Annotated in this window: 106 protein-coding genes and 2 other RNA genes (2 of these 108 only partly in view); 42 read left to right on the top strand and 66 right to left on the bottom strand. The window is 63.2% G+C overall.

All coding sequences use genetic code 11. From position 1 onward, the window contains the following. Positions 1 to 107, bottom strand: partial view of a hypothetical protein gene (locus ABVQ20_RS04060; protein WP_354458210.1) — the beginning only. 202 nt of this gene lie to the left of the window's left edge; only the first 107 of its 309 coding nucleotides appear in the window; it begins with the start codon at positions 105 to 107; its stop codon lies beyond the left edge, outside the window. A gap of 4 nt (positions 108 to 111) precedes the next feature. Then, positions 112 to 678, bottom strand: coding sequence for a helix-turn-helix domain-containing protein (locus ABVQ20_RS04055; protein ID WP_354458209.1), 567 nt, complete (start codon positions 676 to 678; stop codon positions 112 to 114). Positions 679 to 832: 154 nt separating this feature from the next. Here ABVQ20_RS04055 and ABVQ20_RS04050 point away from each other — a divergent pair, with 154 nt between their 5' ends. Next, on the top strand, positions 833 to 2,662 hold the full coding sequence (locus ABVQ20_RS04050) for an ATP-binding protein (protein ID WP_354458208.1): 1,830 nt from the start codon (positions 833 to 835) through the stop codon (positions 2,660 to 2,662). 226 nt (positions 2,663 to 2,888) lie between these two features. Here ABVQ20_RS04050 and ABVQ20_RS04045 read toward each other — a convergent pair whose 3' ends face one another. Together ABVQ20_RS04045 and miaA are read right to left on the bottom strand one after the other, a co-directional pair. After that, positions 2,889 to 3,680: a GGDEF domain-containing protein gene (locus ABVQ20_RS04045; protein ID WP_354458207.1), complete on the bottom strand. Its 792-nt coding sequence runs from the start codon at positions 3,678 to 3,680 to the stop codon at positions 2,889 to 2,891. A 129-nt stretch (positions 3,681 to 3,809) separates the two neighbouring features. Beyond that, complete coding sequence (gene miaA, locus ABVQ20_RS04040) at positions 3,810 to 4,757, bottom strand: tRNA (adenosine(37)-N6)-dimethylallyltransferase MiaA (RefSeq protein ID WP_354458206.1); 948 nt, start codon at positions 4,755 to 4,757, stop codon at positions 3,810 to 3,812. On the opposite strand from miaA, the gene serB reads away from it, so the two are divergent. Both serB and ABVQ20_RS04030 read left to right on the top strand, forming a co-directional pair. Continuing rightward, entirely contained in the window at positions 4,741 to 5,628 is an 888-nt protein-coding gene (serB, locus tag ABVQ20_RS04035) for a phosphoserine phosphatase SerB (protein WP_354458205.1), read from the top strand. The genes miaA and serB overlap by 17 nt on opposite strands. Then, positions 5,625 to 6,197 (top strand): GNAT family N-acetyltransferase, encoded by a 573-nt coding sequence (locus ABVQ20_RS04030; RefSeq protein ID WP_354458204.1) that lies wholly within the window; start codon positions 5,625 to 5,627, stop codon positions 6,195 to 6,197. The genes serB and ABVQ20_RS04030 overlap by 4 nt, the downstream gene beginning before the upstream one ends. A gap of 46 nt (positions 6,198 to 6,243) precedes the next feature. On the opposite strand, the gene ABVQ20_RS04025 is transcribed toward ABVQ20_RS04030, so the two are convergent. The 6 genes from ABVQ20_RS04025 to ABVQ20_RS04000 form a co-directional block, all read right to left on the bottom strand. Next, positions 6,244 to 7,758, bottom strand: a complete 1,515-nt coding sequence (locus ABVQ20_RS04025) for a DegQ family serine endoprotease (protein ID WP_354458203.1) — start codon at positions 7,756 to 7,758, stop codon at positions 6,244 to 6,246. Between the two features lie 147 nt (positions 7,759 to 7,905). Beyond that, on the bottom strand, positions 7,906 to 8,094 hold the full coding sequence (locus ABVQ20_RS04020) for a DUF2065 domain-containing protein (protein WP_354458202.1): 189 nt from the start codon (positions 8,092 to 8,094) through the stop codon (positions 7,906 to 7,908). A gap of 6 nt (positions 8,095 to 8,100) precedes the next feature. Then, positions 8,101 to 9,090 (bottom strand): protease modulator HflC, encoded by a 990-nt coding sequence (gene hflC / locus ABVQ20_RS04015; RefSeq protein ID WP_354458201.1) that lies wholly within the window; start codon positions 9,088 to 9,090, stop codon positions 8,101 to 8,103. Beyond that, positions 9,090 to 10,205 carry an FtsH protease activity modulator HflK gene (hflK, locus tag ABVQ20_RS04010; RefSeq protein ID WP_354458200.1) on the bottom strand — a complete coding sequence of 372 codons (1,116 nt, stop codon included), beginning with the start codon at positions 10,203 to 10,205 and terminating at the stop codon, positions 9,090 to 9,092. The genes hflC and hflK overlap by 1 nt, the downstream gene beginning before the upstream one ends. Before the next feature lie 168 nt (positions 10,206 to 10,373). Continuing rightward, positions 10,374 to 10,883 (bottom strand): dihydrofolate reductase, encoded by a 510-nt coding sequence (locus ABVQ20_RS04005; protein ID WP_354458199.1) that lies wholly within the window; start codon positions 10,881 to 10,883, stop codon positions 10,374 to 10,376. Continuing rightward, positions 10,883 to 11,899: a DUF4424 domain-containing protein gene (locus ABVQ20_RS04000; RefSeq protein ID WP_354458198.1), complete on the bottom strand. Its 1,017-nt coding sequence runs from the start codon at positions 11,897 to 11,899 to the stop codon at positions 10,883 to 10,885. Before ABVQ20_RS04000 ends, ABVQ20_RS04005 begins: the two co-directional genes overlap by 1 nt. Positions 11,900 to 12,122: 223 nt before the next feature. On the opposite strand from ABVQ20_RS04000, the gene cobF reads away from it, so the two are divergent. Then, entirely contained in the window at positions 12,123 to 12,887 is a 765-nt protein-coding gene (cobF, locus tag ABVQ20_RS03995) for a precorrin-6A synthase (deacetylating) (protein WP_354458197.1), read from the top strand. A gap of 119 nt (positions 12,888 to 13,006) precedes the next feature. On the opposite strand, the gene ABVQ20_RS03990 is transcribed toward cobF, so the two are convergent. The 4 genes from ABVQ20_RS03990 to modA all read right to left on the bottom strand — a co-directional run bounded on the left by ABVQ20_RS03990 (position 13,007) and on the right by modA (position 16,070). Further along, positions 13,007 to 13,348 carry a winged helix-turn-helix domain-containing protein gene (locus tag ABVQ20_RS03990; protein ID WP_227346662.1) on the bottom strand — a complete coding sequence of 114 codons (342 nt, stop codon included), beginning with the start codon at positions 13,346 to 13,348 and terminating at the stop codon, positions 13,007 to 13,009. Positions 13,349 to 13,438: 90 nt separating this feature from the next. Continuing rightward, positions 13,439 to 14,551 (bottom strand): molybdenum ABC transporter ATP-binding protein, encoded by a 1,113-nt coding sequence (modC, locus tag ABVQ20_RS03985; RefSeq protein ID WP_354458196.1) that lies wholly within the window; start codon positions 14,549 to 14,551, stop codon positions 13,439 to 13,441. Continuing rightward, positions 14,548 to 15,252: a molybdate ABC transporter permease subunit gene (gene modB / locus ABVQ20_RS03980; RefSeq protein WP_354458195.1), complete on the bottom strand. Its 705-nt coding sequence runs from the start codon at positions 15,250 to 15,252 to the stop codon at positions 14,548 to 14,550. Before modB ends, modC begins: the two co-directional genes overlap by 4 nt. A gap of 32 nt (positions 15,253 to 15,284) precedes the next feature. Next, on the bottom strand, positions 15,285 to 16,070 hold the full coding sequence (modA, locus tag ABVQ20_RS03975; RefSeq protein ID WP_354458194.1) for a molybdate ABC transporter substrate-binding protein: 786 nt from the start codon (positions 16,068 to 16,070) through the stop codon (positions 15,285 to 15,287). A gap of 185 nt (positions 16,071 to 16,255) precedes the next feature. Between modA and ABVQ20_RS03970 the strand changes: the two genes are divergently transcribed. Further along, entirely contained in the window at positions 16,256 to 16,465 is a 210-nt protein-coding gene (locus ABVQ20_RS03970; protein ID WP_354458193.1) for a TOBE domain-containing protein, read from the top strand. 14 nt (positions 16,466 to 16,479) lie between these two features. Beyond that, positions 16,480 to 16,971 (top strand): tRNA (N6-threonylcarbamoyladenosine(37)-N6)-methyltransferase TrmO, encoded by a 492-nt coding sequence (gene tsaA / locus ABVQ20_RS03965; protein WP_354458192.1) that lies wholly within the window; start codon positions 16,480 to 16,482, stop codon positions 16,969 to 16,971. A gap of 11 nt (positions 16,972 to 16,982) precedes the next feature. Here the strand turns inward: tsaA and ABVQ20_RS03960 are convergent, their stop codons facing one another. Further along, positions 16,983 to 17,777: a thymidylate synthase gene (locus tag ABVQ20_RS03960; RefSeq protein ID WP_354458191.1), complete on the bottom strand. Its 795-nt coding sequence runs from the start codon at positions 17,775 to 17,777 to the stop codon at positions 16,983 to 16,985. 170 nt (positions 17,778 to 17,947) lie between these two features. Further along, entirely contained in the window at positions 17,948 to 18,259 is a 312-nt protein-coding gene (locus ABVQ20_RS03955) for a DUF2853 family protein (protein WP_354458190.1), read from the bottom strand. 167 nt (positions 18,260 to 18,426) lie between these two features. On the opposite strand from ABVQ20_RS03955, the gene ssrA reads away from it, so the two are divergent. Beyond that, positions 18,427 to 18,786: a transfer-messenger RNA gene (gene ssrA / locus ABVQ20_RS03950) on the top strand. 122 nt (positions 18,787 to 18,908) lie between these two features. Continuing rightward, positions 18,909 to 19,460 (top strand): AAA family ATPase, encoded by a 552-nt coding sequence (locus ABVQ20_RS03945; RefSeq protein ID WP_354458189.1) that lies wholly within the window; start codon positions 18,909 to 18,911, stop codon positions 19,458 to 19,460. Positions 19,461 to 19,515: 55 nt separating this feature from the next. Here ABVQ20_RS03945 and ABVQ20_RS03940 read toward each other — a convergent pair whose 3' ends face one another. Further along, entirely contained in the window at positions 19,516 to 20,721 is a 1,206-nt protein-coding gene (locus ABVQ20_RS03940; protein WP_354458188.1) for a multidrug effflux MFS transporter, read from the bottom strand. 167 nt (positions 20,722 to 20,888) lie between these two features. On the opposite strand from ABVQ20_RS03940, the gene ABVQ20_RS03935 reads away from it, so the two are divergent. From ABVQ20_RS03935 to ABVQ20_RS03920, 4 genes are all read left to right on the top strand, one after another. Beyond that, positions 20,889 to 21,578 carry a TetR/AcrR family transcriptional regulator gene (locus ABVQ20_RS03935; RefSeq protein WP_354458187.1) on the top strand — a complete coding sequence of 230 codons (690 nt, stop codon included), beginning with the start codon at positions 20,889 to 20,891 and terminating at the stop codon, positions 21,576 to 21,578. A gap of 153 nt (positions 21,579 to 21,731) precedes the next feature. After that, positions 21,732 to 22,271 carry an SspB family protein gene (locus ABVQ20_RS03930; protein ID WP_354458186.1) on the top strand — a complete coding sequence of 180 codons (540 nt, stop codon included), beginning with the start codon at positions 21,732 to 21,734 and terminating at the stop codon, positions 22,269 to 22,271. A gap of 16 nt (positions 22,272 to 22,287) precedes the next feature. Then, the gene (locus tag ABVQ20_RS03925; protein ID WP_354458185.1) at positions 22,288 to 22,548 is read left to right on the top strand and encodes a DUF4169 family protein; all 261 of its coding nucleotides are present in this window, start codon (positions 22,288 to 22,290) and stop codon (positions 22,546 to 22,548) included. A gap of 20 nt (positions 22,549 to 22,568) precedes the next feature. Further along, positions 22,569 to 22,799 (top strand): ribbon-helix-helix domain-containing protein, encoded by a 231-nt coding sequence (locus ABVQ20_RS03920; RefSeq protein WP_354458184.1) that lies wholly within the window; start codon positions 22,569 to 22,571, stop codon positions 22,797 to 22,799. A gap of 46 nt (positions 22,800 to 22,845) precedes the next feature. Here the strand turns inward: ABVQ20_RS03920 and ABVQ20_RS03915 are convergent, their stop codons facing one another. Next, a complete protein-coding gene (locus tag ABVQ20_RS03915) occupies positions 22,846 to 24,648 on the bottom strand; it encodes a chloride channel protein (RefSeq protein ID WP_354458183.1) in 1,803 nt (600 codons plus the stop codon). Between the two features lie 161 nt (positions 24,649 to 24,809). On the opposite strand from ABVQ20_RS03915, the gene ABVQ20_RS03910 reads away from it, so the two are divergent. The 3 genes from ABVQ20_RS03910 (at position 24,810) to ABVQ20_RS03900 (ending at position 26,609) form a co-directional block, all read left to right on the top strand. Beyond that, a complete protein-coding gene (locus ABVQ20_RS03910) occupies positions 24,810 to 25,238 on the top strand; it encodes a MarR family winged helix-turn-helix transcriptional regulator (protein ID WP_354458182.1) in 429 nt (142 codons plus the stop codon). Positions 25,239 to 25,370: 132 nt separating this feature from the next. After that, positions 25,371 to 25,676 (top strand): hypothetical protein, encoded by a 306-nt coding sequence (locus ABVQ20_RS03905; RefSeq protein WP_354458181.1) that lies wholly within the window; start codon positions 25,371 to 25,373, stop codon positions 25,674 to 25,676. A gap of 33 nt (positions 25,677 to 25,709) precedes the next feature. Beyond that, positions 25,710 to 26,609 carry a sigma-70 family RNA polymerase sigma factor gene (locus ABVQ20_RS03900; RefSeq protein WP_354458180.1) on the top strand — a complete coding sequence of 300 codons (900 nt, stop codon included), beginning with the start codon at positions 25,710 to 25,712 and terminating at the stop codon, positions 26,607 to 26,609. Between the two features lie 15 nt (positions 26,610 to 26,624). Here ABVQ20_RS03900 and ABVQ20_RS03895 read toward each other — a convergent pair whose 3' ends face one another. The 5 genes from ABVQ20_RS03895 to ABVQ20_RS03875 all read right to left on the bottom strand — a co-directional run bounded on the left by ABVQ20_RS03895 (position 26,625) and on the right by ABVQ20_RS03875 (position 33,698). Then, positions 26,625 to 30,569 carry an AsmA family protein gene (locus ABVQ20_RS03895; RefSeq protein WP_354458179.1) on the bottom strand — a complete coding sequence of 1,315 codons (3,945 nt, stop codon included), beginning with the start codon at positions 30,567 to 30,569 and terminating at the stop codon, positions 26,625 to 26,627. A 128-nt stretch (positions 30,570 to 30,697) separates the two neighbouring features. Beyond that, on the bottom strand, positions 30,698 to 31,219 hold the full coding sequence (locus tag ABVQ20_RS03890; RefSeq protein WP_354458178.1) for a hypothetical protein: 522 nt from the start codon (positions 31,217 to 31,219) through the stop codon (positions 30,698 to 30,700). Between the two features lie 105 nt (positions 31,220 to 31,324). Next, the gene (locus ABVQ20_RS03885) at positions 31,325 to 31,600 is read right to left on the bottom strand and encodes a hypothetical protein (RefSeq protein WP_354462117.1); all 276 of its coding nucleotides are present in this window, start codon (positions 31,598 to 31,600) and stop codon (positions 31,325 to 31,327) included. A 121-nt stretch (positions 31,601 to 31,721) separates the two neighbouring features. Beyond that, positions 31,722 to 32,279, bottom strand: a complete 558-nt coding sequence (locus tag ABVQ20_RS03880; protein ID WP_354458177.1) for a hypothetical protein — start codon at positions 32,277 to 32,279, stop codon at positions 31,722 to 31,724. Next, a complete protein-coding gene (locus ABVQ20_RS03875; protein WP_354458176.1) occupies positions 32,280 to 33,698 on the bottom strand; it encodes an FAD-binding oxidoreductase in 1,419 nt (472 codons plus the stop codon). 141 nt (positions 33,699 to 33,839) lie between these two features. Here ABVQ20_RS03875 and ABVQ20_RS03870 point away from each other — a divergent pair, with 141 nt between their 5' ends. Next, the gene (locus ABVQ20_RS03870; RefSeq protein WP_354458175.1) at positions 33,840 to 34,325 is read left to right on the top strand and encodes a thioesterase family protein; all 486 of its coding nucleotides are present in this window, start codon (positions 33,840 to 33,842) and stop codon (positions 34,323 to 34,325) included. A gap of 145 nt (positions 34,326 to 34,470) precedes the next feature. Continuing rightward, on the top strand, positions 34,471 to 34,668 hold the full coding sequence (locus ABVQ20_RS03865) for a hypothetical protein (protein ID WP_354458174.1): 198 nt from the start codon (positions 34,471 to 34,473) through the stop codon (positions 34,666 to 34,668). A gap of 100 nt (positions 34,669 to 34,768) precedes the next feature. Here the strand turns inward: ABVQ20_RS03865 and ABVQ20_RS03860 are convergent, their stop codons facing one another. Further along, positions 34,769 to 35,248, bottom strand: coding sequence for an Lrp/AsnC family transcriptional regulator (locus tag ABVQ20_RS03860; protein WP_354458173.1), 480 nt, complete (start codon positions 35,246 to 35,248; stop codon positions 34,769 to 34,771). An 89-nt stretch (positions 35,249 to 35,337) separates the two neighbouring features. On the opposite strand from ABVQ20_RS03860, the gene ABVQ20_RS03855 reads away from it, so the two are divergent. From ABVQ20_RS03855 to ABVQ20_RS03845, 3 genes are all read left to right on the top strand, one after another. Continuing rightward, entirely contained in the window at positions 35,338 to 36,243 is a 906-nt protein-coding gene (locus tag ABVQ20_RS03855; protein ID WP_354458172.1) for an EamA family transporter, read from the top strand. A 148-nt stretch (positions 36,244 to 36,391) separates the two neighbouring features. Beyond that, entirely contained in the window at positions 36,392 to 37,540 is a 1,149-nt protein-coding gene (locus ABVQ20_RS03850) for a PAS domain-containing protein (protein WP_354458171.1), read from the top strand. Then, positions 37,537 to 37,986 (top strand): response regulator, encoded by a 450-nt coding sequence (locus ABVQ20_RS03845; protein WP_354458170.1) that lies wholly within the window; start codon positions 37,537 to 37,539, stop codon positions 37,984 to 37,986. The genes ABVQ20_RS03850 and ABVQ20_RS03845 overlap by 4 nt, the downstream gene beginning before the upstream one ends. A 4-nt stretch (positions 37,987 to 37,990) precedes the next feature. Here the strand turns inward: ABVQ20_RS03845 and ABVQ20_RS03840 are convergent, their stop codons facing one another. Further along, entirely contained in the window at positions 37,991 to 38,890 is a 900-nt protein-coding gene (locus tag ABVQ20_RS03840; RefSeq protein WP_354458169.1) for a dienelactone hydrolase family protein, read from the bottom strand. A 256-nt stretch (positions 38,891 to 39,146) separates the two neighbouring features. On the opposite strand from ABVQ20_RS03840, the gene ABVQ20_RS03835 reads away from it, so the two are divergent. Both ABVQ20_RS03835 and ABVQ20_RS03830 read left to right on the top strand, forming a co-directional pair. Continuing rightward, positions 39,147 to 39,296 (top strand): hypothetical protein, encoded by a 150-nt coding sequence (locus tag ABVQ20_RS03835; protein WP_354458168.1) that lies wholly within the window; start codon positions 39,147 to 39,149, stop codon positions 39,294 to 39,296. A gap of 9 nt (positions 39,297 to 39,305) precedes the next feature. Further along, on the top strand, positions 39,306 to 39,740 hold the full coding sequence (locus ABVQ20_RS03830) for a hypothetical protein (RefSeq protein ID WP_354458167.1): 435 nt from the start codon (positions 39,306 to 39,308) through the stop codon (positions 39,738 to 39,740). Between the two features lie 20 nt (positions 39,741 to 39,760). Here ABVQ20_RS03830 and ABVQ20_RS03825 read toward each other — a convergent pair whose 3' ends face one another. Continuing rightward, positions 39,761 to 40,021, bottom strand: coding sequence for a hypothetical protein (locus ABVQ20_RS03825; RefSeq protein WP_354458166.1), 261 nt, complete (start codon positions 40,019 to 40,021; stop codon positions 39,761 to 39,763). Between the two features lie 154 nt (positions 40,022 to 40,175). Between ABVQ20_RS03825 and ABVQ20_RS03820 the strand changes: the two genes are divergently transcribed. Beyond that, on the top strand, positions 40,176 to 42,890 hold the full coding sequence (locus tag ABVQ20_RS03820; RefSeq protein WP_354458165.1) for an ATP-dependent helicase: 2,715 nt from the start codon (positions 40,176 to 40,178) through the stop codon (positions 42,888 to 42,890). Between the two features lie 50 nt (positions 42,891 to 42,940). Here the strand turns inward: ABVQ20_RS03820 and ABVQ20_RS03815 are convergent, their stop codons facing one another. Beyond that, positions 42,941 to 43,783 carry a bestrophin-like domain gene (locus ABVQ20_RS03815; RefSeq protein WP_354458164.1) on the bottom strand — a complete coding sequence of 281 codons (843 nt, stop codon included), beginning with the start codon at positions 43,781 to 43,783 and terminating at the stop codon, positions 42,941 to 42,943. Between the two features lie 68 nt (positions 43,784 to 43,851). On the opposite strand from ABVQ20_RS03815, the gene ABVQ20_RS03810 reads away from it, so the two are divergent. From ABVQ20_RS03810 to ABVQ20_RS03795, 4 genes are all read left to right on the top strand, one after another. Then, the gene (locus ABVQ20_RS03810) at positions 43,852 to 44,952 is read left to right on the top strand and encodes a sensor histidine kinase (protein ID WP_354458163.1); all 1,101 of its coding nucleotides are present in this window, start codon (positions 43,852 to 43,854) and stop codon (positions 44,950 to 44,952) included. Positions 44,953 to 44,956: 4 nt separating this feature from the next. Next, entirely contained in the window at positions 44,957 to 45,568 is a 612-nt protein-coding gene (locus ABVQ20_RS03805) for a response regulator transcription factor (RefSeq protein ID WP_354458162.1), read from the top strand. Positions 45,569 to 46,378: 810 nt separating this feature from the next. Further along, the gene (locus ABVQ20_RS03800) at positions 46,379 to 48,139 is read left to right on the top strand and encodes an ABC transporter permease (protein WP_354458161.1); all 1,761 of its coding nucleotides are present in this window, start codon (positions 46,379 to 46,381) and stop codon (positions 48,137 to 48,139) included. Positions 48,140 to 48,162: 23 nt separating this feature from the next. Next, on the top strand, positions 48,163 to 49,482 hold the full coding sequence (locus tag ABVQ20_RS03795; RefSeq protein ID WP_354458160.1) for an ABC transporter ATP-binding protein: 1,320 nt from the start codon (positions 48,163 to 48,165) through the stop codon (positions 49,480 to 49,482). A gap of 65 nt (positions 49,483 to 49,547) precedes the next feature. Here the strand turns inward: ABVQ20_RS03795 and ABVQ20_RS03790 are convergent, their stop codons facing one another. Next, positions 49,548 to 50,027 carry an Lrp/AsnC family transcriptional regulator gene (locus ABVQ20_RS03790; protein ID WP_354458159.1) on the bottom strand — a complete coding sequence of 160 codons (480 nt, stop codon included), beginning with the start codon at positions 50,025 to 50,027 and terminating at the stop codon, positions 49,548 to 49,550. Between the two features lie 101 nt (positions 50,028 to 50,128). Here ABVQ20_RS03790 and ABVQ20_RS03785 point away from each other — a divergent pair, with 101 nt between their 5' ends. The 5 genes from ABVQ20_RS03785 to ABVQ20_RS03765 all read left to right on the top strand — a co-directional run bounded on the left by ABVQ20_RS03785 (position 50,129) and on the right by ABVQ20_RS03765 (position 56,343). Beyond that, entirely contained in the window at positions 50,129 to 51,334 is a 1,206-nt protein-coding gene (locus ABVQ20_RS03785; protein WP_354458158.1) for a diaminopropionate ammonia-lyase, read from the top strand. Then, entirely contained in the window at positions 51,331 to 52,644 is a 1,314-nt protein-coding gene (locus ABVQ20_RS03780; protein ID WP_354458157.1) for a Zn-dependent hydrolase, read from the top strand. The genes ABVQ20_RS03785 and ABVQ20_RS03780 overlap by 4 nt, the downstream gene beginning before the upstream one ends. 1 nt (position 52,645) lies before the next feature. Further along, on the top strand, positions 52,646 to 53,821 hold the full coding sequence (locus tag ABVQ20_RS03775) for a M24 family metallopeptidase (RefSeq protein ID WP_354458156.1): 1,176 nt from the start codon (positions 52,646 to 52,648) through the stop codon (positions 53,819 to 53,821). Between the two features lie 85 nt (positions 53,822 to 53,906). After that, positions 53,907 to 54,764 (top strand): transporter substrate-binding domain-containing protein, encoded by an 858-nt coding sequence (locus ABVQ20_RS03770; protein ID WP_354458155.1) that lies wholly within the window; start codon positions 53,907 to 53,909, stop codon positions 54,762 to 54,764. A 67-nt stretch (positions 54,765 to 54,831) separates the two neighbouring features. Next, positions 54,832 to 56,343 (top strand): amino acid ABC transporter permease/ATP-binding protein, encoded by a 1,512-nt coding sequence (locus ABVQ20_RS03765; protein ID WP_354458154.1) that lies wholly within the window; start codon positions 54,832 to 54,834, stop codon positions 56,341 to 56,343. 80 nt (positions 56,344 to 56,423) lie between these two features. Here the strand turns inward: ABVQ20_RS03765 and ABVQ20_RS03760 are convergent, their stop codons facing one another. Beyond that, entirely contained in the window at positions 56,424 to 56,738 is a 315-nt protein-coding gene (locus ABVQ20_RS03760; protein ID WP_354458153.1) for a ferritin family protein, read from the bottom strand. Between the two features lie 316 nt (positions 56,739 to 57,054). On the opposite strand from ABVQ20_RS03760, the gene ABVQ20_RS03755 reads away from it, so the two are divergent. Both ABVQ20_RS03755 and ABVQ20_RS03750 read left to right on the top strand, forming a co-directional pair. Next, positions 57,055 to 58,545, top strand: coding sequence for an esterase-like activity of phytase family protein (locus ABVQ20_RS03755; RefSeq protein WP_354458152.1), 1,491 nt, complete (start codon positions 57,055 to 57,057; stop codon positions 58,543 to 58,545). Between the two features lie 119 nt (positions 58,546 to 58,664). After that, on the top strand, positions 58,665 to 60,137 hold the full coding sequence (locus ABVQ20_RS03750) for an MATE family efflux transporter (protein WP_354458151.1): 1,473 nt from the start codon (positions 58,665 to 58,667) through the stop codon (positions 60,135 to 60,137). A gap of 103 nt (positions 60,138 to 60,240) precedes the next feature. Here ABVQ20_RS03750 and ABVQ20_RS03745 read toward each other — a convergent pair whose 3' ends face one another. After that, complete coding sequence (locus ABVQ20_RS03745; protein WP_354458150.1) at positions 60,241 to 60,654, bottom strand: SH3 domain-containing protein; 414 nt, start codon at positions 60,652 to 60,654, stop codon at positions 60,241 to 60,243. Positions 60,655 to 61,154: 500 nt separating this feature from the next. Here ABVQ20_RS03745 and ABVQ20_RS03740 point away from each other — a divergent pair, with 500 nt between their 5' ends. Next, positions 61,155 to 61,730 (top strand): TMEM175 family protein, encoded by a 576-nt coding sequence (locus tag ABVQ20_RS03740; protein WP_354458149.1) that lies wholly within the window; start codon positions 61,155 to 61,157, stop codon positions 61,728 to 61,730. Positions 61,731 to 61,736: 6 nt separating this feature from the next. On the opposite strand, the gene ABVQ20_RS03735 is transcribed toward ABVQ20_RS03740, so the two are convergent. Further along, entirely contained in the window at positions 61,737 to 62,027 is a 291-nt protein-coding gene (locus tag ABVQ20_RS03735) for a hypothetical protein (protein ID WP_354458148.1), read from the bottom strand. A 133-nt stretch (positions 62,028 to 62,160) separates the two neighbouring features. On the opposite strand from ABVQ20_RS03735, the gene ABVQ20_RS03730 reads away from it, so the two are divergent. Together ABVQ20_RS03730 and ABVQ20_RS03725 are read left to right on the top strand one after the other, a co-directional pair. Then, the gene (locus ABVQ20_RS03730; RefSeq protein WP_354458147.1) at positions 62,161 to 63,033 is read left to right on the top strand and encodes an SDR family NAD(P)-dependent oxidoreductase; all 873 of its coding nucleotides are present in this window, start codon (positions 62,161 to 62,163) and stop codon (positions 63,031 to 63,033) included. 207 nt (positions 63,034 to 63,240) lie between these two features. Further along, the gene (locus ABVQ20_RS03725) at positions 63,241 to 64,476 is read left to right on the top strand and encodes a hypothetical protein (RefSeq protein ID WP_354458146.1); all 1,236 of its coding nucleotides are present in this window, start codon (positions 63,241 to 63,243) and stop codon (positions 64,474 to 64,476) included. 131 nt (positions 64,477 to 64,607) lie between these two features. Here the strand turns inward: ABVQ20_RS03725 and ABVQ20_RS03720 are convergent, their stop codons facing one another. The 3 genes from ABVQ20_RS03720 to ABVQ20_RS03710 form a co-directional block, all read right to left on the bottom strand. Further along, the gene (locus ABVQ20_RS03720; protein ID WP_354458145.1) at positions 64,608 to 64,898 is read right to left on the bottom strand and encodes a hypothetical protein; all 291 of its coding nucleotides are present in this window, start codon (positions 64,896 to 64,898) and stop codon (positions 64,608 to 64,610) included. 236 nt (positions 64,899 to 65,134) lie between these two features. Then, positions 65,135 to 65,776 (bottom strand): DapH/DapD/GlmU-related protein, encoded by a 642-nt coding sequence (locus ABVQ20_RS03715; RefSeq protein ID WP_354458144.1) that lies wholly within the window; start codon positions 65,774 to 65,776, stop codon positions 65,135 to 65,137. A gap of 65 nt (positions 65,777 to 65,841) precedes the next feature. After that, positions 65,842 to 66,318, bottom strand: a complete 477-nt coding sequence (locus ABVQ20_RS03710) for a CreA family protein (RefSeq protein WP_354462115.1) — start codon at positions 66,316 to 66,318, stop codon at positions 65,842 to 65,844. Between the two features lie 220 nt (positions 66,319 to 66,538). Between ABVQ20_RS03710 and ABVQ20_RS03705 the strand changes: the two genes are divergently transcribed. Together ABVQ20_RS03705 and ABVQ20_RS03700 are read left to right on the top strand one after the other, a co-directional pair. Beyond that, complete coding sequence (locus ABVQ20_RS03705; protein ID WP_354458143.1) at positions 66,539 to 67,120, top strand: SCO family protein; 582 nt, start codon at positions 66,539 to 66,541, stop codon at positions 67,118 to 67,120. 79 nt (positions 67,121 to 67,199) lie between these two features. After that, positions 67,200 to 68,072, top strand: a complete 873-nt coding sequence (locus ABVQ20_RS03700; protein WP_354458142.1) for a 50S ribosomal protein L11 methyltransferase — start codon at positions 67,200 to 67,202, stop codon at positions 68,070 to 68,072. A 216-nt stretch (positions 68,073 to 68,288) separates the two neighbouring features. Here the strand turns inward: ABVQ20_RS03700 and ABVQ20_RS03695 are convergent, their stop codons facing one another. Beyond that, positions 68,289 to 71,825: an autotransporter domain-containing protein gene (locus ABVQ20_RS03695; RefSeq protein ID WP_354458141.1), complete on the bottom strand. Its 3,537-nt coding sequence runs from the start codon at positions 71,823 to 71,825 to the stop codon at positions 68,289 to 68,291. Between the two features lie 531 nt (positions 71,826 to 72,356). Here ABVQ20_RS03695 and ABVQ20_RS03690 point away from each other — a divergent pair. Next, positions 72,357 to 74,201, top strand: coding sequence for an aminopeptidase P family protein (locus ABVQ20_RS03690; RefSeq protein ID WP_354458140.1), 1,845 nt, complete (start codon positions 72,357 to 72,359; stop codon positions 74,199 to 74,201). Positions 74,202 to 74,369: 168 nt separating this feature from the next. On the opposite strand, the gene ABVQ20_RS03685 is transcribed toward ABVQ20_RS03690, so the two are convergent. The 23 genes from ABVQ20_RS03685 to mraZ all read right to left on the bottom strand — a co-directional run bounded on the left by ABVQ20_RS03685 (position 74,370) and on the right by mraZ (position 101,787). Then, positions 74,370 to 74,666, bottom strand: a complete 297-nt coding sequence (locus tag ABVQ20_RS03685) for an AzlD family protein (protein ID WP_354458139.1) — start codon at positions 74,664 to 74,666, stop codon at positions 74,370 to 74,372. Beyond that, positions 74,663 to 75,391, bottom strand: a complete 729-nt coding sequence (locus tag ABVQ20_RS03680) for an AzlC family ABC transporter permease (RefSeq protein WP_354458138.1) — start codon at positions 75,389 to 75,391, stop codon at positions 74,663 to 74,665. Before ABVQ20_RS03680 ends, ABVQ20_RS03685 begins: the two co-directional genes overlap by 4 nt. A gap of 106 nt (positions 75,392 to 75,497) precedes the next feature. Then, positions 75,498 to 76,184 carry a DUF2461 domain-containing protein gene (locus ABVQ20_RS03675; RefSeq protein ID WP_354462113.1) on the bottom strand — a complete coding sequence of 229 codons (687 nt, stop codon included), beginning with the start codon at positions 76,182 to 76,184 and terminating at the stop codon, positions 75,498 to 75,500. Further along, positions 76,184 to 78,388, bottom strand: a complete 2,205-nt coding sequence (gene ligA, locus ABVQ20_RS03670; protein ID WP_354458137.1) for an NAD-dependent DNA ligase LigA — start codon at positions 78,386 to 78,388, stop codon at positions 76,184 to 76,186. Before ligA ends, ABVQ20_RS03675 begins: the two co-directional genes overlap by 1 nt. A gap of 250 nt (positions 78,389 to 78,638) precedes the next feature. After that, on the bottom strand, positions 78,639 to 80,312 hold the full coding sequence (recN, locus tag ABVQ20_RS03665) for a DNA repair protein RecN (protein WP_354458136.1): 1,674 nt from the start codon (positions 80,310 to 80,312) through the stop codon (positions 78,639 to 78,641). 118 nt (positions 80,313 to 80,430) lie between these two features. Further along, a complete protein-coding gene (locus tag ABVQ20_RS03660) occupies positions 80,431 to 81,303 on the bottom strand; it encodes an outer membrane protein assembly factor BamD (RefSeq protein ID WP_354458135.1) in 873 nt (290 codons plus the stop codon). A 342-nt stretch (positions 81,304 to 81,645) separates the two neighbouring features. Then, the gene (gene lpxC, locus ABVQ20_RS03655) at positions 81,646 to 82,596 is read right to left on the bottom strand and encodes a UDP-3-O-acyl-N-acetylglucosamine deacetylase (protein WP_354458134.1); all 951 of its coding nucleotides are present in this window, start codon (positions 82,594 to 82,596) and stop codon (positions 81,646 to 81,648) included. 282 nt (positions 82,597 to 82,878) lie between these two features. Next, positions 82,879 to 84,564 carry a cell division protein FtsZ gene (gene ftsZ / locus ABVQ20_RS03650; protein ID WP_354458133.1) on the bottom strand — a complete coding sequence of 562 codons (1,686 nt, stop codon included), beginning with the start codon at positions 84,562 to 84,564 and terminating at the stop codon, positions 82,879 to 82,881. 67 nt (positions 84,565 to 84,631) lie between these two features. Continuing rightward, complete coding sequence (gene ftsA / locus ABVQ20_RS03645; RefSeq protein ID WP_354458132.1) at positions 84,632 to 85,939, bottom strand: cell division protein FtsA; 1,308 nt, start codon at positions 85,937 to 85,939, stop codon at positions 84,632 to 84,634. Then, positions 85,936 to 86,877: a cell division protein FtsQ/DivIB gene (locus ABVQ20_RS03640; RefSeq protein ID WP_354458131.1), complete on the bottom strand. Its 942-nt coding sequence runs from the start codon at positions 86,875 to 86,877 to the stop codon at positions 85,936 to 85,938. The genes ftsA and ABVQ20_RS03640 overlap by 4 nt, the downstream gene beginning before the upstream one ends. Then, a complete protein-coding gene (locus ABVQ20_RS03635) occupies positions 86,865 to 87,791 on the bottom strand; it encodes a D-alanine--D-alanine ligase (protein ID WP_354458130.1) in 927 nt (308 codons plus the stop codon). The genes ABVQ20_RS03640 and ABVQ20_RS03635 overlap by 13 nt, the downstream gene beginning before the upstream one ends. Positions 87,792 to 88,094: 303 nt before the next feature. Further along, positions 88,095 to 89,060, bottom strand: coding sequence for a UDP-N-acetylmuramate dehydrogenase (gene murB / locus ABVQ20_RS03630; RefSeq protein WP_354458129.1), 966 nt, complete (start codon positions 89,058 to 89,060; stop codon positions 88,095 to 88,097). Continuing rightward, positions 89,057 to 90,463 (bottom strand): UDP-N-acetylmuramate--L-alanine ligase, encoded by a 1,407-nt coding sequence (murC, locus tag ABVQ20_RS03625; RefSeq protein WP_354458128.1) that lies wholly within the window; start codon positions 90,461 to 90,463, stop codon positions 89,057 to 89,059. Before murC ends, murB begins: the two co-directional genes overlap by 4 nt. Then, entirely contained in the window at positions 90,460 to 91,587 is a 1,128-nt protein-coding gene (murG, locus tag ABVQ20_RS03620) for an undecaprenyldiphospho-muramoylpentapeptide beta-N-acetylglucosaminyltransferase (RefSeq protein ID WP_354458127.1), read from the bottom strand. The genes murC and murG overlap by 4 nt, the downstream gene beginning before the upstream one ends. A gap of 1 nt (position 91,588) precedes the next feature. Continuing rightward, the gene (gene ftsW, locus ABVQ20_RS03615; RefSeq protein ID WP_354458126.1) at positions 91,589 to 92,740 is read right to left on the bottom strand and encodes a putative lipid II flippase FtsW; all 1,152 of its coding nucleotides are present in this window, start codon (positions 92,738 to 92,740) and stop codon (positions 91,589 to 91,591) included. Further along, complete coding sequence (gene murD, locus ABVQ20_RS03610; protein ID WP_354458125.1) at positions 92,740 to 94,140, bottom strand: UDP-N-acetylmuramoyl-L-alanine--D-glutamate ligase; 1,401 nt, start codon at positions 94,138 to 94,140, stop codon at positions 92,740 to 92,742. The genes ftsW and murD overlap by 1 nt, the downstream gene beginning before the upstream one ends. 8 nt (positions 94,141 to 94,148) lie before the next feature. Continuing rightward, positions 94,149 to 95,231: a phospho-N-acetylmuramoyl-pentapeptide-transferase gene (gene mraY / locus ABVQ20_RS03605; RefSeq protein WP_354458124.1), complete on the bottom strand. Its 1,083-nt coding sequence runs from the start codon at positions 95,229 to 95,231 to the stop codon at positions 94,149 to 94,151. 24 nt (positions 95,232 to 95,255) lie between these two features. Further along, on the bottom strand, positions 95,256 to 96,689 hold the full coding sequence (locus ABVQ20_RS03600) for a UDP-N-acetylmuramoylalanyl-D-glutamyl-2,6-diaminopimelate--D-alanyl-D-alanine ligase (protein ID WP_354458123.1): 1,434 nt from the start codon (positions 96,687 to 96,689) through the stop codon (positions 95,256 to 95,258). Next, a complete protein-coding gene (locus ABVQ20_RS03595; protein WP_354458122.1) occupies positions 96,686 to 98,140 on the bottom strand; it encodes a UDP-N-acetylmuramoyl-L-alanyl-D-glutamate--2,6-diaminopimelate ligase in 1,455 nt (484 codons plus the stop codon). Before ABVQ20_RS03595 ends, ABVQ20_RS03600 begins: the two co-directional genes overlap by 4 nt. A 54-nt stretch (positions 98,141 to 98,194) precedes the next feature. Then, entirely contained in the window at positions 98,195 to 99,904 is a 1,710-nt protein-coding gene (locus ABVQ20_RS03590) for a peptidoglycan D,D-transpeptidase FtsI family protein (RefSeq protein WP_354458121.1), read from the bottom strand. Beyond that, a complete protein-coding gene (gene ftsL, locus ABVQ20_RS03585) occupies positions 99,901 to 100,296 on the bottom strand; it encodes a cell division protein FtsL (RefSeq protein WP_354458120.1) in 396 nt (131 codons plus the stop codon). The genes ABVQ20_RS03590 and ftsL overlap by 4 nt, the downstream gene beginning before the upstream one ends. 4 nt (positions 100,297 to 100,300) lie before the next feature. Beyond that, positions 100,301 to 101,332 (bottom strand): 16S rRNA (cytosine(1402)-N(4))-methyltransferase RsmH, encoded by a 1,032-nt coding sequence (gene rsmH, locus ABVQ20_RS03580; protein WP_354458119.1) that lies wholly within the window; start codon positions 101,330 to 101,332, stop codon positions 100,301 to 100,303. After that, a complete protein-coding gene (mraZ, locus tag ABVQ20_RS03575; protein ID WP_354462111.1) occupies positions 101,329 to 101,787 on the bottom strand; it encodes a division/cell wall cluster transcriptional repressor MraZ in 459 nt (152 codons plus the stop codon). Before mraZ ends, rsmH begins: the two co-directional genes overlap by 4 nt. A 409-nt stretch (positions 101,788 to 102,196) precedes the next feature. Between mraZ and ABVQ20_RS03570 the strand changes: the two genes are divergently transcribed. Then, positions 102,197 to 103,312, top strand: a complete 1,116-nt coding sequence (locus ABVQ20_RS03570) for a cystathionine gamma-lyase (RefSeq protein WP_354458118.1) — start codon at positions 102,197 to 102,199, stop codon at positions 103,310 to 103,312. A gap of 9 nt (positions 103,313 to 103,321) precedes the next feature. On the opposite strand, the gene ABVQ20_RS03565 is transcribed toward ABVQ20_RS03570, so the two are convergent. From ABVQ20_RS03565 to ABVQ20_RS03535, 7 genes are all read right to left on the bottom strand, one after another. Then, the gene (locus ABVQ20_RS03565; protein ID WP_354458117.1) at positions 103,322 to 103,579 is read right to left on the bottom strand and encodes a type II toxin-antitoxin system RelE/ParE family toxin; all 258 of its coding nucleotides are present in this window, start codon (positions 103,577 to 103,579) and stop codon (positions 103,322 to 103,324) included. After that, positions 103,576 to 103,851 carry a type II toxin-antitoxin system ParD family antitoxin gene (locus ABVQ20_RS03560; RefSeq protein WP_354458116.1) on the bottom strand — a complete coding sequence of 92 codons (276 nt, stop codon included), beginning with the start codon at positions 103,849 to 103,851 and terminating at the stop codon, positions 103,576 to 103,578. Before ABVQ20_RS03560 ends, ABVQ20_RS03565 begins: the two co-directional genes overlap by 4 nt. A gap of 166 nt (positions 103,852 to 104,017) precedes the next feature. Next, positions 104,018 to 104,415: RNase P RNA component class A (rnpB, locus tag ABVQ20_RS03555), an RNA gene on the bottom strand. An 82-nt stretch (positions 104,416 to 104,497) separates the two neighbouring features. Further along, positions 104,498 to 105,214: a lytic transglycosylase domain-containing protein gene (locus ABVQ20_RS03550; protein ID WP_354458115.1), complete on the bottom strand. Its 717-nt coding sequence runs from the start codon at positions 105,212 to 105,214 to the stop codon at positions 104,498 to 104,500. A gap of 184 nt (positions 105,215 to 105,398) precedes the next feature. Then, a complete protein-coding gene (locus ABVQ20_RS03545) occupies positions 105,399 to 106,166 on the bottom strand; it encodes an N-acetylmuramoyl-L-alanine amidase (RefSeq protein ID WP_354458114.1) in 768 nt (255 codons plus the stop codon). After that, on the bottom strand, positions 106,163 to 106,882 hold the full coding sequence (locus ABVQ20_RS03540) for a TerB family tellurite resistance protein (RefSeq protein ID WP_354458113.1): 720 nt from the start codon (positions 106,880 to 106,882) through the stop codon (positions 106,163 to 106,165). Before ABVQ20_RS03540 ends, ABVQ20_RS03545 begins: the two co-directional genes overlap by 4 nt. Before the next feature lie 197 nt (positions 106,883 to 107,079). Beyond that, entirely contained in the window at positions 107,080 to 107,283 is a 204-nt protein-coding gene (locus ABVQ20_RS03535) for a hypothetical protein (protein ID WP_354458112.1), read from the bottom strand. Positions 107,284 to 107,468: 185 nt separating this feature from the next. On the opposite strand from ABVQ20_RS03535, the gene ABVQ20_RS03530 reads away from it, so the two are divergent. Continuing rightward, positions 107,469 to 111,428 (top strand): hydantoinase B/oxoprolinase family protein, encoded by a 3,960-nt coding sequence (locus tag ABVQ20_RS03530; protein ID WP_354458111.1) that lies wholly within the window; start codon positions 107,469 to 107,471, stop codon positions 111,426 to 111,428. A 102-nt stretch (positions 111,429 to 111,530) separates the two neighbouring features. Here ABVQ20_RS03530 and ABVQ20_RS03525 read toward each other — a convergent pair whose 3' ends face one another. Next, positions 111,531 to 112,265, bottom strand: partial view of an acyltransferase family protein gene (locus tag ABVQ20_RS03525; protein WP_354458110.1) — the 3' portion only. Its footprint extends 258 nt past the window's final position; the window shows 735 of its 993 coding nt (coding positions 259-993); its start codon lies beyond the right edge, outside the window; it ends in the stop codon at positions 111,531 to 111,533.

Genomic DNA, 112,265 nt, shown 5'->3' with positions numbered 1-112,265 from the left:
GCCTGCCAGGCAAGGAAGATATACGGGTCTCCCTTGCCCCATGGCGGTCCCTTGTAGTCGTCAAGCGGCGGCCCACCATTGTGGGAGCGTTTAGGGCGTCGCGCCATCTGCCTACCCCCTGACCAGCGCGACCAGATAGTCGGCAGCGTCCGGCCCGGAGGCATGGAAACTGCAATCCGACGGCGCGCCTAGCGCCAGGCAATCGCCCGGCTGGAGCCTGTGCACGATATCGCCCTCGGTGAAATCGAGCCGTCCGGAGATCATCCATATCTGCTGCTTGATGAAGGCATAGGAGGCGGCGGGGAAATTGACCTTGGCTCCCGCCGGCAGCTGGACCCGGATCAGTTCGAGCGGCATGTCCGAGGCCGGCGAAAGATGCCGCCGGACATAGCCGGTGGCGGGATCGCGCCATGTCGGCTGGTCGCCGTCGCGAAGCAGTCCGCCCCCCTGCAACTCCGCCCGCGCGATCAGCGTGGACAGCGTCATGCCGAAGGCCGAGGCGATGCGCACCAGAAGTGCCGCGGTCGGACTTGTCTTGCCGCGCTCGATCGTGCTGAGCATGGCTTTCGACACGCCGGACCGATCGGCGAGTTCGGCCAGCGACCAGTCGCGCATGCTTCTTTCGGCATGTATTCGCTTGCCGATGGTCGAAGAAAGATCGTTCGCTATATCATCCATAATTCCGATATAATGAATTCTTGTCGCCGAGAAAAGAGAGGGTAGATCGAATTGTCGAGAATGCCTTAAGGCCTCCTACACCATCCAGCCACACCCCACCTTAACCCCGTTCCAGTAGGGTCGGTCCGCTTGGGAAATGGGGAATTGCCTGTCCATGTTTGTTGAACGCGAAGCCGCCGTCGGAGAGCCGACATCGCAGGAGCGCCGCAACGCGGAGCAAAACGACAAGAGGGTTCTCGGCAATGTCGTGCAGTGCGACGGCGCGCGCGCCACGATCAGCGCTTATGCCGACGACATTGAAGGCGTGATCACCGGCCTTTGGACGGTCGGCAAGATGATTTCCATCAATCTGGGCACAGCGCGAACCGTCGGCCTGGTCTACGAGATCGGCAAGTCGGATCGCGCCTGGAGCAGCGAGGGCCAGAACCCGATCGAGGTCAAGATCGAGCTGATCGGCGAAGTCCGCGACGGCGCCGAGCCGGGCGCCAAGCCAGTCTTCGACCGTGGCATCACCACCTATCCCCATATCGGCGCCATTGCCCACCGCATCCGCAGCCGCGACCTGCAGGCGGTCTACGATCTGGCGGGACGTCATTCGATCACCATCGGCTCGCTGTCGCAGGACGAGACGATCGACGCCAACATCGCCATCGACGACACGCTGGCCCGGCACTTCGCCGTTGTCGGCACGACGGGCGTCGGCAAGTCGACGGCCGTCTCGCTGCTGCTGCGCAAGTCGATCGCTGCCCGGCCGGACCTGCGCATCCTCATCCTCGATCCACACAATGAGTTCGCGGCGTCGCTGCCCGAATATTGCGTCCGGGTCGATTCGACGACGCTGGATCTACCATTCTGGATGTTCAAGCTCGAGGAATTCGCCGAAGTGCTGTTCCGCGGCCGCGAAACTGTCCCGGAGGAGGTCGATGTGTTGCGCGACCTTATCCCCGCCGCCAAGAACCTCTACCGCAATCCCAATTCCGGCGCCTATGTGCGACGCGGCAGCGATGCGCTGACCGCCGACACGCCGGTGCCCTATCGCATGGTCGATCTCATCAAGCAGATCGACGAGCGCATGGGCCTGCTCGAAAGCAAGAACGACCGCCCAATCCTCAGATCGCTGAAGACGCGCATCGAATCCGCGGCCTCCGATCCGCGCTACCGCTTCATGTTCAACTCGCGCCTGATCGAGGACACGATCCACGAGACGATCGGCAATATCTTCCGCGTGCCGCACCATGGCCGCCCGGTGACCTGCTTCGAGATGGCGGGCATGCCTTCCGAAGTCGTCAACTCCGTCTGTTCGGTGCTGGCCCGCTTGGCCTTCGACCTTGCTCTTTGGAGCGAGGGCAAGCTGCGGCTGCTGTTGCTGTGCGAGGAAGCGCATCGCTACATGCCGGCCGATCCGCGGCTCGGCTTCGCTCCGACCAGGCACGCCCTGTCGCGCATCGCCAAGGAAGGCCGCAAATATGGCTGCTATCTCGGCGTCGTCACCCAGCGCCCGGGCGAGCTCGATCCCACCATCCTGTCGCAGTGCTCGACCTTCTTTGCCATGCGTCTCGCCAATGAGCAGGACCAGGCGATCATCCGCTCGGCGATCGCCGATTCCTCGGCCTCCACGCTCGCCTTCCTTTCGTCCATGGGCCAGCGCGAAGCCATTGCCTTCGGCGAAGGCGTGGCGACGACGATGCGGCTGAAATTCGAAAAGCTGTCCGAGGATCTGATCCCCGGCACGTCCAGGCGTGAGCAGGCCGTGCCGTCCGAAATCGGCGACGATGTCGATCTGGCGGCAATCGTCGAACGGTTGCGCAACGTGCCGAAGCCGCAGCAGGCAATGGCCTTTGCCCAGGCCGTGGATTCAGGCCGGCAGGCCGGCGACCCCGAATACCGCAAGCCTCCGGTCCCACGCATCCAGCCGGACGACGATTTCGACATGCGTTACGGCCTCAAGCCCGCGACCTTCGGCCTGCGCCCGCAAAACGACTGAGCCTGCGCGTCACGTCCATCTGCCGACAGTTCTGAGAACCCGCGACAAGCCTCCAAAGGCTCTGCTTCGTTGGCCAGCTTGGGCAAATCCCGTCAGGGAATTCGTCAGGCTGAGTCGGCTGGTGTCGTTTTCGAGAACCGGAGCGGAGCGGACATTCAGTCCGTGAGCACCGGAATCGCAGAAAACGGCAGCAGACGGCCAGCCTCACGAATTCAGTGATGGGATTTCAGGCGCAGACGCGGTTGCGGCCCTGCCTCTTCGCCTCATAGAGCTGGCGATCGGCGCGGCGGTAGAACTCTTCGGCCGTTTCCTTGCGATCCCAGACGGCAAGCCCGACGCTGGTGGTGATCTTGAGGCGCACATTGCCGGAGAGGATCGACATGTTGGCGATCGCCTTGCGGATGCGCTCGGCGAACTTGGCCAGGAGTTCGGCATCCATATTGGGAGTGACCACGGCGAATTCCTCGCCGCCCAGTCGTGCCACCACGTCGTGGTAGCGCGTCATGTCCTTGAGACAGTTGGCGACGGCGCGAAGCACTTCGTCGCCGACATCATGGCCATGGGTGTCGTTGACCTGCTTGAAATGGTCGAGATCGAGGATCATCAGTCCGACGGGCTTCTCGATGCGGCGGAACTCTTCCAGATATTCCTTCAGCGCATCATCGAAATAGCGCCGGTTCTGCATGCCGGTCAGTCCGTCGGTCAGCGCCGCATGTTCCAGCGTCTCCGAGCGCGCGCTGAGCGAAACCGTCATGGCGCGCAGCTTGCCCTCTTCCGTCGCCTGCTTGCGGATCAGCGGATAGATGAAGAAAACGCCGAAGAACAGCGCCGTCGCCAGGAGCACGCCGGTCGCAAACAACAGCTTGTTGAGGTAGATGATCTGATCGATTCCGGAAGACGTGCGGATCTCGGCGGCAAGCGATTGCAGAAGTCCATAGGCATGCAGCGTCACCAGGCCCGCGGCCAGGATCACGAAGATAAAGACGAAAAATGCCGATTCCGCCTTATGGAAACGCATCTGCTCCCCGTTTCAAAAACACCCGCCGATCATATCGCACGCGCGACCTTACGGAGGGTTAATTTGGACAACCACAACGAGAATCTTTCGTTCTGCGTCAACTTGGCAGGTTGCATCCAAAGCGGACTGTCAGATCACTTCCGTTTCGTCGCCGGTGCCTGATCTCCGCCATTCGGGGCCCAATTGGTGCCTGAACCAGGTCGCCTGACGCTTGGCATATTGCCTGGTCGCGATCTTGGCGCGCTCAATTGCTTCGGGAAAACCCATGTTTCCAGCCATCGCCGCCTGCAGTTCACGAACACCGATCGCTTTCATTGCCGGCAAATCGGCATCGAGATCGAGTGCCGCGAGCCGGCGAACCTCATCCAGAGCGCCCTTGTCCAGCATCTGGTCGAACCGGGCTTCGATCCGCGCCACCAGGGCCGCGCGATCCGGCTCGATCACGATGAAGTGCGCACCATTCCTGTCTATCAGCGGCTGGCCGCGCGCTGCCTGCCACTCGAGGATCGAACGGCCAGATGCGTCCAGCACCTCCAGCGCCCGCACGATGCGTTGGCTGTCGGTCGGCTTCAACGTCATGGCGACCCTTGAATCCTCATGCATCAGGATCTGGTGCAGTTTGACCGCGCCTTGTTCCTTCAATTCGTAGCGCCAGCGGTCGCGTATCCGCTGGGGAATATCCGGCATTTCCGAAATGCCCTCGGCAAGCGCCCGGAAATAGAGACCGGTGCCGCCGACGAAGATCACCGGTCGTCCCGAAAGCACGCCGTCGTCGATCAGTTTCATCACATCACGCAGCCAAGCGCCGGTGGAATAGGCGGTGGAGGGATGAACATGCCCGTAGAGAAAATGCGGGGCTCGGGCGAGATCGGCGGCACTCGGCCGCGCCGTCAGCACGTCGAGCACCGAATAGCCTTGCATGGAATCGGTGTTGACGATGACGCCGCCCTCGCGCTCGGCCAGATCGAGCGCAAGCGCCGACTTGCCGCTGGCGGTCGGCCCGGCTATCAGGATCGCGTTCTTCACGCGGCCTTCGCCCGCCTTTCCGCTGGAATTTTCAATGCCGCTTGTCGCCACGCTCGTGTCCCGTCCCGCCGACCAGATCCTTTTGCCGTCGCTTGCGAATATGGCCTCAAGGTCGGTTGGCGCAAGCGCTGTTCATTGGCTGGCTGAAGGGATTGCTTGCGACCTTGCCTTGCCCGAAGCGGCAGACGTCGCCGAGTTGGCCGCCGGCCTGCGCGCCGCGCTGGCTTCGGAGCCGGTCGACGTGATCGTCCAGCCGGTCGAGGGAAGACGCAAGAGCATCCTCATCGCCGACATGGATTCGACCATGATCGACCAGGAGTGCATCGACGAGCTTGCCGACGAAATCGGCGTCAAGGATCATGTCGCCGCCATCACCGCGCGATCGATGAACGGCGAAATCGCCTTCGAACCGGCACTGCGCGAGCGCGTGGCGCTGTTGAAGGGTCTCGACGCCGCCGTGGTCGATCGCATCATCGCCAACCGCCTGACACTGGCTTCCGGCGGCCGCGCGCTTGTCCAGACGATGCGGGCCAACGGTGCCTGGACGGCACTGGTCTCCGGTGGCTTCGAGGTGTTCACCACGCGCATCGCGACCATGCTTGGTTTTCAGGAAAACCGCGCCAACCGCCTGATCGAGCAGGACGGCCACTTCACCGGTCTCGTCGCCGAGCCGATCCTTGGCCGTGCCGCCAAGGCCGATGCACTGATGGAGATTTCAGCCCGCCTCGGCCTGGCGCCAGCCGATGCCATCGCGGTCGGCGACGGCGCCAACGACCTCGACATGATCCGCCTCGCCGGCACCGGCGTGGCACTTCATGCCAAGCCGGCTGTCGCGGCGCAGGCAAAGGTACGCATCGACCACAGTGACCTGACCGCCTTGCTCTACCTTCAGGGCTATCGACGCGAAGAATTTGTCGAATGAAACCCATCCGCACCGAACGCCTGATCCTGCGCAACTGGGAGGACCGCGACCGCGAACTCTTCCACCGGATCAATTCCGACGAACGCGTCATGGAGTTCTTCCCGTTCCGGCGCAACCGTACGCAGGCCGACGCCAAGATGGATGAACTGCACACGGCCATCGAGCGTGACGGCTACGGCTTCGCCGCGGCCGAGATTGCGGCCACCGGGGAATGCATCGGCTTTGTCGGCATCACCGGAACTGGCCACTTGCCGTTCCTGCCGGCCGGCACCATCGAGACCGGCTGGCGGCTGGCGCCCGAATTCTGGGGCAAAGGCTATGTCTCGGAGGCAGCCGAGGCCTGGCTGGCCTACGGCTTCGAAACGCTTGGGCTCGATGAAATCGTGTCCTTTGCCGTCGAGGACAACCGCCGCTCCACCGCCGTCATGGAACGCATCGGCATGACCGCCGATCCCTTGGCCGATTTCGACCATCCGGGCATTCCCGATAGCCATCCCGCGCTCATGCGGCATGTGTTCTACAGGCTCTCTCGCATCAACTGGGAAGCAAGAAAAAGGGCGGCTCGCTAGCCGCCCTTTTCTTTTCAGGATCAGAGTGTTTCCGGATTTTCCGGACTCAATCCATTCTTATCGTCACGAACCGCAGTTCGCCGGTCTTCGACGCCAGCATCAGCAGCGCGTTCTTGCGTCCCTGCTCCTTCAACGCGCCGATCCGGTCCATGACGTCCTTGGGCGTGGCAACCGATTCCTGTGCGATCTCGGTGATCACTTCGCCGGGCTGGATGCCGCGCTCAGCGGCTGCCGAGTCCTTGGCGACGTCGGTGATGACGACGCCGGAAACGTCGGCGGCAATGCTGAACTTCTTGCGCGTGTCGTCATTGAGTTCGCCGATGGTCATGCCAAGCACGGCCGCCGTCGAAACCGGTGGCGCCTTGTCGGCCTTGCCCTGATCGGTGCCCTTGTCTTCGGCGCTGGCTGCTTTCTCGCCGTCCTCAAGCCGGCCGAGCGTCACCTTCACGGTCTGCTCGACGCCCTTGCGCACGATGACCACGTCGACCGCCTTGCCGACCGGGCTTTCCGCCACGACGCGCGGCAGGTCGCGCATCTCGTGGATATCCGTACCGTCAAACTTGATGATGACGTCGCCGGCCTGAACGGTTCCGTTGTCGACAGGTCCGCCCTTGATGACGCCGGCGACGAGCGCGCCCTTGGCGGTCGCCATGCCCAGGCTTTCGGCAATGTCGGCGGTCACGGGCTGGATGCGCACGCCGAGCCAGCCGCGCCGCGTCTCGCCGAACTGGCGAAGCTGGTCGACGACGCCGGACGCAAGCTGCGCGGGTATGGAGAAGCCGATGCCGATCGAACCGCCGGACGGCGAAATGATCGCCGTGTTGATGCCGATCACTTCGCCGGCGCTGTTGAACAGCGGTCCGCCGGAATTGCCGCGGTTGATCGCGGCATCGGTCTGGATGAAGTCGTCATAGGGACCCGAATTGATGTCGCGGTTGCGGGCCGAGACGATGCCCACCGTCACCGTGCCGCCGAGGCCGAACGGATTGCCGATCGCCATCACCCAGTCGCCGACACGCATCTTGGTGGAGTCGCCGAATTTCACCGAGGTCAGCTTGTGCCCCTTCGGATCGACCTTCAGCACGGCGACATCGGTCTTGGGGTCGGTGCCAATCAGCGTCGCCTTCAGCGTGACGCCATCTGAAAAATTGACTTCGATATCGTCGGCGTCGGCGATCACGTGGTTGTTGGTCACCACGATGCCCTGGTCCGCGTCGACGACGAAGCCGGAACCCAGCGACTGCACCTTCTGCGCGCCATTGTCCTTGTCGCCACCACGGTTCTTGAAGAAGTCGTCGAAGAAGTCCTGGAAGGGCGAGCCCTCCGGTAGCTGCGGCATCGGAACGGCGCCCGGACCTTCCGTGCCCTTGACTGTCTGCGAGGTCGATATGTTGACCACCGCGCCGAGCAGCTTGTCAGCGAGATCGGCGACCGAGGGCGGCCCGTCATTGGCGAACACAGGCGTGACAAAGGACGGAACAGCAACCACGCCGACGAGCAGCGCCGCCGCACCAGCGATGAACGTCCGTCGTGCCGCGCGCAAAAGGGTGTTGGATGTCATCGAGAAGCCTCCCGGTATTTTCTGAAAAAGCGCTTCGGCGAAAACGCCGCGTCGCGTCATGTTGGCAAGAAATACGGCACGTTTGCGGCTGTGGCTAGAAGCAGGGCAGAAATCCTGCGTTATTCCCAAGCCGCAAACCAATCAGCCTCACCCGCCCCGCACCAGCCAGACGATGCCGACACCGACGGCGATCGCCGCCAGCCCGGCGATGCGCAATACATTCTCCGGCATCGACAGAACCTCGCCCGCCAGTTTCTTGGCGAACTCCGGAAAGCCGCCATAGACCAGCCCCTCGACAACGAGGACCAGGCCAATGGCGGCGAAGAAGTCCTGCACCGGCCTTTACTGGCCGGTTGCAGGTTGAGCCGCCGGCGCGGCAGGCGCCGCCGGGGCGGCGCTTGCTGCCGGAGCAGCGGGTGCGGGCTGCGGCCCCAAAGGCTTCGCCCCCGCTTCCTTGCCGTCGGGATCGCGGAAGAACCGGAAGAACTCCGAACTCGGCGAAAGCACCATCGTCGTTCCGGTGCCGTCCAACGCGGTACCATAGGCATTCATCGAGCGGTAGAAGTCGAAGAACGCCGGATCGCGCTTGTAGGCATCGGCGAAGGTGGCACTGCGCTGGGCTTCGCCCTCACCGCGCAGGATTTCGGACTCTTTCTGCGCCTCGGCGACGATCTCGACCACTTCACGATCAGCGCGTGCCGTGATGCGCTGTGCCGCTTCGTTGCCGCGTGCCCTCAGCCGCGCGGCTTCCGCCAGGCGTTCGGCCTTCATGCGGTCGTAGGTCTGCTGTGAAACCTCGGCCGTAAGATCGGTCCGGCGGATACGGACATCCTCGATCTGCAGGCCGAGCGACGTGGCGTCGGGCCTGAGCTGATCGCGGACTTCGCGCATCATCACGGCGCGCTCTTCGGAGAGCGCGGCCTCGAAATCGCGCAGACCGTAGACGCGGCGCAAGGCAGCGTCGAGACGGGTCCGCAGGCGCGCTTCGGCCAATTCGATCTGACCGGACACGGCGGCACGGAAGACGCGCGGATCCGAGATGCGATAGGCGATGAAGGCATCGACCTCATAGAACTTGCCGCCCGACACCTGGACGCGGATGTTGTCGAGGTCGAAGCGCAGCACCCGGTTCTCGATCAGCTGCACCGTATCGGCGTCGAAGAACGAGAACGGCGCCTTGAAGTAGATGCCGGGTTCGCTCTTGACGTCGACGATCTCACCGAACCGCAGCACGAGCGCCTGCTGGCGCGCATTCACCACGAAGACCGACGAATAGATGAGGAACAGGATGACCGCCAGGATGACGACGATGATGGGAAGACGGTTGGCCATTACTGGTTACCTCCCGTGGTCGCACCAAGGGGGGTGGGCGTCGGCGCCTTCTGCTGCAGTGCCGGCAGCGGCAGGTAGGGAACAACACCCTGTCCGTTGCCTTGCTCGACAATGACCTTGTTGGAGTCCTTCAGGACCTTCTCCATCGTTTCGAGATACAGGCGCTTGCGCGTCACGTCGGGCGCCTTGGCATATTCGTCGTAGACCGAGATGAAGCGCTGCGCCTCACCCTCGGCTTCCTGCACGACCCGATTCTTGTAGGCGGCCGCGTCTTCGCGGACCTGTGCCGCCTCGCCGCGTGCCTGGCCGAGCTTCTGGTTGGAATACTGGTTGGCCTGCTCGACGAACTTGTCCTCGTCCTGCTCGGCACGCTGCACCTCGTCAAACGCATCGGCCACCTCGCGTGGCGGTGCCGCATCCTCGATCGAGACGGCGTTGACGTTCAGACCGGCCTTGTAGCCGTCCAGCGTCGTCTGGATGATCTCGCGCACCGAGGCCGCTATGCCCTGGCGGTCATCGCGGAAGATGTCCTGCGCCGGCCGGCGGCCGACCGCTTCGCGCATCGCGCTTTCGGCAACCTGCCGCAGCATGCCGTCGGGATCCGAGACGTCGAACAGATAGGCCCGGGGATCGGAGACCTGATAGGCCACCGAAAACTGCACGTTGACGATGTTCTGGTCGCCCGAAAGCATCAGGCCGTTGCCGCTGGTGTTGCCACCGCCAATGTCGACGAGCTGCTCGGAAATCTTGGCCGTCTCGACGGTTTCAAGCGGCCACCAATGGAAATGCAGGCCTGGCTGCGAAAGCTCCGCCTTCGGCTTGCCGAAACGCAGTTCGACCGCAACCTCGTCGGGCTGCACGGTATAGACGGCCTTGAATGCCCACAGCACGACGAGTGCGACCGCGATCAACGCGAACACAGCTGGGCTTGCGCCACCGCCGCCCGGCAGAGCGCGCCGCAGCCTGTCCTGGCCGCGCCGGATGATGTCTTCGAGATCGGGGGGCGAGCCCTGCGGACCTGTCGGTCCTTTTGGTCCCTGCCCCCAGGGTCCGCCACTATTTCCGCCGCCGCCCCACGGGCCGCCGCCTCCGCCACTCTTGTCGTTCCAGGGCATGAATGTCCTTTCGCTTGGAATTCCCTCATGCGCCGGTGTTACGGCGCAAAATCCAGTGTTGTTCTTCTATAGGGACGCCACGACGCGCTTTCAACGCGATCGACTGTCGACGGCATCTGTTTTGGATGATCGCGACCCTTTGTCGTCCCTCAATGCCCTTTCTGTCTTTCAAAGCATTTCGCGGCGGCGCTCGTAAACCGTGTAGCGCGTCGCGTGGCTGTCCTTTTCGCCGGCCGGAATGTCTTCCGCCCGGACAACACGCCACAGCTTGGGGTCGATCGGCGGAAAATGCGCGTCACCATCGACATCGGCCAGAATGTGGGTGACATGCAGGCGGTCGGCCAACGGCAGCGCCTGCGCATAGATCTGGCCGCCGCCAATGATGCAGACCTCGTCGGCGCCAGCCGCGCGCGCTTTGGCCAGTTGGATGGCATCATCCAGCGAATGCACGACTTCGATGCCCTCGGCGCTCCAGTCCTTGTCGCGGGTGACCACGATGTTCAGCCTGCCCGGCAGCGGCCGGCCGATGCCCTCATAGGTCTTGCGGCCCATGATGATGGGCTTGCCCATCGTATCGGCCTTGAAACGCTTGAGGTCGGTGGAAAGCCGCCAGGGCAAACCACCGTCACGCCCGATCACGCCGTTTTCGGCGATGGCGACATAAACAGCGACATCCATCAGTTTGCGCTCCCGCCATTGCTGTCGGCCGGGTTGAGCATGAGGATATTGATGTCGTGCTCGGGATAGAAATCATTGGCCGTCATCTCGAAGGTCGTTGGCCCCACCTTCCTGACATTATCGCCGCAGAACGAGACCAGGTTTTTCGCATTGCCCTTGTCGACGGTCAGCTTGAACTTGCCGATCGTGCCCGTCGCCCAGTTGCCGCCGGTGGTCAGGATATAGGCGATGCGGCTCTCGTAATATTTCGGATAGCCGTCGGGATCATCCTTGGCCGCCTTGCGGATGGCGTTTTCGAACGTGCTGTCCATGCAGTAGCGTGTCTTGTAGGCGGTGTACGGGTCCTGGAACTTGCCATCGGAAAAGAAGCTGACCGTCGACGAGCTGCCGACGCTGGGCTTGTAGCGGTGCGAGACACGGACATCCGCGTTGGCGGGAAAATTCGAGCGCCACCAATAGGTCGAGCGCAATTGCCAGAATGGCGAGTAGACGGTCTTCATGCCCGAACCGTCGTCTGAACTGTCCTCGATGATGATGCCGCGGTTGACCCAGTCATCGGCGACCGCCTGCGGCAGCTTTGCGAGTGCTGCCCGTGCCGCGTCGCCGAACGGATAGAACGGCACGTTCTGCGCCTTCAGCTCGGCGCTGATGTCGACGCCCAGCGCAAACACCTTCTGCTCAAGCTGCGGCTTTACCGCCGCGCCGTCGATCGTCACTTCGAAGCCGAGAAAATTGTCACTGGGGTCGTTGGGGATGGCCGGCATTTCCTCGGGATTGCCCTCGATATCCGGCATCGGAAAAGCGACGATCGCATCGACATCCTTGTCAGTGTTGTTGTGGAAGACATAGTCGACCGTCACCTTGTCCGGCGAGATGTAAAGGTCCTCGCTTTGCATCGCCACCGCGTCGCTGCGCGACAGGATCAGACCACCAGTGCCAAGCTCGGCGGTCGAATCATTTGCCAGCGCGGGCGCTGCGCAGAGCATCAATCCTGCAGCCAAGACAGTTCGCAACATCACAGCTCCCCTCCCACAAACCATCACATATCACCTCAAGGCATGCCGCCGGGCCTGACCCGAAGGTGCACGGCGAATTGGGGAACGACATGCCTGGACAATCAATGGCGCGACCCTACTTGTTTCAGCCCCGCGTTCAAAGCCCCTGCATGCCGGCGCAACTGCCTGCGCTCACACAATCGCGGTCTGGACAGGCAAGCCTCGATCGGGCAGGAGTTCGGCCATGCGCAAGGTTCTCGTCATCGGCATCGGCGCCGGCAATCCGGAGCACATGACCGTGCAGGCCATATCAGGCCTGAACCGGGCCGATGTGCTGTTCATTCCCGACAAGGGCGCGAAGAAGAATGATCTGGCCGAACTGCGCCGCCAGATCTGCGACCGTTTCGTCACCAATCCCAAATCGCGCCGGGTCGAGTTCGATGTGCCGGTGCGCGCCGAGCCGACATCCTCCTACCGCTCGACCGTCGATGATTGGCATGAGGCGATCGCCGCCATTTACGAAGCCCTGATCCGCGACGAACTGCCGGAAGATGGCTGCGGCGCTTTCCTGATCTGGGGCGACCCCTCGCTCTATGACAGCGCGCTGCGCATCCTGGAGCGTGTGCGGCTGAGGGCCAATGTCGAGTTCGAACTGGACGTCATGCCCGGCATCACCGCCGTGCAGGCGCTCGCCGCCAGCCACAAAATGGCGCTGAACCGCATTGGCGATTCCTTCCTTGTCACCACCGGCCGCCGCCTCACGGAAGAAGGCATGCCGGACAATGCCGGCAGCACCGTCGTCATGCTGGACGGCAAATGCGCCTTCAACACGCTGAGCGACAAGGATCTCATCATCCACTGGGGCGCCTATCTCGGCACGCCCGACGAAATCATCATCTCCGGCCGCCTCGGCGACGTCGGCGCGGAGATCGAGAAAATCCGTGAAGACGCCCGGCGCAGCAAGGGCTGGATCATGGACACCTACCTGCTGCGAAAGCCAGGAGACTAGGCAGTAGGCAGTAGATGAAATGATGTTTCGTGACGGAAGATAGCACAAGAATGCCGGCCACTTCCTAACCCTACTGCCTACTGCCTACTGCCTACTGCCTACTGCCTACTGCCTACTGCCTACCCCGCATCAATCTCGGCCTGCAGCGCCTCCATATGCGTCGCGGCCGCTGCCGCCGCCGCGCGCTCGATGGCGCGAAAACGGCTGACCACGGCCAGTCCCACCGACGTCAGTTGCGCGCCGCCGCCCTTGCGGCCACCTGTCTGCGCCGCCACCAGCGGCTTGCCGAACACCCGGTTCATGTCTTCGACAAGGTCCCAGGCATGCTTGTAGGACATCTCCATGCCGCGCGCGGCGGCCGAGATCGAGCCGAAGGAAGCGATCTGCTCCAGGAGTTCGATCTTGCCCGGCCCGATGCGCCCGTCGGGATCGAGATTTATCCGCAAGCTCAGCGATGGCATTTCGGGTCCTCCGCGGTCACGCCCACACCCATACTAGAAGCTCTCCAGTGAAACCGCTATTCCAAATTAACATAGCGACAGCCATTCGCGTCATGCATCCGCCTCGACGGGCAGGCCGGCGCCGGTGTTCGCGCGATCGAAACTTACGGTCTTGATCACAGCAAAAACCTGTCGGCCAAGCTGAAGCCCCAGCGCATGCCGCGATTGCTCGGTGATCCGGGCAATCACTATCGCACCATTGCAATCGATACCGACCTCGACAGCAGGCCCCTCGCCCGGCTTTATCGCCATGACCGTGCCTGACAAAATGTTGAGCGCGCTGAGACCCGCAGGCCGCTCGGTGGCGATCATCACGTCACGGGCGCGAATGCGGATGCGCACCGGCGCTCCAACCGCGATTGCCAGCCGTGGCACGCGGATCTCGCCCGCCGGTGAACCGAGCACCGTCATGCCGAACGCCTCGTCATGGCTGATCACCCTGGTATCGAGCACGGCGCCGCCCTCGGCGCGCTCTTCCGCCGGCAAAAGGTCGAGCCGCTGCATGATGGCACCGGTTGGGCCGTAAGCGGCGACCTTGCCCCGCGCCAGCACCACCACATCGCTCGACAGGCGGGCGACCTCGGCCACCGAATGGCTGACATAGACGATCGGGATCTTCATCTCGTCGCGCAGCCGTTCGATATAGGGCAGGATTTCGGCCTTGCGCGCCTCGTCGAGCGACGCCAGCGGCTCATCCATGAGCAGAAGTTTTGGGCTGGCAAGCAGCGCCCGCCCGATGGCCACCCGCTGTTTTTCGCCGCCGGAGAGCTTTGCCGGCCGCCGTTCCAACAGCGCGCCGATGCCGAGCAGCTCAACCACGGCGCTCATGTCGGCATAGCGTTGCGCCGCCGGCGTGAACCAGCGGCCGTAGCGCAGATTGCTGGCCACGCTCATATGCGGAAACAGCCGCGCATCCTGGAACACCATGCCGATGCGCCGCTTGTGCTTCGGCACGAATGTGCCGGCATCCGTGTCGACCAGCATGCGGCCGTCGACCTCGATGCGCCCCTTGTCGGGCCGGATCAGCCCGGCGATCATGTTGATCAACGTTGTCTTGCCGGAACCCGAGGGACCGAACAACGCGGTCAACCGCCCCGCACTTTCAAAGCGAACATCGAGCGCAAAACTCTCGAGCTGATGGCGGATGTTGACGAGGACCGTCATTCGATGTCCATCCGCCGGCCGACGCGCCGGGCCAGCACTTCCGAGGCGACGAGCGCCGCCATGGAGATGATGATGGAAATCAGCGTCAGCCTGAGCGCGCCTTCATCGCCGCCCGGCACCTGCGTGAACGTATAGATCGCCGAAGGCAGCGTCTGCGTCTCGTTCGGGATGTTGGAGACGAAGGTGATGGTCGCGCCGAACTCGCCCATTGCCTTGGCGAAGGACAGGATGGCGCCTGCAATCAGGCCGGGCAGGATCAGCGGCAGCGTGATCGTGCCGAACACCCAGAGCGGGCTGGCGCCCAGCGTCCCGGCCGCCGCTTCCATCTTGCGATCGACCGCCTCGATCGACAGCCGGATTGCCCTCACCATCAAGGGGAAACCCATCACCCCGCAGGCCAGTGCGGCGCCCGTCCAGCGGAATGAAAAGACAATGCCGAAATGCTCGGCGAGGAAGGCGCCGGCGGGGCCACGCTTGCCGAAGGTCAGCAGCAGCAGATAGCCGGTCACCACCGGCGGCAGGATCAGCGGCATGTGGACCAGCCCGTTGAGCAGCGTCTTGCCCCAGAACTGGCCCCGCGCGAGCAACAGCGCGATCAGTATGCCCGGCGGCAAGCTGGCGACCATGGCCACGGTCGCCACCTTGATGGACAGCCGGACCGCATTCCATTCGTCGGGAGTGAGGTCCAGCAGCCAGTTCATGCGTCAGAACGCATCCTTTACTTGGTCAGGCCTTACTTGGCCAGGACGGTGAAGCCCTGATCCTTGAAGAGTTCGGCCGCCTTGGCGGACTGCAGGCATTTCAGGAAGGCCGCCGTATGCTTGTCCTTCGAATCCGCAGTCTGGGCAACCGGGTAGATGATCGGCGGATGCGAATCTTCCGGGAAGGTGCCGATCACCTTGACGCCCTTTTCCGCATGCGCGTCGGTGGCATAGACGATGCCGAGTGCGGCCTCGCCGGTCGAAACCAGCTTGAGCGCCGCACGCACATTCTCGGCTTGCGCCACCTTGCTTTCGACCGAGGACCAGACGCCCAGCGATTCCAGCGCCGCCTTGCCGTATTTGCCGGCCGGCACCGCCTTGAAATCGCCCATGGCGAGCCTGCCGTCGCCAACCAGTTTGGCTAGGTCGAAGCCCTTCTCGATCTTGGCTTCAACCTTGGAATCCTTCGGCGCCACCAGCACGATCTCGTTGCCGAGCAGCTTCACTTCGGTGTCCGGCTTGGTCAGCTTCTTGTCGGAGAGATATTTCATCCAGTCGAGATCGGCGGAGATGAACACATCGGCCGGCGCGCCGCCCTCGATCTGCTTGGCCAGCGCCGAGCTTGCCGCGTAGGAAATGGTCGCTGCCTCGCCGACATCGGCCTCGCACGACTTGTTGACGGCATCGAGCGCATCCTTGAGGCTGGCCGCGGCAAACACCACCACCTTGTCGTCGGCATGAGCAGGTATCGCCGCCATCAGCATTGCCGCAAAACCACCAATAGCAATCACCTTCATTTCAAAACCCCTGCGCGTCATGAAACTCTCCCTGAGCTGAAATCCGTTGGGCTACGAGCCTGCCAACCGATATATCCGCATGAACATAACAAGGTAAAGGGCCAGCATCAGCCAAAGCCGTTTCATCTTGCCGTAACCTTGCACATGGCGTGCTCGGATGGTTTTGCTAAGACTGGCACAGGACAAAAACACGGAAAGGAAACTCCATGAAAATCAGCGCCCGCAATATCCTGAGGGGAACGATCGTCGAGATCGTCAAGGGAGCGACCACCTCGCATGTCCGCATCGACATTGGCGGCGGCGCCGTCGTCACCTCCTCGATCACCAACGAAGCTGTCGCCGATCTCAAGCTGGAAAAAGGCAAGCAGGCCTATGCGGTGGTCAAGGCCTCGGACGTGATGGTTGGCATCGACTGAAAGTTCTGAGCGAAATGGTTCGGGAAAACGAGATCAGGCCAAGCGAGGTGGCGGTTGATCCGCCACCGGCGACCGACGCCGGCCTGGTGTTCATCGGCGTGATCCGCACGCCCTGGGGTTCGCGCCTGCTCACGCCGCGCCAAGGCCGGGCGGATGGCCCGGTCTGCCGGATCGAGATCTTCGACCCTTGGCGGGAGGCGCTGCAGGGTGTCGAGGCATTCGAGCGACTTGAGGTTCTCTACTGGCTGCATCTGTCGCGGCGCGATCTCGTCAGGCAGAGCCCGGCCAGCGACGGCACCTCGCGCGGCACTTTCGCGCTGCGCTCGCCGGTCCGGCCCAACCCGATCGGCACAGCGATCGTGACACTTGCTGGCGTCGAAGGCTCGACATTGCTGGTGCGCGGCATGGATTGCGTCGACGGAACACCCCTGCTCGACCTGAAGCCGGATCGGGCGCTGTTCAAGCCGATCGCGCCGCCGCAGCCGGGCGACTTCGAGGTTGGATAGGAAGTACTGGCTCAGACCGCGATGGGCGCCTTGATGCTCGCGTCGGCGACATAGTTTTCCAGCCGGAAATCCTCGAAGCGGAAGGCGAAGAGGTCTTTTACCTCCGGATTGATCCACATCGTCGGCAGCGCCCTCGGCGTGCGCCGCAGCTGTTCGCGCGCCTGCTCGAAATGGTTCGAGTAGAGATGCGCATCGCCAAGCGTGTGGACGAAATCACCTGGCTTCAGCCCGGTCACCTCAGCCACCATCAGGGTCAGCAGCGCATAGGAAGCGATGTTGAAGGGTACGCCGAGAAAAATATCGGCTGAGCGCTGGTAAAGCTGGCAGGAAAGCCTGCCCTTGGAGACATAGAACTGGAACAGGCAGTGGCAGGGCGGCAGCGCCATGGCCTCCACCTCGGCCGGGTTCCACGCCGAAACGATCAGCCGCCGCGATTGAGGATTCCGGCGTATCTCCTTCAGAAGACCAGCAATCTGGTCGATCGAGCCGCCATGGCCGTCCGGCCAGGAGCGCCATTGCTTGCCATAGACCGGGCCAAGGTCGCCATTCTCGTCTGCCCATTCGTCCCAAATGGAGACGCCGTTGTCGTTGAGATATCTGACGTTGGTGTCGCCGGCCAGGAACCACAGGAGCTCATGGATGATCGACTTCAGATGCAGCTTCTTGGTGGTGGTGACGGGAAAACCGTCGGCAAGGTCAAAGCGCATCTGGTAGCCGAACACCGAACGCGTTCCGGTGCCGGTGCGATCGCCACGATCAGCACCGTTTTCCAGCACATGTTTCAGAAGGTCGAGATACTGGCGCATCGTTTCCGGCTCGATTCGATTGTCGAGGCATTATAGCCGCCAGACCGGCGGCCGAACACATCAAAACAGCCCAAGCGTTGGCTTGTCCCATCACTCTTTTCGGGCGTTTGCGCTCGATAAGGTGCAAATTCAAACTGAAGCGATTGTCCTGCTGCGCCAGGTCCAAACCGTCAAAGCGAGCCGAGCTTGCCCAGATCCTTCGCTACCAGATAGTAGAACGTTACCCGGTGCTTGCTGTGGTCAGCGTGCATCGTCTGGCAGACCTTTTGGATCGCGGCGTCTGCCTTCTTGTCGTCGGTGATGCCGAGCTTCTTCGAGACCCAGCCCGCCTTGACGCGATCGAGTTCCTTCGGGTCCGTGCAGGATACCAGCGAGGAATCGCGATTGCGTAGCGCAATGCCCAGGTGCTTCACGATCTTCTCGACCACGTCGGCGTTCGCCGCGGCGTCGTATTTCTTCACGTCTGCGAGATAATCGGCCATCAAACTTCCCCTCGTCGGCGCCACGGATCCGGTCGATGAGGGCTGTGGCGCGCTCCGCAACTTGTGCGCTAGGTCGGTAACTCCTCACCGTGGCAAAGCTTCGGTTGAGAGCGCTTTCAAGTCAACCCTTTGCGTTGCAATTTGAAACGGGGACAAAGCGCGATTGCGGCCTTTCATTTTCGACGACTGCCCCCTATATTCGATTTGTCGGCTTGACCGACTATGGCGATAAATGGGCGATGAAATAAGCCGTTCGGACCCGGGGGCGGTACCCGGCGCCTCCACCAAAAACCGCTCTTGTGAGAGAGCGGCTTTTGCTGGGGGCGAAATAGGATCGACGAAGGTGTAAAGATCGTACTTTTGCCCGGCATGGTACCACCGTCATCGGGCTAAACTAGTAGTTGCAAACGACAACTATGCGGAAGCACGTCTCGCTGCTTAATGCAGTGCGATAGCTTCAAATCAAGCCCTAGGGGTTCGCACTTCTAGGCGGGGTTCGGAGGTACCTGGCAACAGAAACCTCCACTTCTCCCATCCTCTGACATGTATGGACGGCAGGCCTCGTCGACGGGCTTTCGCACTGCTGATCGTGCGGGCCGCAACGTCGCCTTGCCGCCGTGTCCAACCACACCCCCACCAAGGACAAGAAATGCAAAACGATTCCGATCGGTTCTTTGTGCTGACCGGCGGTCCGGGCTCCGGCAAGACCACATTGATCGAAGCCTTGCGTTCAGCCGGCTTCGCCACCTCCGTCGAGGCAGGGCGCGGCATCATCCGCGACCAGTCAGCGATAGGCGGTCCCGCCCTGCCCTGGCATGACCGGGCACTCTTCGCCGAATTGATGCTGTCGTGGGAACTGCGCTCCTATCAAGGGTCTATCGAACAGAAGGGGGCCGTCTTCTTCGATCGCGGCGTACCGGACACCCTAGGTTATCTCAGGCTGAGCGGCCTGCCCGTACCCGGACACGTCAGCGCCGCGGCGGACCGCTTCCGCTACAACGCGCGCGTCTTCATTGCCCCGCCCTGGCCGGACATCTTCGCGCAGGATGAAGAACGCAAGCAGACACTGGACGAGGCCGAGCGCACCTACCATGCGCTGGTCGGCGTCTACACCGAACTGGGCTATGAACTGGTTCCGCTGCCCCTGGCGCCGGTCGAGACGCGGCTGCGATTTGTGCTGGCCGAGGCAGGACTTGTCTGATCTTGCATGAAAAGGCCGGGATTGACCCGGCCTTTCATCGCTTGTTGGTGACGGCTTACTCCGCCGGCGCTTCGACGACTTCGCGTCCACGCCCGAGCGTCACCTTGGCCAGCGTGAAGGAGATCACCGCGCACAGCGCGATGCCCGCCACCATCGGCAACGGCGTCCCGTCGAAGAACACGCCGGCAACACCCATGGCGAGTGCGCCGATGGCGAAATGCAGCGTGCCCATCAGCGCAGAGGCCGTGCCGGCGATCTCGCCATGCTCTTCCATGGCCAGCACCGAAGTCGTCGGAATGACCAGGCCAAGGAAACCGTAGCCGACGAACAGCAGTGCCGCCATCACGTCGAGCCGATCGATGCCGGAGGCCATTACGGCGAACAGCACCACCATCGTCGTTGCGTAGCCGGCTACCGCGACGCGCACGACACGCCGCAGTCCGAACCGCTCCGCCAGCAGTCCCGTCATCTGCGACATGCCGATGAAAGCCACGGCATTGATCGAGAAGAACACGCTGTAGACCGAGGGCGACAGCCCGTAATGGTCGATCAGGATGAAGGACGAGCTCGACAGATAGACGAAGAAGCTGGCAATGCCGAAGCCGGCGATCGCCGTCAGGCCAAGGAAATTACGATCGCCCATCAGGAAGCGATAGCCGACAAGCGCGGTGCCGAAGGAGGAGCCGACGCGGTCTTCCACCGGCCGCGTCTCCTTGAGCGAGGTCGCCAGCAGGATGGTTGCAAGTGCGGCCGCACCTGTCACCGTCCAGAACACGGCGCGCCAGCCAATATTCTCGATGATCACGCTGCCGGTCAGCGGTGCCAGGATCGGCGACACCGAAAACACCAGCATCAACAAGGACATCAGCTTGGCGGCCTCGGTGCCGGTGTGCAGGTCACGCACGATGGCACGGGGCACAGCCATGCCGGCGCTGGCGCCAAGGCCCTGCAGGAAACGGAAGGCGATCAGCCACTCGATGGTCGGTGCCATCGCCGAACCGATGCCGCCGATCATGAACAGCACGAGGCCGCCATAAAGCGGCAGTTTGCGGCCGACCATGTCGGAGATCGGCCCGACGACGATCTGGCCGAAGCCCATGGACAGGAAGAAGATCAGCAGGCTCATCTGCACGGCGGCGGTGCCGGCGTGCAGATCCGCGCCGATCGACGGCAGCGCGGGCAGATACATGTCGATGGCGAACGGGCCGATGGCGGACAACAAGCCGAGCACGACCGCGATGCGGAGGAATTTGGGACTCATGATAGTGGCTTCTTTCGAATCTGGCTGCCGCCGCTAGGCGACGTCTAACCCTAGGACGTTCCATCCCATGAGGTTCCGACACTTCTTCGGAGTGGAACCTCTTCATATCGTGTCCACAAATTTAGACAGTCTTGTCCAAATCGTCAATCACCTCTATATAGATTTGCATGAGACCAAGCGTTTCTCCTGACACTTTCCCGCCACGCGGCCACGAGGCTAAGCGCGTGTCCATCGTCGATTCCGCAGCGTCCGTGTTCTGCCGCGAGGGCTTCGCCGGCGCCAATATCGACCTGATCGCGGCCGAGGCCGGGGTTTCGCGCCAGACGGTCTACAATCATCATGGCGACAAGGAAAAACTCTTTATTGCCGTGGTCCGCGATCTGACCGAGCGTTGCAACGCCGGCATCTTCGCCACCATCTCCACTTTCCCAGACCAACCCAGGGATCTCGAGGCCGATCTGATCGCGTTTGCGGTGCGCATGAACCAGAACTGCATCTGCAACCGCGACGGAAAATTCCTACGCAAGCTGATCCAGACCGAGGGCGAGCGCTATCCCGAGCTGTTTGCCGAATGGCGCGAACAGGGTCCTGGCAGGACATGGCCTGCGCTTGCCGCCCGCTTTGCCCGCCTCGCCTACGGCGGTTATCTCGCGATCGACGATCCCGATGTCGCGGCGCGGCAGTTCCTCAGCCTCGTCAATGCCGAACTGCAGACAATTTTCATGCTCGGCGGCACGCCAAGGGACGATGAGGTGCTGCAGTCGGCGACCAATGGCGTGCGCACCTTCCTGCGCGCCTTCGGCAGGCGCAAGTCCGCGGCCAGTACAGAAAAGCTCAGCGCGCTGGCCAGCGCCTGAATCATGCGCCAGCTTTGTTGAAATGTCGCCAAACCGATCAAAATAGACGACAACAGGCCTAGCTTCGGCATCGGCTCGATCTATATGCCGGTTTACGCCGCCCTCAAGCTTGATTACAGCTATGCGGACGATTCAACGGAACCTGACCGTCACATGGCCGACGACCACATCCGCTACGACATTCTGGCCCAGGAGGCATTGCGCGGCGTCATGCGCAAGGTTCTGGCCGAGGTCGCGCGCACCGGCCTGCCCGGCAACCATCATTTCTTCATCACCTTCCTGACCGGCGCGCCCGGCGTGCGCGTGTCTTCGAGGCTGCGCGAGCGCTATCCCGAACAGATGACCATCGTCATCCAGTTCCAGTATTGGGACCTGAAAGTGACGGAAACCGGCTTCGAGGTTGGGCTGTCCTTCTCCGATGTTCCCGAAAAGCTGGAAATTCCGTTCTCGGCCGTGCGCGGCTTCTACGATCCGTCGGTCAATTTCGAACTGGAATTCGACGTCAAGACGGAGGGCGCGGCGGCCGACGAGCCAGCCGCCCAGCCAACTCCCGAGCCGCTGACAATCGTCTCGGAGAAAAAGCCAAAGGCGGAGAAGAAGGCCGCCGCCGAGGCCGAAAAGAAGCCTGCTGCGGCGGATGCCGCCGCCAAGGGCGCGGAAGTCGTCTCCCTCGACGCCTTCCGCAAGAAATAATCCGACGAGCCACGCCATGGGCGACATCGTCAATCTCCGCCAGGCCCGAAAGCAGAAGGCGCGGGACGAGAAGTTGCGTGACGCCGAACAGAACCGGGCCTTGCACGGTCGTTCCAAGGCAGAGAAGCAGCGCGACCGCCTGATCGCCGACAAGACCGAAAGCTTCGTCGACGGGCATCGCCGTGAGTCCGGCGACAAGGACAGCCAAAGCATCGGGGATAGCCAAGGCATCGGGCCGAAAAATGCGCAGCGGTTTTCGGACGAGCCCGATGCTTGAAGCAAAATGAGACGCCGCCCGTGAGCGCGGTCGTGAAACGATCGGTGACCATTCGCGGCCACCGCACCAGCTACTCGCTGGAAAAGCCCTTCTACGACGACCTAGTCGCGATCGCGGCGATGAGAGAGCTGACGCTCGCCGCTCTTGTCGCGGAAGTTGATGAGACTCGCCCCCGCGACACCAATCTGTCCTCGGCGCTCCGGCTCCACGTCCTGGGATGGGCGAAGCGCGGCTCTATCTCTTTGTTTTAACGCAATTCCGGACGGAAAGCCGCTACGCACTTTTCCTGTAATTGCTCTAGAGGCTTTCGACCACGTCTTCCTTTTTCCCGCGTCTTGTGCCGAAGCCGATCAAGGTCGAGCGATCGCGCTCCTCGGCCTGCTTCCTGGACCGCACGCGCATCAGATCCTTCCAGCCGACATAGCCGACCAGCCGCGCGTCTTCGCGCGCGACAACCGGCAGATGGGACACATTGGCCATCAGCAGCTTGTCGGACAGACCTTCCAGATACTCATCCGGGTAGGCGAGCGTCACCTTGCTCCCGGCCAGCAACTCTCCAAGCGTCGTGGTGCGGTGCGTGCCCGCGCGTCTCCAGCGCAGGATCGCCGGCGGGTCGATGAGACCGAGCACATGCCCGTCCTCATTGACCACGGGAAAACTCGGATGCCGCGTTTCCGGCGCGGTCAGGAACGCCGCGGCGCCATGCAGCGTCATCGTCGACGGCACGCTCTCGACATTTGAGGTCATCACCTCACGCACCCTGGTCAAGGCGAAGGGATCGACCCGATATTCGCGAACCAGATGGTGTCCCCTTCTGGCAATCTTCTCGGTCAGGATCGAGCGCTTCATCAGCAGCACGGTGACCGCATGCGCCGCGGCACAAGCCGCGATCAGCGGCACCAGCATGTGCGTATTCCCCGTCAGTTCGACGGCAAAGAAGGTCGCGGTCAGCGGCGCACGCATCGTGCCGCCCATCGTCGCCGCCATTGCCAGCAGCGCCCAGAAGCCCGGATCCGCTGTGGGCAGAATGCCGGCGAGCACGGCTCCCATCGCCCCGCCCATGATCAAGAGCGGCGCCAGCACGCCTCCGGATGTCCCCGACCCGAGCGCCACCGACCAGATGATGGCCTTTACCACCAGCAGGATGAGTGCCGCCGTGGCGATCGTGCGGCCGTCCAGCATATCGGCGATGTTGTCATAGCCGACGCCGAGCGCCCGCGGTTCGATCAGCCCGCCGATGCCGACCACCAGACCGCCAATCATCGGCCACCACATCCAGTGAATGGGCAGTTTCTGGAAACCGTCCTCGCAGGCATAGACCATCTGCGTCAGCAACCCAGATAACAGTCCCGCACAGATGCCGATCGCGACCCAGCCGCCCAGGCCGACAAAGGAAATCTCCATGCCGCCCTGGAACGGAAAGATCGGTCCGGGCAGATGCAGCATGGTGCGTTCGACCTCGGCAATGATCGCGGCGACCGCCACGGGAATGAAGCTGCGCGGCGTCCATTCGAAGAGCAGCAGTTCCACCGCCAGCATGATGGCGGCGATCGGCGTTCCGAACACGGTGGTCATGCCCGCTGCCGCGCCCGCCACCAGCAACGTCTTGCGTTCATTGTCGCTGACCGGCAGCATCTGCGCGATCAGCGACCCGATGGCGCCGCCGGTCATGATGATCGGCCCTTCGGCGCCGAATGGTCCGCCGGAGCCGATCGAGATCGCCGACGACAGCGGCTTCAGGATCGCAACCTTGGCATCCAGCCGCGAGCGGCCAAGCAGGATCGCCTCGATGGCCTCGGGAATGCCGTGGCCGCGAATCTTCTCGCTGCCGAAGCGCGCCATAAGGCCGATGATCAGCGCGCCGATCACTGGAACAATCACTGCGGCAAGCCCAAGCGGCGTGTCCTGCAGTTTCAGGTCGGCAAGCGAAAACTGCCCGAAATAGGCGATGTTGGTGGCAAGCCGGATCAACTTCAGCAGCGCGATGCCGGCAAACAGCCCTGCGGTCGCCACAACCACGGCTATGGCGGCAATGAGCAGCACTCTTGCATCGGTCGTGAAATCCCTCAGGTGCTCGGGATTGGGATGTTTGGTCTTCATGGCTTTGCTTCCTGGCGGCAGGCCTTGGTTCGGATATGCGGCACGGTCGAAGCGGCCGCCCGCTTTGTTGGCGCTGATGTATCGTAACGCGATATAAATATTCAAGCTGGTTTTGCACGAAAACCGTTTGAGCTTTCGCCGGAATGGAACAAAGGTCGGATATGACGCAGCCCAGGAAACCCCGCCCCGACATCAAACAGGCCGACTACCAGCGCCTGTCCGAGTTCCGCTACCTGATCCGCCGTTTCCTCGAATTCAGCCAGTTGCAGGCGGAAGACGCCGGCCTGACCCCGCGCCAGCACCAGGCGCTGCTGGCAATCAAGGGCTTTCCGGGAGGCGGACCGGTAACGATCGGTGATCTGGCGGAGCGCCTGCGCATTCGCCACCATAGTGCCGTCGAACTGGTCAATCGTCTGGGCGAGGCTGGACTGGTTACGCGGGATCAGGACAAGGACGACCAGCGTCGCGTCCTGCTCAGGCTGACCGAGCGCGCCGACGACTGCCTCGCCGAATTGTCGGCCACGCATCTCGACGAGCTTTCACGAATCGAGCCGATGCTGAGGCGCCTGCTCGTTCGAGACGGCGACTGAAGCCACGCTCCATCGGCTTCGGCATTTTGGCCGACGGGAATTATTTTCCCAGAACCGAATCCTTTGCCCTCCCGCAACGTCTCGGACATGAGCGGCGTTGCAGAATGCAGGGCGGCGAAGGGAGCAGACGAGATGAAACACCACCTGATCCGCTACAAGACGAAACCGGAACTGGCAGGCGAAAACGAGCGGCTGGTCAAGGCTGTGTTCCAGGAGTTGCGCGGCAAGTCGCCTGAAGGCGTTCGCTACATGACTTGGAGATCCGATGACGGTACCTTTGTCCATCTGGTCGAGATAGAGGCCGAGGAGCACGCGAATGTCATTCCCGGGCTTGTCGCATTCGAAGCCTTTCAGAGCGGCATCCGGGATCGCTGCATCGAGTTTCCGCACCGCGACTTGATGACCGTCGTGGGAAACTACAGGATGCTGGACGAATAGCGGCCGGTGCAACGTCACGAGGCGACAGGCGGCATGAACATCACCGTTTCCGGCAACGCCAAGCCTTTCGATCGCCTGTTCGGTGAAATGCGCCCGAAGCTGCACCGCTATTGTGCCCGCATGACCGGCTCGGTCATCGATGGCGAGGATGTGCTGCAGGAAGCGCTTGCCAAGGCAATCGAAGCGTTGCCGGGCGCCGGTCCGATCGCGAACCCGGAGGGCTGGCTGTTTCGTATCGCTCACAATGCGGCGCTCGACTTTCTACGCCGCCGCGCCCGTGAGAAGGCCTTTTCCGGCGAGGACCTGGATATGATCGTCGATCCGGTAAATCCCACCATCGATCGCGAGGTCGCGGCTGCCAGCCTGCGTACTTTCATGAGCCTTCCCGTTGCGCAGCGAAGCAGCGTCATCATGATGGACGTGCTCGGCTATTCGCTACAGCAGATCAGCGCCATTCTCGACACCAGCATTCCCGCCATCAAGGCTGCCCTGCATCGCGGCCGTGGCCGCCTGCGCGAAATCGCCGATCAGCCGGACGAGCATCCGTCACCAGTCCTGAGTATGTCGGAGCGTACGCTGCTCGAAGCTTATATCGATCGCTTCAACGCCCGTGATTTCGACGCCATCCGCGATATGCTGGCCGACGAGGTGCGGTTGGAGCTTGTGGCCAGGACCCGGCTCAACGGTCATAAGGAAGTCAGCACCTACTTCCACAATTATTCCACAAGGCAGGATTGGCGCTTCGTCCCCGGCTTTGTCGAAAGCCGACCGGCGGTCCTTGTCTGCGATCCCGATCCGGGGGCGCCACCATCCTATTTCATCCTGCTGGCGTGGCAGGCCGGCAGGCTTCTGGCCATACGCGATTTTCGCTATGCCCGCTACGCGGCCGATGGCGCCGAAATGTCCTTGTTTCGAGAGCCGCCGTTGGGATAACGGCACCCTGCCCCGTCAGCCGCCATCCAGCGATTTCAGCAGATTGTCGATCGCCGACGGCGCAAGCTTTGGCGCGGGCCGGGCCGGCGACGGATTGTCGTTGGCCGGCGGCAGCGGCGCCCGCTCGATCCGCGGTTCTTGCTGCGCGGCCTTGCGTTCGGCATCTCGCCTGGCCTTTTCCTGCGCGGCGATCCGCGTGGCCTCCTCGGCCTTCTGGCGCTCCTGCTCCTGAATCTGCTGTGCCTTGGCTGCCTCGTCGGCGGCCTGCTGCTCGGCCTTGGCGGCCGCATCGGCATCTGCTTTCGCCTTGGCGTCCGCATCCGCCTTTGCCTTGGCATCAGCCTCCGCCTGCGCCTTTGCATCGGCTTCGGCCTGGGCCTTTGCCTCGGCTTCAGCTTTCGCCTTGGCTTCGGCCTCGGCTTTCTGCCGCGCCGCTTCCTCTTCTTGCTTGCGTAATTCCTCGGCGGCCTTGTCGCGCTCGGTCTGCAGCGCCGCGTAGTAACGCACCTCGCGGCGCAGCCGCTGCTTTTCAAGCAGCGCCGCCTGCATCGCCTCGACCCTCTGCTGCTCCTTTTCCAGCGCGCGCTGGGTCAGGAACTGCGCCAGCGGCTCGCTGTCGAAGGTCCTCTGGGCGGCCCCGAATGGCCCCTCGACGGTGAAATTCACGCTTGGTTCGGAGCCAACGAGCGACTCGTCGCCCGGCTTGTAGGTGATGGCGCCCTTGGCGCTCACCTTGCTGGCGTTGAGGTCCGCCATGATGTCCGCCGACAAGATCGCCGCCGGATTCCCGAAGCTGAGCGGTGGCGCCCTCAGCGTGCCGCTGGCCACGGTGAAGGCAATGTCGGCATCCCCCGCCGAAAAGCTGCCGTCGGCGGCAAGCTGCGGCGCGAAGCCCGCGGTCTTGGCGGCATCGATATCACGTCCGATCGTATCGGCCTTGGCGATGAAGGCGCCAAAGGCATCGGGATTGAAGCCGGCGATGGTCAGCCCTTTCAATGCAGCCGTGCCGGAACCGGAAAGTGCGGCGACCATGGCTTCGACCGATTTGCCGCTGGTTGAAAGCGATGTCGAGACATCGCCGCGTCCGCTGATGCCGGCCTCCGGCAGCACGGCCGCCAGATCAGCACCGGCAAGCTTCATCTGAGCGGAGAGCAGGCCGGTGCCGTCATTGTTCTTCAACTCGAACAGGCCACTCAGCGCACCACCGAGAAACTTTGCCTTGAGATCGGAAACGCGGATGCCCTCCTGGTCGAGCTTCAGCGAGAGCTTTGCATCATAGGCCGTCGCGAACGGACCGGCGGCAAGGGATGCCGCGGTCAGGTCGAGGTCGGCGGTGAACGGCAGGCTGGATTTCTGGCTGAAAGGCGCCGTCGGCCAGCCGCCATTGGTGCCAAGAAAAGCCTGGTCGCCGAACAGCGACACCGCCATCGGGTCGAGATCCAGTTCGTCCAGCATCAGTGCGCCCGACAGATGCGGCAGCCCGTTCTTCACATCGATATTCACGTCGCCGGAAACCGCCGCCTCGTTGATGGCGCCGCTGAGACCGTCCAGCACGAGCAGGCCGTTGCCATAGTCGGCGTCGGCGGCAAGCGAAGTTGGCATGCCCGCGCCCATACCGGGCAGGCCAATGCCGGTGGTCATCAGCCAAGGCTCGATATCGGCGGCTTCAAGGTTGATCTTGCCCTTGGCGCTGGGACCTTGCGCCGCGTCGGCGACCGTCCCCTCGAAGCCGACCTTGAAATCATTGCCGTGCAGGTTGAAGCTCGTCGTCAGACCGCCGCCCAGCGTGCCCTTGGCCTGGATATCCGTGCTTGCCTCGCCGAGCATGCCGAGCGGCAGTGCCGGCAGGCCATAAAGCGCCAGCAGCGCTGTGGCATCGGTGTTCTTGGCGTTGAAGGTGAGCGTCACAGGTGCGTCGGCAAGCGCGTCGATCTTCCCCTTGCCGGACAGCGATGCCGAAAAGGCCGTGCCACCGGCTTTCCCCTGCCCGCTGACCGCGAGGCCGGTCGTGCCGTCGCCATTGTCGGCGGCACTTGCCACAAGGTCGACGCGCGCATCCTGGAACAGGTCGGGATACCCAGCCGCGCGCGCCGACAGGCCCTTCAGCACCGCATTGTCCGGATAATGCTGCGCCGCTGTGTCGATCAGCGGCTTCAGGTCGACAGCGACCACCGAGGCGTCGAGCTTGCCGGTCGTGTTCACGGGAAAATCCTTGATCCGCCCGGTGGCGCTGATCGAGGCGCCGGCCAACCCGCCGATGGACAGCTTGTCGATTTCGAGCAGCCCGTCGCGCAACCTAAGCGCCGTATCAACGGTGTCGGCGGTCAGGCCGCCGGCACTGACCGGCCCGGCCTTGATCTGGAAATCGAGATCGCGATCGGAAAAGCGGTTGGCGCCCTTGTCGCTGACGAAGATCGAGGCGAAGGCCGCCAGTCCGTCGACGTCGAGGTCGCCGCCTTCCAACCGCATCAGCACGGACGGCTTGGCGTCGTCGGGCTGGCTGGAATCGATGCGTCCGGAAAACCTGGCCTTGCCAAGGATCAGTTCGAGACCGCTGAACGACTGCAGCTTGTCGGTGAGGTCGACCTTCGCCTTGAAGCCGGCGGCGGGCAGCCGGCGGATCGCTTCATCGACATCCTTCGACAGCCATGCGGCGAATCCCGAGGGCTGCGCCACGGCCACAAGCAGCGAGCCGGTGAAGCCGAAATGGTCCTGCACGCTGAGCAGCCCACTGGCTTCAAGCGTCGTCCGTCCCGGTAATGTCGCGGCCAGCGACTTCACCGACCAGCCGCCATCGGTCGGCTCGGCGGAGAGCTGCACATTGCGAACGGTCGTATCGCCGGCCACCACCGCCGGCAGCTTCACTTCGAGCGTGCCTGGAATGGTCGGCTTCGGCAGGCTGAGCAGGGCTTGCTCGAAGGCCGCGACACGCTGCGCCAGCGTCAGCCCGGCGCCGCCGGCAGCACCCACGGCTTCGTCGAACTGCACCTGGGCGCCGCTCGCTTCGATGGAAAACCTTGGCTTCAGTCCGAGATCGACCGAGGCCTTGCCGTCGGCGGTATAGGGATTGTCCAGCGGCCCGGTCTCGAAGCGGAATTCATCGATGCCAAGCTTCTGGTGGTCGAGCGCGAACTTGCCGTTCAGCCGGAAGCCGGGATCCGGCTTGCCCGTGCTGACCTTGACCGTGTCGCCATCCGTGCCGCGCAACTGCGCTGTGTTCTTGTCGGCACCCGAGATCTTGAACTGGCCCGAATAGGCGGCAGCACCATTGACGATGCCGGCATTGCCGTCGGTCTCGATGATCAGCGGATAGGCGTCGGGATCGAGTTTGAGCCTGACCCGCATCTGGCCCGAACCTTCGGCCTTGCCGGTGGAAGCCGCGATCGTGCTGCGCAAGCCGTCCAGCCGCAGCGAACCATCCAACCGCCATGGTCCGGCCAGCGACTTGGCCGATATGGTCGAATTGATCTCCGAAATCAGATGACTGCGCCCGCCGGCGGCATGGCGCAGTTCGATCTGCCCCTCCGTCACCGTCAGCTTCTCGATCGATATCTGGTTGAGGTCGAAGGGCGAGGACGGCCGCATCGCCCAGTCGACGGTGCCATCAGCGGCAATGTCGATCGTCGCCTTCGGATGCACCAGCCGCATGTCGAAGATCAGCACCTCGCCGCGCAGGAAGGGCGCGAGTTCGGCATCCATCGAAAAGGTCTCGACGGTCATCGCCGGCTGGCCGCCGGGGCCGCCGGCGACGGCGACATTCGAGAAGGTCACGGACGGAAACGGCAGCAGCCTTGCCGTGGCATCGCCCTGCACTGTGACCTTGCGGCCGAGGATGGCGCTCGCCTCGCGCTCGAACTCGGCGCGATAGCCTGTCCAGTCGACAAAGTACGGCACCACCAGCGCCGCACACAGCACCAGCACAAAAAGGCCACCGAAGATCACGAACAGGCGAGCGAGCATCAGCTCCGAAGCGGTTGATTGAAATTCAGCCGCACTCTATCCGCATCCGCGTGTCGATAAAGAGGCAATTTCCCTTCGCGGACGCCCGCGAGCACAATCTTCGTTCGCTCGGTCGCGGGCGAAAAAACTCAACGCGCGTCGCGCTTTGCCTGCGCCACCTTGGCCGCCTGCCGTTGCCTGCCGAGTTCCATCGGACGAACAAGGTTCTGCGCCCTCTGGTTGGCGATCGCGCGCATGCCCTTGTGCGCCGTGCGCGTGTTGAATTCCGGGCCGGCGGGCGTCGCTTTCTGCTTCATGGCCAGCGCGTGGCGCGCATTCTCGACCAACGAAACGCTGGCCGCCAGCTGGCGGCGGCGCTCGGCCTCGCCGTTCAGCCTTCGCATGGCCATGGCCAGCACCGCGAGCTTCAACTGCGAGCCGCCATCGGCCTTCGAAGGCTTGGCGCCTTTGGGCGCGCCCTTGCCGCGTATTTCACGGCGGCGACGATGCGCCTCGGCCTGCGCCTTGTCGCGCCGTTCCCGCAGCAGCTTCACCAGCCCTGCAAGGTCGGCATCGGACAATTCCTGCACCGCCGGATGGTGCGACTTCTCCACCAGCGCGTGTTCGTCCGCACTCAGCGCCCTGGCCTCATCCTTGCGTGAAATCGCCATGACATCGTTCCTCCACTGACACGCCTGCTTGGTTCAGGCCTTGCACACCGAAAGTCTCGGCCTGAATGGCGGCGCGGTCAAGACATCGGGAAATCCGGTAGTGGGTCAGTTGAATTTAAATGAAGTCGGCGCTCTGATCGTCTTGCAGATAGCCGAACACACGAAAGCCGTCGGGAGTTTCCTCTCCTGGCACATGTACCTTTCTAAGAACCGACCGGACGAGAGGTCTCGCTCCGCTGGCGTTTCGACCTGAATATCTAAGTGAAGGATCGACGCGTACCCGCCGTCCCTAAAGTGGTAGAACCATTCACGGTCGGGCTTTGAGCGATAGCCGTCCGTTGAAAGTGTGCTCCATGACGGGGGTGGAGTGAGCGCGTACATATCCAGCCGAAGCTCATCCCATTTTGTATTGTTCATCGTCGGATGAAGCATTTCATTCCTCTCAAAGCCCTCGCTCCTTTTAAGGGCCACGCACAGGTGGCTGCCCACTGCAGGAAATCCATCAACTCCGTCGCCGGAGCCTGTCAAGAAAGCGAGCCGGTTTGGCGTGCTGCGCCGGGGCACGATGTCCTACAGTCTCCATCAGCACGGCCAGGATCGCCCCCTCCCGCAAGCTGGTGGAAAAGCTCTCGGCAACGAACTCGAGTGTAGAGTCATGGAACGTCAGGATGAAATGCCGATAGTCCGAAAACAGGTCCGGTCTGTGGGACGTATGAACCCGATTTGCCCTTTCCAGGGAGCCGATCCAGGACGAATTGATGACTTCGAACGCCGAATATGGCTTCAGTCCCAGCCCGTACAACCGATGCCCGCTGATAGCTTCGTCGTTCGGCGGGCCGAATTGAAACGCCAGATAGGGGTCCGCCGTCAGAATCGCGACGAACTGGTTGCCTGTCCTAGGCGAAACCGAGCGCGGATTCGTGCCATCAAACGAAGAATCCGGTGTGTCGGCTAGATAAGCAACGAACAGTATGCCTTCGTCCGCAAACACATGAGGGAGTGGCGCACCGGCCGACGAGAGCGGCACCTCGATCGGCAACAGGGTTTCGGCGGCTGACATCTAATGGCCGATGCCCGGCAATATCTTGCCAGGGTTCATGATGTTCAGCGGATCGAGCGCTTGCTTGATGGTGCGCATGATGTCGACGCCATGGCCGAGTTCATGGCGCAGGAAACCGACCTTGCCTTGCCCGATGCCGTGCTCGCCGGTGCAGGTTCCATCCATGGCGATCGCGCGCATGTTGAGCCGAGACACGAATTTCTCCGACAGCGCGATCTCACGGGGATCGTCGACGTCCATCAGCACCAAAACGTGGAAATTGCCGTCGCCGGCGTGCCCGACGATCGGCGCGATCAGCCCCATCTCGGCGATGTCGGCCTCGGTTTCCATGACGCATTCGGCAAAGCGCGAGATCGGCACGCAGACATCGGTCGACAGCCCCTTGGCGCCCGGCCGCAGCGTCAGCGACGACCAGTAGGCATCGTGCCTGGCCTTCCACAGTTTCGTCCGTTCCTCGGCGACGCTGGTCCACAGGAATGGCCCGCCGCCGTTCTCTTCCGCGATCATGCCAAAGGTTTCGGCCTGTTCGGCAACGCCGGCATCGCTGCCGTGGAATTCGACGAACAGGCACGGGCTTTCCGGATAGTCGAGCTTCGAATAGTTCTTCATCGCCCGCATCTGCAGCCCGTTGACCAGTTCGATGCGCGCCACCGGAATGCCCATCTGTATGGTCGCGATCACCGCGTTGCAGGCCGCCTCGACGCTGGGAAACGGACAGACGCCGCCGGAAATCGCTTGCGGAATGCCTTGCAGCTTCAAGGTCAGCGAAGTGATGATGCCGAGCGTGCCCTCCGAGCCGATCAGCAGCCGGGTGAGATCATATCCGGCCGAGCTCTTCTTGGCGCGCTTGCCGGTCGTCACCGTCTCGCCATCAGCCATGACCGCCGTCAGCGACAGCACGTTCTCGCGCATCGTGCCGTAGCGCACGGCATTGGTGCCGGATGCCCGCGTCGCCGCCATGCCGCCGAGCGAAGCATTGGCGCCGGGGTCGATCGGGAAGAACAGGCCGGTGTCGCGCAGATGCCGGTTGAGGTCCTCGCGCGTCACGCCGGGCTCGACCGTGCAGTCGAGATCCTGCGGATTGACCGAAAGGATGCGGTTCATGCGCGAGGTGTCGAGCGAGATGCCACCGCCCGGCGCATTGGTGTGGCCTTCGAGCGAAGAGCCGACGCCGAAGGCGATCACCGGCACGCGGTGTTCGGCGCAGGCGCGAACGATCTCCTGCACTTCAGCCGTAGACTCTGGAAAGGCGACGCCATCGGGCGCCTGCGTCGGAATATAGGTGGTGGTGTGGGCATGCTGCGAACGGATCGCCTGGCCGGTCTGAAAACGCTCGCCGAACCGCTGCTTGAGGATGCCGAGCACCGCGGCTATCCCCTCTTCGTTGCGTTCGACCGGATTGAGGTCGCTCAGAGCCATGAATTCCTCCGCGAATGGACTAGCGTCCATGCTTGCCATGCAGCTATGCGAATGGGCCAGCGCCCACGCTTGTTATGCATGCTTGGATGCGTAGTCTGCCCTGCCACGCTCTGTCCAGCACCACGATAAGGAAGTTCCTGCATGACCATACCCGCCCCCTTCGTCTCCAAAGCCATGGGCATCGAGAAGGACTGGATCGACTATAACGGCCATCTCAACATGGCCTACTACAACGTCATCTTCGATCGCGGCACGGACGAGGCTTTCGACACGATGGGCATTGGGCAGGACTATGTGAAGCAGCGGCGGCTGACCATCTACACCGCGGAAATCCACGTCTGTTACGTCCAGGAACTGCATCTCGACCACAAGGTCACCGTTTCCATGCAGGTCCTCGACCATGACGAGAAGCGACTGAGAACCTATCAGGAAATCCGCCACGTGGATGGCTGGCTGGCCGCCACTTCCGAAACGCTGTCGCTGCATGTCGACATGTCCGGCCCCAAGGTTGCGCCCTTCCCGGCCGATGTTCTGGCCAAGATCGAGGCGGTGCGCGCGGCCCATTCGGCGCTGCCGATGCCGGAGCGCGCCGGCCGTTCGATCGGGATCCGCCGCAAGACCGCTTGAAGCGTCCGGCCGGCCGCGTTAACCTTACCAAGGTTTTAACGGGAACAAGCCGATTGAGCCGTTGAACGACTCAGCGGAGCGGCCGAAAACGCTCCGCATGAGTTGGGATATGGGTGACGGGGCGGAGCCGGTTCGAGGGACGTGCATGAAAACCGACATCAAGGTCGAGGTGGACAGGCTGGCCGCCGATCCACGCATCACCGACTATGATTTCTGGCGCTCGCTCAAGAACGTCAACAACGAAATCTTCCACATCGCCAACAACAACGAGCCGATCCCCTTCGACATGATCCGCTGGCGCGCCATCCTGAAGCGGGCGCGCATGAAGCGTGGGCATGTTTGACGCCGGTGGATTGTGGCCGATGCCGCCAACTTCTTGCAAGTTTGCGCTGTCCCTCATCGGGCAGCACAGACTTAACAGGCAAGCACGCAGGATCACATGCTCAAGCCGGGCGCTTGAGCGCGCCCAGCGGCGAGCGCGCCACCACCGGCGACGACTGGATGATCGCCGTGTTGGTCATCGCGTAGGGAATGATCCGGTCGATCACCCGTTCGAGCTCTGCCACCGAGCCGACATGTGCCAGCGCGATGAAGCAATCCTCGCCGGTCACCCGGTCGCACTGCGCGATTTCCGGTAGGTCGCGGATGATCTCGGCCACGACTGCCAGTTGTCCGGGCACCGGCCTGATGCGCAGCCATGCCGATAGCTTCATACCGAGGGCGGCGAGATTGATCCGCACCGTATAGGCCTCGATCACCTCGTTCTCCTGCAGCCGCTTGATGCGCTCGGCCACGCTCGGCGCCGACAGGCCGACCGCGCGCGCCAGTTCGGCGGTGCTGGTGCGGGCGTCCTTTTCCAGCAGGCGCAGGATTTTCAGATCCGCCGCATCGAGTTCGGCATTTTCGCTTCGAAGGCGTTTCAACGAAAACTCCTTGCATCTGGAAAGATGCTAGCCAGTTCGACCAATCATCATCCATATAAATCGCTGATATCGCCTGCGATACTGATCGCATGGATGACCGAACGCAAGCGCCAGCCGCAAGCCCCGTCCTCGCCGCTCCGGTATTCAGCGGTCTGGCAACATCGCTGCCGCCGCATGTCTGGTTTGGCGTCAGCGCCATCTTCCACTATCTCGGGCCCGCCTTCGCCGTGCTGCTTTTCCCGCATGTCGGCGTGCTCGGCATGGCCTGGCTGCGCATTGCCACCGCCGCGCTCATCTTCGCGCCGCTGACCCGCCCCTGGAGGACCTTCGCGAGTGCCGACCGCCCGACGCGGCTTTTGCTTCTGGCCTTCGGCACTTGCCTTGCGGTGATGAACTGCTCGTTCTACCTGGCGCTCGACCGCTTGCCAATCTCGCTGGTCGCGGCGATCGAATTCGTCGGCACCATCGGCATCGCGGTGATAGGATTGAGAACCCCGCGCAACCTTGCAGCGCTTGCCATCGCCGTCACCGGCACGCTGCTGTTGATCAACGTCAAATGGTCCAGCGACTCCACCGGCTTGTTCTGGGCCTTTCTCAATGGCGCGCTGTTCATCGGCTATATCGTGCTCGGCCACCGGGTCGCCCGCTCGGGCGCGGGCAACGGCATCGCCGGCCTCGGCGCGGCCATGGCCGTCGCCTTCCTCGTCGTGCTGCCGATCGGCTTCACCGACGCGCTGCCCGCCTTTTTCTCGGCCCCTCTGCTGCTCGCGGCCATCGGCGTCGGCATCTGCTCTTCGGTCATTCCCTACATCTGCGACCAGCTCGCCATGTCGCGGCTGCCGCGCGCCAGTTTCGCATTGATGCTGTCGCTGCTGCCGGTCACCGCCACGCTGATCGGCATCCTTGTGCTGCATCAAATACCGAGCGTGACCGATGTGCTCGGCATCGCGCTGGTGGTCGCCGGCGTCGCATTCCACAAGCCTGCCTCAACGTGAACAACGCCGTAAACACACAATTTTTCAAACACTTGCGCAAATCCGGTTGCGGTTCCGTGATTCGGTCCCGCTGCGACAAGATGGCTCAAGATTGAACCATCTCGTCGCCGAGCCGTTGCCCTCCACGAAAACGGCTTGGAGTGAAAGAATGGACTGGAAACAGACCAGGGAACCGGCCGACGCATGGCACATGACGGACGATTTGCATGCCGAACACGGCAAGGGCGATCCGTTCGCAGCGGCCATACGCGCCACCCGCATGTCGATGATCATAACCGATCCGCGACGCCCGGATAACCCGATCGTCTTTGTCAACGACGCCTTCCTGCGTCTGACCGGCTATGAACGGCAGGAGGTGATGGGCCGCAACTGTCGTTTCCTGCAGGGTCCCAAGACCGACAAGTCGATGATCGACAAGGTGCGGGATGCGATCGCTGGCGGTACCGACGTCAGCGTCGACCTGTTGAATTACCGCAAGGACGGCTCGACCTTCTGGAATGCGCTGTACATCAGCCCGGTGTCCAACGATCACGGAGAACTGCAGTTCTACTTCGCCTCGCAGCTCGACGTGACCGACCGCAAGCGCTCGGAACACCGCATCACCGCCGACAAGGACCGGTTCGAGAAAGCGGTCAAGGAGCGAACGAAGGAACTCGAAGCAGCCCTGGAAGCGCAGACCACGCTGCTGCACGAGGTCGACCACCGCGTGAAGAACAATCTGCAGATGATCTCGTCGCTGATCGTCATGCAGAGCCGAACGATGAAGGATGACGGCATCCGCCAATCGATGACCACGATGCTGGAGCGCATCGAAGCCTTGAGCACGGTGCACCGCCGTCTTTACCAGTCGAAGGACGTCAGCAAGTTCGATGTCTCGGATTTCACCCGCGACCTCATATCCGACCTGCTCACCGCGTCGGGACGCTCGGAGATCAAGTCGAAGCTTGAACTCGAACCCGTCATCATCCCGGCGGAAAAGGCGACGCCCGTGGCGCTGATGGTCAACGAACTGGTCACCAACGCGCTGAAGCACGCCTTCAAGGAAAAGCCCGATGGAACAACCGCCGGCAGCATCGGCATCAAGATGAGCCAGCCCGATGGCCATTTCAAAATCGAGGTATCCGATGACGGTGTCGGCATGGCCGATGCAAGCGGCGATGCGTCCTTCGGCATGCGGCTGATCAAGTCACTTGCCCGGCAATTGCGCGCCGATATCGAGTGGCAAGACGCGGGGCCCGGCACCAAGGTGCTCATTTCGATGCCAAACGAACCGCAGCAGCAAGGGAACATGTCATGATTGAACCGCTGAAGGTCCTGATCGTCGAGGACGAGGCGCTGCTGGCAATGGAGCTCGAAAGCCTTGTCGAGGAAGCCGGCCACAGCGTCGTCGGCTGGGCCACTTCGTCGGAGGAAGCCAGGAGCATGGTGGACGCCACCGATGCCGACATCGCCTTTGTCGACATTCATCTGACCGACGGCCCGACCGGTGTCGATGTGGCCGAATATATTGGCGAAAGACAGCGCTCGGTGGTCGTGTTCATGACCGCCAACCCCAAGCGCATTCCCGATCATTTTGCAGGCGCGATCGGCGTCATCGCCAAGCCCTACACGATGAGCGGGCTGACCTCGGCGCTGCGTTACCTGCAGGAGGGCGTGCGTCGTCCGCCGCCGGTATCGGTCCTGCCGGCGGGTTTCACCCTGTCGCCGGCATTCGAGCTCGACTGGGCTCCGGCGATCGCCTGACCCGTCACGCCAGCTTCTGCTCGAGGAAGGCGATCGTCCGGCCCCAGGCAAGGTCGGCCGCCGCCTTGTCGTAGCGGGCCGCCGACGTGTCGTTGTTGAAGGCATGGTTGGCGCCTTCATAGACATAGACGGCGTATTCGACATGCGCGGCGTCGAGTTCTTTCTTGAAGGCATCGATGCCGGCATTGGTGCGCGTGTCCAGACCGGCGTAGTGCAGCAACAACGCGGCCTTGATCTTCGGCACGTCCTCGGCCTTCGGCTGCATGCCGTAATAAGCCACGGCCGCCGCCAGGTCGGGTGAATTGACGGCCAGCATGTTGACCGTGCCGCCACCCCAGCAGAAGCCGACCGCCCCAACCTTGCCGTTGCCGTCCTTGTCACCTTTCAGGTAGGCGACCGTTGCCACGGCATTGGCGGCCACCTGTGCCGGGTCGAGCGTCGAAAACAGGTCGCGCACCTTGTCCTCGTCATCTGGCGTGCCGCCGAGCGGCGACATGAAGTCGGGCGCCAGTGCCACGAACCCTTCCAGCGCCACGCGCCGTGCCACGTCGCGTATATGCGGGTTGAGACCCCTGTTCTCATGCACCACGATGACCGTGCCGAGCTTGCCGCTCTGATCCGCCGGCCGGACCAGATAGCCTTTCATCTCGCCGCCACGACCGGGATAGGTGATGTCCTCGCCTTTCACGCGCGGGTCGCTCTCGGCGACGATCGCCGCCTGTGCCGAATTCGCCGCCAGCAGTGGTGCGATGGCGGCCGCTGCCACGCCCGATCCGGCAAGCCTGGTCACATGGTCCATGAAGCGGCGGCGGTCGAGCGTCAGATGCGTGTATTCGTCATAGGCGTCGATCATCGCCTGGGTGATGGCGGGCTTTGCGGGCGTGGTGGCGTCGGATTTTGTCATGGCGCACTCCTCGGTTCTGAAAATGCCGTCGATCCCGGCAAGATAGGGGCGAGGTTGTCATCGTCCAGCCACGGCTGAGCCACACCGCAAGCAGTCGCCGGCCCCTCGCCGTGAGGTGATTGCGCCCGCGCCGTCATCACATTTTAGTCATCGGCGAAAAATCTTGATGGTACTGCCCCAATATATAGGGAGACTACCTCGGTTGGCTGTGCCCACTTCTGGCGCAATCACCACCTGACCAGAAGGAGCAATACAGATGACCTTCCCGATCTTCGCCAGCACATTCTTGCTCGCCGCGGCCGCCCTTCTGGCATTGCGCTCGGCGACTGCCAACGCGAGCCGGCAATCCATGGTCAAGGTGCGCAGCAATCAGCGCCGTCCCGTTAGCACGAAAACCCAAGGTTGAGGTGAAGTCATGAACGTCCAGGACATTGTGAACACCGTCTCGCAAAAAGCCGGCCTCGACCAAGCAACCACCGAAAAGGTCGTCGGCACCATCTTGTCGGTGATGGAGCATGAGGCGGAAGGCACGACCATTTCCAGCTTCTTCGCCAAGATTCCGGGCGCGGATGACCTCGCTCACCAATATGACGTCATGGCGGCAGCGCCCGCGAGCGGCGGCGGCTTCCTGTCGTCGCTGCAGGGTGCGCTCGGAGGCGTTCTCGGCGAAAAGGCCGGCGCATTGGTCAATGGCCTCGCCGCGCTCAAGGGCACAGGCCTCGACATGTCCCAAATCCAGCAAGCCGGCACCGCGCTGGTTCAACAGGCCGAGGCAGCCGCCGGCCCGGGCCTGACCAATCAGGTGCTTGGCTCCGTGCCCGGCCTCAAGAGCCAGCTCGGGCTCGGCTAGGCCGACACAATACTAGCCGGCTAAAGGTTCGCACTGCCCCTCATCTGCCTGCCAAGCAGACTCTCACCTCGGATTTCGCCAATCTCCAGCGTTGCGGAAAGTGCACCGAGGATCGCGACAGCTGCCTTCTCCCCGTCACTATACGGGGAGTTGAGGAGTGGTCCGCGCAGCGGACGAAAAGCCAACTGCTTGGCTTTTCGAATGACGAACGCCGGCAGGCGGATGAGGGGCAGCGCCAGCATTTGACCGAATGCGACGACAACGCCGGTCGCGCCCGCCAAGCGCGGCCCAGGCCAAGATAGCAGTCCGGGCTTGGGGCCCAAGTCTTGTCGCACCCGTCTTCCGCAAGGCTTGAACGGCCATATCCAGCAGTTTACCAGAACAAAACGTAGACACTTCTGGCCTTTCGCTCCCGAATCACTACATTCGGGGGCGATGTCCGGCTTTTCGGAAGACATGCCCTTTTTTGACGAACCGAATGCGCGCCCCTCGGCCCCTTCGGGCATAGCCGCGCGCGCCATGGCTGCCCGTAGCGGCCACAACAATGCGCCCGACTATCTCAAAGGCCTCAACCCGGAGCAGCGGCTGGCGGTGGAAACCACCGAAGGCCCGGTTCTGGTGCTGGCCGGCGCCGGCACCGGCAAGACCCGCGTGCTGACCACCCGCATTGCCCACATCCTCGCCACCGGCAGGGCCTTCCCCTCGCAGATCCTCGCCGTGACCTTCACCAACAAGGCCGCGCGCGAGATGAAGCAGCGTATCGGCCTGCTCGTCGGCGAGGCTGTGGAGGGCATGCCCTGGCTCGGCACCTTCCACTCGATCGGCGTCAAGCTGCTACGCAGGCACGCCGAGCTCGCCGGCCTGCGGTCGGATTTCACCATTCTCGACACCGACGACGTCGTGCGTCTGATCAAGCAGCTCATCCAGGCCGAAGGTCTCGACGACAAGCGCTGGCCGGCCAAGCAGTTCGCCCAGATGATCGACGGCTGGAAGAACAAGGGGCAAGGTCCGGTGGACATTGCCGAGGGCGACGCCCGCGCCTTTGCCAACGGCAAGGGCCGCGAACTCTACAAGGCTTATCAGGAACGGCTGAAGACGCTGAACGCCTGCGATTTCGGCGATCTTCTGTGCCACCCGATCCGAATCTTCCGCGCCAATCCGGATGTGCTGAAGGAATATCACAAGCGCTTCAAATACATACTCGTCGACGAGTATCAGGACACCAACACCGCCCAGTACATGTGGCTGCGCCTGCTGGCGCAACGGCCGCAATCCTCCCCCCTTGAGGGGGAGGTGCCCGCGAAGCGGGCGGAGGGGGTCGCCGCAGGAGGCACCGCCCAGTCATCAAACGCGTCGAGCACTGCCGCGCGGACCCCACCCGACCGGGCTTCGCCCGGCCACCCTCCCCTCAAGGGGGAGGGAAACCAGCGCCATTCCACCGTAAACATCTGCTGCGTGGGCGACGATGACCAGTCCATCTATGGCTGGCGCGGGGCCGAGGTCGACAACATCCTGCGCTTCGACAAGGATTTTCCCGGCGCCACCATCATCCGGCTGGAGCGCAACTACCGCTCGACCGCGCACATACTGGGTGCTGCCTCCCACCTCATCGCCCACAATGAGGGCCGCTTCGGCAAGACGCTGTTCACCGACCGCGACGAGCCGGAAGACGGCAAGGTGCATGTCCATGCCGCCTGGGATTCCGAAGAGGAAGCCCGCGCCGTCGGCGAGACAATCGAGAGCTACCAGCGCCAGCAGCACAATCTCAACGACATGGCGATCCTGGTCCGCGCCTCCTTCCAGATGCGGGAATTCGAAGATCGTTTCGTCACGCTCGGCCTTAACTACCGCGTCATTGGCGGCCCGCGCTTCTACGAGCGGCTGGAAATCCGCGACGCCATGGCCTTCTTCCGTGTCGTCGCCCAAGGCGCCGATGATCTCGCCTTCGAGCGTATCGTCAATGTGCCCAAGCGCGGTCTCGGCGAAGCCACCATCCGCCAGATCCACGACACGGCGCGGGCGCTGCGCATTCCCATGCTGGAGGCCGCCGCCAAACTCGCCGAGAGCGACGAGTTGAAGCCGAAACCGCGCGCGGCCCTGCGCGAAGTCTCCGCCAATTTCGAGCGCTGGCAGAAGGCGCTGGAAAACACGCCGCACACCGAACTCGCCGAGACCATTCTCGAGGAGAGCGGCTACACCGACATGTGGAAGAACGACCGCTCGGTCGAGGCGCCGGGACGGCTGGAAAACCTCAAGGAGTTGATCCGCTCCATGGAGGAGTACGAATCGCTGCGTTCCTTCCTCGAGCATGTCGCGCTGGTCATGGACTCCGAGCAGAATGCCGAGCTCGACGCCGTCAACATCATGACGCTGCATTCGGCCAAGGGTCTCGAATTCGAGACTGTTTTTCTCCCCGGCTGGGAGGAAGGCCTGTTCCCGCACCAGCGCGCACTGGATGAAGGCGGCCGTTCCGGCCTGGAGGAAGAGCGGCGGCTGGCCTATGTCGGCCTGACCCGCGCCAAGAAGAACCTGCATCTGTGGTTCGTCTCCAACCGCCGCATCCACGGCCTGTGGCAGTCGACCATCCCGTCGCGCTTCCTCGATGAACTGCCGGAAGCCCATGTCGAGGTCGCCGAAAGCGGCAACTCCTATGGCGGCTACGGCAATTCCTATGGCGGTGGCTCGTTTGCGCCTGGACGCGGCGGCCAGGGTGGCAGCCAGGGGGCAGGACGGCAGAACCCCTACGGCGCCTCGCGTTTCGACAATGTCGGCGCAGGCAACGAGAAATCCGGCGCTTTCTCCAACTCCTACGCGACGCCAGGATGGCAGCGCGCGCAAGCGAACCGCACCGAGGCGACCGACCGCAACTGGGGCTCGCGCTCCGGCCACCAGGTCGAGCGCATCGGCTATGGCGAAACCGATTCAGGCTATGGGGCCGGCCGCACATCCGTCAAAGGCCACACCATCGACGGCGAGCTGGTCGCCAAATCCGTTGCCGACAAGCCCTCCGCCTTCAGCGTCGGCGACCGCGTCTTCCACCAGAAATTCGGCAACGGCAACATCTCCTCCATCGAAGGCAACAAGCTGACCATCGACTTCGACAAGGCCGGCCAGAAACGCGTGCTGGACGGGTTTGTCGCGGCGGTGTGATCCGATCGCGAGATGGAGCTGCGCGCTGGCGCGATGGCACCGCGCACGGTTCATCCCTTCAATTCTGCGAGCGCTCTCTCCAATGGCTTCAGTGAGATCTGGATCGGTCCGGCGAACGGCATATCCATGTCCATGATCAGGTAGAACGTCGCGGCAATCAGGGCCGCCGAGACCAGGAAGGTCGAAATGGTGATCGCATTTCGTGGCGCCCCGAAACCGAAGCTGGCAAAAATCAGCACAAGCCAGGCAACTAGCATCGCGATCAGCAGCCTGGGGATCGAGCCTTCGGACTGCTCGACCAGAACCCGACGAAGTTCCAGCATTTCCTTCAGGCGATGATGAGCATCTTGCAGCAATGAGCCGTGCGCGGCATCCACCGGTGTTATCGCGCTCAGCCGGGTATCGACCTCCTTGAGCAGAAGTTCCGACAGTTTGTTGGCTGCCGGTATTTCGGCACCTGATGGCTCGCCTATGACCCGCCGCAAATAGGCGACGAGCGGTTGGCGGACCTTCGCGGCTTCCGGGCCGTATTGGCGCAAAGCCCGGTCGAGAAGGATCATGTCCGCTGCATAGCTGCGCACATTGTGATCGATTGATTCAAAGGTGTTCCTCGCCGAATTGACCATCAGGCCCAGCACGATGGCGGTCATGACCACGAACAGCGTGGCGGGGAGCCGAACCACGCGGCTTGTATCGTTCTTGCGATGTTCGGGCGGCAAGCTGTTGGAGACCGCCAAGCTGACCAGCGAAGCCGCTGCCAGGCAAGCGAAGATCGCCACTGCGATGAGAACTTCGCGCATGCTCGCCATTTCTGCACGGGACGCGCGGATTGCCAATGGCAACGTGGATATGGAGTGCTCTCGGCTCAGAGTGTTCGCGCCTTGCTCAGCCAAAATGCCGCGCGGTAATGTCCGGCTCCTTCACGCATGGCGGCGTGATCAGCAAGGAGGGTCGGCGATCCATGTCTCCAAGATTACGCTTGCCCGGCCTTGGCAACTCCACGCTGCTGACTGTCTCGCTTGTCCTGCTGGCCGCGGTGATCTTTCTTGCCGACACGGTCACCAATCTGGAGATCGCCGTAGCGGTCTTCTATGTTGCCATAGTCCTGATTTCCGTCCGCTACCTCGACCGAAGCCGGGTGGTGATGGTGGCGTCTGGATGCATGGCGTTGACCTTGCTGAGCTTCTTCCTGACACGGGCCGGGTCCATGTCGGCGGGTGTGGTCAACTGCGCCATCAGCCTGGCGGCGATCGGTGTCACCGCCTACCTCGCACTGCGGACTGCCGCGGCCGAGGCAACGGCGCGCGAAGCGCGGACGCAGCTTGCCCATATCACCCGCGTGACGGTGCTGGGTGAACTGACGGCGTCCATCGCGCATGAACTCAACCAGCCGCTGGCGGCGATCGTCATCAACGGCAATGCCGCCCTGCGCTGGCTGGCAGGCCAGCCCGCCAATCTCGACGAGGCCGGGAAGGCCGCCGAACGCATCGTCAGGGACGCCAACCGCGCCAGCGCGCTGATTGCGCGACTGAGGGCATCGACCAAACGTACGTCAGCGAAATCCATCTGGTCGGACGTCAACCAGATGGTCGAGGACACGCTGACCCTCGTGCAAAGTGAGACCAGCAGGAACCATGTTTCGCTGCGCACGGAGCTCGCGGGCGATCTGCCGCAAGTCGAGGTTGATGCCGTCCAGATCCAGCAGGTCATCCTTAACCTGATCGTCAATGCGCTGGAGGCTGTGAGCGGTTCCGATGCGCAGGCCCGCGACGTGATTGTGGTCACCGGCCTCGGCAGATCCAATGAGGTCGTCGTCACCGTCAGCGATTCAGGGCGTGGCTTGAACGGCGTCCAGATGGACCAGATATTCGATGCCTTCTACACCACCAAGCCGGATGGCCTGGGCATGGGGCTGGCGATCAGCCGCTCCATCGTCGAGAGCCATGGCGGACGGATATGGGCTGAGCCCGGCGTGCCGGGCGGCGCGACGTTCGCCTTCTCGTTGCCTGCAGGCAACAAGGGCAATGTGATGCTATCAAGCACGCGCAAACCAAACCGGTGATGAGATGACCGAGCCCCGACAGATCGTTTTCGTTATCGACGACGACCCTGCCATCCGGGAGGCGCTCGACAGCCTGTTGCGATCGGTTGGCCTGGACGTGCGCTGCTTCGGTTCGGTCAAGGAATTCATCGCCGCGCCGAGGCCCGACATCCCGTCCTGCCTGGTGCTGGATGTCCGCTTGCCGGGCAAGAGCGGCATGGATTTCCACAAGGAGATCGCCCAGTCCGAAGCCGCCCTGCCCGTCATCATGATGACCGGCCATGGCGATATCCCGATGTCCGTGCAGGCGATGAAGACCGGCGCTATCGACTTCCTGGCAAAGCCGTTCCGCGAGCAGGACCTGCTGGATGCCATCGAAGCGGCACTGGAGAAAGACCGCCTGATCCGTAAGCAGACGGCCGAGTTGACAATCCTGCGCGACCGCTTGGCGACGCTCAATGAAGGCGAACGCAATGTCGTGGCCCGGGTGGTGAAGGGACTTTTGAACAAGCAGATCGCCGGCGAGCTCGGTGTCAGCGAAATAACGGTCAAGGTCCGGCGCGCCCAGGCGATGCGAAAGATGCAGGCGAATTCGCTCGCCGAGCTGATCCGGATGGCGGCCCAACTGGGGCTTTAGCACGCCTCCCCGATTCCAGTTTTTCGGGCCGATGCAACAGTAAGATTTGCCGGCGTAACATCCACCGAATCCGGCGTATGCTTAGACTCAGCGGGCATATACTTAAGATTCCGGCGCCCGTATTGACACCGGCGGAATGACGGGCGTAAGGCGGCGAGGCTTCGGCTGATCGAAGCATCAACACAGATCGAACAGGTTATGGACAGCTACTCTAGTCGCTGTCCGGATACGGCCCCAGGCACGGTCCGGACATTGGCCCCGTCAACAACTATCGTCTCCGGCATGTGGCGCCGGTCGAGCCTGGGCAGGGCATAACCGATCTGCCGGCTCGCCTTGCCGTCCGTGCCGGACCGCAAGAGGTGAGCCATGAACACCAACGTCATCCCCTTCCGCGCGCGCCCTGTCACGCGCTCCGCTTCGACTGCTCGGCCGTCCGTTGGAACAACGCGAGGCCTGGCAGGCAAAGCCGGCTTCACCATGCCGCCCACCCGGCTCGTCTGCGTCTGGCGCCGCGGGTCGGTAAGTGGCCGGCTGGAATGCCGCTGGACACAGGAACAGAGGCCTGTTTCCGAAGAGGGCGTCAGTCGTGGAATCGCGTTCCAGCGGCTCGCAGCCTGACGGTTTCGTCGGCGCGGGACGAAGCTCCGCGCCGACGATGGAAGCCCTGCGCCGGCCGCGCCCACCCCCAGGTCGCGGTCTCCCGCACACCCGGCATCATTCCGGAACTCGTTTGCTGGCCTCGCGCCAGCGGCGGCTTCCGACATCACACCAACATACAGATAATCCATTGTCCGGATTTTGGGGCTCATCATGATTTTCCAGCCACACAACAGCTCCTCGCGCAGCGACGCCGCAGCGCTCGCCCGCCGCCGCAGCGCGCCCAATGTCTATGATCTCATCGCATTCGCGATCCTGGCGGCATTGATCGTGCTGCTGGCGCGTGGCGCGGCCGACATGCGCGCGCCCAGCGAACTGCTTTCGACCTCGCCGGTGACGCTCGACATCGCCAATTTGCCGGAATACGCGCTGCGCACCACGCTGCGCATGTTCGCGGCAATCATCGTCTCGCTCATCTTCACCTTCACGGTGGCGACGCTGGCGGCCAAGAGCCGTCGCGCCGAAATGGTCATCATCCCCGCGCTCGACATCCTCCAGTCGGTGCCGGTGCTGGGCTTCCTGACCTTCACGGTGACGTTCTTCCTCGGCCTGTTCCCCGGCAGCCAGCTCGGCGCCGAATGCGCGTCGATCTTCGCGATCTTCACCGCCCAGGCCTGGAACATGGCGTTCTCATTCTACCAGTCGCTGCGCACCGTGCCGCACGATCTCGACGAGGTCAGCCGTGGCTTCGGCCTGTCGGCCTGGCAGCGGTTCTGGCGGCTCGAGGCGCCGTTCGCGGCCCCCGGCCTCATCTGGAACACGATGATGTCGATGTCCGGCGGCTGGTTCTTCGTCGTCGCCTCCGAGGCCATCACCGTCGGCAACACCACCGTGCAGCTGCCCGGCATCGGCTCGTGGCTGGCACTGGCCATCGACAAGCAGGACTTCAAAGCCGTAGCCTGGGCCGTCCTGGCCATGGGTATCCTCATCCTGCTCTATGACCAGCTGCTGTTCCGCCCGGTCGTCGCCTGGGCCGACAAGTTCCGCTTCGAACAGACCGCCAGCCAGGAAAAACCCCGTTCCTGGGTCTACGACATCCTGCGCCGTGCCCATCTGGTCAGGACCTTCACCCTGCCCTTCTCCTGGGTCTGGCGGCAGACCATGATGCTGCGGCTGCGCCGGGGCGCGCGCGCCGCGTCGGAGCCGACGGCCGCCAATCAGCGGATCTCGCGGATCATCGACTATCTATGGCTGGCGCTGGTGATCGTGGTCGCCATCTGGGGCGCGACCCAGGTGCTATTCTACCTGCGCGAGACGCTCGGCTGGAGCGATGTCGTCGAAGCCTTCAGCGGCGGTCTGGTCACGTTGCTGCGGGTGGTCATCCTGATTGCCATCGCAAGTCTGATCTGGGTGCCGATCGGCGTGTGGATCGGGCTGCGGCCGGCGGTTGCCGAGCGCGTCCAGCCGCTGGCGCAGTTTCTCGCCGCGTTCCCGGCCAACGTGCTGTTTCCGTTCGCCGTCGTGGCGATCGTCGCCACCGGGGCCAATCCCACCATCTGGCTGTCACCGCTGATGGTGCTGGGCACGCAGTGGTACATCCTGTTCAACGTGATCGCGGGCGCCAGTGCCTTCCCTTCCGATCTCAAGGAGGCTGCCGGCGTCTTCAAGATACGGTCCTGGTCGTGGTGGAAGAACGTCATGCTGCCGGGCATCTTCCCCTACTACATCACCGGCGCGCTGACCGCCTCGGGCGGTTCGTGGAATGCCTCCATCGTCGCCGAGGTAGCAAGCTGGGGCAACACCAAGCTCGAGGCATTCGGCCTCGGCTCATACATCGCCAAGGCGACCGATGCGGGGGATTTCCCGCGCGTCGTCCTCGGCATCGCCGTCATGTCGCTTCTGGTGACGCTCTTCAACCGCGTCCTGTGGCGCCCCCTCTACGTCTTCGCCGAACGCCGCATGCGGCTCGACTGACCCGACATTTCAGGAGACTGATCATGAACGAAGCCATCATCACCAAGAACCCCTCGCTCGTCGAGGTGCGCGGCGTCTGCCAGACCTACGACAAGGGAAGCGCGGGCAAACTGATCGTCCTCGACAATGTCGGGCTTTCACTGGAATGCGGCGAAATCGTCGGCCTGCTCGGCCGCTCGGGCTCGGGCAAGTCCACACTGCTGCGCTCGATTGCCGGCCTCATCCGCCCCAGCCAGGGTTCGGTCACCTTCGAGGGCAAGGCCGTCACCGGTACGCCGGACGGCATTGCCATGGTGTTCCAGAGCTTTGCGCTGTTTCCCTGGCTGACCGTGCTGGAGAATGTCGAGCTGGGACTTGAGGCGCAAGGGGTCTCGCCGGCCGAACGCCGCAAGCGCGCGCTTTCGGCCATCGACCTGATCGGCCTCGACGGCTTCGAAAGCGCCTATCCCAAGGAGCTTTCGGGCGGCATGCGCCAGCGCGTTGGGCTCGCCCGCGCCCTGGTGGTGCATCCAAAAGTGCTGCTGATGGACGAGCCGTTCTCGGCACTCGACGTGCTGACCGCCGAAACGCTGCGCACCGACCTGCTCGACCTCTGGTCGGAAGGCCGCATGCCGATCGAGGCGATACTGATGGTGACGCACAACATCGAGGAAGCCGTGCTGATGTGCGACCGCGTGCTGATCTTCTCGTCCAATCCCGGTCGCGTCGTCGCCGAACTGCGCATCGAGCTGCCGCAGCCGCGCAACCGGCTGGACCCCGCCTTCCGGGCGCTGGTCGAGGACATCTATTCGCGCATGACGGCCCGGAAGGGTCCCGGCGGCCCTGCCCGCGACGGCGTCTTCCCCGGTACCGGCATCGCCATGATCCTGCCGCGCGTCTCGACCAACCTGCTCGCCGGCCTGATGGAGGCTGTCGCCGCGCCGCCCTACAACGGGCACGCCGACCTGCCGCCGCTCGCCGCCAGCCTGCAGCTCGAGATCGACGATCTGTTCCCGATCGCAGAAACGCTGCAACTGCTGCGCTTCGCGGAGCTCGCGGAAGGCGATATCCAGCTGACGCCAGCCGGCAAGCGCTTCGCCGAAAGCGAGGTCGACGCGCGCAAGCAGCTGTTCGCGCAGCAGCTGGCGACCTATGTGCCGCTCGCCGGCCATATCCGCCGCGTGCTCGACGAACGCGCCGGCCACAAGGCCCCCGCCCGCCGCTTCCGCGACGAGCTTGAGGACCACATGTCCGAGGAATACGCGGACCAGACGGTGCGCGCGGTGATCAGCTGGGCCCGCTACGCCGAATACTTCGCCTATGACGAGGAGAGCGACCTCTTCACGCTCGACAACCCAACATAGGACCACGGCGCGACGCACAACGAATCTGATCCGTCGCAGCGTTTTCGCGGCGGCGGATCAGGCCTCTACCCAACCACCGTTCGCATGCCGGTCTTGACACGGTCCATGACGACGAAGGTGCGAAAACTCTCGACATTGCCGCCCTCGAAGAAAATCTGCCGGGTCAGCGCCGTATATTCCTCCATGTCGCGGACATTGAAGACCAGCATGAAATCCACCTGCCCGGTCACGTAGTAGCACTGCTGGATTTGCGGGCAGGCCCGGAAGCGCTCGCGCATGGCGTCGAGCAGCTCCAGCCGCTCGCTCTCCGAGGTCACCTCCACGATCAGCGTCAGCGGCCGGCCGACGAGATCCTGGTCAACGACACTGATGTCTTTCTCGATCACCCCGGTCTCGCGCAGACGCTGCAGTCGCCTGGCCACCGCCGGCACCGACAATCCGACCTTGTCGGCGATCAGGCGCAACGGGCTGAGATTGTCGTCCTGGACGGCGTCGAGAATCTTGCGGTCGAACTCATCGAGTGAAACAGAGACGGTTTTGCGCATTGAGCTATGCCCTCAAGAAAGATTTGCACCATTGACCCAAAATTAGAGAGCCTTTCCCGGGCACGCCAGCATAATTTTCTCGCGAAATCGAGAGAACGACGATGGCATTGCTGAATAACGAAACAGACCCGCGACGGCCGCCCCTCACCGAGGGCGACCGCGCCATGCTCGGGTCCAGCGCCCCCGCACAGGTGCGGCCCTATCTGTCCCTGTGGCCTGAATTCGCGGTCACGCCGACCCTGCCGATGCCCGATCTTGCCAGCAGGCTTGGCATCGGTTGCCTGTTCGTCAAGGATGAAGGGGCGCGTCTTGGCCTCGGCAGCTTCAAGGCCCTTGGCGGCGCCTATGCGGTGATGCGGCTGGTCCACAGGCACATCGAGCGGCGCCTTGGCCGGAGCGTCGCGGTCGCGGAATTGCTGACGCCGCGTGCCCGGGAGATTGCCGCCGAACTGACGGTCGGCTGCGCCACCGACGGCAACCACGGGCGATCCGTCGCCGCCGGCGCCCGGCTGATGGGCTGCCGTTCCGTCATTTTCATCCATGCCGGCGTCAGCGCCGCGCGCACCGACGCCATCCGTTCTTACGCCGACGAGGTCGTACGCGTCGCCGGCACCTATGACGATTCCGTCGATGAGGCGCTGCGCGTCTGCAACGAGCGCGGATGGCTGGTCGTTTCCGACACCTCCTGGCCGGGCTACGAGGAAACGCCGGGCCTTGTCGCGCAGGGCTATACGATCCTCGCCGAGGAAGCGTTGCAACAGATCGCCGACTATGGCGAGGGCAGCCCGACGCATGTTTTCCTGCAGGCTGGCGTTGGCGGCTTCGCTGCCGCGATCGCCTGTTTCCTGACCGACAGGCTGGGTTCCTCCCGGTCGAAATTCATCATCGTCGAGCCAGATCGGGCCGCATGCCTGCTGGAAAGCTTCCGGCACGGCGAGATCCTGCGTATCGCCCAGGGCGAACCGACGATCATGGCAATGCTGGAATGCTATCAGCCGTCGCTCGTCGCCTGGCGTATTCTGCGCAGCTGCGCGGACCAGTTCCAGAGCATACCGGAAGAAGCCGCGATGGAGGCCATGCGCATGTTGGCACGGCCGCGTGGGGGCGATCCACTTGTCGTTGCCGGCGAGAGCGGTGCGGCCGGCCTTGCCGGCCTGATCGCCGCGACCCGCGATGCCGTCCAGCGCGAGGCCCTTGGGCTCGGCCCGCAAAGCCGCGTGCTCGTCATCAACACCGAAACCGCGACCGATCCCGCCTCATATGAAGCGATCGTCGGCACTCCGGTCGCTGCGGATGCCGTCAAATGACGGGCGCACTCGGCACAAAGTCATCCGCCACGAGCAGCGAAGAGGCGACGCTCATCGATGGTCGACGCCTGTTGCGCAATCTCGAAGCGCTTGGCCAGATCGGCAATTCGGCCGCGGGCGGGCGCACGCGCCTCGCCTACTCGCCGCAGGACGGGCAAGCACGCGAACTTCTCCTGGCATGGATGCGCGAGGCAGGTCTTTCGGTTTGCGTGGACCCCATTGGCAATATCTTCGGCACCCTTCGCGGTTGCGACGACGCCGCCGCGCCAATCATGGTCGGCTCGCATATAGACACAGTCGTCAATGCCGGCCATCTCGACGGCTGTCTTGGCGTGCTGGCGGGGCTGGAGACGCTCCTCTCCCTGGCGGAAGCCGGCATCGTGCCACGTCGCCCGATCGTGGTCGCCGCCTTCGCCAATGAGGAAGGCGCGCGCTTTTCGCCCGATCTGATGGGATCGAGGGTCTTCACCGGGGAACTGGCATTGGCCCAGGCCCTCGCCGCCACCGACGCGGACGGCCAGTCGGTCACGGAAGCGTTGGGCCGGATGCCTGAAAGCAGGCCGTTCGGTACGCCGCCGTCATTGCCTTCGGCCTATGTCGAATTGCATATCGAGCAGGGACCGGTTCTCTGGAGCGAGAACGTCGCGATCGGCATCGTCGAAGGCGTGCAGGGCTGCCGGTGGCTGGAGGTGCAGGTCCATGGCGCCGCGAACCACGCGGGAACGACCCCGATGGCCATGCGCCGCGATGCCGGTGTTGCCGCGGCCAGTCTCGTCGCCGACCTGGCACGCAGATCCCGCGACCAGAAGATTCCCCTGGTCGCCACCGCCGGCACGATGTCGATCGTATCGGGCTCCATCAACAGCGTACCCGAACATGCCGTCTTCACGGTCGATCTGCGCGACCCGGACGAGCGGCTGCTCGACAATGCCGAAAACCAGCTCCGCTTCGCCATCGCCAGGGCGGAAGCCGATCACGGCGTGACGATCGAGATCCGGCGCATGTCGCAATCGAGCCCGGTGCGTTTCGACGATGCGCTTGTCGCGCGAGCCGGCGCGCTCGCCGAACGCGGAGGAATTGCGTACCGCCGGCTTGTCTCGGGTGCGTCCCATGATGCGCAGATGCTCGCCGCCCGCTGCCCGACGCTGATGCTGTTCGCGCCAAGCCGCGACGGGATCAGCCACAGCCCGGCGGAGCATACGGACGACGACGACATCATTGCCGCGGCCAATCTTCTTGCCGGCCTGGTCCGCGATCTGGCCGAAGCCGATCCCGCGGCATCCTCACCACACTTCAAACAAGGACTCTGAAATGGCCCCTCGCCTCACCGCCCCCAAACGTGGCTTCAGTCCCGCCGAATTCGAACGGCGGCTGGCACGCGCGCAGACCATCATGGCGCAGTATCAACTGGACGGGCTGCTGCTGACGACGCCGCACAACATCCGCTATTTCACCGGCTTCGATTCACAGTTCTGGGAAAGCCCGACCCGGCCGTGGTTCCTGGTCGTTCCCGTGACTGGCCTGCCGATTGCCGTCATCCCCGAAATCGGAGCGCCCGAAATGGCGCTGACCTGGATCAAGGACATCCGCACCTGGCCGGCGCCGATGCCGGCCGACGATGGCCTGTCACTGCTGGCCGGGGTGATTTCGGCGCTGCCGCGGCGCCATGGCCGGATCGGCGCCGAACTTGGCCGGGAAATGACCATCCGCATGCCGGTCATCGAATTTCTCGCGCTGCGCGAGCGTCTGCCTGTCGAGGTCACCAACGGCTCGCCCTGCATCTGGGACATCCGCATGGTCAAGACCGAGGCCGAGGTCGCCCATATCCACCATATCTGCCAGATCGCCAGCGACGCCTACGAAGCCCTGCCTGGCAAGGTGCGGATTGGCGACAATGAGCGCGAGGCCTGCCGCAGGCTGCGCATCGACATTGCCGAGCGCGGCGCCGACGCAACGCCCTTCCTGCCGGCGATTTCCGGTCCTGGCGGCGTGCCGCAGATCGTCTGCGGGCCGCATGACCGCACCCTGGTCGAGGGCGACATCCTGTTCCTCGATACGGGCTCGACCTATGACGGCTATTTCTGCGATTTCGACCGCAATTATGCGATCGGAAAGGTCTCGGACGCCGCGCGCCGTGCCCATGAGGCGGTGTGGGACGCAACCGAGGCCGGGATCACGGCTGCCCGCCCCGGCAACACCACCGAGGATGTCTGGCGGACCATGGCGAAAATCGTCCAGGACGCCGGCTCGATCGGCAACAATGTCGGCCGCCTTGGTCATGGCCTTGGGCTGCAGCTTACCGAACCACCGTCTCACATGCCTGGCGACAACACCGTCATTCGCGAGGGCATGGTGCTCACTATCGAACCTGGGATGGAATACGCGCCTGGCAAGATGATCGTCCACGAGGAAAACGTGGTCATCACCGTTGAAGGGGCAAGGCTTTTGACCAAAAGGGCACCGCGAGAGTTGCCGGTCATTTCCTGACACCGAAGGTGAGCAACGGGTCCGCGCGGCAATGGATCGCGCGGTCAGCCGCTCACCCTATTCAAACAAGAAAGGGGAATTTGAAATGAAAAAGTCTCTGGCAAATGGGATCGGCCGTTTCGTGCGGCGCCTGGCCGCGGCAACATTCGTCGCGGCACTGATGGCGATCACCCCGGCCGCGCACGCGGCCGAACCGCAGACGATCGAAGCCGGCACGCTGGTTATCGGCTCGGACCTGGTCTATCCGCCCTACGACTACATGGAGAACGGCGAGGCAAAGGGTTTTGACGCCGATCTCATGGCGCTCATCGCCCCGCAACTCGGCCTGAAGCTGCGCTTCGAGGATACCCGCTTTGCAAGCCTCATCTCCGGGCTTCGCGCGAAGCGTTTCGACCTGATCGCTTCGGCCCTCTACATCACGCCAGAACGCGCCGAGGTCATCGACTATGTACCCTATGCCACCACCGGGGGATCGCTGGTCGTTCGCAAGGACGATGCCTTCTCGCCCAAGGCTCCGGCGGACCTCTGCGGCAAGCGCGTCGGCACGCTGAAAGGCGCCGCCTGGGTTCCCGGGTTGAAGAAAGTATCCGACGCGACCTGTGCCGCGAACCCGATGACCATTCAGGAATTCGCCACCTCGGCCGAGGCCGCCCAGGCGCTCCTTGCGCTCGGCGTCGATGTCGAATTCGACGATGCCGGCGTCGCCAAGGCGACAGTGGACGCCTCCGGTGGCCGCCTGCGCATCACCTCCGACGAAATCCTGTTTCCGGTGGTGATGGGCCTCGGCATTGCCAAGGGTAACGATGCCCTGGTCGCGGCTCTCAAGCAGGCATTCGAAAAGGTCAAGGAAGACGGCCAATTGGCGCCGCTGCTGACGAAATACAATCTCGCCGAACCGTCGCAGGAGGCCATCAAGGCGGCATTCACGGCCAAGTCCGAGTAATCGCAAGGGCCGTCGCCAGTTGCGGCGGCCCTCCACCCTTGCTGCGATACAAGAGAGGCGGATACGCATGCAGTTCGATTGGTCCTACACGCTTGGCCTGTTCTGGAGCCGCGACTTCTGGTCCGCTTCGCTGACGGTTGTCGAACTCAGCCTTCTAAGCTGGCTGATCGCCATCGTGCTTGGCTTCGGCCTGGCGCTGTGCATGCGCTCCAGCAACATGGTGGTGGCGCGCGCCGCCGGCCTCTACATCTGGTTGTTCCGAAGCGTGCCGCTGCTGGTGTTGCTGATCTTCACCTACAACATGCCGCAGATGTTCCCCTCGACCAGCGCGTTCCTGTCAAAGCCGTTTTTCGCCGGATTGATCGCCATGGTCCTGAGCGAAACCGCCTATATCGCCGAAATCCATCGCGGCGGGCTGATGGCGGTGCAAAGAGGCCAGGCGGAAGCCGGCAAGGCACTGGGGATCGGAGCCTTCGGCATCCAGCGCCTCATCATCATCCCGCAGGCGCTGCGCGTCGCTCTTCCGGCGCTCGCCAATGAATACATATCGATCGTCAAGCTGACCTCGCTCGTCTCGGTGATCTCGCTGTCGGAAATCCTGCTGGTAGGGCAGCGCATGTACACCCAGAACTTCAAGGTGCTGGAGACGATGCTTGGCGTGACGTTCTACTACGTCTTCATCGTGACCATCTTCACCGTGCTTCTTCGCCAGCTGGAGCGCTATCTCGATGTCACCCGACATGTCGGCGAGATGTCCGCGGTCACCGGCGACATGCTCGATCTCAAGCGTTGGCTTCCTGCCGCCGACAGTCGCAGGGACATGCCGGTCATCGAATTGAAGAACGGCAGGAAATCCTTTGGCATGGTCGATGTCCTCAAGGATATCAACTTGTGCATCGACACCGGCCAGGTCGTATCGGTCATCGGCCCCTCCGGTTCAGGGAAATCCACCCTGATCCGCAGCCTGAACGGCCTTGAACCTCTCGATCACGGCGAGGTCCTGCTCCAGGGGGCGCGCTTCCTGCAGGGAAGACGCGATACCCACCGTTCGCAGGAGCGGACAAGCCGCAAACGCATCCTCGACATCGGCATGGTCTTTCAGAGCTTCAACCTGTTTCCGCACAAGAGCGTGTTGGGCAATGTCATGCTCGCGCCGCGCTACCATGGGCTCGGCAGCGACGCCGAGATCCGCCAGCTGGCGCTGGCCATGCTGCGCAAGGTCGGAATGGCCGCGCATGCGAACAAATATCCGCATCAATTGTCCGGCGGCCAGCAGCAGCGTGTTGCCATCGCCCGCGCGCTGGCCATGCGGCCATCGATCATCCTGTTCGACGAACCGACTTCGGCCCTCGACCCCGAAACCGTCGGCGAAGTGCTGCGCGTCATCCGTCAGCTCGCCGCCGAGGGCACGACGATGGTGATCGTCACCCACGAGATGCAATTCGCCCTCGACGTCTCCAGCCGCATCCTGTTCATGGAAAATGGCCGCGTCGAATTCGACGGGCCGCCCGATGCCTTGCGGCAGACCTCGACTCGCGATCGCAGGGTCAGGGATTTCATGTTCGGGGTCGACGCCTAGAACAGGAAAATGTGAAACGGTTCCGGGGCCGGTGAAAAGGGCGAAGTCGACAGGGCCTTTGCGCAACCAGCAACAGCCAGTCAGTCCACCTTCTTCTCGCCGGCCTCGCCACGTTTGACGATGTCGCCGGTGGTGAACAGGATTTCCTTGAGCTCGGCCCGCCAGTCCTTCTTCTGACGCAGCAGGAATTCGAGGTCCATGCCGAAGTGCTTGAACTCCTCGGCCTGCGCGTTCTTCATGATGGCGCGCGCCTGGGCGTCCTTTTCCACCGAGATGCGCTGCTCATACCAGCCGATCGCCTCCGCCTCTTCGATCAGCGAAGTGATCATGCGGGCAAAGGTCCGCACCTTCTGCGACAGTTCCTCCGGCGGCTCGTGATATTGATCGAAGCCCATCTGGTCCTCCCTCTCGCATGACGACGGCCACCTTCCCCGTCCAGGACGGCCAGTGGCCAGGCTCCAACGAACAGGAATGGGGATGGTTCCGGTTCCAGGTCATCCGCGCCTTCACCCGGCATTGTGGCCCCGCGCGGCGCCTCTTGAAGGGAGAGCGGCAAGAACCACAACCTTGTCACGCAGCTATCATGTTCACACCCTAGATCGCTTTGCGGAAGGGCATTGGCCCCTCCGAGGCGGGAGCCCCCACCCGCTCAAGGCAACAGCTCAATTTCGTCGAACCAACGGCACGTTTGTCATCAAAGGGATATTGTCCATGAAGCACCTGCGTTCATTCTCACTGCGATTGCTCGCCGCCACGCTGGCCGCGTCAGCCATTTCGCTGCCCGCGATAGCAGCCGACACCACCGTCACCATCGGCAGCAGCAGTTTCGTCAACAAGGGGTTGGTTGGCGCCGGCCGCATACCGGCCAGCCAGCGCGACAAGTTCGGCGAGACCTTCGGTTCCGGCTCCGGCATGGCTGTGGACACCGCCGGCTGGACGCGCGACGCGGACGGCTACAAGGGTTCGCTCTGGCTGCTGCCGGATCGCGGCTACAATGTCGCCGGCACCACCGATTATCGCCCACGCCTCAACACGATCGCCATCGAATTCGCTCCGGTAGCACCGGGCGCCGCGCCAGTTGCCGGCAAGGAACAGTCGGGCGTCGCCGCCAAGCTCGCCGACACTATGCTGCTCACCGATGACAAGGGCGCTGATGCCACCGGCCTCGATCCGCTCAACGGCGTGCGTGCCGCCGCCGGCGACATACCGATGCTGCCGCAGGCCGACAATGGCAAGCTCTCGCTCGACAACGAGGCGATCGTGCGGCTGCCCGACGGCTCGATGTTCATCTCGGATGAATACGGCCCCAACATCTACCGTTTCTCCGCCGACGGCCATCTTCTGTCAGCGACCCAACCACCGGCTGCCCTGGTGCCGATGCGCAAGGGCGTGCCCAACTTTGCCTCGAACAACCCCGGGCCAGGTGCTGCCGAACCCGATCCGAAGGATCCCGATACCGGCCGCCAGAACAACCAGGGCCTCGAAGGCATGGCGATGACGCCGGACGGCAAGTTCCTGATCGCGGTGCTGCAGTCGGCCACCAGGCAGGATGGCGGCGATTCGCCGGCCACCCGCCGGAACACGCGCGCACTGGTCTATGACGCTTCCAACCTCGACCATCTGAAGCTGGCGCATGAATATGTCGTGCCGCTGCCGGTATTCACCGATGCCAAGGGCAAGACCAAGGTCGCCGCACAGAGCGAGATCGTCGCGCTGTCCGACCAGACCTTCCTGATGATCGCGCGCGACAGCGGCAACGGCCAGGGGCTCAAGGGCGACACCTCGCTCTACCGCCAGATCAACGTTGTCGACCTCTCCAACGCCACCGACATCGCCGGCACCGACTTCGACAAGGACAAGCCGGTTGCCCCCAAGGGCGTCGTCGACGCGTCGGTGACACCGGCCAAGCTGACGCCGTTCATCGACGTCAACGACAATGCCGAGCTTGGCCGCTTCGGCTTGCACAATGGCGCGCCGAACGACCACAACAATCTTTCGGAGAAGTGGGAGGCGATGTCGCTCGCCAACGTGCTCGACCCAAAACTGCCGGATGACTATTTCCTGTTCGTCGCCAATGACAACGACTTCCTGACGCAGGATGGCTTCCAGGTCGGCGCTCCCTACAAGGCCGACGACGGCGCCGATGTCGACACCATGTTCCTGGTCTATCAGGTCACGCTTCCCGGCCTGAACAAGAAGTAATCGAACTGGCACGACCGAATAGCCCGCCTTTCGGTCACGGTTCCATTCCACAAGGGTGCATCTCCATCCGGCCTGCGATACCATCGCAGGCCGGACTCACATTTGCCGAGATGCCCGCCATGGACGACAAGATGCCCACGCGCCGGCGCACCGCCGACCTGACCAGTGGCCCGATCCCGCGCACGCTGCTGATGTTTGCCTTGCCGGTCCTCGGCTCCAACGTGCTGCAATCGCTCAACGGTTCGATCAACGCCGTCTGGGTCGGACGCTTCCTCGGCGAATCCGCGCTGACCGCCACGTCGAATGCCAATCTCGTGCTGTTCCTCATCCTCGGCACGGTGTTCGGCATCGGCATGGCGGCGACCATCCTGGTGGCGCAGTCGGTGGGCGCGCGCGACCTCCCCGAGGCCCGCCGCATCGTCGGCACCAGCGCCACCTTCTTCTTCCTCGTCTCGGTGGTGTTCGCGGTCTGCGGCTGGATCTGGGTCGACGCCATCCTCAAGACGCTTGGCACGCCGCCCGATGCCTTGCCGCTGGCCCGGTCCTATCTGCGCATCATCTTCGTCGCCGTGCCGATGATGAACCTCCTGTCCTTCGTCATGACGGTGCTGCGCGGCGCCGGCGATTCACGTACGCCCTTCTTCTTCATGGCGCTCGCCGTCGTGCTCGACATCGTGCTCAATCCGCTGCTCATCCGCGGCATCGGCCCGTTCCCCGAGCTCGGCATCGCCGGATCGGCGACCTCGACGCTGATCGGCCAGACGGTGAGCGTTATAGCCATCCTGATCGTGCTGTATGCACGCAAGCATCCGTTGCGGCTGGCCGGCGCCAACCTGGCCCTGCTGAAGCCGGACCCGACCCTGCTGCGCATCGTCGTCTTCAAGGGCGTGCCGATGGGCCTGCAGATGATCGTCATCTCGGCTGCCGCCCTGACCGTGATGGGCATCGTCAATTCCTACGGCTCGCAGGTCGCGGCCGCCTACGGCATCGCCGCGCAGCTCTGGACCTATATCCAGATGCCGGCGCTCGCCATCGGTGCCGCGGTCTCCTCGATGGCGGCGCAGAATGTCGGCGCCGGACGCTGGGACCGTATCGGCCGCATCGCCGCCTCCGGCGTCGGCTTCAACCTGGTTTTGACCGGCGCTCTGGTAGCCCTGCTCTGGTTTTTCGACCGTTCGGTGCTCAGCCTGTTCCTGAAAAGCGACAGCGCGGCGATCGATATCGCCGCCCATATCAACAATGTCGCGTCCTGGTCGTTCATCCTGTTTGGCATCACCATCGTGCTGTTCGCCACCGTGCGCGCCACCGGTGCCGTGATGCCGCCACTGATCATCCTGGTGATCTCGGTGCTCGTCGTGCGCACCGGCTTTGCGTATTTCATGCGCAGCTATATCGGCGAGGAAGCGCTGTGGTGGAGTTTTCCGGCCGGTTCGATCAGCTCGCTCATACTGGCCGCCGCCTATTATCGCTTCGGCCGCTGGCGTACCATGCACATGATCGAGGACAGGCCGGCCGCCGGCGAGCCGCCGGACACCGGCCTCGGTGTGCCGCGCGGACGCGCGCATCTGTCGCCAGAAACGCCGAACGGCTGAAAGACCTCAGCTTCCCGGGTGTCGGTCATGGAAGGGGCCGCAGGCGATTGCGGCCCCTTTCTTCATGCGATCCGGCATGGCGCCGAAACCGACGCAATGGCTGCTATTTGCACGAAAAGCCCGGCGCGATCTTGCACTTGCCGGGACGCGGCTTGTGCGGCGGGCGGTGATACGGGGGCCGATGGTGCGGTGGACGATGCTGCCAATGCGGCGGCCGGTGGTGCGGCGGGCGCACGATGACGACCGGCGGATGCACGACATTGACGCGCTGCAGGTAGCCGGAACTGACCCAGCCGCGCACACCGCCATGATGGATGTTGCACCAGCCTGGCTGGCAGCCGAGCACATTGACACGAGCGCCCGCTGGCAAGGTCGCGATCTTATGGTAGCCAGCTCCCGGCCCCGAGCGCACATTGAGGTTTGTCGTGGCGTGGGCGCCGTAGGCGAAGGCAGCGGCGGACGTTCCGAAAATGGCGGCCAGAATGGTCGCGATACAAAGCAGCAGTCGAAATCTCATCAGTCCCTCCATTCCAGCCGGCAAAATGCCGGCTGTTTCAGCGCTTGCATTACGGCTGACGCCGATGGCAACGCAGCAAGCGCGGGCCGTTGCTTGGCCTCGATCCGAGCCACCTGCAGGAAGGAAGCAGGTGCGCGGAAAGAAAGTCAAGAAATGACAGGTACGGGCAACCCGGCCACGGGCCTTGCACTTTGATTTCCCGCATTATAGTTGAGGAATTGCTTGAAGCGCGGCTCACAGCCGGTGGAGATCCGACAACCGTTTACTTTCTTTCGACGAGAGCCGGTTTCATCGCCGGGATGGATGCTTCATTCAAGTAACGTCTTTTCGCGAAGGCGGGCTGAGGCCGCCGCCGCTGGCTGATTGTGCTCGCTTTGACGCGAATTATCCGCCAGAATTTCTCCTCTGTTTGCGCGCGACGCGACGCCGACGGCTAAATCCGTTTCGCCACAGAGGGGTAGAGCGGCTTCCTGATGGCCGCTCAAGGGGAAGGTGAGTTCATGGGCAAGGGACGGGTCGAGGCCTTCACGGACGGGGTGGCGGCCATCATCATCACCATCATGGTGCTGGACCTGAAAGTGCCGGAGGGCGAGGACTTCTACGCTCTTCTGCCACAATGGCCGATCTTCCTGTGCTACGTGCTCTCCTTCATCAATGTCGGCATCTACTGGAACAACCTGCACAACATGTTCCACACCGTGCAGCGCGTCGATGGCGGCGTTCTGTGGGCGAACCTGCATCTCCTGTTCTGGCTGTCGCTGATGCCGGTGACCACCGCCTTCATGGGCGAGAACCATTTCGCCAGGGTTCCGGTCGCCGTCTACGGTCTCGACCTCGCTCTGTGCGCCGCCGCCTACGCCATTCTCGTCACCGCGCTGCACCGACTGCATGGCCAGGACAGTGCTTTTGCCAGGGCTTTGGGCAGCGACTTCAAGGGAAGGGCTTCGTTGGCTGCCTATATCGCCGCCATCCCGCTGGCTTTCGTCAATCAATGGATCAGTGTCGCGATCTATGTTCTGGTCGCCCTGGTCTGGCTGGTGCCGGACACGCGTTTCGCGCGGGTGATCGAAAAGTAGTCCGCCCTACTTTTTCTGCTTTCGCATCGCTTTCAGCTTCTCCGCCACCGCGGCGGCGAGATCAGCATAGCGCTCCTCCAACCGTTCCGCCGCCTTGATGATCGAGAAATCATGGCCGAATTTCTCCAGCGCCATGCGCAATTTCTCGACGAACTCCGCCTGTTTTTCGAGCGCGGAAAACAGCGTTCTCACCTGCGCCTCGCTGATGTCGGGATTGGCAAGCATCTGCGGCACTTCGCGGCCCATCTGGTCGCCGGTGGTGGTCTGCTCTTTCAGGATTTCGACCCAGTCCGTCAATCCGCGGTACTCCTCTTGAGAGTGCAGCATGTACAGCGCCGGCCGGCGCGGTCAACCCGAAGTGGTCGATACGGCCTTGCACGAGGCTCTTGCCGCGCTAAGTTCGCCGCAGTCCCCAGTAGGAATCCCCCTCATGACCGATGATGCCGACATCCAGACCGCCCTGCCAGCACTTGCCCACGGCAATACCGCCGTCATCACCGGCGGCGCCAGCGGCATCGGCCTTGCCGCGGCCAAACGGCTGGCATTCATGGGCATGAAGATCGTGCTCGCCGACATTGGCGGCGCCCGCCTCGACGAGGCCTCCCACGCCATCGCCGCGATTGCCGGCGACGATGCCACGCTCGCCGTCGCAACCAACGTCTCCAAGGCCGGCGAGGTCGACCGCCTGGCGGACCGGGCATTCGGCGCCTTCGGCGGCGTGTCGCTGCTGATGAACAATGCCGGCGTCGGCAACAATCCCGGCAAGCCATGGGAAAATCGCGACGCCTGGAAGCATCTGCTGGACATCAACTTCTGGGGTGTGGTCCATGGTGTCGAGGCCTTCACGCCCCGCATGCTGGCCTCTGGCGCACCGGGGCTGATCATCAACACCGGCTCCAAGCAAGGCATCACCACGCCGCCCGGCAACCTCGCCTACAATGTGTCGAAGGCCGGTGTGAAAACCTTCAGCGAAGGCCTGGCGCATGCACTGCGCAACGAACCCGGCGCCAAGGTGGCCGCGCATCTGCTCATTCCCGGCTTCACCTATACGGGCCTCACCGAGGGCGTGACGGAAAAGCCAGCGAGCGCCTGGACGGGCGAGCAGGTCGTCGATTTCATGCTGGGTGCGCTGGTTCGTGGCGACTTCTACATCCTGTGCCCCGACAATGAAGCGGCCCGTCCGATGGACGAGAAACGCATGGCCTGGGCGATCGGCGACATCATCGAAAACCGCCCTGCCCTGTCGCGCTGGCATCCCGAGCACAAGCAGGCTTTCGCCGCGTTCATGGAGAGTGGAGCGTGATCCCTACCCCAGCGTTCGCGCAAGCGGGTGCAATTGGATACACGTGACAGGTGTATTGAACGAAAAACACACCTTATCGGTTTGCTGCCATGTTAATGATGCAGGCAAGAGAGCCTGTTCCTTCCGCTTCACGGCGGTTTACCTCCGCCCCTCCCGCCGCGCCACCCCCGCATGGCGGGAGGGGTTTAAGTCCGGAGAGCGCGGAGCATGTTCCCCCGAAAGCGCCGGTCGGCTCCGCTACAGACGATCGCTCCACTTTCCCGAAGACTGCTTCAGGCCACGGCCCTTGGCTTTCTGATCTCCTGCGCCGCCACCACGGTCAGGGCTGATCCGGCCCCCGATCCGAACACGGATCCCGAATTCGCCGGCAGCCTCGAACGGCACTGGACCAGCAACGCATTGGACAGCGACCGGCCAGTCCCTGACTGGTACACGCTGCTGCGCGGATCCCTGGACAAGCAATGGGGCGGCAACGATTCGAACGAAAAGATCCACGCCGACTTCCAGGTATCGCAATACGACAACACGTCGATCGAGGACGACCGGGCCCTCGGGCTCTCGGCCGAGGCTTTCCGCAAGCTTGCCCCAGGCATCGAGTTGCGGGGGTCGCTGAGCTATCGCGTGTCGGAGACGGGGGATCACCTCGATATCGGGCCGCTGGTGCTGGGAACACGCGAGTTCAAGCAGGTTTTCGGCGCCCAGACGCAACTCGGCATCGACCTTGGCCATGCCACTTCGCTCATCCTCGAGGTCGCCGACAGTCTGGAAAAATTCGGCAACACGCATTTCCAGGACGATCTTATTGAGCCGACAAAGCTTCATGCCGACCGCAACAGCTTCCAGGTTGCCGCCAGGATTACCCGCACCCTGGGCAGCCTCGCCTTCGGCGGCTCGGCCTCGGCGCTGTTCGTTGCGGTCGAGCAGATCGGAACGCCGCCGCTGTTCCTGCCCTTCAACGTCTACACGCTGCGCGCGGAGGCAGCCTACAAGGCAACCGACGGATCGACGCTGGGCCTCGCATTCGGCGCGCAGTTCCTGCGTGGCGCCGACGGCATCTACGAGCGCTTGCGCCCGACCTGGCAGGTGACCCTTGCCAAGCCGCTGCCGCGCGGATTTGAACTGCGCGGCACCTATTTCGGCCGCTACGAAACGTCGAACAGCGACGACCCGCTGGCCTCGTGGCTGCAGCGCACGGAACTGGAAGTCGCCGTCAAGCTGCGCGAGAAACTTGGCGTGGGTTCCGGCATCTTCTACGAGGTCAAGGACAATCTGCTCTACGAGAACCAAGAGCGCCGGGACGGCGTCTACGCCGAGGCGACTTATGATGCCACCAAGTCGATGGCCATCGTCTTCCGGGTCGATGTTTCCCGGACCATCAAGACCGTGATCGACGAAAACGACCACACCGTTGACGCCTTCGTCGCCGTGCGCGCCAAGATCTGATTTCTGAAATCCTGCCCAGCCGCGGAATGGAGCCCCCACTCCATCTGCAAGGACTGTCAGGGTCGAGGCAGGAGGGGCTTGCACACCCTCCTGCCCTGACACGCGGGTAACGATCACCCGTGAGTTTCGGCTCAGTGCTTGCCCAGCTTGTAGGTATTGCCGCCAAGGACATTGGCACCGACACCGCCAAGGATGCCGCTGAGCACATCGGTCTTGTTGCCGTCCAGGATGCCTGAAACGACATTGCCGTTCAGGATGTTGTTGCCACTCAGGACGCCGTTCAGCGCAGTGATCTTGCCGAGGTCGATAGACGGCGACACGTTGATCAGGCTCCCCGAATTGCCACCCCAGCCACCGGCATAGGCGCCAACGGTCGAGAAAGAAACAACTGCAGCGGTAATTACAAATGCGAGCTTATTCATGACTACTCTCCTTTGTTGCTGATGATGTTTCCTTCGGCTTTCTGCGATGTACCTCCAACATCATTAGTGCATTTCGACAAAAGTCTTGCAACTATAGAGTAGTCAATTCGGGATATACACGCCGTTTTCCAATTTTTAACCCTAATCTTTTACGTTAAGAAAATTGGTTACCCGTGGTGTGCTTTCAGGGGCCGGTTCATAGGGATCCGGCCTGCTCAAGCTTGTCCCGCAAGGCTTCAGGAGGCGTGGTTTTCCCACGTGTCGAGGAAGGTCTCGATCGGCATGGATTGCATGTCCGGAACTGCCCTGGCGAGCTTTTCGGCCGGCCAGTCCCACCAAGCGAGACGTTCGATCCGTTCGGCGATATCATCGGCAAAACGCTGCCGCAGCGGCCTGGCCGGCACGCCGGCGACGATGGCATAGGCCGGCACGTCCTGCGTCACCACCGCATTGGCGCCCACCACCGCGCCATTGCCGATGGCCACGCCCGGCATGATCACCGCGCCGTGGCCGATCCAGACATCATGGCCGATGGTCACGGCCTTCGCTTGTCGCCGCGCGCGGAACGCGGCATCGACGCCCAGCCAGCGAAAATACTCGTTCGGCCGGTAGCTGACCTTGTGCTGGGTGATCCGCTCGATCGGGTGCTCCAGCGCGTTGATGCGGCTGTTGGACGCGATCGAACAGAATTTGCCGATGGTCGTATAGATCGCTTCGGAATGCCGCTCGAAATAGGTGAAATCGCCGACCGTCACCTCGCGCAGCACGACGCGCTCGCCGATCGAGGCATAGCGCCCGAGCTTGCACGCCTTCAGCTCCGCGGTCGGATGGATGCGCGGCTCGGAATCCTTCAGGACGAGATTTTCGGAACGGTCCATGCGGGCGCTTTACCCCCGCGCGATTGGTCCCGCAAGCCGCGACCAATCGCTACGGCCGATTGCGCCTACTTCGGCTTGCCGCCGGTCCACACCACACTCTGGCCATAGAGCGGTACGGTGGTGATGGACATCTTCGCCGAGCCGTTCTGGACCTGGCGCGAATGCGACAGATAGATCAGCGTCTCGTTCTTCTTGTCGTAGATGCGATTCACCACCTGCTTCTTCCAGATCAGGCTGAGGCCCTGCTTGAACACCTCCTCGCCGCCCTCGCTCATGTCGATGGCGCCGATGGTGATCGGCCCGGTCTGGCGGCAGGAGATCGAAGAGTCGCTGGGATCCTCGAACCAGTTGCCCTTGTGCAGGCGATCGATGATGCCGCGATCGAAATAGGAGACGTGGCAGGTCACGCCGTCCACCTTCGGATCCTTGATCGCCTCGACGATGATGTCGTTGCCGAGCCAGTCGACGCCAACCTTGCCCACTTCCTGGGCGAAGGCAGCACCGCTGCCGAAGACAACACATGCGGCCAGCGCGCCACCCATCAGTTTTCGCCCAATCAGTCCGTGCAAGGGAGCCTCCTGCGGTTCGAGTTGCTGGTGTCAGGTGGGACGGTCCGCCGGAATTTGCAAGCGGACCGCGCGCCACCGTCGATGGTTGCGGCAACGAGGCATCTTTGCGTGCCCCCTGTCAAACCGCTAAGACTACCGGCACGCGGTGCGCAGTTACGGTGCGCAATGAATTTCACGAAATGGACCTGCACTGATGATGCGTTCAATCCTGGTCGGCATACTCGTCCTGATGGCGGCGGGCATCGGCTGGCTCACCTTCGACTGGTATCGCGGGCATTATGGCGGCGAGCCATACGGCGGGTCCTTCACCCTGACCGACCAGAAGGGCGCGCCGATCACCGAAGCCGCGTTCCGGGGCCAGCCCAGCGTCGTCTTCTTCGGCTTCACCCACTGCCCCGAGGTCTGCCCGACCACGCTCCTCGAACTCTCCGGCTGGCTGAAGACGCTCGGCGACGACGGCAAGAACCTGCATGCCTATTTCGTCTCGGTCGATCCGGAGCGCGACACACCCGATGTCATGAAAGCCTATGTCGGCAATTTCTCCGATCGCATCGTCGGCATCACCGGCGATCCCGACAAGGTCCACGCCATGGCCAAGTCCTTCGGCATCTACTGGAAGAAGGTCGATACTGGTGACGGCGATTATACGATGGACCATACCGCCTCGGTGCTGCTGCTCAACGCCAAGGGTGACTTTGCCGGCACCATCGCCTATGGCGAGAGCGCCGACACCGCCATTGCCAAGTTGAAGCGGCTGGCGGCGAACGGAGCATGACCCGAGCCGAAGGTCGGCAAAGCAAAGCGTGTGCGAAGCGGGTTTCGGCCGAGATCATGCTCAACAAGAAACATAATCCATGACCCAGACGCGCCTTCACTTCATCGCCAGCAAGACCGAGTCCATCAGCATGTTTGCCGCCCTCGAAGCCGCGTTCGAGGACGAGGGCTTGCCGATCGCGGTGCGTGAGGTCGATGAGGACAGGGACATCCATGAGGTGTCAGTCTACACCGATGGCGACGAGGACGCCGTCGAGGCGCGGATGAAGGATGTTCTCGACAGTCTTGCCCTGTCAAAGCCGATCGGGCGCGAGACCCTGCCCGACATCGACTGGGTTGCGCGTTCGCTCGAGGGATTGAAGCCGGTGCGCGCCGGCCGGTTCTTCGTCCACGGCGCGCATGACCGCCGCAAACGCCATAGCGGCGAACTCGCCATCGAGATCGAGGCAGGCCTTGCCTTCGGCACCGGCCATCACGGCACCACCGCCGGCTGCCTGGAAGTGCTGGAGCAGGTCGTGCGCCGCGAGCATCCGCGCAATGCGCTCGACTTGGGCACCGGCAGCGCGGTGCTGGCCATCGCGGTGGCCAAACTCGCCCATATTCGCGTGCTGGCGACCGACATCGATCCCATCGCCGTGAAGGTCGCCGCCGACAATGCGCGGCTCAATCACGTCAAGGCTCTGGTGGAGACGGTGACCGCGCCGGGCTTTCACCACCCGATCTTCGCCAGGCGCGCGCCCTTCGACCTCATCGTCGCCAACATATTGGCGCGGCCGCTGATGCGGCTGGCGCCGCAAATGGCAGCTCATATCGCTTGGGGCGGCTCGATCGTCCTGTCAGGCATTCTCGACCGCCAGCGCGACGCCGTTGTTGCGGCCTATGTCGGCCAGCAGTTCCGACACGTGCGCACCCTGCACCGCGAAGGCTGGGTGACGATCCACCTCAAGCGCTGAAACCGACAACCTCGGTCGGTCGCGCCAAGATTGTGTTCGTTTGAGCAGTACCCACCTTTTCGGGACCATGCTCCAAGGTGTGCTGAGATTCAGGTCAGGCCGAGCCGAAAACGAAGGTTTCCGAGAACCGGAGCGGAGCGTACTTGAAGTACGTGGGCACCGGAAGCGCAGGAAGCCATCGTTTGCAGGCCGGCATCACCTGAATATCAATACAGCCTAGAATTTCACTCCCAGATTGGCCTTGAACCCATTGTCGAATGCATTCGGGCCGAACTGCCCGGCATAGGAAACGCCTAGCGTGGTATTCCGTGCCAGTTGCACGTCGAAGCCGGCTTCGACCAGCATGGCATCCTTGGCGATCGGCACGCCGGCGATGGTGAAGGCGTCGCCGCCTGCAAAGGCGACGGTCGACAGCGGCGTCACGTCGCCGAAGGCATGGCGCCAGCCGAACATGCCACGCGCCGTGGCTGTCACCCCACCGACCGTGACGTCGGTGGAGGCCCTGACGCCCAGCGTGGTGAAGGTCGCGTCTGTCGTCGAACTGCCGCTCGTCAGCGCCGCGGAACCGCCCGTCTCGGTGAAGCCATCCGTATGCAGATTGACATAGGCGAGATTGGCGAAAGGTTCGAAGGCGAATGGCCCGGCGCCGGTCTTGTAGGCGAGCTCGCCGAAAGCCTGCGCCGTCGCGGCATCATAATTAGCCGACAAATTATCGGAGAAGCCGTCGAAAGCAACCGAACGCGATGTCGATATCCGGTTCCAAGTATAGGCGGCACCCGCGCGGAAGGCGATCGCGCCCCACTCGGTCCCGCCATAGAGGCCGAGATGATAATTGTCGCTATCGCCCGAGGAGTTGCGGTCATCGGCGTCGAAGCTGGTTCGGCTGTAGCCGCCGACCAGGCCGATCCGCCAGTCGCCGGCCCTGCCGTCGGCGCCCACCAGCAAGCCGCCGGTCGAGCGGTGGAAGGCCGCGGCATTGCCGTCACCATCCGTGCCGCCCCATGCGCCAAAGCCCTGGGTCCAGACCGCGAACCGGTCGGTATCGGCGGCTACTGGCTGCAGGCCATCCTCGCCATAGGCCATGACCGGCAGCGAGGCGACATTGTCGCCACCGAAAGCACCGCGCAGGCGCGCCGTCACGGCATCCTGGAGAAAATGGCTGTCCTGGACGAGCGTGCCCTTGGCCGACGCGTGGATATCGCCCGAGAGCTGGTCGAAGGCGGCCTGTGCGGCGGAGGCGTTCGGCAACGCCAGAACGGCGCTTACCAACGCGCTGTTGTCGGCACTGTCCAGCCCGGCGCCTGTGGCGATCTGGTTCGACGTCAGGCCGGCCGAGCCGAAGGTCTTGCTCTTGTCGACGTCAATGTAGACGTGAGTTGCGTCCTGGTCGACGGCAGCTTTGAGAAAATAGGAAAGTTGGGCGTTGGAGAGCGTGAAGGTGTCTTGGCCGACAAAGCCAGAAGTCTGGAGCACGGTATAACGGGTACCCGGCACATAGGTGGCGGCATCGAGCTTGGTAATTGCCAGCGCGGCGCCATTGGTGATCGTGGTGCTGCCCGTCACATCGATCAGGTCGGAGGTCCCGGTGGAGGTCAGCTCCACCGCATAGCTCGAACCCGAAGCGAAGCTGGCATCGCCCGTGACCGTGAGCGTGCCGATCGCGTTCTTGCCGGGTTCGACCGTGCCTTCGGCCACCAGTCCGCCGATCGTGCCGGTGCCACCCAGCTTGGCACCGCTATCCACGGTGACAACGGAACTGCCCAGCTTGCCGCTCACCAGCATCTTGCCGGCCTGAACCTCGGTCGCACCGGAGAAACCGCTGCTGTTGCCGGAGAGTTCGAATGTGCCGGTCCCGACCTTGATCAGCCCACCGGTTCCGGTGATCGTGCCGGAAAACACCGTCGAACTGTTGTCGTTGCCGGTCGTCAGCGTTGCCTTGCCGGCGTCAACGGAGCCAGCACCGGCAAGCGAGCCGATGGCCTGGTCGAAATTGCCGAGTGACAGCGTCGCGCCGCTCGCAACCGTATAGGCGCTGTTCTTGCTGAAGATGTTTTCGTCGCCCGCCTTGAGCGTGCCTTCGGCAACGTCCGTGGCCGTGGCATAGGTATTGTTGTCGGCATAGCCGGTTATCGTCAGCGTGCCCGTGCCGGTCTTCGTGAAGGTACCGGTCGGCGTGTCATTGTCGCCCATGCTTGCGCTGGTGCTGACGTCGAAATCCTGGGTATCGATTGTGCCGCCAGTCGGACCAAATAGGAAGGAGACATTGGCAAGGGTGAGATCGGCACCTGCCTGCAGTGTACCGCCGTTCAATGTGATCGGCCCCGAACCCAGCGCATGACCGGCCGTGAGCTGGATTGTTCCCTCGTTGATCAGTGCGCCGCCGATATCGTTGTCATTATTCGTCAGAACGAGCGTGCCCGCCCCGGTTTTGAAGATTGGCGCAGTATCCGACAGGTTGGTGATCTGGCCGGTATAAGTGGCGGTTCCGGTGCCGACATGGATGGTGTCACCGACATCGACTTGAAGCGCGTTGTCGATCGAGATGCCGTTCTGGATGTCGATGGTCGTTCCGGCGTAGGCGGTGAGCGCACCGGTACCCAGCGCGTCATTGTTGCCGAGGCTGAGCGTGCCACCGGAGAGGATGGTGCCGCCTGTGTAGCTGCTTGCTCCGTTCAACGTTAGCGTACCGCTTCCGACCTTGGTCAGGGTCGCCGCGCCCCCGCTTTCGCTTATTCCCGATGAGAGCGTCAAATCGCCATTGCTGGTGTCGATCGTTTCCGACCCAGCGGCGAGCGTTATGGCTTGTGCAAATGTGTGCGCGCCGCTCGCACCGAATGTCGTGCCGCTCGCCATGCTAAGGCCGCCAGTGCCGAGCGCCGCGTCATTGCCGATCAGCAGGGTTCCTTCGGAGAGAGTTGTGCCGCCCTTGTAGGTGCTTGCGCCCGTCAGCGTCAGCGTGCCGCTTCCCACCTTCGTAAGCGACAGCGTACCGTCCCCAGCTTCATAGATCTGGCCATTCAGTGTGGTATCGGTGTTGAGGGCGCCGATCTCGAACGTCCCAGTAGAGCTCGGCGAAGATCCATAAAAGGTAAGGGCACCTGATCCCTCGACCGAGCCCAGCTTCAGCGTGCCGGAACCGGACAGCGAGATGTTGCCCCCATCGAGAACGAACCTGGCGTTCGCGCCAGAGGCTGGCGACGCGTCGGTTGAGTAGAAAGCCACGCCACCATAGGCATTCACCGTGTACACGACGTTGCTGCCGGCGTCGGCGTTCCGGATGTTGATGAAGGAACCCGCGTCCCAAGCGCCTGAGACCGTGAAGTTCTGGGTCACGCCGGACGTGTTGTTCACGCCACCATTGATGTTGAGATAGGCCCCATTGGAAACATTCACGGTATAAGCGCTGGCCGAATTGTTGAAAGACACAGTGCCAACTGTGACGTAGCCGCCTGGATTGGGCGTATCCAGATTGACGGTTGTTGTCTCGGCGCCGGCCCCGAATGCAATGTCCGCACCGGAGGTGGGCACCGCTCCCCCGCTCCAATTGGCTCCATCCAGGTAGTTGGAACTCGTCTGCCCCGTCCACTGCTGCGCGCCGGCTGACGTCGCAGCGGCAATCCCAACCAGAGCCGTCCCGATCAGCAAGCCGCGCCGCCGCGCATGTCGGCTCATGGCCGGCTGCTTGAATAGCGTTCGTTCCACCTGCAGCGGAAAGCGGCTTTCGCTGTTGGTCGACCCCGTTGAATTGTTCATGCCCTGCCCCATGGCCACACATTCCAGTCCAAGCCCGCCAAGCGGGCCGGTTTTCACGATCCATATGGTTGAAGAGAAGGTTGCCGCTGACCTGCCCCAGGCAGGTGTCCGCGATCAGCCGTTCAGGTCTCTATCGTGCGGATACATTCAAGGCGCGGCACGGAGACGACTGCTCCCGCGCTGCGTATCGACCGCATCCGGCACTGTTGACGCTCCCCACCCCAATGCTGATTGGAAGGCACCCCGCCCATCCGGTCTAAACTGCTGATTAAGATTGGATACATAGATCAGTTGACGTGCCGGCGCATTGACCAAAACTGGGTGCATTTTACAGTTTTTGGTTGCGATGCGATTCAGCAACACTCTCCGCTTGTGCGGCGATGGCGGCGCGGTCGTAAGCCTGGACCAAAGCCAGCCGGTTGTCAGGCCTTGGCCGCTGTCGCTAGGGGTTGCGCGCGCGTATTCTGAAATCGATTCCGGTTTTCGGGACCATGCGCTACGGTCGAAGCACGCATCGCAGGAGAGGCCACCATGTTCCAGACCTTTGATTCCGCCGGCGACCCCGCAGTCGGCAAGCCGCGCGTGGCGCTGCTGCGCCAATGGTTGGCGGCCAATGGGCTGGATGGTTTCATCGTGCCGCGTGCCGACGAGCATCAGGGCGAATATGTCGCCGACCGTTCGGCGCGGCTGAAATGGCTGACCGGCTTCAGCGGCTCGGCCGGCGTCGCCATCGTCCTGCGCGACCGCGCCTTCATCTTTGTCGACGGCCGCTACACGCTGCAGGTGCGCCACGAGGTCGATCTCGACATCTTTTCGATCGAAAGCCTCGTCGACAATCCGCCCGCCGCATGGCTGAAGGACAATCTCGGCAAGGGCGCGCGGCTCGGCTTCGATCCCTGGCTGCACACGATCAGCGAGGTCAAGGCGCTGCAGGCCTCGGCGGACAAGACCGGCACGATCCTGGTACCGCTCGACAGGAACCCGATCGACGCCATCTGGAAGGACCAGCCCGAGGCGCCGGTGGCGCCGGTCGAGCTTCACCCGATCGCCTTTGCCGGTGAACTGGCCAAGGACAAGCTGGCGCGGTTGGCGGCGGCCATCGGCAAGGACGGCGCCACCCATGCCGTGCTGACCGACCCCTCCTCGATTGCCTGGGCTTTCAACATCCGTGGCGGCGACGTGCCGCACACGCCGCTGGCGCTCGGCTTTGCCGTTCTTGCCGCCGATGGATCGCACCAGCTGTTCATGGATAAACGAAAGTTCTCGCGCCAGGTCGCGGCCTATCTAACCCAGCTCGCCGACCTGCATGAACCCGGCGAATTCGAAGCGGCAATCGTGGCCCTTGCCAAGGGCGGCGCGAAAATCGCGCTCGATCCGGTGCTTGCGGCGGACAAATTGCGCATGCTGGTCGAGGACAATGGCGGCACCGTCATTGCGGCCGCCGATCCTGCCCGCATCCCGCGCGCCACCAAGAACCAGGCCGAGATCAACGGCAGCCGCGCCGCGCACCGCCGCGACGGCGCGGCGATCGCCAAGCTGCTGTGCTGGCTGGACCGGCAGAAGCCAGGCACGCTCGACGAGATCGACGTCGTCACCAAGCTGGAGCAGAGCCGGCGGCAGACCGGCGAGGAAACGCAGATGCCGCTGCGCGACGTGTCCTTCGACACCATTTCGGGCGCCGGCCCCAACGGCGCCATCATGCATTACCGCGTCTCGCGCGCCACCAACCGCAAGCTTCGCGATGGCGAGCTGTTCCTGCTCGATTCCGGCGGCCAGTACCAGGACGGCACCACCGACATCACCCGCACGGTGCCGATCGGCAAGCCGACCGAGGAAATGCGCGAGCGCTTCACCCTGGTGCTGAAAGGCATGATCGGCATTTCCACGCTGCGTTTCCCGCAGGGCACGCGCGGCTCCGAAATCGACGCGGTAGCGCGTGTCGCCTTGTGGAAGCACGGCTGCGATTTCGCCCATGGCACCGGCCATGGCGTCGGCTCGTATCTGGCCGTGCATGAAGGCCCGCAGCGCATCGCCCGCACCGGCACCGAAAAGCTGCTGGAAGGCATGATGCTGTCCAACGAGCCCGGCTATTACAAGGAAGGCTCCTACGGCATCCGCATCGAGAACCTCATCCTGGTGACGCCGGCCGCCCAGATAGAGGGCGGCGACCTCGCCGTGCACGGCTTCGAGACGCTGACGCTGGCGCCGATAGACAAACGCATGGTGCGAACGGATCTGTTGACCCGCGATGAATTGCATTGGCTCGATGCCTATCACGCCCGTGTGCTGGCCGAGATCGGCCCGATGGTGGACGGAGAAACGCTAGCATGGCTGGAGAAAGCCACTGCACCGCTACCGCATGACGCGAAGATTTGAGTGCTGGCCTTTAGTTTGAAAGGTCGGCGCTGCCCCTCATTGCCCTGCCGGGCATTTCTCCCCGTATAGTGACGGGGAGAAAGACGCTGTCATCCCTGCTTTCGCCAAATCGTCAACGCAGGCAGATGAGGGGCAGCGCCAACATTCGAAACGATAGCGCCTCGAAGCCTACCCAACAAACTGCCGCGCCAGGATCAGCACCGCCGCACCCGCCAGAAACATCGCCATCAGCCCGCCGCGCAGCGAGACAACAGCGGTGACGATCAGCGCCGCCCATTCCGCCGGTCCCGCACTAAGGGCCGCAGGCGCCACCAGCGTCGTCAGCACGGCCGCCGGCACGGCGTTCAGCCCGGCCTCGACACGCGGATGGATGTTGTCGAAGCGCGAGATGACCAGATGGCCGCCGACGCGTGTCAGATAGGTCGCGATGGCGCCGGCAATGATGATCCAGAAGGTCGTACTCATCGCTTTGCCTCCACGCCGCTGTGATGGGGAGGCAGGATGACCGCCAGGAGGACGCCGGCGATGGCGCCTATCGAGACATGCCAGGGCGAGCCCACCGTCTTGTAGGCGATGATGGAGGCGGCGGCACTGGCGATGACCACCGGCAGCCACAGCGGCCGCTTGCGGAAGCCCAGCACCAGGCCGAGGAAATAGATCGGCAGCAGGAAATCGATGCCCAGCGCATGCGTGTCGGGAATGAGCTTGCCGAACACCGCACCGAGCGCGCTCTCGACCACCCAGCACACATAGACTGGCAGGCCGAGCCCCAGATACCAGGCGAACCCGACCGTCTTGCCCGACACAGCCCTCGCCTCGGCCACGGCGAACTGCGGATCGGTGAGAATGAAATAGCCGAGCGCTTGGCTGATAACCGGCCAGTGCGCGATGCGCCGGCCGATGCCGGCCGAGTAAAGCACGTGGCGGAAATTGACCGCGAAGATCGACAACACGATCAGCCACGGCGCGACATGCTGGCCGAACAACTGGATGCCGACCATCTGGCTGGCGCCGCCATAGACCAGCGCGCTCATCAGGAAGGCTTCCAGGACCGAGAAGCCATTGTCGACGGCAAGTGCGCCGAACAGCACCGCGAACGGCGCCGAGGCCACCACGACAGGCATCGAGAGCCGCACGCCTTGCCAGAAGTCGCTTTTACCACCGCGCTCTGAGATTACGTCCGTCGCCATCAGCCACTCCTCGAGAGTGGCGGTATGTAGGCGGCGTACTTTGCCTTGTCACACGAATTCGCTTGAGCCAAACGATCAGCGGAAATGATCGCGGCCCGGCGAAAGGTCAGGCATGTTCTGCCTCGATCGCCCTGCCCCAGTCGAGCAGCGGCTTGGCGCGCAAGGTGAAATCAACGAGTTCGTCAACCAGTTCCGGACCGTGGATTCCCACCGGATCTATCACGTGGCGGACGACGAAATGGCGGTTGCGGATCGCCGCCACGAGGTCGGCATCCTCGACATGTTCGAAGCCGCGCGGCGTGCGTTTCATGCAACCTTCGGTGTCGAGTTCGAGGCCTTTTTTCTTCAGCGCCGCCACCATGGTACGAAACCTGTCAGGCTGCGCCGCGATGGAGCGCCGTATCGCCAGCAGCAGCGCCGGCTCCGGCTGCCACCAGGCGACGCCGGCAAAGCAACCCTCCAACCCGATATGGACGTAGAACACGCCGTGCACCGCCTTGCTGCCATCAGGCGACAGGATCGCCGACAGATGCCGGTTGTACGGACGCTTGTCCTTGGCGAAGCGCACGTCGCGGTTGATGCGGAACAGCGATTTCTTGCGGTCACCGCGCAAACCCAGCCCCGCCGCTGAAAAGCGCTCGGTCAGCGTATCGACCAGATCGCCCATGGGATCGCGCAATTCCTGTTCGAACAGGTCACGGTTTTCCAGGAACCACTCGCGGCTCTGGTGGAAATCGAGCGCCTTCAGGAATGGAAGGGCCTTTGGGCCGAACCCTTTGAATGCGGCCTCCATCACGCCTTGCCGATCCGCGCCAACCAGACGTCCTCGTCGATCACCTCGATGCCGAGTTCGCTGGCAAGCTTGAGTTTCGAGCCAGCGCCCGGGCCGGCAACCACCAGGTCGGTCTTCGCCGAAACCGAGCCCGCGACCTTGGCGCCGAGGCGTTCAGCCATCGCCTTGGCTTCGGAGCGCGTCATCTTCTCCAGCGAGCCGGTGAACACGACCGTCTTGCCGGCGACCTCGCTGTCGGCCGAGACGCTGACGATATACGGCTTCGGGCGGACCTGAAGGAGCAGCGCGTCCAGCACGTCGTCGTTGCGTTCATTGCCGAAGAAATCGCGCAGCGCGTCGATCACCGTGTCGCCGATGCCATTCACCGACGGGAAAACGGTGTGCGGATCTTCAGCCGCCGCCGTCTCCTTGCCGACGCGGATCAACTCCTCGATGGTTGAGAACGTGCGGGCAAGCACGGCGGCCGTCGTTTCGCCGATGTGGCGGATGCCCAGCGCGAAGATGAAGCGGTCGAGTTCGGGTTCGCGGCGCGAATCGATGGCCGCGAACAGCTTGTCCAGGCCCTCATAGTTGCGGTCCTCGACGCTGCGCACATTCTTGCGCGCCTTGCCCGATGCGGCCTCACGCTGCCTCGCCTGCTCCTCGCGTCGCTCGGCCAGCGCCTTGGTGACAGCGGGACGGCGATCCCTGAGCGTGAAGATGTCGGCGGCCGTCTTGATCAGTCCGGCATTGAAGAAGGTGTCGATGTTTTCCGCACCGAGGCCCTCGATATCCAGGGCACCGCGCGACACGAAATGGCGCAATCGTTCAACCGCCTGCGCGGCGCAGATCAGCTCGCCGGTGCAGCGCCGGCGGGAATCTTCCTTGCCCGTCTTCTCATTGATCTCGCGCGTCGCCGGCGAACCACAAACCGGACAGGTGTGCGGGAACTCGTAAGGCACGGCATCGGCGGGACGCTTGTCGATGACGACGCTGACGATCTGCGGAATGACATCGCCTGCGCGCTGGATCACCACAGTATCGCCGATGCGCACGTCGATGCCGTCGCGGATTGGCTGGCCGGTGCTGTCCAGGCCCTTGATGTAGTCCTCATTGTGGAGCGTGACATTTTCGACCACTACGCCGCCGACCGTGACCGGTGCCAGCCGCGCCACCGGCGCCAGCGTGCCGGTACGGCCGACCTGGATGTCGATCTTCTGCACGGTGGTCATGGCCTGTTCGGCCGGGAATTTGTGAGCGACGGCCCAGCGCGGTTCGCCGGTGACGAACCCCCATCTGCGCTGCAGTTCCAACTGGTCGACCTTGTAGACGACGCCGTCTATGTCATAGCCCAGCGAAGAGCGCTGCTCCTCGATCCGGTGATAATGCGCGATCAGTTCGTCAGCCGACTTCGCCCGCACCATCAACGGGCTGATCTTGAACCCCCACTCAGCGAATTTCTGCACCGAATCATATTGGGTCGGCGCGGGATCTTCCGTGGTGTAGCCCCAGGCATAGGCGAAGAATTTGAGGTTGCGGCTGGCGGTGACCGACGCATCCTTCTGGCGCAGCGACCCTGCCGCCGTGTTGCGCGGATTGACGTAGTCCTGCCCACCGGCCGCCGCCGAACGCTGCTTCAGCGCTTCGAATTCCGCATAGGTCATGTAGACCTCGCCGCGTATCTCGATGACCTCCGGCCAGCCCGTGCCCTTGAGCCTCGCCGGGATGTCGGCGATGGTCCTCAGATTGGCGGTGATGTCCTCCCCCACAGTGCCGTCGCCGCGCGTTGCGCCCTGCACGAACACGCCGTTCTCGTAGCGCAGCGAAGCCGACAGGCCGTCGATCTTCGGCTCGGCGGTGAAGGCGATGTCGAGGTCCTTGTCGCGGTCGAAGAAGCGCCGGCCGCGTTCGATGAAGTCGGCGACATCCTCGTCCGTATAGGCCTTGGCGAGGCTGAGCATCGGCACCGCGTGGCGCACTTTGGCAAAGCCTTCCGCCGGCGGCGCGCCCACCCTGCGCGAAGGCGAATCCTCGCGCACAAAGGCTGGAAAGCGCTCCTCGAGGGCAAGGTTGCGACGCCTAAGCGCGTCATATTCCGCGTCGGTGATCGTCGGCGCGTCCTCGGCATGGTAGCGCCGGTCGTGACCCGCGATCTCTTCCGCCAGGCGCTGGAGCTCGGCCTCGGCCTCGCTTTCGGTAAGGGCGTCGACTGGTTTTTCGGACATGATTTCAAACCCGGCTGCTGGAGCAATTCCAGGAAAAGTGTGAAGCGGTTTTCCGCCTGGAATTGCGTCAAAACAAGGAGATAGAACAGGTCAGCGTTTCGGTGAAACGGTGATCCGCCTATCGACGCCGGGACAATAGATCAGGATTGGGATCGAAGGGAGCCGAATTCTGATAAAACCACGCTGAAACAGCGGGATGGAGCCATATGCTGACTCTGCCCGGAAGACTGATTGCGCCCGTCGTTGAAGCCTATGAAACAGCCGTATTCTCGCGCAGCAGCCTCTCGGCCGCGGCCCGCGCCTCGTCGGTGATCGTGGCCCCGGCGAGCATGCGCGCGATCTCTTCCTGCCGCGCCGGCCGATCCATCTCGGCGATACCGGTGGCGACACGGTCGGTGCTGCCGGATTTGGAGATCAGGAAATGCGTCGCCGCGCGTGCCGCCACCTGCGGCGCATGCGTGACCGACAGCACCTGCACGCGTTTCGACAGCCGCGCCAGCCGCTGGCCGATGGCATCCGCCACCGCGCCGCCCACGCCGGTGTCGATCTCGTCGAAGACCAGCGTCGGCGCCGAACCGCGATCGGCCAGCGCCACCTTCAGCGCCAGAAGGAAGCGCGAAAGCTCGCCGCCCGACGCTACCTTCATCATCGGGCCGGGCCGCGTGCCGGGGTTGGTGCGCACCCAGAATTCGATCTGGTCGATGCCTTCTTCCATCCGGCTTTCGGCGTCACTCGACATCTCGACGATGAATTCGGCCCGTTCGAGCTTCAGCGCCGGCAGTTCGGCCATCACGGCCTTGGTCAGCCCGACGGCTGCCGCATGGCGCAGCGACGAAAGCTGCGCGGCGGAAATGTCATAGGCCTCGCGCGCGGCGGCGGCCTGCTTTTCCAGCCCGTGCAGGCGCCCCTCGCCGGCATCGAGATCGGCAAGGTCGGCGGCCATCGTGTCGCGCAGCTGTGCCAGGTCATCGACGGCGACGCTGTGCTTGCGCGAGGCGGCGCGCAGCGAGAACAGCCGTTCTTCCGCCTTCTCCAGCCGCTGCGGATCATATTCGGTGGCGCGAAGTGCCGCCTCGACACCCGATTGCGCCGCGTCCAGCGACAGCATCGCTTCGTCCAGCGACTTGACGACGTCGTCGAGCAGGCCGGGCGCTTCCGCCACCTTGCGCTGCAGCCGCCGCAAAAGGCTCGCCAGCTGCGGCAAGGGCGAGGACGGGCCGGACAGCACGTCCTGCGCATCATGGATTTCCGAGGCGATCTTTTCCGCCCGCATCATGGATGTACGCACTTCGGCAAGCTGGGTCTCTTCGCCCGGCTGCGGATCGAGCTTGGTCAGTTCGGCAACCGCCGCGCGCAGATAGTCCGCTTCGCGCGCCGCCGCTTCGACCTTGGCGCGGTGCCGCGAAAACTCCTGCTCGCAGGCGCGCCAGTGCCGCCACGCCTCGCCGGTTGCCCGCACAGTGCCGAGATGGCCGCCGAATGCATCAAGCACTTCGCGATGCGCGCCGGGATCGACAAGGGCACGCTCATCGTGCTGGCCGTGGATCTCGACCAGCGCGCGGCCGACGTCGCGCATCAGCGTGACGCTGGACGGCTGGTCGTTGACGAAGACCCGCGTGCGGCCATCCGCCGTCTGCACGCGGCGCAGGATGATGTCGCCGTCATCGTCTATGGCATTGTCGGCAAGCAGCGTGCGGGCCGGATGGTTGCGCGGCACGTCGAACACGGCGATGACCTGCCCTTGCGCGGCACCGTGGCGCACCAGCGACGCGTCACCGCGCGAACCGAGCGCCAGCGACAAGGCATCGAGCAGGATGGATTTGCCGGCACCGGTTTCGCCGGTCAGCACGGAAAGACCGGGCTGGAAGTCGATATCCAGCTTCTCGATCAGGACGATATCGCGGATCGACAGTCTGGAAAGCATCAGAACCTGGACCTAGAGCGGCACGCGACCCGTGAGACTCGCTGCGCCGCACTATGTTTTTGTTTGAGCATCGGATCAATCCGAAAACCGCTGCGCACGGTCCGATGCTCCGGAAGCCTCAGGCCCCGGTGATCAGCTTGCCGGCCTTGGATATCCACGACCCGGCATTCTCGCGCGGCTCAAGCCCGTTGCTCTGCAGGAGCTTGTAGGAATCCTTGTACCACTGGCTGTCAGGATAGTTGGTGCCGAGCACCGCCGCGGCGGTCTGCGCTTCCGAGGTCAGCCCCATCGCGTAGTAGCTTTCGGTCAGGCGCGCGAGCGCCTCCTCGACATGGCGGGTGTTGGAATAGTTCTCTACCACATTGCGGAACCGTTTGACGGCGGCGATGTATTCGCGGCGCTCGAGATAGTAGCGGCCGATCTGCATTTCCTTGCCGGCGAGCTGGTCGTTGGCGAAGCGGATCTTTTCCTTGGCATCGTCGACATATTCGGAATTCGGCCAGCGGGTCACCAGGTCCTGCATCGTCTGCATGGTCTGGCGCGCTTCCTTCTGGTCCTGCGTCACGTCCTTGATCTGCCGGTAGTAGCTCAAGCCGATGATGTACTGGGCATAGGCGGCGTCATCGGTCGACGGATAGAGTGTGAGGTAACGCTTGGCCGCGCCGATCGCGTCATCATACTTGCCCTGGCGATAGTCGGCGAAGGCACCCATCACCATCGATTTGCGGGCCCATTCCGAATAGGGGTGCTGGCGGTCGACAGCGTCGAACTTGCGGCTCGCCTCCTGCAGGCGCCCCGCATTCAGATTGGCAAGGCCCTGATTGTAGAGAACGTCGCCTGGTTCGGTCTGGTCGACATAGGTCGAGAGATCGAGGTCCTTCTTCTTATCCGACATGCAGGCTGACAGCAGAAGCGATGGAACAACCACCGAGAGCGCCAGGAAAACGGCCTGTTGCGGCGCTTTCGATTGACCAATTCGCTTGAAGAACATGATTGTATTCCGCCCTTTCGGCGTTATTTCAGCCATCGGCAGCAGCCATAAACCATAACCGCCTAACCCGGCAACGCTATCGATGGCCAATCGCACATTTTTGTGGCGCATTGGCGCCGCCTGCCCGCCCATGCGATTTAGCTGGCCAGCGTTGCATTCCTGCAACATAAGCCAACACTGATAAAGCCTGAAAATCGTTAAAAGGCCATATGATAGCGCACCCGCAGCACGCACGTGACGGGCTTTGGAAACAGCGGGCGGGGAGCGCATCGAAATACACCATACCCGACGAAAAACCGCTGGAAGGAGCTATTGGTGGAGTTTCCCGATGCCCCGCCGGAATCAGATCATCCAGGGCGCGTAGACAGGCGTGTTGACGGCGCTCATCTCGGCCGTGCGGCCGCGCTCATTGCGGGTCGTCTCGACGATCTCGAAAGCCGAACGATCCGACAAAAGCCGGCGCAACGCCGCCGCGTTCAGCCTGTGGCCACCACGGTAGGAGCGGAAGCAGCCGATGAACCGGGCGCCCGCCAGCGCCAGGTCGCCCATGGCGTCCAAGGTCTTGTGGCGCGCGAACTCGTTGGGATAGCGCAGGCCGCCCATGTTGATCACGCGGTTGTCGTCACCGATCACCAGCGAGTTCTCGAGCGAGGAGCCGAGCGCGTAACCGGCGGCCCACAGCCGCTCCACATCCTTCATGAAACCAAAGGTGCGGGCGCGCGCGATGTCGCGGCGAAAAATGTCGGCATTGATGTCGGAGGCAAACAGCTGACGGCCGATCGCCGGGCTTTCAAAGTCGATCTCGACCTCGAAGCGCGTGCCGCCATAGGGCCTGAACTCCGCCCACGAAGCGCCGTTCTCGATTCGAACCGGCTTGAGGACGCGAATGTAGCGGCGCTTGACCGGCAGCGTGTCGATGCCCGCCTGGTCGATCGCGTCCACGAACATGATGGAACTGCCATCCAGGATCGGAACCTCGTGGCCGTCGATCTCGATGACGACATTGTCGATGCCGAGGCCGAAAAGCGTGGCCATCAGATGCTCGACCGTGGCGATATGCTCGCCCAAGGGATCGCCAAGCATGGTGCAGAGATCGGTTGCGCCAACCTCGGAGACAAGCGCGCGGAACTCGCGCCCCTGCCCGTTTCCGTTCGAGAGGTGGAAGATGACGCCGGTGTCGGCATCGGCCGGCAGAAAATGCACGGTGACCGGGTTCCCGCTGTGAACGCCGGTGCCAGTCAGCGTCGCACGCGATTTTAGTGTCGTCTGATAGTCGTGCAAGACAATCCCCATAAGCCCGTATTGCCTAAGGGCCGCGCTCCAACCCCAAAGTTGCGGCTCTCGAATCAATCGGCAGGCAGGGCCACTTCCCCGGAACTCCCAGCACACCGACTTTTGTCGGTGGCGAAGATAGTGGTCCGGCGAAGAGACTCCAAATCACGGTTTCTTACTCTCTGTAACCGCTATCTGGAACATGTACGACATCATAACAGATTGATTTCAAAGCAATTTAAACGTTAACGGGCAAGCAATTCCTTGCTTGCCCGTTAACGTTTGTTACACGCTGTCAACAGATCAGTTGGCCTGGCGGCGCAGGAACGCCGGAATCTCCAGCTGATCGTCTTCCTGAGTCGCCCTGGGCTGCGGCGACAGGCGACCCTGATCGTCCAACTGGCCACGGCGCGGCGCGTAGAGTTGTGCGTCCTGGCTGGAAAGGCGGCGTACTTCCGGTGCCGCCTGGCGCAGTTTCGGCTCGCGCGGCTGCGCGGGCTGAAGCCGTGCCGGCTCCTCTTCGCGGCGGGTCAGGCCGTTGGTCAGGCGCTTGAGCAGGCCCATCGGTCCACTGTTTTCATGATGATCGGCCGGCCGGCTCTTGGACTCCACCTCAGCCTTCACCTGCGGCGGAAAATCCTCGACGCGCGGCATGCGCTGGGGCGCAACCGGCTGCTGGACTTCACGCTGCTGCGGCATTTCACGCGGCTGCGGCGCAGGCTGCATCATCTGCTGGACAACGGGCTGCACCATCGGCTGTGGCTGGGCGGGCGGTGCCTGGAAGATCTTGCTCTGCGGGCGGAATTCGTCCGCGTGGGCAACTGGCATGGGGCGAGCCTGAGCCATGGCCGCGGCATTCGCCTCGGCAAGCTGGATCGCCTCAGCGACCGGGTCCATGGCGCGCGGCTCATACATCGCCTGCTGGACAGGTGTCGGGCGGCTTTCCTGCGCAACGGCAGGACGGCCGGCTGGCTTCTGCGGCGCCGTACGGATCGAGATCGGCGCGGCGGCGATTTCGGCTGCCGTCTTGTCGATGCCCGTGGCGACCACCGAGACGCGGATAACGCCTTCGAGTTCCTCGTCGAAGGTCGCGCCCAGGATGATGTTGGCGTCCTGGTCGACCTCTTCGCGGATGCGGGTTGCCGCCTCGTCGACTTCGAACAGGGTCAGGTCGCGGCCGCCGGTGATCGAGATCAGCAGGCCCTTGGCGCCCTTCATCGAGGTCTCGTCGAGCAGCGGATTGGCGATCGCCGCTTCGGCGGCGGCCATCGCGCGGCCCTCGCCCGAAGCTTCGCCCGTGCCCATCATCGCCTTGCCCATCTCGCGCATCACCGAACGCACGTCGGCGAAGTCGAGGTTGATCAGGCCTTCCTTGACCATCAGGTCGGTGATGCAGGCAACGCCGGAATAGAGCACCTGGTCGGCCATGGCGAAGGCATCGGCGAAGGTGGTCTTGTCATTGGCCAGCCGGAACAGATTCTGGTTGGGGATGACGATCAGCGTATCGACGCATTTCTGCAGTTCCTCGATGCCCAGGTCGGCCGTCTTCATGCGGCGCTGGCCTTCGAAGTGGAACGGCTTGGTGACGACGCCGACGGTCAGGATGCCCTTTTCACGGGCAGCGCGTGCGACGACCGGCGCGGCACCCGTGCCCGTGCCGCCGCCCATGCCGGCGGTGACGAAGCACATATGCGTGTTGGTGAGATGATCGAGGATCTCATCGATGCATTCTTCCGCCGCCGCGCGGCCGACTTCCGGCTGCGATCCAGCGCCGAGGCCCTCGGTGACATGCGCGCCAAGCTGGATCAGCCGCTCGGCCTTCGACATGGTCAGCGCCTGCGCGTCGGTGTTGGCCACGACGAACTCGACGCCGCGCAAGCCGGCGGTGATCATGTTGTTGACGGCATTGCCGCCGCCGCCGCCAACACCGAACACGGTGATGCGCGGCTTCAGCTCGGTGATATCCGGCTTCTGCAGATTGATGGTCATTGTCTCCGTCCTTTGCCTTTCACGCCGCTTCGCCGCCGCGGCCGCCTATGGGGCTGTCCCCGTCAATTCAAAAACTGTCTCTCAACCACTGACTCATGCGATGCAGTTTTCCGCCCGTTCCAGTCATTCTGAGACCAGAAATTCCTTTCGCAGGATGGCTCTCGAAGCTCGCCATCTGCGGATAGATCAGAAGCCCGACCGGCGCCGAGAAGGCTGGCCCCTTGGCAGCTTCGGGCAAGCCCGCCACGCCGAGCGGGCGGCCGATGCGCACATTGCGGCCGAGAATGCGGCGCGCCGCCTCCGGCAAGCCGGCAAGCTGGCTGGCGCCGCCGGTCAAAACGACGCGCTTGCCCACCGCATTGCCGTAGCCGGACTTGTTGAGCCGGTCACGCAGCAGTTCCAGCGTCTCGTCGATGCGTGCGCGGATGATGCGCGTCATCACCGAGCGCGGTATCTGCAAGGGAACGTCGCCTTCCTCGCCGATCGGCTGGATCGAGACCAGATCGCGGTCATCGGCACTGCCCGGCAGCGCCGAACCATGCATCACCTTCAGCCTCTCGGCGGCGTCGAGCGATGTCGAAAGCCCCTTGGCCATGTCGAGCGTCACGTGGTTGCCGCCGATCGCGATGGCGTCGGCATGCACGAACTTGCCTTCCGAGAACACCGAGATCGTCGTCGTGCCGCCACCCATGTCGATGCAGGCAGCGCCCATTTCGAGCTCGTCGTCGACAAGGGCCGCAAGCCCGCTGGCATAGGGCGTCGCCACCATGCGCTCGACCGACAGGTGCGAACGGTTGATGCAGAGCTCCAGATTGCGCACGGGTGCCGCGTCGCCCGTCAGCACATGCATGTCGACGCCGAGCTGGTCGCCGACCATGCCGCGCGGATCGCGCACGCCACGCTCGGCATCCAGCGAAAAGCCGACCGGCAGCGAATGGATCACCTCGCGCTCGCTCTTCAGCGCCTGCTTGGCGCCGGCGGCAAGCACGCGCTTGACGTCGGCTTCGTCGGCCTCGTGGCCGCCAAGATTGATGGTGGCCGAGAAGGTTTCGCTCTTCAGCCGTCCAGCCGTCATGTTGACGATCAGCGAATCGACGGTCAGCCCGGCCATGCGCTCGGCGGCGTCGACGGCTAGGCGAATGGCGTGCTCGGCGCGATCGAGATCGACGACGACGCCCGACTTCACGCCCTGTGATTTCTGGTGACCAATGCCGATCACCTGGATGCGGTGCGAGCGTCCGCGCAAAAGCTTGCCGTCATCGTTCGGCTTGAGCTTGGCCACCATGCAGCAGACCTTGCTCGAACCAACATCCAGCACCGTGAGGATGCCGGACCGGCGCGACGAGGAATCGCCTTGACCGCCAAGCCAGCTCATATCTTCGTCTCCGGCTTGCGCTTCAGGGTCTTGGGCTTTTCGTTGAGCGCCGCCTCGCGCTGCGTCGCCGCCTCCGGTGACAACTGGACCACGAGGCGGTCGGAAAGGCGCATGTCGACCGCGGCGATGTCGCGCGACAGCAATCCGTCAGCCTTGTCCAGCTTGACGAGTTCGGCGAGCGCCTCGTCCTCGTCATCCTCGGGCAGCTTGACCGTGACGCCATTGTCCAGCTTCAGGTCCCAGCGCCGGTCGCCGATGCGGATGTAGCCTTTTACCCGCGCCGCGAGATCCGGATATTTTTTGACCTTGAGCAGGAAATCCGGGGCCTGCGCCGGCGCGCCGACACCGACGAGCAGCGGCAGCAACACCTGCTTGCCGCCGGAGAACGGCGCGATCACCGCGCCGGAGCGCTCGATGACCGAGAGGTCATTGCCTTGCTGCCAGAGGGCGAAAGGCTGACGCTCCTCGACATGCACTTCCAGCGTGTGCGGATAGACCTTGCGCACGGCCGCGACCTCGACCCAGGGCAGCGTGGCGATACGCTCCCGCGCGGCCTCGGCGTTGAAGCCGATCAGCGATGTCCAGCCGTCGAGCTGCAGCCTGTCCAGGATGTCGATTTCGGATGTCTGCTGATTTCCAACCACTTTCACCTGATCGACGGCGAAGCCGGTGCGCGCGGTGATGTTCTGGACGACGCCGTCGACATCTCCGCCAAGATAGGCGCCATAGGTGGCGCTCGATCCCAGTAGCACAGCCGAGAGTATCGTCGCCGAGAAGGGCGGGGCCTTGAAATCCCCCTCACCCAGGCGCGCCAGAACGCGCACCGGCCGGCGAAGCATGCGCGGCAGTACGAAATGGTCGAACGACAACGACAGACCGAACAGCGTCGGCCCGGCCGCGCCCTTCCTCTGACCTTGTCCCCATTTCAACGCAGACACGAAGCGTCCTCCACCATCCAACTCAACAACTCACCGAACGAGTGCCCCGCTTGCGCGGCTATTTCCGGCACCAAGGACGTCGGCGTCATGCCCGGCTGAGTGTTAACCTCGAGCCAGACAACCTCGCCGTTCTCGGAGTGACGATCGTCGTAACGGAAGTCCGACCGCGAAACGCCTCGACAGCCGATAGCTTGGTGAGCCTTGAGCGCCAGTGTTTGTATTTTTTGGTAAATATTCGGTGAAACTTTTGCGGGGCATTCGTGCTTTGAGCCGCCAGCCACATATTTTGAATCATAGTCGTAGAAGGAATGGCCGGTCGGAATGATCTCGCAGACGCCGAGCGCCACGTCGCCCATCACCGCGCAGGTCAGCTCGCGCCCGTGCACATAGCGCTCAACCATGACGATATCGCCATATTTCCACTCGGATGAACCGATGACCTGCGGCGGATGCGACTGCCCCTCATGCACGATGACGACGCCGAAGCTCGACCCTTCGCTGACCGGCTTGACCACATAGGGCGGCTTCATCGGATGCTTGTTCTGGACGGCGAAGCGATTGGCGACCTTTGATTCGGCAACCGGAATGCCGACAGCCCTGGCGATCTTCTTGGCCTGCTCCTTGTTCATCGCCAGCGCCGAGGCGAGCACGCCGGAATGGGTATAGGGAATACCCAGATATTCGAGGATACCCTGGATGGTGCCATCCTCACCGAAAGGCCCATGCAGCGCATTGAAGGCGACATCCGGCTTGAGCTCGGCAAGCACCGAGCCGACATCGCGCCCGACATCGACGCGCGTGACCTGGTAGCCTTCCTGCTCGAGCGCATCGGCGCAAGCCTTTCCCGAAGACAAGGACACGGGCCGCTCGGACGAAAAACCACCCAGCAGGACGGCCACATGCTTGTTTTTCATTCCCCGTCATCCCCTCTCACGGCGGACCAAAAACCAAGATTTTCCGCAACATTGAGTCCGAGTCTCCCGGCAGGTTGCCCCCCAGACGGAAAACGCGGGTAACGCGTCGAACGACTCAAATCAGGAAACGCTTTTGAGCAGAGAATCAGAGAGTTGATTCACTGGCAAGTACTTACGATTCCGAGAGATTCACTTTCTGAGAAAATGGATGCGAAAACCGTGTCGTTGAGTCTTTACTGCAACGTTGCGGGACGGTTTCGGCCACGTTGAAGTTCATGCATCACATGAACTTCAACGTGCCTCCTAGAGGAGCTGTCCGAGGAATTCCTGGACGGCATGACCCGGCCGGAAATTGCCGATTCGCTTGATCTCCCATTGCAGCCGGATGCCCGAATTCTCAAGCACCCGCGTGCGCACCGTTTCGCCCAGATATTCGAGGTCGTAGCCGGTCGCCGTGCCGGTGTTGATCATGAAGTTGCAGTGCATCGGCGACATCTGCGCGCCGCCGATCATCAGGCCGCGGCAACCTGCCTTGTCGATTTCCTTCCAGGCCGAGGTGCCTTCGGGATTCTTGAAGGTCGATCCCCCAGTCTTCTCGCGGATCGGCTGCACGGTTTCACGATGGTTCTGGACGGCGTCCATCGCCGCCTTGATGACCGCCTTGTCCTCGGCAAAGCCTTCGAAAACAGCCGAGGTGAAGATCAGCCCGGCGGGTGCCGCCGAATGGCGATAGGCGTAGCCCATCTCGGCATTGCTGAGCCTATGGACATTGCCTTTGCGATCAAGCGCCCTCACCTCGACGACGCGCTCGCGCGTCTCGACGCCATTGGCGCCGGCATTCATCCTCAGCGCGCCACCGATGGCGCCGGGAATGCCATGGTAGAAATGAAAGCCGCCAATGCCCGCCTCATAGGCGACAGCGGCGACGCGCTTGTCCGGCGTGGCGGCTCCCGCTTTGATCGTGGTCGGGCCGATCAGTTCAGCTTCGCCAAAACCCTTTGCCGAAAGCCGGATGACAAAACCCGGAATGCCGCCATCGCGGACCAGCAGGTTCGAACCGATCCCGACGATGGTCAGCGGTATCTCCTCGGGAACCACTTTCAGGAACGCGGCGAGGTCGTCCTCGTCCGCCGGCTGGAACAGCGCCTCGGCCAGCCCCCCGGCACGGAACCAGGTGATCTTGTCCATCTCGGCATTGGGCGTGATGCGGCCGCGCAGGCCGGCAAGCCGGTCGCCAAGCTGATCGATCAACGCCTGGCCGCGCATCATGAAGCTGTACCGCCGAGTTCCTTGGGCAGCGCATAGGCCCATTGGGTAATGTTCCCGGCGCCGAGGAAGACGATGAAATCGCCGGGCTTGGCGATATCGCGAATGATCGGCGCGATCGCGGCCGGGCTTTCTATGTAGCGCGCGTCACGATGGCCGCCGGCACGGATGCGCGATACCAGCGCATCGGAGGTCACGCCGTCGATCGGCTCCTCGCCCGCCGCATAGACCGGCGCCACCATGACGGTGTCGGCATCGTTGAAGCAGACCGAAAACTCGTCGAACAGATCGTGCAGTCGGGTGAAGCGATGCGGCTGGGCGATAGCGATGACACGGCCCTTGGTGGCGCCGCGCGCCGCCTTCAGCACCGCCGTGATCTCGACCGGATGGTGGCCATAGTCATCGAATACGTCGACGCCATTCCACGAGCCCGTGTGCGTAAAGCGCCTCTTGACGCCGGCGAAGGACGACAGCCCCTTCTTGATCGCTTCGGCGGACAGGCCAAGCTCATGCGCGACCGCGATTGCCGCCGTCGCGTTGGAAACATTGTGACGACCGGGCATCGGCAACCGCAGGCCGGAGATCGTGGTTTCACCGCGCGTCTTGCGGTCGCGGATCACCACGTCGAATTCCGAAGCCGGACCATCCGTGCGATGATTGGTGAAGCGCACGTCGGCCTGCGCGTTCTCGCCATAGGTGATGACGCGCCGGTCCTCGATGCGCCCGACCAGCGCCTGCACCTCCGGGTGGTCGGTGCACATCACGCCAAAGCCGTAGAACGGCACATTCTCGACGAACTGGCGGAAGGCCTCGCGCACCTTGTCGAAACTGCCATAGTGGTCGAGATGTTCGGGATCGATGTTGGTGACAACAGCAATGTCGGCCGGCAGCTTCAGGAAGGTGCCGTCGCTCTCGTCGGCCTCCACCACCATCCACTCGCCATCGCCCATACGGGCATTGGTGCCGTAGGCATTGATGATGCCGCCATTGATCACCGTCGGGTCGAGCCCGCCGGCTTCGAGCAGCGTGGCCACCATCGAAGTGGTCGTCGTCTTGCCATGCGTGCCGCCGATCGCCACGGCCTGGCGGAAGCGCATCAGCTCGGCCAGCATCTCGGCGCGACGCACGATCGGCAGCAGCTTTTCACGCGCGGCCTTCAGCTCGGGGTTGGATTTCTTGATCGCGGTGGAGACGACCACCACCTCGGCATCGCCGAGATTGTCGGCGTGATGGCCGACGAAGCATTCGATGCCCTTGTCGCGCAGCCGCTGCACATTGGCGCTGTCGGACTGGTCCGAGCCCTGAACCTTGTAGCCGAGATTATGCAGCACCTCGGCAATGCCGCTCATGCCGATGCCGCCAATGCCGATGAAATGCACAAGCCCGATAGTCCGCGGCATCTTCATGCGTGCGTCCCCTTCCTGAATTCCGAAACAGATTTTCTGGACGCAATAGCCTCTGTCAGATCGGCGAGCAACCGTGCAGCATCGGGCTTTCCGGCCGACTTCGCCGCTGCCGCCATTGTCGCCAGATGCCCAGGGTTGTCCATCAACCCGCCAACCAGCGCGGCGATGCGCTCCGGCGAGAGCGTGGATTGCGGATGCACCTCGGCGCCTCCGGCCGCGGCAAGCGCGGCCGCGTTCGCCGCCTGGTCGTGGTCGAGCGCATGCGGATAAGGCACCAGCAGCGCCGGCCGACCGATGACAGCGATTTCCGATACGGTCGAGGCGCCGGACCGCGACACCACCAGATGCGCCGCGCCCATCCGCGCCGCCATATCGGTGAAGAAAGGCGAAACCTGCACGTCGACACCGAGTGCGGCATAGGCGGCCTTCACCCGCGCCACGTCGTCGGCACGCGCCTGCTGCGTGATATCAAGCCGCTTGCGCTGCGCCTGGGTAAGCATGGCCACCGCCGCCGGCACCGCGTCGGAGAAGAATTGCGCGCCCTGGCTGCCGCCGAACACCAGAAGCCGGAAAGGCTGCTCGCCGGACGACATGCTGTAGGGCGTCTTTGCCGCCTCCAGAACGGCGGGCCGTACCGGATTGCCGGTCGTCACCGTCTTGGCGCCTGCAGCACTCGAATCCTGCGGCAGGAATCCGCCCGCAATGGCGTCGACGCGCCCGGCCAGCGCCCGGTTGGCGCGCCCCATCACCGCGTTCTGTTCATGGATGAGCGTCGGTACCTTGCGCCGCGTCGCCGCATAGAGCGGCGGCAGCGTCGGATAGCCGCCGAAGCCAACCACGGCGTCCGGCTTGATCCTGCCGATGATGGCGGACGCCTGGCGCACGCCGCGCCATATTTTCCAGAAGGAGCGGAGTACGGCCACGGGGTTCTTCGACCCCATGGTGGCAGACTGGATCGGATGAATGGCCGTCGCCGGGAAATTGCCGGCGAAACGCTCGGCACGGTCGTCCGTGGCCAGATGCACCGTCCAGCCGCGCGCGTTCAGCTCATGCGCCAGCGCCTCGGCCGGGAAGAGATGCCCGCCCGTTCCACCCGCTGCCAGAAGGATCGTCCCCCGCGCCATGTCACTCCGCCGGCATGGCGCGCTGCGACAGGGCAAAGCCCATCTGCTTGCGCTTTTCGGGCCGCTTTCGCGTCAGCGCCAGCACCATGCCCATCGAGATCGCGATGGCGATCTGCGAGGAGCCGCCATAGGAGATGAACGGTAGCGTCATGCCCTTGGCCGGCACCAGCTGCAGGTTGACACACATGTTGATGACGGCCTGCAGGCCAAACACGGTGACCAGGCCGCCGACGGCGTAGCGCGTGAAATCGTCGTGCTCCTTCAGCGCTGTGTTGAGGCCGCGCAGGACGATGAAGGCGAAGATCGACATGATGAAGAAGCACATGATCAGCCCGAATTCCTCGCCGGCGACGGAAAAGACGAAGTCGGCGTGGCTGTCGGGGATGACCCGCTTGACGGTGCCCTCGCCCGGCCCGACGCCGAACCAGCCGCCATTGATCAGCGCGTCGCGGCCCATGTCGACCTGGAACGTATCGCCTTCGCCGGTGAGGAACTTGTCGATGCGCAAGGCAACGTGTGGAAACACGGTATAGGCGGCGAACACGCCGCCGATGCCTGTTGCACCCAGCACGGTGATCCAGATCCATGGCAACCCTGCCATGAAGAACATGATACCCCAGGTGCCGGTCGTCAGCATGGTCTGGCCAAGGTCCGGCTGCGCGACCAGCAGCGACACGACCAGCACCAGCAGCAGCATGGCGAACAGATTACCGGGAATATCCGGCTGGCGTTTGTGTTCGGCAAACAGCCACGCACACATGATGACGAAAGCCGGCTTCAGGAATTCCGACGGCTGGATCGACAGACCGGCGATCGACACCCAGCGCCGCGCGCCCTTCACCTCGACGCCGATATAGAGCACCGCCACCATCAGAACCAGCATGATGCACAGCATGACCAGCGACATGCGCCGGATCTGCCTGGATTCGAGGAAGGACACGGCCAGCATCACGCCGAGCGCCGGGACGGTGAAGATGATCTGCCTCGTGGCGAAGTGGAAACTGTCGAGGCCGATGCGTTCGGCCACTGCCGGGCTGGCGGCAAAGGACAAGACGATGCCGAGCCCCATCAGCGAAAGGAACGCTGCCAGGAACCAGCGATCGATCGTCCACCACCAGGTCGCAACCGGACTTTTGTCGAGACGGCTCTGCATTATCGTGCCCCTCCGATGGGTTTCACACCCTCGATAGCATTCGCGGCTTGCCTGAAGGCTTCGCCGCGCACTTCGAAATTCTTGAACTGGTCGAAACTGGCGCAGGCCGGCGACAACAGCACCACCGCCTCGCCGCTGCCGTCCTTGGCCGCGTCGTCTGCCGCATGCGCGACAGCGGCGGCCAGCGTGCCCGATATCTCGTAGGGCACCGTCTCGCCCAGTGTCGCCGAAAAGGCGGGTGCCGCCTCGCCGATCAGATAGGCCTTGGCGATGCGCGGGAAGAAGCCGCGCAACGGCTCGATGCCGCCTTCCTTGGGCAGGCCGCCGGCAATCCAGTAGATGCGCGGGAAACTCGACAGCGCGGGTGCGGCCGCATCGGCATTGGTTGCCTTGGAATCGTTGATGAACAGCACGTGGTCCTTGCGGCCGACCTGCTCCATGCGATGCGCCAGCCCGGGGAAGCTTTCCAGCCCGGACTGTATTTCGCCCAGGTCCAGCCCGACCTTGAGACAGGCGGCGACGGCGGCCAGCGCGTTCTGCGCATTGTGCTGGCCACGCAGCGAGCCGATGCCTTCGAGGAAGGCGACGCGGCTGTAGCGGCCATCGACCGCTTCCATCAGGTCGCTGCCGTCAGCGAAATAACCGTCGGTCAGCGGCAGGCGCTTGGAAATGCGGATGACGTGGCGGCCCGCCCGCTCCAGGCGATCGGCGATCTGGGCGCACCAGGAATCGTCGATGCCGATGATGGCCGTCTCGCTTCCAGCCACCAGCCGCTCCTTGATCAGGGCGTAGTGCTGCATGGTGCCGTGGCGGTCGAGATGGTCCGGCGTGAGGTTGAGCAGGATGCCCGCCGTCGGGTTGATCGAGGGCGCGAGATCAATCTGGTAGGACGAGCATTCGACGACGTAGTGCCGCGAAGGCTCCGGCGGATCGAGCGTCATCACCGCGCGGCCGATATTGCCGCCCATCTGAGTGTCGCGCCCCGCGGCTTTCAGTATATGCGCCGTCAGCGCCGTGGTCGTCGACTTGCCGTTGGTGCCAGTGATGGCAATGAAAGGTGCCGTCGGCGCCTGCAAGGTCCGCTCGCGGCAGAAAAGCTCGATGTCGCCGATCACCTCGACGCCGGCGCCCTTGGCCAATTCCACCGTCCAGTGGGGCTTGGGATGCGTCAGCGGCACGCCGGGCGACAGCACGAAGGCCGAGAATTTGGCCCAGTCGGCACCGCGCAGGTCGCCTGTCGGTATGCCCACGGCGCCAGCCTTGGCGACGCTGTCAGGGTTGTCGTCCCAAGCCAGGACATCGGCCCCGCCCGCGATCAGCGCGCGCGCGGTGGCAATCCCCGAGCCGCCAAGCCCGAAGAGCGAAACACGCTTGCCAGAAAAGGATGCGGCGGGGATCAAACGATTGCCTATCTGAGCTTGAGGGTGGACAGGCCGACCAACGCCAGGATGACTGCGATGATCCAGAAACGGATCACCACCTGGCTTTCAGTCCAGCCGAGTTTTTCGAAATGATGGTGGATCGGCGCCATCAGGAACACGCGCTTGCCGGTCATCTTGAAGTAGCCGACCTGGATGATGACTGAGAGGATCTCGACCACGAACAGGCCACCGACAATGACCAGCACGATCTCATGCTTGGTGGCGACCGCGACGGTTCCGATCAGGCCGCCCATGGCCAGCGAACCGGTGTCGCCCATGAAGATCGCCGCCGGCGGCGCGTTGAACCACAGGAAGCCGAGGCCGGCGCCAATCACCGCGCCAAGCACGACAGCCAGTTCACCGGTGCCAGGCACGAAATGGATCTGCAGATATTCGGCGAAGACCGCGTTGCCGGAGAGATAGGCGATGACGCCGAAGGATGCCGCCGCGATCATGATCGGCACGATCGCCAGCCCGTCAAGACCGTCGGTCAGGTTCACCGCATTGCCGGCACCAACGATGACGAAGCACGAGAACGGGATGAAGAACCAGCCGAGATTGATCAGGAACTCCTTGGCGAAGGGGAAGGTCAGCGACGACGAGAATGGCGCCTGGCCATTGTGCATGATCACCCAGGCGGCGATGCCGGCGATGATGAATTCGAGCCCGAGCCGCGCCTTGCCGGAAAAGCCGAGATGCGACTGTTTCGTCACCTTCAGATAGTCGTCGTAGAAGCCGATCGAGCCGAAGCCGATGGTGACCAGCAGCACCACCCAGACATAGATGCTCGACAGATTCGCCCATAGCAGCGACGAGCCGATGATGCCGGACAGGATCATCAGCCCGCCCATGGTCGGCGTGCCCGCTTTCTTGAAATGCGTCTGCGGCCCGTCGGCGCGGATCGGCTGGCCCTTGCCTTGCCGCAACCGCAGCGAATTGATGATGGTCGGTCCGAAGATGAAGACGATCAGCGCCGAGGTGATCAGCGCCCCGCCAGTGCGGAAGGTGATGTAGCGGAAGACATTGAAGACCGAGACCTTGTCCGCAAAATCGACGAGCAGTGTGAACATGCGATTTTCGTCCCCCGGACTGACCTAGGTCTGTTTGTTGGTTGCTGATTGCGCCGGGAATTTCCCAAGCAGCGCATCGACCAGTTTTACGAAACCGATTCCCTTGGACGACTTGACCATGACCACGTCGCCGGGCCTCAGCGCCGACAGAAGCACCGGCTTCAAATCCTCCGCACCAGCGCGGTATTCCGTCTGGATGTCGGCAGGCAGGATCTCGGCCAGATCTCGCATTTCGGGGCCGCCGAGAAACACCGTGCGCGTTTCCGTGCCGACGATGAGATCGGCGAGCGCTGCATGCAGTTTCGCCGAATGCTCGCCGAGCTCGAGCATGTCGCCGAGCACGGCGATGCGGCGCCCCTCACCCGAAACCGGCGTCGCATTGAGCAGCGCCATGGCGGCGGCCATCGACGCAGGATTGGCGTTGTAGCTCTCGTCGATCAGTGTGATCGGCCCTTGCGGGTGCATCAGCACATGGCGCTTGCCGCGCCCGCGTTCAGCCGACAGATCGGCCAGCGCCGCTGCCACCTGGGTCATGTCGGCGCCGACCAGATGGGCGGCTCCCAGCACCGCCAGCACATTCTGCACCATGTGGCGCCCCGGCGCGCCGACCCGGGCGGTGATATCCTGACCGCCGATCCGGGCGGTGATCATGGAATGATCGGCATACAGTTCGCAGTCGAGCAGCTTGAAGGTCGAGCGCGCGTTTTCGCCAAAACCATAGACATGCTCGATGCCCGCGGCATGAGCCATCTTGTCGAGGAGCTTCCAGCGCGAATCGTCGCGATTGAGGACCACCGCGCCATCGGGTTCCAGCCCTTCGAAAATCTCGGCCTTGGCCTTGGCGATCTCGTCGAGATTGCGGAAAAAGCCGAGATGCGCCGCCGCGATCATCGTGATGATGGCGACATGCGGCCGGACCATCCTGACCAGCGGCCTGATCTCGTCGGGATGGTTCATGCCGATCTCGAAGATGGCATAGTCACAATCATCCGGCATGCGCGCCAGCGTCAGCGGCACGCCCCAGTGATTGTTGAACGACTGCGCCGACGCATGCACCTTGCCAACCGGGGACAGGACATGACGCAGCGCTTCCTTGGTGGTGGTCTTGCCCGCCGAACCGGTCACGGCAATGATCTTGGCCTGTGAGCGGGCACGAGCCGCAACACCAAGCTTTTCCAGCGCCGCCAGCACATCGTCGACGACGATCATCGGCGCGGTCAGCCGGCCGAGCGACGGCAGCTTGCCTTCGGCCACGACGAGCACGCCGGCGCCGGCCTTGATGGCGGCGGTGGCGAAATCATGCCCGTCCATCGCCTCGCCCTTGATGGCGAAGAAGACGTCTCCGGGCTGCAGACTGCGACTGTCGATGGAAATGCCGACGATGCCTTCAGGCATCGAACCGATAGGCCGCCCGTCCATGGCGGCAACCAGCGCGTCGGAGGTCCACAGCAAACTCATGCGGCGCGCTCGCGCAGCGCCGAGCGGACTTCCTCGTGGTCGGAGAAGTGCAGCGTTTCGGTGCCGATGGTCTGGCCTTCCTCATGGCCCTTGCCGGCCACGATCAGCGTATCGCCGGCATGCAGCATCGCCACAGCCTCGTGGATGGCCTGGCGCCGGTCGCCGATCTCGATGGCGCCGGGCGCCGCCGCCAGGATCGCGGCGCGGATCGTTGCGGGCACTTCCGAGCGCGGATTGTCGTCGGTGACGATGACGACATCGGCGAGCCGCATGGCGATCTCGCCCATGATCGGCCGCTTGCCACGGTCACGATCGCCGCCACAGCCGAACACGACGATGACACGGCCGGTCGTGAACGGCCGCACCGAGGCCAGAACGTTTTCCAGCGCATCGGGCTTGTGGGCGTAGTCGACATAGACCGGCGCACCGTTTGTCGTCGTGCCGACGAGGTCGAGCCGACCCGGTGCGCCCTTCAGTTTCTCCAACGCCATCAGGGCCTTGGCGACAGGCGTTGCCGTGGAAATGGCGAGACCGGCTGAGACCAGCGCATTCGATATCTGGAAATCACCGGCCAGCGGCAGGTCGATTTCATAAAGCACGCCGTCGGCCTCGACCTCGGCGCGCTGGCGATAGCGTTCGTGCTCGACCCGCTTCAGCTTGAGGAATTCGCCATGCCGGCCAACGGTCAGCACTTTCAACCCTGCCGCCTGCGCCGCCTTTATCGTTGGCGCCGACCAGGGATCGTCAGCGAAGATGACGGCCGGCGCGCCCTTTGGCAGCAGCGTGTCGAACAGGCGCAGCTTGGCGCGGTGATAGTCCTCGACCGTGGGATGATAATCCATGTGATCACGGCCGAGATTGGTGAAGCCGCCGGCTGCCAGCTTCACGCCGTCAAGGCGGCGCTGGTCGAGCCCGTGGCTGGACGCCTCCATCGAAGCGTGGGTGACGCCGGCATCGGCCAATTCCCTGAGCAACTGGTGCAGCGCGACCGGATCGGGCGTCGTCAACGAGCCATATTCGTTGCGGCCAGGCGCCACGACGCCAGTGGTGCCGATCGAGGCGGCGGCATAGCCGGCCTGTTCCCAGATCTGCCGTGTGAAGGCGGCGACCGATGTCTTGCCGCTGGTGCCGGTCACCGCGACCATGGTTTGCGGCTGCCCGCCGAAGTAACGCGCGGCGCTCAGGGCAAGCGCCAGTCGGGGATCATCGACGGTCAGGACCGGAACCGACAGCCCGGCAACGGCACTGCCATTGCCCACCACGATGGCGGCAGCACCGCGCCCGGCGGCGTCGGCGGCATAGGCAGCGCCATCGGCCTTGGTCCCGGCGAGCGCAAAAAACACAACGCCCGGTTTCACCTGACGTGAATCCGACGAAATCCCAGTAACCTCCGTACCGACGGAAGCTGTTCCCTCGACAGGCAGGATACCGGCTAGATCTTTCAGCTTCATCGAAATCCGTTCACCGCAACAAAATAGCGCGCAGTTGCCGGCGCGCCCTAAGAATCACTGATAGGAAACCAGCGTTGCACCATTTTCATGGCTGAAATCTGGCTTCACGCCAAGCATGGCAGCCGAGCGTCTGATGATATTGCCGGCCATAACCCCCGCATTCGCGGCCGCGACGTCTGTCATGCCAGGCTTTTCCGGGTGCGGGGCGTCGGCAATCGTAAACACGAGGTATTGCGGATCGTCCATCGGGAAGGCGGCGACGAAGGTGTTGAAATTCAAGTCCTTCGAATAGCGGCCATTGATGACCTTCTCGGCTGTTCCGGTCTTGCCACCAACGCGGTAGCCGGGGACCCTGGCGTTTCGGGCCGAGCCTTTCTCGGCATTGAGCGAATAGAGGTAGCGCATGCCATCGACCGTCTTGTCGCGGACCACTTTCTTGGCCAGCGCCATCGCTTCCTGCTGCGTGCGCACCAGGAAGGTGGGGTTCATCAGATAGCCGCCATTCATCAGCGCCGCGCAGCCGACAGCCGCTTGCAGCGGCGTCGTCGACACGCCATGACCGAAGGCGATGGTGAACGAATTGACCTGTTTCCAGACCCTCGGTTCCGTCGGGCGGGCGACTTCCGGCAGTTCGGTCTGCATCTTGTCCAAAATTCCGAGGCGATGCAGGAATTCGCGGTGTCCGTCGATGCCGACCAGTTCGGCCTCCCTCGCCGACCCGATGTTGGACGAATAGAGGAACACCTCCGGCAGCGACAGCACACGGTTCTTGCCGTGGAAGTCGTGAATGGCCTGATGGCCGACCCGGATTGGATGCGAAGCGTCGAAGCGGCTCGTCATCGTCGCCTTGCCGGAATCGAGCGCCATGGCCGAGGTGAAGCTCTTGAAGGTCGAGCCCATCTCATAGAGTCCCGCCGACATCCGGTTCAGCCGGTCCTTTTCCTGTGCATTGTAGGGATTGTTCGGATCAAAATCGGGCACCGAGGCCATGGCCACCACTTCACCGGTCTTGACGTTGAGCACAACGGCGCCGGCGCCCAGGGCGCGATAGCGTTCCAGGCCGGCGGCGATCTCGTCGCGCACCACATGCTGGACGCGCAGATCGATCGAAAGCTTCACCGGCTTGAGATCCTTGGCCACCGCCAGGCCCGAAGCCTGCAGGTCGCTCAGGCCCTGCTCATCGATATATTTCTCCATGCCGGAGATGCCCTGGTTATCGATGTTGGTCAGGCCGACAATGTAGGACGAGGTTTCGCCGCTTGGATAGAAACGGCGCTTCTCCGTGCGAAAGCCGAAGCCGGGAATGCCCAGTTGCATGATGTCGGACTGCTGCTTGGGCGTCAGCTGCCGCTGCAGCCAGACGAAGCCGGCGCCGCTCTTGAGCTTGTGATAGGTCTGCTCGTAGTCGATTTCGGGCAGCACGGTCGACAGTTTCTCGATCGCCTCGTCGGCGTCGACGATGCGGCGCGGCTCGGCAAACAGCGACGCCGTCTTGATGTCCGTCGCCAGCACCTCGCCATTGCGGTCGACAATGTCGGGCCGTGAGGCGGTCACCCGGCTCTGCGGGCCGCCCGACATGTCGGGGGACTGAAAGCCGAGATAGACCAGCCGCCCGGAAATTGTCGAGAAAATGCCGAAGAACACGGCCATCGTCATCACGATGCGCGCCTTGCCCTTGCCGCCTGTGGCCTTGCGGGCGCCCTCGACGACGATCGATCCGTCTTCACCTGTCCGGGCGCGGCGCTTCAGCAGTTTGCCGATCATTGGGCGATGCCTCCGGTCACGACGGGGTCCTGGCCGCCCGAAGGCGCCTTGCTGGAATTGTCAGCCATGCCATCCCCGCGTCCCTTCAGGATGTCCTGAATGTCGAGGGCCTTGGCCGGCAAGTCGCTCAAGCCGACGATCTGGCGCGCGCTGACCGGCTCGAGTGCGAGCTGCGACTTGTAGAGCTCAGTCAGCTTCTGCAGTCGCGACGGCTGGGTGAGCAGGCTCCAGTCCGCCTTGAGCAGGTCGATCGTTTCCTCCTCGTAGCGGATCTGCACCTGGATCTTCTGCACCGACGCCAATTGTTCCTCGGCCTCGCGCTTGGTCTTGTAGGTCAAGGCCGCCGCGGCGACCATGACGGCGATCAGGACTATGTCGCTGGTACGAAACACGTGCTCACCTCTCTCCCGACCGATCGGTGCCGGGACGTTTTGGGCCGGGAAGTTTGGGCAGGCCGAAAATCGAAAAGTCGCCGGCGCGCGCTGGCGCGTCCGTGCGAATTGCCGCGCGCAGCCTGGCCGAGCGCGATCGCGGATTGGCTGAAATCTCGGCATCCCCCGGCGTCACGCCGCCGCCCGCTTTGCGGAAGGTGGCGGTGCGCGCCTGTGCCTCGGGCAGATGTCGCGAGCCGGTCATGGCGTCGGCGCGATCGGCGATGAAGCGCTTGACGATGCGGTCTTCCAGCGAGTGAAAGGTCACCACGGCCAGCCGTCCACCGGGCTTCAAGGCACGTTCAGCGGCGAACAACGCCTTGGCCAGTTCGCCAAGCTCGTCGTTGACGAAGATGCGCAGCGCCTGGAAGACGCGGGTAGCCGGATGGATCTTGTCCTTGGGCGCACGGCCGATATGCGTCTCGATGGCGTCGGCCAGATCGAGAGTGCGTTCGAAGGGACGCTTTTCGCGGCGGCTCTCGATCATGCGGGCGATGCGGCCGGCATGGCGCTCCTCGCCGAGGAACCCGAAGATGCGGGCAAGGTCGCCCATCTTGAAGGAGTTGACGACATCGGCGGCACTGAGGCCGGCCTGCGCCATGCGCATGTCGAGCGGCCCGTCGGCGCGAAACGAAAAACCCCGCTCCGGCTGGTCGATCTGCATGGAGGAGATGCCGATGTCGAGCACGACGCCGTCAGCGCGTTCGACATGCTCGTCCAGCGTCGAGAACGGCGCCTGGACAAGCGTCAGCCGGCCTGCCGATTGCGCTTCGAGCGCACGTCCGGCGGCGATCGCATCGGGATCGCGGTCGATGGCCACGACTGAGGCACCGGTCGCCAGGATGGCCTTGGTGTAGCCGCCGGCGCCGAACGTGCCGTCGACGATCACATCGCCCGCCACCGGCGAAAGCGCTTCCAGCACTTCGCCAAGGAGGACCGGAATGTGGCGGGCCGGTCCGCCAACGGCGTTGATGTCATCGCCGTCGCCAGCCATCATTCCGGTCGCTCCCCAGGCTTCGTCCCCTGCCGAAGCTGCAACAGCCGGGCCCGAGCTTGCGCGCCATAGGCCGCAAGCCGTCCAGGCTCCCAGATCTGAAAGAAATTGCCGCGACCGACAAAGGCCGCTTCCGTCGAAATGCCGGTGTGCTCGCGGATGAAATCGGTCATCGTGATGCGGCCGTCCTGATCGAGCTTCAGGAAAGCTCCATCGCCATGGCAGAAGAACGACATGTCGTCCGCCGTCTGCAGGAAAGGATCCTCCTGCGCGATGCGCTGCTCGTAGCGGTCCAGCAGGTCCAGCCCGCCGACATCCATCGCCTGCAGATCCAGGCAGCGCAGCGCGTAAAGTTCCGAATAGCCGCGTTTCTGCACGACAGCGCGGAAATGCGCCGGAACGGAAACCCGCCCCTTCGCATCGATCCTGCTCACCGTGTTTGAGAGAAACCGGTCCATCATCCGTTACAGCCGCTCGCGCCGCCGCACCCCTCTCCAACTTGCTGTTCGCGCCGCCGCGGCGCGTTCCCCGTCCAGAATCAAGCTCGTTCGCAGAGGCAAAAACCGGCAAACGCGCAGCCGCCGCGGCTGCCCGATTGGCGTACGCTTCACCCTGACGCGGAACGAAGGCTTGAGTATCGAAATGGGATATCATGGGGCACTATGGGCGTCAACGGGAACAGGCTTCACAAACACGCGCGCCATGACCAATGAGGGCAGCCTTGACGGCACGTCTCGTCTTTATGATCCATTAAGCCTAACGAAGCGTTTAGAGCCGCTTGGCCCAACCGGACGCAGTTGCCGCGAGCCCTCGCCCGGCATAGCGTCGCGTCGAATTCTTCGGTCGAGAACAGGAATAAGAGAAACGATGGCTGATACCGCGAACACACGCGCCGCCGAACTTCCCCATTTGCGCGACAGCGGGCTCGCCAAGGGCGATCCGATCGCACCGCCGTTGACCATGGCCACCATCTACCACACGCCTGGCGACGCCACGGGTTTCGCTCAATATGGCCGCTACGACAACCCGACCTGGAATGCGGTCGAGCATATGCTGGCACATCTGGAAGGTGCGCCATGCGTGGGCTTTCCTTCCGGAATGGGTGCCATCTCGGCCGTGTTCTTCGCCCTGCTCAAGACGGGCGACCGCGTCCTGCTGCCGTCGGACGGCTATCATGCGACAAGGGCATTGGCCGATCGCTTCCTGAAGCCGTTCGGCATCACCTGTGATGTCCGGCCGACATCGACATTCCTCGACGGCGGCTTCGACGGATATCGTCTTGTCTTCGTCGAAACCCCGTCCAATCCGAGGCTCGACATCTGCGACATCACAGCGGTCGCCGAAGCCGTTCACAAGGCCGGCGCGCTTCTCGTCGCCGACAACACGACCATGACGCCCTTCGGCCAGCGTCCGCTCGACCATGGCGCGGACATCGTGGTTGCCGCCGATACCAAGGCGCCCAATGGCCACTCCGATGTGCTGTTCGGCCATGTCGCAAGCCGAGACGCGAAGGTCATCGCCGCCGTAACCGACTGGCGCGCAACCGCGGGCGGCATTCCCGGACCGTTCGAGGCATGGCTGGTGCATCGTGGTCTCGAAACACTCGACGTGCGTTTCGACCGGATGTGCTCGTCCGCCGAGGTGATCGCGCGACGGCTTCAGGGACATCGGGCCGTTAGCGGCCTGCGTTATCCCGGTCTCGAAAGCGATCCGTCACACAATCTTGCCTGCGTCCAGATGGAACGTTTCGGTTTCCTGGTCTCCTTCGAACTCGCCTCCGAGGAAAAGGCCGAGGATTTCATCAACAACTGCACGCTGATGCAGGCCACGACCTCGTTCGGCGGCGTTCATACCACGGCCGAGCGGCGGTCAAAGCGGGGCGATGCGGTTCCGCCCGGTTTCGTACGCCTGTCGGTTGGTTGCGAACCGGTGGAGGAGCTCTGGAAGGCGATCGAGGCATCGCTGGACAGGATTGACGGCTGAACCGATCGGTCAGTCGCTGATGTCATCGGCCTCGATCTTGCGTCGGCCGTGCAGCACGCGAACGATTTCGATCGCGTCATCATGCACGCGGTACAAGGTAAGATATTCGCCGACCAGGAGATGACGGACGCCGGGAGCGATGTCCTCGCGCGGAGCGCCTGAGAAAGGGTAAACCGCCAATTGGTGCCAGCGGGCTTCGATCCGATCAAGCAGCCGATCCGCCGCAGCCTCGTTATCTGATGATCGAGTGATAGGCAGCACATTCATGCTGCGTTTTGGGACTTCAATCGCTTGCGCGCCTCGGCCTTGATCTCATCCATCGACGCAAATCGTCCCGGCCCGCTGTCGATCCCCTCCTGCACCAGCTTGCGCAGTTCCTCCAGCGTATAACCATGCAGGTCGCGCCGGTCCTTCCACTGGCGCAGCGCGTCGCGGATCACTTCGCTGGCCGACGCGTATTCGCCGGCGGCAACCACATCGTCCACCGCCGCCGCCAGTTCCGGTGAAAGGGTGATGCTGCGTTTGTCGACCTGGCCCATGACAAGCTCCTGATGCTTCCATCAAGAATGGTACGATTTAATCGCACCATTTTCAAGAAAGGGCCTTGCCCCCCGATGCAACCGATCGGAAGCCCTTGAATCAAGAGGTGCGCCCAAGGGCGCAACCTGCTGATATCAGGGAACTTCCCAGCGATATCGTGGGTAAATTGCCAGCTGGCCTGTAAGCCGGGTTCTGTATGGCCCTCGCCCCTTGCGGCGCGAGAACGTGGCGGCCATTCATCTTGGACGCATGTTGCCATGCGCCTCACGCAACCTACCCGGACGGTGAGCCGGAAACAGCCCTCGAGGGTTTCCCCTCGCACCGCCTCTATTCGGTTTTGCTCCCGGTGGGGTTTACCGTGCCGCTCCTGTTGCCAGTCGCGCGGTGGGCTCTTACCCCACCCTTTCACCCTTACCACGAAGATCGTGGCGGTTTGCTTTCTGTGGCACTTTCCCTGGGGTCGCCCCCGCCGGCCATTAACCGGCACCGTGTCTCCATGGAGCCCGGACTTTCCTCACCCGCAGCCTTTCGGCTCTCGCGGGTGCGGCCGCCCAGCCAGCTGGCAAGGCGTATAAAGGGGTTCATGCCGCAAAACGCAAACGAAAAAAGCAGCTTATCACCTGCCGTCTTGGCAGCGTTTCCTGCTTATGCGGGGGCGCCAAGTGCGGCCAGTTGCACCTTGACCTTGCTGCAATAGGCCGCCGAGATCGGGTTCATTCGCGTGGCGCCATGGCCGGCATTGTATTTGAGGATCGTGCCGCAGGTGGTGCCGCCGCCCAGATCCTTGGCCATGGCCAGGTACTTCATGCCATATTTGATGTTGGTTTCGGGGTCGAAGAGCCCCTGGGTCGAGCCGTTGTAGCCCATCATCCGCGCAGTTGCCGGCTTGATCTGCATCAGGCCGATCTCGCCGGCGCCGCCGACCATGTGCGGCCTGTAGTTGCTTTCGATCTTGATGACGGCGTTGGCCAGCGATACCGGCACGCCGTAGCTCGCCGCATAACGTGCCACGATCGCCGAATACTGCCCGCCACCGGCCGCCGCCACCGATGCCGCCGCATTGCGCGGGCCGATCGATGCGGTCGTCGTCATGTCGACATTTGTCCTGTTGCGCTTGGCGTAACGCTTGGCGGTCGGCTTCTTCGCGCTGGCCGAGGCAATCTTTTCCACCCTGGCTTTCTTCGTCCCTTTCACGCTCCGGCCGGCCGAAGCCTTGCTGGTCGTCGCCTTTGCACTTGTGGCGGAAGCGGGAAGAAGACCTTGGTCCGCTCGAGGGCTAGATGAGGCGGCATTGGCCGCGCTGAAGGCAAAAGTCATTACGCCGGCAGCAAGAGCTGCCGTTACAACGGTCAATTTCTGCATTTGATCCTGTTCTGTCTGAAGCGCGTGAAGACATCACGCGGCAATGCTCAATCTATATCGGAGCATCCGGGGACTGGAGGTCCGACAATTTGTACGGAGCGTCGTTTGAAGGTCGAATTGGCGCCAATGAAGGCGGGGCAAGTCACTTTGAGTGACAGCTTGTAACTTAATTGCTCGAAAAAGATTACTTGGCGGCGATTACCGTTACGGAAGCGAGCAGCCTTTGCAAGGTGCGGATCGTCGATGAATCGGCCACGCCGTCCACCCTGCGCGGCCGGAAATGCCGCTGAAACGCCTCGACCACGATTTCGGTCTGACGATCGAAACCTCCAGTGATCTCCACGCCATAGCCGTAGAGCGTCAGCATCGATTGCAGTGCCTCGACATCGGTTCCCGCATCGCCAGCCTTCAGAACTGCACTCCGCCGGATCGGCGCGGCCGGGACAAGGTGGCCGACTCCGGCCTCGAACAGGGCTCTCCACGGGAATTTCTCGCCGGGATCGATCTTGCGTCCCGGCGCCACGTCGGAATGGGCCAGCACACGGTGCGATGGAATGGAATGGCGACCCACGATCCCCAGGCAAAGGCCGATCACCGCATTGATCTGCCGTTTGGGGAATCCCGGGTAGCCGAGAGAATGCCCGGGATTGACGATTTCAATGCCGACCGAGCAGGAATTGATGTCCGTTCGCCCGAACCACGAGCTCTTGCCGGCATGCCAGGCGCGGTCGCTTTCCCTGACCATCTGGACGACGCGGCCATCCTCATGGACGAGATAGTGCGACGAAACCTCGCTGGCCGGGTCGCACAACCAGGCCTCGGCACCAGCGCCAGTGCCCATGCCCGTATAGTGCAGAACGATCATGTCGGGCCTGGGCGTGTCGCGCCTCGGGCCGAAATTCGGCGATACCCTGACCTCGGCGTTCGGCTCGTCGGGCAGGAAACCGCTCATGCGTGCCGCAGGCCCCGCTCGATCATCTCATAGGCCGCGTTGATGGCCGCGACCCTTGTCGTTGCGATCTTGATGAACTCCTGCGGCAGGCCACGCGCAATCAGCCGGTCCGGATGATTGTCGGACACCAGCTTGCGATAACGCTTCCTGACTTCCTCGAACGGCTTGCCGCGCTCGATGCCGAGCACGACATAGGGATCGGCAGCACCCAGATTGACGTGGCGCGCCAGGATGCTCTCGTAATGCGCTTCGTCGATGCGGAAGATCTGGGCGATGCGATGCAGGAACAGGCCCTCGCGCTCGTGGATCAGCCCATCGGCCTTGGCGATGTGGAACAGGCCGTCGAGTATGTCTTCCAGCATCACGCAGTTCGAATGACCCGAACCGCAAAGCTGCGCCATCCGTTCGGCATAAGTCTCGAACCCGGCGACATCCTGCTGCGCCAGATTGTAGAGCCGGGCCACGTTGCGTGTCTGCGAGGGCGGAACCTCGAATATTTCCTGGAAGGCACGCACCTCGTCCTGGGTGACGATGCCGTCCGCCTTGGCCATCTTGGCCGACAGCGCGATCATCGCCACGGAGAAGGCAACGCGCCGGCGCAAATCCGCGTCGCCGGAGAAAACCGTGCGCACGGCCTCGACCACGTCGGCGACGCCCGACGACGCAGAAGACGAAACGCGTGTGATGAAGTCGCCGAGGCGGTCCCAAATCGACATGGGCGCTTCTTAGAACCAACCGGCCACTCCTATCAAGCCAAGACAGTGCCGCAGTAGCGGGACTTTCGATCTGCTGCAGCCAGTGAGATCACCTCCTCAGGTCCTCCACGGACAGGAAGAGCACCCCAAGACATACGTGTCGACAGCAAGAAGGCCGGCATGGCCGGCCTTCTCAGACGCATCATACAGATACTCGACTACTGCGCAGGTGCCGCAGGAGCCGGTGTTGCCGGAGCCGGTTGGGCGGGCTTCGTCGCGTCTGGCGTTGCCGGTTTCATCGTCTGATCGGCGGCCGGCGGGTTGGTGCTCTGGGTGGTGGTCTTGTCGGTGCCGCTGTCGCTGCATGCCGCGACGCCGAAAAGGGCCAAGGCAGAAACAGAAGCTAGAATGAGCTTTTTCATGGACATCTCTCCTTCAACACACGTTCACGTTCCGGTGAACGGTCGACAGGGAAATGCATGGCACCCCCAACTGGTTTCGTCACATTGCGTATCGACCTGTAACAACACAGCCCGGTTGCTGAGCGTTGCCGGTTACCCGTTTGCATTCTAACAAGTCATACCTGCTTGCTGGAGAGAATGCCGCCATGGCCACAAAATGGGATTTCTGGATCGATCGTGGCGGCACGTTCACCGATGTCATCGGCCGTGACCCGCAAGGTGGTCTGCATCCCCGTAAACTCCTCTCGGAAAACCCCGAAGCCTATACGGATGCAGCCATACAGGGCATCCGCGACCTGCTCGGACTGTCATCGGGCGCAACCATCCCGGCCGGCCTGATCGGCGATATCAAGATGGGCACCACCGTTGCCACCAACGCGCTGCTCGAGCGCAAGGGCGATCGCGTGCTTCTGCTCATCACCAAGGGTTTTCGCGATGCACTGAAGATCGCCTATCAGGCACGGCCGGATATCTTCGCCAAGGAGATCATCCTGCCGGAGCAGCTCTACGAGCGCGTCATCGAGATCGACGAGCGCGTGCGCGCCGACGGTTGCGTCGAGCGTCTGCTCGACATTTCCGCCTGCCGTCCCGCGATCGAGCAAGCGAAGGCCGACGGCATCGACGCCGTGGCCATCGTCTTCATGCATGCCTGGAAGTACCCGGATCACGAGAAGGCGGTGGCGAGAGTGTGTCGGAAGCTCGGGTTTGGGCAGGTCTCGGTCAGCCATGAAGTGTCGCCGCTGATCAAGCTGGTCGGCCGTGGGGACACCACGGTGGTCGATGCCTATCTGTCGCCGATCCTGTCGAGATATGTGCAAAGGGTGGCGGGGGAGTTGGGCGTTTTCTCCCCCCTTGAGGGGGAGATGTCGGCGAAGCCGACAGAGGGGGTCGCTGCGGCAGTGCTCGACGCTCTTGTGGGGTCGTCTGAGAGTACCCCTTCTGGCCGCCTTGCGGCCATCTCCCCCTCAAGGGGGGAGAGCAGGTCGAACCCACTCGACCCGACCCCACCCGGCGGCTTCGCCGCCACCCTCCCCTCGAGGGGGAGGGAAAGCCCTCACCTCATGTTCATGATGTCATCCGGCGGCCTCACCGCTGCTGACATGTTCCAGGGCAAGGACGCGCTTTTGTCCGGTCCGGCTGGCGGCGTCGTCGGCATGGTCGAGACGGCAAAACTCGCCGGCTTCGAGAAAGTCATCGGCTTCGATATGGGCGGCACCTCCACGGATGTCGCGCACTATGACGGTGAATATGAGCGCGCCTTCGATACAGAGGTTGCCGGCGTGCGCATCCGCGCGCCGATGATGCGCATCCACACGGTCGCGGCCGGCGGCGGCTCGATCCTGCACTACGAAGCCGGACGTTTCCGTGCCGGCCCCGATTCCGCCGGCGCCAATCCCGGCCCGGCCGCCTACCGGCGCGGCGGTCCGCTCGCGGTTACCGACGCCAATGTCATGCTGGGCAAGCTGCAGCCGGATTTTTTCCCCGCCATTTTCGGGCCTGGCCAGGACCTGCCGCTCGATGTCGAGACGGTGCGCGAGAAATTCACCGCGTTGGCCACCGAAATCGGCGATGGCCGCGCGCCCGAGGCCGTCGCCGAAGGTTTCGTCACCATCGCCGTGGAGAACATGGCCAATGCCATCAAGAAGATTTCCGTACAGCGCGGCTATGATGTCACCGAATATCTGCTGAACTGCTTTGGCGGCGCCGGCGGCCAGCATGCATGCCTGGTTGCCGACGCGCTCGGCATGGAAGCGGTGCTGATCCACCCCTTCTCAGGCCTGCTTTCGGCCTATGGCATCGGCCTGTCCTCGGTCTTTGCCTCGCGCCAGCAAGCGCTGCTGATGCCGTTGGCCGAAGACTCCAAGCCGGCGATCGACGATCTCATCGCCGTTCTGCGCAAGGCGGTGATCGGGGAACTCGCGGCGCAGAATATCGCCGAAAGCGCCGTTGCCGCGAAGCCGGTGCTGCAAATCCGCTACGACGGCACCGACACGGCGCTGCCGGTGAATTTCGAGCATGGCTCGATTGCGCAAGCCAGAAACGACTTCGAAACCGCCCACAAGGCGCAATTCGGCTTCATCTATGACGACAAGCCGATGATCGTCGAAACCGTCGGTGTCGAAGGCACGGAGATCCGCAACCAGCAAAACGCTGAAGCCTACGCGCCGGCAGGACCGCCGAGGGTCGACATCAAGCCTTCGGAAAGCCGGAACCTCTACACCGAAGGCCGCTGGCACGAGGCTGGCGTCTACCGTCGCGAGAACCTGCGCCCGTCCCATCTGGTCGCCGGCCCAGCCCTGATCATCGAGCCGAACCAGACCATCGTCGTCGAGCCGGGCTGGCGTGCCGAAATCACCAACCTGAACCACGTCGTGATACGCCGCACGGAACGGAAAGCACGCACCGCCGCCCTCGGCACCGAGGCCGATCCCGTGATGCTGGAAGTCTTCAACAATCTGTTCATGTCGATCGCCGAGCAGATGGGCGTGACGCTGCAGAACACGGCCTATTCCGTCAACATCAAGGAGCGGCTGGACTTTTCCTGTGCCGTCTTCGACCGCACCGGCGCGCTGGTCGCCAACGCGCCGCACATGCCCGTGCATCTGGGCTCCATGGACCGCTCGGTCGAAACCATCATCCGACTGAATTCCGGCGACATCCATCCCGGCGACGTCTTTGCGCTGAACGCACCCTACAATGGCGGCACGCATCTGCCGGATATCACCGTGGTGACGCCGGTTTTTGCAAGCGCCGACTTCATCTCCCCCCTTGAGGGGGAGATGGCCGCAGAGCGGCCAGAGGGGGTCCTCTCAGAAGGCACCGCCAGGGCATCGAGCACTGCCGCGGCGACCCCCTCCGCCGCCTTCGGCGGCACCTCCCCCTCAAGGGGGGAGGAAATCCTCTTCTACGTTGCCTCGCGCGGCCACCATGCCGATATCGGTGGCACAGCCCCCGGTTCCATGACCCCACTCGCCACCACGGTCGACGAGGAAGGCGTGCTTTTCGACAATTTCCGCGTCGTCGATCGCGGCAGGTTCCGTGAGACGGAATTGCACACATTGCTGACCGACCATCCCTACCCGGCCCGCAACCCCCACCAGAACGTCGCCGACCTCAAGGCACAGATCGCCGCCAACGAGAAAGGCGTCGCCGAACTGCGCAAGATGGTCGCGCATTTCGGGCTCGATATCGTCGAGGCCTATATGGGCCATGTCCAGGACAATGCGGCGGAGAGCGTGCGCCGGGTGCTGGAACGGCTGCCTGACACCTCGCAGTATGAATACCCGACCGACACCGGCCAGGTGATCAAGGTCAAGATCACGGTCGATCGCGAAAAGCGTGAAGCCACCGTCGATTTCACCGGCACATCACCGGTGATGAAGAACAATTTCAACGCGCCCGAGCCCGTCGCCCGCGCGGCCGTCCTCTATGTCTTCCGCGTCATGGTCGAGGACATGATCCCGATGAATGCCGGGTGCCTGCGCCCCATCAACATCATCATTCCCGATGGCTCGATGCTGAAACCCGCCTACCCGGCAGCGGTCGTCGCCGGCAATGTCGAGACTTCGCAGCATGTCACCAACGCGCTGTTCGGCGCCATGGGCGCCATGGCCAACGCCCAGGGCACGATGAACAACCTGACCTTCGGCAACAAGCAGTATCAATACTACGAGACGATCTGCTCGGGCTCGCCGGCCGGCCACATGAATTCCGGCCGTGGCTTTGCCGGCACCTCCGGCGTCCACACCCACATGACCAATTCGCGCCTCACCGATCCGGAAGTGCTGGAACTGCGTTTTCCCGTCGTGCTCGAGGATTTCCACATCCGCGAAGGGTCGGGCGGCAAGGGCAGATGGAGCGCCGGCGACGGCACGAAGCGCACCATCCGCTTCCTCGAAAAGATGGAATGCGCGATCCTGTCCTCGCATCGCAACCGCCCGCCACAGGGATTGGACGGTGGCGGCGACGGCGAGGTCGGCTCGACCAAGATCAGGCGCAAGGACGGATCGATCGATCTGCTGAGGGCATGCGACCAGACAACGCTCAATGCCGGCGAGATCATCATCGTCACCACGCCAACACCCGGAGCCTTTGGCAAGGCGTGATACCCGAGACGGCAACGGCTTGACCCGGGACACCTGCGCTTTGAGCATCCGTTCAGGCGCCAAGAGAAAGGCGAAGTCATCCGACTCTGGCCAGGAGGATAACTATGCCTCAACCGACGCTGCCGCTGGCGGGATTGCCCGCTTTATCCTGGCCATCATCGGCTTCTCAATCCGTTCGTAAACACGCAACGACACGACCAGCGAAGCAACGATCCCGATCGTGACAATCACGTTCGGGCCTACCGGATATAGCACCCATATGACGGCGAGCCCGGAGAGCAATATTGGGTGCACAAGGTAGAGAGAGTAAGAGGCTCCGCCCAGGTAGGTCCATACGCTCCTGCGCACCTGTATGTGCATGGTGCCGTAAACGATAAGAATAGCGGGTATCCCGAGAACGGCGACACGTTGGATATTCTGTTCGCCCGTTAGAAAGAGCTCATTGTACCCGTTTGGAATAACCATAAGCCAAGCCGCGAGAAAAAGAGCACAAACCCCCAATGGCAACATGGCAATACCCCACCGGACTTTGCCAATCCTGGCAATCACCACACCTGCCATGAACTCCACGATGATAGGGTTGCCCAAGAACTGAAAGACAGGGCCGACCCGGCGTAGCAGAAACGCGCCGGCGAAGATGGCCAGAAGGGCATATAGCCATCGCCGATCCAACAGCAGCAGCGCGACCGCGGCGTAAAAGAGCATTTCGAAACACAGCGTCCAAGCCGCTCCAAGCGCAGGTGCTACCATCCTGTCGGTTGCCGGCCACAAGAACACCGTGGCCAGGATGTTGCGCCAGCCGAACCCAGGGCCCATGGCCGCAATCGGTATCGCCGG

Origin of the sequence: Mesorhizobium shangrilense (genome assembly GCF_040537815.1) — a bacterium.
GTDB classification, from domain to species: domain Bacteria; phylum Pseudomonadota; class Alphaproteobacteria; order Rhizobiales; family Rhizobiaceae; genus Mesorhizobium; species Mesorhizobium shangrilense.
This window is presented reverse-complemented; position numbering and strand designations above follow the sequence as displayed.

Excerpts from the sequence above, each read along its gene's own strand:
- ABVQ20_RS04055 (WP_354458209.1), bottom strand. The coding sequence starts at position 678 with ATGGATGATATAGCGAACGATCTTTCTTCGACCATCGGCAAGCGAATA.
- ABVQ20_RS04050 (WP_354458208.1), top strand. The coding sequence starts at position 833 with ATGTTTGTTGAACGCGAAGCCGCCGTCGGAGAGCCGACATCGCAGGAG.
- ABVQ20_RS04045 (WP_354458207.1), bottom strand. The coding sequence starts at position 3,680 with ATGCGTTTCCATAAGGCGGAATCGGCATTTTTCGTCTTTATCTTCGTG.
- serB (WP_354458205.1), top strand. The coding sequence starts at position 4,741 with ATGCCGCTTGTCGCCACGCTCGTGTCCCGTCCCGCCGACCAGATCCTT.
- ABVQ20_RS04030 (WP_354458204.1), top strand. The coding sequence starts at position 5,625 with ATGAAACCCATCCGCACCGAACGCCTGATCCTGCGCAACTGGGAGGAC.
- ABVQ20_RS04025 (WP_354458203.1), bottom strand. The coding sequence starts at position 7,758 with ATGACATCCAACACCCTTTTGCGCGCGGCACGACGGACGTTCATCGCT.
- hflC (WP_354458201.1), bottom strand. The coding sequence starts at position 9,090 with ATGGCCAACCGTCTTCCCATCATCGTCGTCATCCTGGCGGTCATCCTG.
- hflK (WP_354458200.1), bottom strand. The coding sequence starts at position 10,205 with ATGCCCTGGAACGACAAGAGTGGCGGAGGCGGCGGCCCGTGGGGCGGC.
- ABVQ20_RS04005 (WP_354458199.1), bottom strand. The coding sequence starts at position 10,883 with ATGGATGTCGCTGTTTATGTCGCCATCGCCGAAAACGGCGTGATCGGG.
- ABVQ20_RS04000 (WP_354458198.1), bottom strand. The coding sequence starts at position 11,899 with ATGTTGCGAACTGTCTTGGCTGCAGGATTGATGCTCTGCGCAGCGCCC.
- cobF (WP_354458197.1), top strand. The coding sequence starts at position 12,123 with ATGCGCAAGGTTCTCGTCATCGGCATCGGCGCCGGCAATCCGGAGCAC.
- ABVQ20_RS03990 (WP_227346662.1), bottom strand. The coding sequence starts at position 13,348 with ATGCCATCGCTGAGCTTGCGGATAAATCTCGATCCCGACGGGCGCATC.
- modC (WP_354458196.1), bottom strand. The coding sequence starts at position 14,551 with ATGACGGTCCTCGTCAACATCCGCCATCAGCTCGAGAGTTTTGCGCTC.
- modB (WP_354458195.1), bottom strand. The coding sequence starts at position 15,252 with ATGAACTGGCTGCTGGACCTCACTCCCGACGAATGGAATGCGGTCCGG.
- modA (WP_354458194.1), bottom strand. The coding sequence starts at position 16,070 with ATGACGCGCAGGGGTTTTGAAATGAAGGTGATTGCTATTGGTGGTTTT.
- ABVQ20_RS03970 (WP_354458193.1), top strand. The coding sequence starts at position 16,256 with ATGAAAATCAGCGCCCGCAATATCCTGAGGGGAACGATCGTCGAGATC.
- tsaA (WP_354458192.1), top strand. The coding sequence starts at position 16,480 with ATGGTTCGGGAAAACGAGATCAGGCCAAGCGAGGTGGCGGTTGATCCG.
- ABVQ20_RS03960 (WP_354458191.1), bottom strand. The coding sequence starts at position 17,777 with ATGCGCCAGTATCTCGACCTTCTGAAACATGTGCTGGAAAACGGTGCT.
- ABVQ20_RS03955 (WP_354458190.1), bottom strand. The coding sequence starts at position 18,259 with ATGGCCGATTATCTCGCAGACGTGAAGAAATACGACGCCGCGGCGAAC.
- ABVQ20_RS03945 (WP_354458189.1), top strand. The coding sequence starts at position 18,909 with ATGCAAAACGATTCCGATCGGTTCTTTGTGCTGACCGGCGGTCCGGGC.
- ABVQ20_RS03940 (WP_354458188.1), bottom strand. The coding sequence starts at position 20,721 with ATGAGTCCCAAATTCCTCCGCATCGCGGTCGTGCTCGGCTTGTTGTCC.
- ABVQ20_RS03935 (WP_354458187.1), top strand. The coding sequence starts at position 20,889 with ATGAGACCAAGCGTTTCTCCTGACACTTTCCCGCCACGCGGCCACGAG.
- ABVQ20_RS03930 (WP_354458186.1), top strand. The coding sequence starts at position 21,732 with ATGGCCGACGACCACATCCGCTACGACATTCTGGCCCAGGAGGCATTG.
- ABVQ20_RS03925 (WP_354458185.1), top strand. The coding sequence starts at position 22,288 with ATGGGCGACATCGTCAATCTCCGCCAGGCCCGAAAGCAGAAGGCGCGG.
- ABVQ20_RS03915 (WP_354458183.1), bottom strand. The coding sequence starts at position 24,648 with ATGAAGACCAAACATCCCAATCCCGAGCACCTGAGGGATTTCACGACC.
- ABVQ20_RS03910 (WP_354458182.1), top strand. The coding sequence starts at position 24,810 with ATGACGCAGCCCAGGAAACCCCGCCCCGACATCAAACAGGCCGACTAC.
- ABVQ20_RS03905 (WP_354458181.1), top strand. The coding sequence starts at position 25,371 with ATGAAACACCACCTGATCCGCTACAAGACGAAACCGGAACTGGCAGGC.
- ABVQ20_RS03900 (WP_354458180.1), top strand. The coding sequence starts at position 25,710 with ATGAACATCACCGTTTCCGGCAACGCCAAGCCTTTCGATCGCCTGTTC.
- ABVQ20_RS03895 (WP_354458179.1), bottom strand. The coding sequence starts at position 30,569 with ATGCTCGCTCGCCTGTTCGTGATCTTCGGTGGCCTTTTTGTGCTGGTG.
- ABVQ20_RS03890 (WP_354458178.1), bottom strand. The coding sequence starts at position 31,219 with ATGGCGATTTCACGCAAGGATGAGGCCAGGGCGCTGAGTGCGGACGAA.
- ABVQ20_RS03885 (WP_354462117.1), bottom strand. The coding sequence starts at position 31,600 with ATGTACGCGCTCACTCCACCCCCGTCATGGAGCACACTTTCAACGGAC.
- ABVQ20_RS03880 (WP_354458177.1), bottom strand. The coding sequence starts at position 32,279 with ATGTCAGCCGCCGAAACCCTGTTGCCGATCGAGGTGCCGCTCTCGTCG.
- ABVQ20_RS03875 (WP_354458176.1), bottom strand. The coding sequence starts at position 33,698 with ATGGCTCTGAGCGACCTCAATCCGGTCGAACGCAACGAAGAGGGGATA.
- ABVQ20_RS03870 (WP_354458175.1), top strand. The coding sequence starts at position 33,840 with ATGACCATACCCGCCCCCTTCGTCTCCAAAGCCATGGGCATCGAGAAG.
- ABVQ20_RS03865 (WP_354458174.1), top strand. The coding sequence starts at position 34,471 with ATGAAAACCGACATCAAGGTCGAGGTGGACAGGCTGGCCGCCGATCCA.
- ABVQ20_RS03855 (WP_354458172.1), top strand. The coding sequence starts at position 35,338 with ATGGATGACCGAACGCAAGCGCCAGCCGCAAGCCCCGTCCTCGCCGCT.
- ABVQ20_RS03850 (WP_354458171.1), top strand. The coding sequence starts at position 36,392 with ATGGACTGGAAACAGACCAGGGAACCGGCCGACGCATGGCACATGACG.
- ABVQ20_RS03845 (WP_354458170.1), top strand. The coding sequence starts at position 37,537 with ATGATTGAACCGCTGAAGGTCCTGATCGTCGAGGACGAGGCGCTGCTG.
- ABVQ20_RS03840 (WP_354458169.1), bottom strand. The coding sequence starts at position 38,890 with ATGACAAAATCCGACGCCACCACGCCCGCAAAGCCCGCCATCACCCAG.
- ABVQ20_RS03835 (WP_354458168.1), top strand. The coding sequence starts at position 39,147 with ATGACCTTCCCGATCTTCGCCAGCACATTCTTGCTCGCCGCGGCCGCC.
- ABVQ20_RS03830 (WP_354458167.1), top strand. The coding sequence starts at position 39,306 with ATGAACGTCCAGGACATTGTGAACACCGTCTCGCAAAAAGCCGGCCTC.
- ABVQ20_RS03820 (WP_354458165.1), top strand. The coding sequence starts at position 40,176 with ATGTCCGGCTTTTCGGAAGACATGCCCTTTTTTGACGAACCGAATGCG.
- ABVQ20_RS03810 (WP_354458163.1), top strand. The coding sequence starts at position 43,852 with ATGTCTCCAAGATTACGCTTGCCCGGCCTTGGCAACTCCACGCTGCTG.
- ABVQ20_RS03805 (WP_354458162.1), top strand. The coding sequence starts at position 44,957 with ATGACCGAGCCCCGACAGATCGTTTTCGTTATCGACGACGACCCTGCC.
- ABVQ20_RS03800 (WP_354458161.1), top strand. The coding sequence starts at position 46,379 with ATGATTTTCCAGCCACACAACAGCTCCTCGCGCAGCGACGCCGCAGCG.
- ABVQ20_RS03795 (WP_354458160.1), top strand. The coding sequence starts at position 48,163 with ATGAACGAAGCCATCATCACCAAGAACCCCTCGCTCGTCGAGGTGCGC.
- ABVQ20_RS03790 (WP_354458159.1), bottom strand. The coding sequence starts at position 50,027 with ATGCGCAAAACCGTCTCTGTTTCACTCGATGAGTTCGACCGCAAGATT.
- ABVQ20_RS03785 (WP_354458158.1), top strand. The coding sequence starts at position 50,129 with ATGGCATTGCTGAATAACGAAACAGACCCGCGACGGCCGCCCCTCACC.
- ABVQ20_RS03780 (WP_354458157.1), top strand. The coding sequence starts at position 51,331 with ATGACGGGCGCACTCGGCACAAAGTCATCCGCCACGAGCAGCGAAGAG.
- ABVQ20_RS03775 (WP_354458156.1), top strand. The coding sequence starts at position 52,646 with ATGGCCCCTCGCCTCACCGCCCCCAAACGTGGCTTCAGTCCCGCCGAA.
- ABVQ20_RS03770 (WP_354458155.1), top strand. The coding sequence starts at position 53,907 with ATGAAAAAGTCTCTGGCAAATGGGATCGGCCGTTTCGTGCGGCGCCTG.
- ABVQ20_RS03765 (WP_354458154.1), top strand. The coding sequence starts at position 54,832 with ATGCAGTTCGATTGGTCCTACACGCTTGGCCTGTTCTGGAGCCGCGAC.
- ABVQ20_RS03760 (WP_354458153.1), bottom strand. The coding sequence starts at position 56,738 with ATGGGCTTCGATCAATATCACGAGCCGCCGGAGGAACTGTCGCAGAAG.
- ABVQ20_RS03755 (WP_354458152.1), top strand. The coding sequence starts at position 57,055 with ATGAAGCACCTGCGTTCATTCTCACTGCGATTGCTCGCCGCCACGCTG.
- ABVQ20_RS03750 (WP_354458151.1), top strand. The coding sequence starts at position 58,665 with ATGGACGACAAGATGCCCACGCGCCGGCGCACCGCCGACCTGACCAGT.
- ABVQ20_RS03745 (WP_354458150.1), bottom strand. The coding sequence starts at position 60,654 with ATGAGATTTCGACTGCTGCTTTGTATCGCGACCATTCTGGCCGCCATT.
- ABVQ20_RS03740 (WP_354458149.1), top strand. The coding sequence starts at position 61,155 with ATGGGCAAGGGACGGGTCGAGGCCTTCACGGACGGGGTGGCGGCCATC.
- ABVQ20_RS03730 (WP_354458147.1), top strand. The coding sequence starts at position 62,161 with ATGACCGATGATGCCGACATCCAGACCGCCCTGCCAGCACTTGCCCAC.
- ABVQ20_RS03725 (WP_354458146.1), top strand. The coding sequence starts at position 63,241 with ATGTTCCCCCGAAAGCGCCGGTCGGCTCCGCTACAGACGATCGCTCCA.
- ABVQ20_RS03720 (WP_354458145.1), bottom strand. The coding sequence starts at position 64,898 with ATGAATAAGCTCGCATTTGTAATTACCGCTGCAGTTGTTTCTTTCTCG.
- ABVQ20_RS03715 (WP_354458144.1), bottom strand. The coding sequence starts at position 65,776 with ATGGACCGTTCCGAAAATCTCGTCCTGAAGGATTCCGAGCCGCGCATC.
- ABVQ20_RS03710 (WP_354462115.1), bottom strand. The coding sequence starts at position 66,318 with ATGGGTGGCGCGCTGGCCGCATGTGTTGTCTTCGGCAGCGGTGCTGCC.
- ABVQ20_RS03705 (WP_354458143.1), top strand. The coding sequence starts at position 66,539 with ATGATGCGTTCAATCCTGGTCGGCATACTCGTCCTGATGGCGGCGGGC.
- ABVQ20_RS03700 (WP_354458142.1), top strand. The coding sequence starts at position 67,200 with ATGACCCAGACGCGCCTTCACTTCATCGCCAGCAAGACCGAGTCCATC.
- ABVQ20_RS03695 (WP_354458141.1), bottom strand. The coding sequence starts at position 71,825 with ATGAACAATTCAACGGGGTCGACCAACAGCGAAAGCCGCTTTCCGCTG.
- ABVQ20_RS03690 (WP_354458140.1), top strand. The coding sequence starts at position 72,357 with ATGTTCCAGACCTTTGATTCCGCCGGCGACCCCGCAGTCGGCAAGCCG.
- ABVQ20_RS03685 (WP_354458139.1), bottom strand. The coding sequence starts at position 74,666 with ATGAGTACGACCTTCTGGATCATCATTGCCGGCGCCATCGCGACCTAT.
- ABVQ20_RS03680 (WP_354458138.1), bottom strand. The coding sequence starts at position 75,391 with ATGGCGACGGACGTAATCTCAGAGCGCGGTGGTAAAAGCGACTTCTGG.
- ABVQ20_RS03675 (WP_354462113.1), bottom strand. The coding sequence starts at position 76,184 with ATGGAGGCCGCATTCAAAGGGTTCGGCCCAAAGGCCCTTCCATTCCTG.
- ligA (WP_354458137.1), bottom strand. The coding sequence starts at position 78,388 with ATGTCCGAAAAACCAGTCGACGCCCTTACCGAAAGCGAGGCCGAGGCC.
- recN (WP_354458136.1), bottom strand. The coding sequence starts at position 80,312 with ATGCTTTCCAGACTGTCGATCCGCGATATCGTCCTGATCGAGAAGCTG.
- ABVQ20_RS03660 (WP_354458135.1), bottom strand. The coding sequence starts at position 81,303 with ATGTTCTTCAAGCGAATTGGTCAATCGAAAGCGCCGCAACAGGCCGTT.
- lpxC (WP_354458134.1), bottom strand. The coding sequence starts at position 82,596 with ATGGGGATTGTCTTGCACGACTATCAGACGACACTAAAATCGCGTGCG.
- ftsZ (WP_354458133.1), bottom strand. The coding sequence starts at position 84,564 with ATGACCATCAATCTGCAGAAGCCGGATATCACCGAGCTGAAGCCGCGC.
- ftsA (WP_354458132.1), bottom strand. The coding sequence starts at position 85,939 with ATGAGCTGGCTTGGCGGTCAAGGCGATTCCTCGTCGCGCCGGTCCGGC.
- ABVQ20_RS03635 (WP_354458130.1), bottom strand. The coding sequence starts at position 87,791 with ATGAAAAACAAGCATGTGGCCGTCCTGCTGGGTGGTTTTTCGTCCGAG.
- murB (WP_354458129.1), bottom strand. The coding sequence starts at position 89,060 with ATGATGCGCGGCCAGGCGTTGATCGATCAGCTTGGCGACCGGCTTGCC.
- murC (WP_354458128.1), bottom strand. The coding sequence starts at position 90,463 with ATGAAGATGCCGCGGACTATCGGGCTTGTGCATTTCATCGGCATTGGC.
- murG (WP_354458127.1), bottom strand. The coding sequence starts at position 91,587 with ATGGCGCGGGGGACGATCCTTCTGGCAGCGGGTGGAACGGGCGGGCAT.
- ftsW (WP_354458126.1), bottom strand. The coding sequence starts at position 92,740 with ATGCAGAGCCGTCTCGACAAAAGTCCGGTTGCGACCTGGTGGTGGACG.
- mraY (WP_354458124.1), bottom strand. The coding sequence starts at position 95,231 with ATGTTCACACTGCTCGTCGATTTTGCGGACAAGGTCTCGGTCTTCAAT.
- ABVQ20_RS03600 (WP_354458123.1), bottom strand. The coding sequence starts at position 96,689 with ATGAGTTTGCTGTGGACCTCCGACGCGCTGGTTGCCGCCATGGACGGG.
- ABVQ20_RS03595 (WP_354458122.1), bottom strand. The coding sequence starts at position 98,140 with ATGAAGCTGAAAGATCTAGCCGGTATCCTGCCTGTCGAGGGAACAGCT.
- ABVQ20_RS03590 (WP_354458121.1), bottom strand. The coding sequence starts at position 99,904 with ATGATCGGCAAACTGCTGAAGCGCCGCGCCCGGACAGGTGAAGACGGA.
- rsmH (WP_354458119.1), bottom strand. The coding sequence starts at position 101,332 with ATGATGGCTGGCGACGGCGATGACATCAACGCCGTTGGCGGACCGGCC.
- mraZ (WP_354462111.1), bottom strand. The coding sequence starts at position 101,787 with ATGGACCGGTTTCTCTCAAACACGGTGAGCAGGATCGATGCGAAGGGG.
- ABVQ20_RS03570 (WP_354458118.1), top strand. The coding sequence starts at position 102,197 with ATGGCTGATACCGCGAACACACGCGCCGCCGAACTTCCCCATTTGCGC.
- ABVQ20_RS03565 (WP_354458117.1), bottom strand. The coding sequence starts at position 103,579 with ATGAATGTGCTGCCTATCACTCGATCATCAGATAACGAGGCTGCGGCG.
- ABVQ20_RS03560 (WP_354458116.1), bottom strand. The coding sequence starts at position 103,851 with ATGGGCCAGGTCGACAAACGCAGCATCACCCTTTCACCGGAACTGGCG.
- ABVQ20_RS03550 (WP_354458115.1), bottom strand. The coding sequence starts at position 105,214 with ATGCAGAAATTGACCGTTGTAACGGCAGCTCTTGCTGCCGGCGTAATG.
- ABVQ20_RS03545 (WP_354458114.1), bottom strand. The coding sequence starts at position 106,166 with ATGAGCGGTTTCCTGCCCGACGAGCCGAACGCCGAGGTCAGGGTATCG.
- ABVQ20_RS03540 (WP_354458113.1), bottom strand. The coding sequence starts at position 106,882 with ATGTCGATTTGGGACCGCCTCGGCGACTTCATCACACGCGTTTCGTCT.
- ABVQ20_RS03535 (WP_354458112.1), bottom strand. The coding sequence starts at position 107,283 with ATGAAAAAGCTCATTCTAGCTTCTGTTTCTGCCTTGGCCCTTTTCGGC.
- ABVQ20_RS03530 (WP_354458111.1), top strand. The coding sequence starts at position 107,469 with ATGGCCACAAAATGGGATTTCTGGATCGATCGTGGCGGCACGTTCACC.